This is a genomic window from Mesorhizobium loti CJ3sym (assembly GCF_000472785.1).
Taxonomy (GTDB): Bacteria; Pseudomonadota; Alphaproteobacteria; order Rhizobiales; family Rhizobiaceae; genus Mesorhizobium; species Mesorhizobium loti_E.
Window position 1 is genome coordinate 55509 of sequence record NZ_AXAL01000009.1, and the last position, 112679, is coordinate 168187.

At 63.5% G+C, this 112679-nt stretch carries 108 protein-coding genes and 1 tRNA gene (1 of these 109 only partly in view); 57 read left to right on the forward strand and 52 right to left on the reverse strand.

What is annotated here, in order from left to right:
• Positions 1 to 3: 3 nt before the first annotated feature.
• Positions 4 to 1326, forward strand: coding sequence for a dihydrolipoamide acetyltransferase family protein (locus A3A9_RS0113690; RefSeq protein ID WP_027059286.1), 1323 nt, complete (start codon positions 4 to 6; stop codon positions 1324 to 1326).
• 196 nt (positions 1327 to 1522) lie between these two features.
• Positions 1523 to 2917 carry a dihydrolipoyl dehydrogenase gene (gene lpdA / locus A3A9_RS0113695; protein ID WP_027059287.1) on the forward strand — a complete coding sequence of 465 codons (1395 nt, stop codon included), beginning with the start codon at positions 1523 to 1525 and terminating at the stop codon, positions 2915 to 2917.
• Positions 2918 to 3151: 234 nt separating this feature from the next.
• Here the strand turns inward: lpdA and A3A9_RS0113700 are convergent, their stop codons facing one another.
• Positions 3152 to 4255 (reverse strand): saccharopine dehydrogenase family protein, encoded by a 1104-nt coding sequence (locus A3A9_RS0113700; RefSeq protein WP_027059288.1) that lies wholly within the window; start codon positions 4253 to 4255, stop codon positions 3152 to 3154.
• A gap of 124 nt (positions 4256 to 4379) precedes the next feature.
• Between A3A9_RS0113700 and A3A9_RS0113705 the strand changes: the two genes are divergently transcribed.
• Both A3A9_RS0113705 and A3A9_RS44805 read left to right on the forward strand, forming a co-directional pair.
• Positions 4380 to 4808, forward strand: coding sequence for an Lrp/AsnC family transcriptional regulator (locus A3A9_RS0113705; protein WP_027059289.1), 429 nt, complete (start codon positions 4380 to 4382; stop codon positions 4806 to 4808).
• A gap of 128 nt (positions 4809 to 4936) precedes the next feature.
• A complete protein-coding gene (locus tag A3A9_RS44805; protein WP_161634494.1) occupies positions 4937 to 5080 on the forward strand; it encodes a hypothetical protein in 144 nt (47 codons plus the stop codon).
• A 75-nt stretch (positions 5081 to 5155) separates the two neighbouring features.
• On the opposite strand, the gene A3A9_RS0113715 is transcribed toward A3A9_RS44805, so the two are convergent.
• The 4 genes from A3A9_RS0113715 to A3A9_RS0113730 form a co-directional block, all read right to left on the reverse strand.
• Entirely contained in the window at positions 5156 to 6526 is a 1371-nt protein-coding gene (locus A3A9_RS0113715; protein WP_027059290.1) for a sensor histidine kinase, read from the reverse strand.
• Positions 6523 to 7206: a winged helix-turn-helix domain-containing protein gene (locus tag A3A9_RS0113720; RefSeq protein ID WP_027059291.1), complete on the reverse strand. Its 684-nt coding sequence runs from the start codon at positions 7204 to 7206 to the stop codon at positions 6523 to 6525. The genes A3A9_RS0113715 and A3A9_RS0113720 overlap by 4 nt, the downstream gene beginning before the upstream one ends.
• Positions 7207 to 7311: 105 nt before the next feature.
• Positions 7312 to 8106 carry a COG4705 family protein gene (locus tag A3A9_RS0113725; protein ID WP_027059292.1) on the reverse strand — a complete coding sequence of 265 codons (795 nt, stop codon included), beginning with the start codon at positions 8104 to 8106 and terminating at the stop codon, positions 7312 to 7314.
• Between the two features lie 40 nt (positions 8107 to 8146).
• On the reverse strand, positions 8147 to 8404 hold the full coding sequence (locus A3A9_RS0113730) for a hypothetical protein (RefSeq protein ID WP_027059293.1): 258 nt from the start codon (positions 8402 to 8404) through the stop codon (positions 8147 to 8149).
• Positions 8405 to 8661: 257 nt separating this feature from the next.
• On the opposite strand from A3A9_RS0113730, the gene A3A9_RS0113735 reads away from it, so the two are divergent.
• Both A3A9_RS0113735 and A3A9_RS0113740 read left to right on the forward strand, forming a co-directional pair.
• Entirely contained in the window at positions 8662 to 9297 is a 636-nt protein-coding gene (locus A3A9_RS0113735; protein WP_027059294.1) for a methyltransferase family protein, read from the forward strand.
• A 76-nt stretch (positions 9298 to 9373) separates the two neighbouring features.
• Positions 9374 to 10441 carry a peptidase C39 family protein gene (locus A3A9_RS0113740; protein WP_027059295.1) on the forward strand — a complete coding sequence of 356 codons (1068 nt, stop codon included), beginning with the start codon at positions 9374 to 9376 and terminating at the stop codon, positions 10439 to 10441.
• Here A3A9_RS0113740 and A3A9_RS0113745 read toward each other — a convergent pair.
• A complete protein-coding gene (locus tag A3A9_RS0113745) occupies positions 10438 to 10923 on the reverse strand; it encodes a hypothetical protein (protein ID WP_027059296.1) in 486 nt (161 codons plus the stop codon). The genes A3A9_RS0113740 and A3A9_RS0113745 overlap by 4 nt on opposite strands.
• 220 nt (positions 10924 to 11143) lie before the next feature.
• On the opposite strand from A3A9_RS0113745, the gene A3A9_RS0113750 reads away from it, so the two are divergent.
• Together A3A9_RS0113750 and A3A9_RS0113755 are read left to right on the forward strand one after the other, a co-directional pair.
• Positions 11144 to 11509, forward strand: a complete 366-nt coding sequence (locus tag A3A9_RS0113750) for a RidA family protein (RefSeq protein ID WP_027059297.1) — start codon at positions 11144 to 11146, stop codon at positions 11507 to 11509.
• A gap of 28 nt (positions 11510 to 11537) precedes the next feature.
• Entirely contained in the window at positions 11538 to 12773 is a 1236-nt protein-coding gene (locus A3A9_RS0113755; protein ID WP_027059298.1) for an amidohydrolase/deacetylase family metallohydrolase, read from the forward strand.
• 38 nt (positions 12774 to 12811) lie between these two features.
• On the opposite strand, the gene A3A9_RS0113760 is transcribed toward A3A9_RS0113755, so the two are convergent.
• Together A3A9_RS0113760 and A3A9_RS0113765 are read right to left on the reverse strand one after the other, a co-directional pair.
• A complete protein-coding gene (locus A3A9_RS0113760) occupies positions 12812 to 14602 on the reverse strand; it encodes an NAD(P)/FAD-dependent oxidoreductase (protein ID WP_027059299.1) in 1791 nt (596 codons plus the stop codon).
• A 195-nt stretch (positions 14603 to 14797) separates the two neighbouring features.
• Complete coding sequence (locus A3A9_RS0113765; RefSeq protein WP_027059300.1) at positions 14798 to 15739, reverse strand: MurR/RpiR family transcriptional regulator; 942 nt, start codon at positions 15737 to 15739, stop codon at positions 14798 to 14800.
• Positions 15740 to 16052: 313 nt separating this feature from the next.
• On the opposite strand from A3A9_RS0113765, the gene A3A9_RS0113770 reads away from it, so the two are divergent.
• The 5 genes from A3A9_RS0113770 (at position 16053) to A3A9_RS0113790 (ending at position 21783) form a co-directional block, all read left to right on the forward strand.
• Positions 16053 to 16880 (forward strand): ABC transporter ATP-binding protein, encoded by an 828-nt coding sequence (locus A3A9_RS0113770; protein ID WP_027059301.1) that lies wholly within the window; start codon positions 16053 to 16055, stop codon positions 16878 to 16880.
• A complete protein-coding gene (locus A3A9_RS0113775) occupies positions 16877 to 17731 on the forward strand; it encodes an ABC transporter permease (RefSeq protein WP_027059302.1) in 855 nt (284 codons plus the stop codon). The genes A3A9_RS0113770 and A3A9_RS0113775 overlap by 4 nt, the downstream gene beginning before the upstream one ends.
• A gap of 70 nt (positions 17732 to 17801) precedes the next feature.
• Positions 17802 to 18965: an ABC transporter substrate-binding protein gene (locus tag A3A9_RS0113780; RefSeq protein ID WP_027059303.1), complete on the forward strand. Its 1164-nt coding sequence runs from the start codon at positions 17802 to 17804 to the stop codon at positions 18963 to 18965.
• 74 nt (positions 18966 to 19039) lie between these two features.
• Positions 19040 to 20128: a Gfo/Idh/MocA family protein gene (locus tag A3A9_RS0113785; protein ID WP_027059304.1), complete on the forward strand. Its 1089-nt coding sequence runs from the start codon at positions 19040 to 19042 to the stop codon at positions 20126 to 20128.
• A 212-nt stretch (positions 20129 to 20340) separates the two neighbouring features.
• Complete coding sequence (locus A3A9_RS0113790) at positions 20341 to 21783, forward strand: amidase (protein ID WP_027059305.1); 1443 nt, start codon at positions 20341 to 20343, stop codon at positions 21781 to 21783.
• Positions 21784 to 22073: 290 nt separating this feature from the next.
• Here the strand turns inward: A3A9_RS0113790 and A3A9_RS0113795 are convergent, their stop codons facing one another.
• The gene (locus A3A9_RS0113795; protein ID WP_027059306.1) at positions 22074 to 23315 is read right to left on the reverse strand and encodes a M24 family metallopeptidase; all 1242 of its coding nucleotides are present in this window, start codon (positions 23313 to 23315) and stop codon (positions 22074 to 22076) included.
• 197 nt (positions 23316 to 23512) lie between these two features.
• Positions 23513 to 24022 (reverse strand): invasion associated locus B family protein, encoded by a 510-nt coding sequence (locus A3A9_RS0113800; protein WP_245279031.1) that lies wholly within the window; start codon positions 24020 to 24022, stop codon positions 23513 to 23515.
• Between the two features lie 375 nt (positions 24023 to 24397).
• On the opposite strand from A3A9_RS0113800, the gene A3A9_RS41180 reads away from it, so the two are divergent.
• The 6 genes from A3A9_RS41180 to A3A9_RS0113830 all read left to right on the forward strand — a co-directional run bounded on the left by A3A9_RS41180 (position 24398) and on the right by A3A9_RS0113830 (position 41629).
• Complete coding sequence (locus tag A3A9_RS41180; RefSeq protein ID WP_245279032.1) at positions 24398 to 38074, forward strand: hypothetical protein; 13677 nt, start codon at positions 24398 to 24400, stop codon at positions 38072 to 38074.
• A 138-nt stretch (positions 38075 to 38212) separates the two neighbouring features.
• Positions 38213 to 38713, forward strand: a complete 501-nt coding sequence (locus A3A9_RS0113810; protein ID WP_027059308.1) for a phage tail protein — start codon at positions 38213 to 38215, stop codon at positions 38711 to 38713.
• A gap of 12 nt (positions 38714 to 38725) precedes the next feature.
• Entirely contained in the window at positions 38726 to 39229 is a 504-nt protein-coding gene (locus tag A3A9_RS0113815; protein ID WP_027059309.1) for a phage tail protein, read from the forward strand.
• A 10-nt stretch (positions 39230 to 39239) separates the two neighbouring features.
• Positions 39240 to 39761, forward strand: coding sequence for a phage tail protein (locus A3A9_RS0113820; protein ID WP_027059310.1), 522 nt, complete (start codon positions 39240 to 39242; stop codon positions 39759 to 39761).
• 23 nt (positions 39762 to 39784) lie between these two features.
• Positions 39785 to 41068: a hypothetical protein gene (locus tag A3A9_RS41755; RefSeq protein ID WP_051370903.1), complete on the forward strand. Its 1284-nt coding sequence runs from the start codon at positions 39785 to 39787 to the stop codon at positions 41066 to 41068.
• A 51-nt stretch (positions 41069 to 41119) separates the two neighbouring features.
• Positions 41120 to 41629, forward strand: a complete 510-nt coding sequence (locus tag A3A9_RS0113830) for a GNAT family N-acetyltransferase (protein WP_245279033.1) — start codon at positions 41120 to 41122, stop codon at positions 41627 to 41629.
• 347 nt (positions 41630 to 41976) lie between these two features.
• Here the strand turns inward: A3A9_RS0113830 and A3A9_RS0113835 are convergent, their stop codons facing one another.
• Positions 41977 to 42249: a DUF6916 family protein gene (locus A3A9_RS0113835; protein WP_027059312.1), complete on the reverse strand. Its 273-nt coding sequence runs from the start codon at positions 42247 to 42249 to the stop codon at positions 41977 to 41979.
• A 367-nt stretch (positions 42250 to 42616) separates the two neighbouring features.
• Between A3A9_RS0113835 and A3A9_RS0113840 the strand changes: the two genes are divergently transcribed.
• A complete protein-coding gene (locus tag A3A9_RS0113840; protein ID WP_027059313.1) occupies positions 42617 to 43402 on the forward strand; it encodes a SapC family protein in 786 nt (261 codons plus the stop codon).
• A gap of 128 nt (positions 43403 to 43530) precedes the next feature.
• Positions 43531 to 44262, forward strand: coding sequence for a class I SAM-dependent methyltransferase (locus A3A9_RS0113845; protein ID WP_027059314.1), 732 nt, complete (start codon positions 43531 to 43533; stop codon positions 44260 to 44262).
• Positions 44263 to 44365: 103 nt separating this feature from the next.
• Here A3A9_RS0113845 and A3A9_RS0113850 read toward each other — a convergent pair.
• Positions 44366 to 44440: transfer RNA gene (locus A3A9_RS0113850), tRNA-Gly, on the reverse strand.
• A 212-nt stretch (positions 44441 to 44652) separates the two neighbouring features.
• Between A3A9_RS0113850 and A3A9_RS0113855 the strand changes: the two genes are divergently transcribed.
• The 4 genes from A3A9_RS0113855 to A3A9_RS0113870 all read left to right on the forward strand — a co-directional run bounded on the left by A3A9_RS0113855 (position 44653) and on the right by A3A9_RS0113870 (position 47304).
• Positions 44653 to 45150, forward strand: a complete 498-nt coding sequence (locus A3A9_RS0113855; RefSeq protein WP_027059315.1) for a prolyl-tRNA synthetase associated domain-containing protein — start codon at positions 44653 to 44655, stop codon at positions 45148 to 45150.
• Between the two features lie 86 nt (positions 45151 to 45236).
• A complete protein-coding gene (trxA, locus tag A3A9_RS0113860; protein ID WP_027059316.1) occupies positions 45237 to 46241 on the forward strand; it encodes a thioredoxin in 1005 nt (334 codons plus the stop codon).
• Positions 46242 to 46347: 106 nt separating this feature from the next.
• Positions 46348 to 47019: an LON peptidase substrate-binding domain-containing protein gene (locus A3A9_RS0113865; protein ID WP_027059317.1), complete on the forward strand. Its 672-nt coding sequence runs from the start codon at positions 46348 to 46350 to the stop codon at positions 47017 to 47019.
• A 42-nt stretch (positions 47020 to 47061) separates the two neighbouring features.
• Positions 47062 to 47304 carry a Trm112 family protein gene (locus A3A9_RS0113870; RefSeq protein WP_027059318.1) on the forward strand — a complete coding sequence of 81 codons (243 nt, stop codon included), beginning with the start codon at positions 47062 to 47064 and terminating at the stop codon, positions 47302 to 47304.
• 87 nt (positions 47305 to 47391) lie between these two features.
• On the opposite strand, the gene A3A9_RS0113875 is transcribed toward A3A9_RS0113870, so the two are convergent.
• From A3A9_RS0113875 to A3A9_RS0113890, 4 genes are all read right to left on the reverse strand, one after another.
• Positions 47392 to 50688 (reverse strand): error-prone DNA polymerase, encoded by a 3297-nt coding sequence (locus A3A9_RS0113875; RefSeq protein WP_027059319.1) that lies wholly within the window; start codon positions 50686 to 50688, stop codon positions 47392 to 47394.
• Positions 50685 to 52160: a DUF6504 family protein gene (locus A3A9_RS0113880; protein ID WP_033838555.1), complete on the reverse strand. Its 1476-nt coding sequence runs from the start codon at positions 52158 to 52160 to the stop codon at positions 50685 to 50687. The genes A3A9_RS0113875 and A3A9_RS0113880 overlap by 4 nt, the downstream gene beginning before the upstream one ends.
• Positions 52102 to 53124, reverse strand: a complete 1023-nt coding sequence (locus A3A9_RS45725) for an ImuA family protein (RefSeq protein WP_027059321.1) — start codon at positions 53122 to 53124, stop codon at positions 52102 to 52104. The genes A3A9_RS0113880 and A3A9_RS45725 overlap by 59 nt, the downstream gene beginning before the upstream one ends.
• 379 nt (positions 53125 to 53503) lie before the next feature.
• Positions 53504 to 54136, reverse strand: a complete 633-nt coding sequence (locus A3A9_RS0113890) for a LysE family translocator (RefSeq protein ID WP_027059322.1) — start codon at positions 54134 to 54136, stop codon at positions 53504 to 53506.
• Between the two features lie 135 nt (positions 54137 to 54271).
• Here A3A9_RS0113890 and A3A9_RS0113895 point away from each other — a divergent pair, with 135 nt between their 5' ends.
• Positions 54272 to 54694, forward strand: a complete 423-nt coding sequence (locus tag A3A9_RS0113895; RefSeq protein WP_027032002.1) for a metallopeptidase family protein — start codon at positions 54272 to 54274, stop codon at positions 54692 to 54694.
• 163 nt (positions 54695 to 54857) lie between these two features.
• On the opposite strand, the gene A3A9_RS0113900 is transcribed toward A3A9_RS0113895, so the two are convergent.
• Both A3A9_RS0113900 and A3A9_RS0113905 read right to left on the reverse strand, forming a co-directional pair.
• On the reverse strand, positions 54858 to 55064 hold the full coding sequence (locus tag A3A9_RS0113900) for a DUF1737 domain-containing protein (RefSeq protein ID WP_027046018.1): 207 nt from the start codon (positions 55062 to 55064) through the stop codon (positions 54858 to 54860).
• A gap of 36 nt (positions 55065 to 55100) precedes the next feature.
• Positions 55101 to 55976 carry an HpcH/HpaI aldolase/citrate lyase family protein gene (locus tag A3A9_RS0113905; protein ID WP_027059323.1) on the reverse strand — a complete coding sequence of 292 codons (876 nt, stop codon included), beginning with the start codon at positions 55974 to 55976 and terminating at the stop codon, positions 55101 to 55103.
• Between the two features lie 308 nt (positions 55977 to 56284).
• On the opposite strand from A3A9_RS0113905, the gene A3A9_RS0113910 reads away from it, so the two are divergent.
• From A3A9_RS0113910 to A3A9_RS0113925, 4 genes are read left to right on the forward strand one after another with little or no spacing between them, the layout of a single operon-like run.
• Positions 56285 to 57832 (forward strand): DUF4153 domain-containing protein, encoded by a 1548-nt coding sequence (locus A3A9_RS0113910; RefSeq protein ID WP_027059324.1) that lies wholly within the window; start codon positions 56285 to 56287, stop codon positions 57830 to 57832.
• Between the two features lie 3 nt (positions 57833 to 57835).
• Positions 57836 to 58528, forward strand: a complete 693-nt coding sequence (locus tag A3A9_RS0113915) for a response regulator transcription factor (RefSeq protein WP_027059325.1) — start codon at positions 57836 to 57838, stop codon at positions 58526 to 58528.
• The gene (locus A3A9_RS0113920; protein ID WP_027059326.1) at positions 58519 to 60120 is read left to right on the forward strand and encodes an ATP-binding protein; all 1602 of its coding nucleotides are present in this window, start codon (positions 58519 to 58521) and stop codon (positions 60118 to 60120) included. Before A3A9_RS0113915 ends, A3A9_RS0113920 begins: the two co-directional genes overlap by 10 nt.
• A 28-nt stretch (positions 60121 to 60148) precedes the next feature.
• On the forward strand, positions 60149 to 61315 hold the full coding sequence (locus A3A9_RS0113925; protein WP_027059327.1) for an NAD(P)/FAD-dependent oxidoreductase: 1167 nt from the start codon (positions 60149 to 60151) through the stop codon (positions 61313 to 61315).
• On the opposite strand, the gene A3A9_RS38765 is transcribed toward A3A9_RS0113925, so the two are convergent.
• The 5 genes from A3A9_RS38765 to A3A9_RS0113950 all read right to left on the reverse strand — a co-directional run bounded on the left by A3A9_RS38765 (position 61264) and on the right by A3A9_RS0113950 (position 63971).
• The gene (locus A3A9_RS38765) at positions 61264 to 62091 is read right to left on the reverse strand and encodes a DUF72 domain-containing protein (protein WP_082222066.1); all 828 of its coding nucleotides are present in this window, start codon (positions 62089 to 62091) and stop codon (positions 61264 to 61266) included. The genes A3A9_RS0113925 and A3A9_RS38765 overlap by 52 nt on opposite strands.
• Before the next feature lie 74 nt (positions 62092 to 62165).
• Complete coding sequence (locus A3A9_RS0113935) at positions 62166 to 62657, reverse strand: SRPBCC family protein (RefSeq protein ID WP_027059328.1); 492 nt, start codon at positions 62655 to 62657, stop codon at positions 62166 to 62168.
• A 43-nt stretch (positions 62658 to 62700) separates the two neighbouring features.
• Positions 62701 to 63147, reverse strand: coding sequence for an SRPBCC family protein (locus tag A3A9_RS0113940; RefSeq protein WP_027059329.1), 447 nt, complete (start codon positions 63145 to 63147; stop codon positions 62701 to 62703).
• Entirely contained in the window at positions 63147 to 63464 is a 318-nt protein-coding gene (locus tag A3A9_RS0113945; protein ID WP_082222068.1) for an ArsR/SmtB family transcription factor, read from the reverse strand. Before A3A9_RS0113945 ends, A3A9_RS0113940 begins: the two co-directional genes overlap by 1 nt.
• An 81-nt stretch (positions 63465 to 63545) precedes the next feature.
• The gene (locus A3A9_RS0113950) at positions 63546 to 63971 is read right to left on the reverse strand and encodes a GNAT family N-acetyltransferase (RefSeq protein ID WP_027059331.1); all 426 of its coding nucleotides are present in this window, start codon (positions 63969 to 63971) and stop codon (positions 63546 to 63548) included.
• Between the two features lie 156 nt (positions 63972 to 64127).
• Between A3A9_RS0113950 and leuD the strand changes: the two genes are divergently transcribed.
• From leuD to A3A9_RS41760, 3 genes are all read left to right on the forward strand, one after another.
• Entirely contained in the window at positions 64128 to 64733 is a 606-nt protein-coding gene (leuD, locus tag A3A9_RS0113955) for a 3-isopropylmalate dehydratase small subunit (protein WP_027031989.1), read from the forward strand.
• Between the two features lie 69 nt (positions 64734 to 64802).
• A complete protein-coding gene (locus tag A3A9_RS0113960) occupies positions 64803 to 65732 on the forward strand; it encodes a hypothetical protein (RefSeq protein ID WP_027059332.1) in 930 nt (309 codons plus the stop codon).
• Positions 65678 to 66277, forward strand: a complete 600-nt coding sequence (locus tag A3A9_RS41760) for an ester cyclase (protein ID WP_082222070.1) — start codon at positions 65678 to 65680, stop codon at positions 66275 to 66277. The genes A3A9_RS0113960 and A3A9_RS41760 overlap by 55 nt, the downstream gene beginning before the upstream one ends.
• A 68-nt stretch (positions 66278 to 66345) precedes the next feature.
• Here A3A9_RS41760 and A3A9_RS0113970 read toward each other — a convergent pair whose 3' ends face one another.
• Complete coding sequence (locus A3A9_RS0113970) at positions 66346 to 67002, reverse strand: hypothetical protein (protein WP_027059334.1); 657 nt, start codon at positions 67000 to 67002, stop codon at positions 66346 to 66348.
• A complete protein-coding gene (locus A3A9_RS0113975) occupies positions 66999 to 67400 on the reverse strand; it encodes a hypothetical protein (protein WP_033838546.1) in 402 nt (133 codons plus the stop codon). The genes A3A9_RS0113970 and A3A9_RS0113975 overlap by 4 nt, the downstream gene beginning before the upstream one ends.
• 168 nt (positions 67401 to 67568) lie before the next feature.
• Here A3A9_RS0113975 and A3A9_RS0113985 point away from each other — a divergent pair, with 168 nt between their 5' ends.
• The 3 genes from A3A9_RS0113985 to leuB all read left to right on the forward strand — a co-directional run bounded on the left by A3A9_RS0113985 (position 67569) and on the right by leuB (position 69491).
• The gene (locus A3A9_RS0113985; protein ID WP_027031987.1) at positions 67569 to 67952 is read left to right on the forward strand and encodes a RidA family protein; all 384 of its coding nucleotides are present in this window, start codon (positions 67569 to 67571) and stop codon (positions 67950 to 67952) included.
• The gene (locus tag A3A9_RS0113990; RefSeq protein ID WP_027059336.1) at positions 67949 to 68299 is read left to right on the forward strand and encodes a VOC family protein; all 351 of its coding nucleotides are present in this window, start codon (positions 67949 to 67951) and stop codon (positions 68297 to 68299) included. Before A3A9_RS0113985 ends, A3A9_RS0113990 begins: the two co-directional genes overlap by 4 nt.
• An 88-nt stretch (positions 68300 to 68387) precedes the next feature.
• Positions 68388 to 69491 carry a 3-isopropylmalate dehydrogenase gene (gene leuB / locus A3A9_RS0113995; protein WP_027059337.1) on the forward strand — a complete coding sequence of 368 codons (1104 nt, stop codon included), beginning with the start codon at positions 68388 to 68390 and terminating at the stop codon, positions 69489 to 69491.
• A gap of 16 nt (positions 69492 to 69507) precedes the next feature.
• Here leuB and A3A9_RS0114000 read toward each other — a convergent pair whose 3' ends face one another.
• From A3A9_RS0114000 to A3A9_RS0114010, 3 genes are all read right to left on the reverse strand, one after another.
• On the reverse strand, positions 69508 to 69906 hold the full coding sequence (locus tag A3A9_RS0114000; protein ID WP_245279034.1) for a MarR family winged helix-turn-helix transcriptional regulator: 399 nt from the start codon (positions 69904 to 69906) through the stop codon (positions 69508 to 69510).
• 49 nt (positions 69907 to 69955) lie between these two features.
• Positions 69956 to 70384 (reverse strand): polyketide cyclase, encoded by a 429-nt coding sequence (locus tag A3A9_RS0114005; RefSeq protein ID WP_027059339.1) that lies wholly within the window; start codon positions 70382 to 70384, stop codon positions 69956 to 69958.
• Positions 70385 to 70532: 148 nt separating this feature from the next.
• On the reverse strand, positions 70533 to 71237 hold the full coding sequence (locus A3A9_RS0114010; RefSeq protein ID WP_027059340.1) for a DUF805 domain-containing protein: 705 nt from the start codon (positions 71235 to 71237) through the stop codon (positions 70533 to 70535).
• A gap of 139 nt (positions 71238 to 71376) precedes the next feature.
• Between A3A9_RS0114010 and A3A9_RS0114015 the strand changes: the two genes are divergently transcribed.
• Positions 71377 to 72822, forward strand: coding sequence for a glycosyltransferase (locus A3A9_RS0114015; protein ID WP_027059341.1), 1446 nt, complete (start codon positions 71377 to 71379; stop codon positions 72820 to 72822).
• Here A3A9_RS0114015 and A3A9_RS0114020 read toward each other — a convergent pair.
• Complete coding sequence (locus A3A9_RS0114020; RefSeq protein ID WP_027059342.1) at positions 72819 to 74684, reverse strand: DEAD/DEAH box helicase; 1866 nt, start codon at positions 74682 to 74684, stop codon at positions 72819 to 72821. The genes A3A9_RS0114015 and A3A9_RS0114020 overlap by 4 nt on opposite strands.
• Before the next feature lie 202 nt (positions 74685 to 74886).
• On the opposite strand from A3A9_RS0114020, the gene A3A9_RS46295 reads away from it, so the two are divergent.
• A complete protein-coding gene (locus A3A9_RS46295) occupies positions 74887 to 75021 on the forward strand; it encodes a hypothetical protein (RefSeq protein ID WP_275451169.1) in 135 nt (44 codons plus the stop codon).
• Between the two features lie 107 nt (positions 75022 to 75128).
• Complete coding sequence (locus A3A9_RS0114025; RefSeq protein ID WP_027059343.1) at positions 75129 to 76163, forward strand: aspartate-semialdehyde dehydrogenase; 1035 nt, start codon at positions 75129 to 75131, stop codon at positions 76161 to 76163.
• A gap of 178 nt (positions 76164 to 76341) precedes the next feature.
• Here the strand turns inward: A3A9_RS0114025 and A3A9_RS0114030 are convergent, their stop codons facing one another.
• The gene (locus tag A3A9_RS0114030; protein WP_027059344.1) at positions 76342 to 76749 is read right to left on the reverse strand and encodes an ACT domain-containing protein; all 408 of its coding nucleotides are present in this window, start codon (positions 76747 to 76749) and stop codon (positions 76342 to 76344) included.
• Positions 76750 to 76939: 190 nt separating this feature from the next.
• Here A3A9_RS0114030 and A3A9_RS0114035 point away from each other — a divergent pair, with 190 nt between their 5' ends.
• From A3A9_RS0114035 to A3A9_RS0114065, 5 genes are all read left to right on the forward strand, one after another.
• Positions 76940 to 77845, forward strand: a complete 906-nt coding sequence (locus A3A9_RS0114035; protein ID WP_027059345.1) for a bestrophin family protein — start codon at positions 76940 to 76942, stop codon at positions 77843 to 77845.
• Between the two features lie 500 nt (positions 77846 to 78345).
• The gene (locus A3A9_RS0114045; RefSeq protein ID WP_027031973.1) at positions 78346 to 78693 is read left to right on the forward strand and encodes an ArsR/SmtB family transcription factor; all 348 of its coding nucleotides are present in this window, start codon (positions 78346 to 78348) and stop codon (positions 78691 to 78693) included.
• A 33-nt stretch (positions 78694 to 78726) separates the two neighbouring features.
• Positions 78727 to 79218 (forward strand): SRPBCC domain-containing protein, encoded by a 492-nt coding sequence (locus A3A9_RS38775; protein ID WP_051370907.1) that lies wholly within the window; start codon positions 78727 to 78729, stop codon positions 79216 to 79218.
• Positions 79219 to 79374: 156 nt separating this feature from the next.
• Positions 79375 to 79785: a DoxX family protein gene (locus tag A3A9_RS0114060; RefSeq protein WP_027059346.1), complete on the forward strand. Its 411-nt coding sequence runs from the start codon at positions 79375 to 79377 to the stop codon at positions 79783 to 79785.
• A 17-nt stretch (positions 79786 to 79802) separates the two neighbouring features.
• Positions 79803 to 80330, forward strand: a complete 528-nt coding sequence (locus A3A9_RS0114065) for an SRPBCC family protein (protein WP_027059347.1) — start codon at positions 79803 to 79805, stop codon at positions 80328 to 80330.
• Positions 80331 to 80373: 43 nt separating this feature from the next.
• Here the strand turns inward: A3A9_RS0114065 and A3A9_RS0114070 are convergent, their stop codons facing one another.
• The 9 genes from A3A9_RS0114070 to A3A9_RS0114110 form a co-directional block, all read right to left on the reverse strand.
• Positions 80374 to 80772: a hypothetical protein gene (locus tag A3A9_RS0114070; protein WP_027059348.1), complete on the reverse strand. Its 399-nt coding sequence runs from the start codon at positions 80770 to 80772 to the stop codon at positions 80374 to 80376.
• Positions 80773 to 80908: 136 nt separating this feature from the next.
• Complete coding sequence (locus A3A9_RS0114075; protein WP_245279035.1) at positions 80909 to 81736, reverse strand: acyl-CoA thioester hydrolase/BAAT C-terminal domain-containing protein; 828 nt, start codon at positions 81734 to 81736, stop codon at positions 80909 to 80911.
• A gap of 104 nt (positions 81737 to 81840) precedes the next feature.
• The gene (gene rpsP, locus A3A9_RS0114080) at positions 81841 to 82242 is read right to left on the reverse strand and encodes a 30S ribosomal protein S16 (RefSeq protein ID WP_027031966.1); all 402 of its coding nucleotides are present in this window, start codon (positions 82240 to 82242) and stop codon (positions 81841 to 81843) included.
• Positions 82243 to 82291: 49 nt separating this feature from the next.
• Positions 82292 to 82618 carry a chorismate mutase gene (locus A3A9_RS0114085; RefSeq protein WP_027031965.1) on the reverse strand — a complete coding sequence of 109 codons (327 nt, stop codon included), beginning with the start codon at positions 82616 to 82618 and terminating at the stop codon, positions 82292 to 82294.
• A gap of 7 nt (positions 82619 to 82625) precedes the next feature.
• Entirely contained in the window at positions 82626 to 84236 is a 1611-nt protein-coding gene (gene ffh / locus A3A9_RS0114090; protein WP_027059350.1) for a signal recognition particle protein, read from the reverse strand.
• A gap of 337 nt (positions 84237 to 84573) precedes the next feature.
• Entirely contained in the window at positions 84574 to 84861 is a 288-nt protein-coding gene (locus A3A9_RS0114095; protein ID WP_027059351.1) for an addiction module antidote protein, read from the reverse strand.
• A 2-nt stretch (positions 84862 to 84863) separates the two neighbouring features.
• Positions 84864 to 85169: a type II toxin-antitoxin system RelE/ParE family toxin gene (locus A3A9_RS0114100; RefSeq protein ID WP_430515881.1), complete on the reverse strand. Its 306-nt coding sequence runs from the start codon at positions 85167 to 85169 to the stop codon at positions 84864 to 84866.
• A 73-nt stretch (positions 85170 to 85242) separates the two neighbouring features.
• On the reverse strand, positions 85243 to 86187 hold the full coding sequence (locus A3A9_RS0114105) for a CPBP family intramembrane glutamic endopeptidase (protein WP_027059353.1): 945 nt from the start codon (positions 86185 to 86187) through the stop codon (positions 85243 to 85245).
• Between the two features lie 114 nt (positions 86188 to 86301).
• Complete coding sequence (locus A3A9_RS0114110) at positions 86302 to 87360, reverse strand: zinc-binding metallopeptidase family protein (RefSeq protein WP_027059354.1); 1059 nt, start codon at positions 87358 to 87360, stop codon at positions 86302 to 86304.
• 256 nt (positions 87361 to 87616) lie between these two features.
• Between A3A9_RS0114110 and A3A9_RS0114115 the strand changes: the two genes are divergently transcribed.
• Positions 87617 to 88414: a lytic murein transglycosylase gene (locus tag A3A9_RS0114115; RefSeq protein ID WP_027059355.1), complete on the forward strand. Its 798-nt coding sequence runs from the start codon at positions 87617 to 87619 to the stop codon at positions 88412 to 88414.
• A gap of 100 nt (positions 88415 to 88514) precedes the next feature.
• On the opposite strand, the gene A3A9_RS38780 is transcribed toward A3A9_RS0114115, so the two are convergent.
• Together A3A9_RS38780 and A3A9_RS0114125 are read right to left on the reverse strand one after the other, a co-directional pair.
• Entirely contained in the window at positions 88515 to 88826 is a 312-nt protein-coding gene (locus A3A9_RS38780) for a hypothetical protein (protein WP_152536102.1), read from the reverse strand.
• An 814-nt stretch (positions 88827 to 89640) separates the two neighbouring features.
• Positions 89641 to 90864 (reverse strand): argininosuccinate synthase, encoded by a 1224-nt coding sequence (locus A3A9_RS0114125; RefSeq protein WP_027059356.1) that lies wholly within the window; start codon positions 90862 to 90864, stop codon positions 89641 to 89643.
• 302 nt (positions 90865 to 91166) lie between these two features.
• On the opposite strand from A3A9_RS0114125, the gene A3A9_RS38785 reads away from it, so the two are divergent.
• Both A3A9_RS38785 and A3A9_RS0114135 read left to right on the forward strand, forming a co-directional pair.
• Positions 91167 to 93221: a putative bifunctional diguanylate cyclase/phosphodiesterase gene (locus A3A9_RS38785; protein WP_051370909.1), complete on the forward strand. Its 2055-nt coding sequence runs from the start codon at positions 91167 to 91169 to the stop codon at positions 93219 to 93221.
• Between the two features lie 87 nt (positions 93222 to 93308).
• Positions 93309 to 93950 (forward strand): LysE family translocator, encoded by a 642-nt coding sequence (locus A3A9_RS0114135; protein WP_027059357.1) that lies wholly within the window; start codon positions 93309 to 93311, stop codon positions 93948 to 93950.
• 40 nt (positions 93951 to 93990) lie between these two features.
• On the opposite strand, the gene A3A9_RS38790 is transcribed toward A3A9_RS0114135, so the two are convergent.
• On the reverse strand, positions 93991 to 95250 hold the full coding sequence (locus A3A9_RS38790; protein WP_082222074.1) for an MFS transporter: 1260 nt from the start codon (positions 95248 to 95250) through the stop codon (positions 93991 to 93993).
• 116 nt (positions 95251 to 95366) lie between these two features.
• Here A3A9_RS38790 and A3A9_RS0114145 point away from each other — a divergent pair, with 116 nt between their 5' ends.
• Positions 95367 to 95963 carry a TetR/AcrR family transcriptional regulator gene (locus A3A9_RS0114145; RefSeq protein ID WP_027059358.1) on the forward strand — a complete coding sequence of 199 codons (597 nt, stop codon included), beginning with the start codon at positions 95367 to 95369 and terminating at the stop codon, positions 95961 to 95963.
• Between the two features lie 24 nt (positions 95964 to 95987).
• Here A3A9_RS0114145 and A3A9_RS0114150 read toward each other — a convergent pair whose 3' ends face one another.
• Genes A3A9_RS0114150 through rlmN form a run of 3 tightly spaced genes read right to left on the reverse strand, consistent with a single transcriptional unit; the run spans position 95988 to position 98133 of the window.
• Positions 95988 to 96458, reverse strand: coding sequence for a hypothetical protein (locus A3A9_RS0114150; protein WP_027059359.1), 471 nt, complete (start codon positions 96456 to 96458; stop codon positions 95988 to 95990).
• Positions 96458 to 96904: a hypothetical protein gene (locus A3A9_RS0114155; RefSeq protein WP_027059360.1), complete on the reverse strand. Its 447-nt coding sequence runs from the start codon at positions 96902 to 96904 to the stop codon at positions 96458 to 96460. Before A3A9_RS0114155 ends, A3A9_RS0114150 begins: the two co-directional genes overlap by 1 nt.
• Positions 96901 to 98133, reverse strand: coding sequence for a 23S rRNA (adenine(2503)-C(2))-methyltransferase RlmN (rlmN, locus tag A3A9_RS0114160; protein WP_027059361.1), 1233 nt, complete (start codon positions 98131 to 98133; stop codon positions 96901 to 96903). The genes A3A9_RS0114155 and rlmN overlap by 4 nt, the downstream gene beginning before the upstream one ends.
• A 306-nt stretch (positions 98134 to 98439) precedes the next feature.
• Between rlmN and A3A9_RS0114165 the strand changes: the two genes are divergently transcribed.
• Positions 98440 to 98739: a hypothetical protein gene (locus tag A3A9_RS0114165; protein ID WP_027059362.1), complete on the forward strand. Its 300-nt coding sequence runs from the start codon at positions 98440 to 98442 to the stop codon at positions 98737 to 98739.
• A 255-nt stretch (positions 98740 to 98994) separates the two neighbouring features.
• On the forward strand, positions 98995 to 100350 hold the full coding sequence (locus A3A9_RS0114170; protein WP_027059363.1) for a chloride channel protein: 1356 nt from the start codon (positions 98995 to 98997) through the stop codon (positions 100348 to 100350).
• Positions 100351 to 100406: 56 nt separating this feature from the next.
• Here the strand turns inward: A3A9_RS0114170 and A3A9_RS0114175 are convergent, their stop codons facing one another.
• From A3A9_RS0114175 to A3A9_RS0114185, 3 genes are all read right to left on the reverse strand, one after another.
• Positions 100407 to 100910, reverse strand: a complete 504-nt coding sequence (locus A3A9_RS0114175) for an invasion associated locus B family protein (RefSeq protein ID WP_027031946.1) — start codon at positions 100908 to 100910, stop codon at positions 100407 to 100409.
• Positions 100911 to 101185: 275 nt separating this feature from the next.
• Entirely contained in the window at positions 101186 to 101548 is a 363-nt protein-coding gene (locus tag A3A9_RS0114180) for a YkvA family protein (protein WP_027059364.1), read from the reverse strand.
• A 138-nt stretch (positions 101549 to 101686) separates the two neighbouring features.
• A complete protein-coding gene (locus A3A9_RS0114185) occupies positions 101687 to 101983 on the reverse strand; it encodes a 4a-hydroxytetrahydrobiopterin dehydratase (RefSeq protein WP_027031944.1) in 297 nt (98 codons plus the stop codon).
• A gap of 104 nt (positions 101984 to 102087) precedes the next feature.
• On the opposite strand from A3A9_RS0114185, the gene A3A9_RS38795 reads away from it, so the two are divergent.
• Entirely contained in the window at positions 102088 to 102597 is a 510-nt protein-coding gene (locus A3A9_RS38795; RefSeq protein ID WP_033838547.1) for a low molecular weight protein-tyrosine-phosphatase, read from the forward strand.
• Here A3A9_RS38795 and thpR read toward each other — a convergent pair.
• Both thpR and A3A9_RS0114200 read right to left on the reverse strand, forming a co-directional pair.
• Positions 102501 to 103097 (reverse strand): RNA 2',3'-cyclic phosphodiesterase, encoded by a 597-nt coding sequence (gene thpR / locus A3A9_RS0114195; RefSeq protein ID WP_027059365.1) that lies wholly within the window; start codon positions 103095 to 103097, stop codon positions 102501 to 102503. The genes A3A9_RS38795 and thpR overlap by 97 nt on opposite strands.
• 129 nt (positions 103098 to 103226) lie before the next feature.
• Complete coding sequence (locus tag A3A9_RS0114200) at positions 103227 to 103871, reverse strand: arylesterase (protein WP_027059366.1); 645 nt, start codon at positions 103869 to 103871, stop codon at positions 103227 to 103229.
• A gap of 82 nt (positions 103872 to 103953) precedes the next feature.
• Here A3A9_RS0114200 and A3A9_RS0114205 point away from each other — a divergent pair, with 82 nt between their 5' ends.
• The 4 genes from A3A9_RS0114205 (at position 103954) to A3A9_RS0114220 (ending at position 108893) form a co-directional block, all read left to right on the forward strand.
• On the forward strand, positions 103954 to 104649 hold the full coding sequence (locus A3A9_RS0114205; RefSeq protein WP_027059367.1) for an ABC transporter ATP-binding protein: 696 nt from the start codon (positions 103954 to 103956) through the stop codon (positions 104647 to 104649).
• Complete coding sequence (locus A3A9_RS0114210) at positions 104649 to 107198, forward strand: ABC transporter permease (RefSeq protein WP_027059368.1); 2550 nt, start codon at positions 104649 to 104651, stop codon at positions 107196 to 107198. Before A3A9_RS0114205 ends, A3A9_RS0114210 begins: the two co-directional genes overlap by 1 nt.
• A gap of 228 nt (positions 107199 to 107426) precedes the next feature.
• The gene (locus A3A9_RS0114215; protein ID WP_027059369.1) at positions 107427 to 108200 is read left to right on the forward strand and encodes a Bax inhibitor-1/YccA family protein; all 774 of its coding nucleotides are present in this window, start codon (positions 107427 to 107429) and stop codon (positions 108198 to 108200) included.
• A 123-nt stretch (positions 108201 to 108323) separates the two neighbouring features.
• Positions 108324 to 108893 (forward strand): GNAT family N-acetyltransferase, encoded by a 570-nt coding sequence (locus tag A3A9_RS0114220; RefSeq protein ID WP_027059370.1) that lies wholly within the window; start codon positions 108324 to 108326, stop codon positions 108891 to 108893.
• A gap of 10 nt (positions 108894 to 108903) precedes the next feature.
• Here the strand turns inward: A3A9_RS0114220 and A3A9_RS0114225 are convergent, their stop codons facing one another.
• Complete coding sequence (locus A3A9_RS0114225; RefSeq protein ID WP_027059371.1) at positions 108904 to 109284, reverse strand: DUF2794 domain-containing protein; 381 nt, start codon at positions 109282 to 109284, stop codon at positions 108904 to 108906.
• A gap of 507 nt (positions 109285 to 109791) precedes the next feature.
• Here A3A9_RS0114225 and A3A9_RS0114230 point away from each other — a divergent pair.
• Positions 109792 to 111177, forward strand: coding sequence for an NAD(P)/FAD-dependent oxidoreductase (locus tag A3A9_RS0114230; protein WP_027059372.1), 1386 nt, complete (start codon positions 109792 to 109794; stop codon positions 111175 to 111177).
• A 21-nt stretch (positions 111178 to 111198) separates the two neighbouring features.
• Here A3A9_RS0114230 and A3A9_RS0114235 read toward each other — a convergent pair whose 3' ends face one another.
• Entirely contained in the window at positions 111199 to 111984 is a 786-nt protein-coding gene (locus tag A3A9_RS0114235; protein ID WP_027059373.1) for a DUF1223 domain-containing protein, read from the reverse strand.
• Positions 111985 to 112162: 178 nt separating this feature from the next.
• Between A3A9_RS0114235 and A3A9_RS0114240 the strand changes: the two genes are divergently transcribed.
• On the forward strand, positions 112163 to 112679 hold the 5' portion of the coding sequence (locus tag A3A9_RS0114240) for a ceramidase domain-containing protein (RefSeq protein ID WP_027059374.1). Its footprint extends 170 nt past the window's final position; the window shows 517 of its 687 coding nt (coding positions 1-517); the start codon lies at positions 112163 to 112165; its stop codon lies off the right edge, out of view.

A 112679-nucleotide genomic window follows, 5' to 3' on the forward strand; every position in this document is an offset into this window, starting at 1 on the left:
GAGATGGGTGAATACATCATCAAGCTGCCCGATGTCGGCGAAGGCGTCGCAGAGGCCGAGCTCGTCGAGTGGCACGTCAAGATCGGCGACATCGTGCGCGAGGACACCGTGCTCGCCGCTGTCATGACCGACAAGGCGACGGTCGAAATCCCATCACCCGTCGACGGCGAGATCCTGTGGCTGGGCGCCGAGATCGGCGACACGGTGGCGATCGGCTCGCCGATCGTGCGGCTGAAGGTGGCGGGCGAGGGCAATTCGAAGCCGCAGGGCAGCGCCAAGGCCGAGGCGGTGGTTTCTGAGCCTGCGCCGACGCCAAGGCCCCAGACCGCCGAGCCGCCCGCGAAGACCCCGCCAAAGGCCGGCGTGCCGGACGTGAAACCTGCTCCGGCCGTCTCGAAGACTTCCACACAGACTTCCGTTTCCGGCGCGCCGCGCCCGGAAGGCGAAAAGCCGCTGGCGTCGCCAGCCGTGCGCCTGCGGGCAAAAGAGGCAGGCATCGATCTCAGGCAGGTTGCGGGGAGCGGCCCGGCCGGGCGCATCGGACATGAGGACATCGAGACCTTCCTGGCGCGTGGGCCACAGGTCGCCAAGGCATCCGGCCTTGCCCGCAACGATGCGGTCCAGGACATCAAGGTGGTGGGTCTCAGGCGTAAGATCGCCGAGAAGATGACGCTGTCCAAGTCACGCATCCCGCACATCACCTATGTCGAGGAGATCGACGTCACCGCGCTGGAGGAATTGCGCGCCGCGCTCAACAAGGAAAAACGCGCCGCCAAGGGTGGAGCAGAGAGGCCGAAGCTGACGCTGCTGCCGTTCCTGATGCGGGCGATGGTCAAGGCGATATCAGATCAGCCGCAGCTCAATTCGTTGTTTGATGACGAGGCCGGGATCATCCATCAGCATGGCGGCATCCATATCGGCATCGCCGCGCAGACGCCGTCGGGTCTGGTGGTGCCGGTGGTCAAGCATGCCGAAGCGCGCGACATCTGGGATTGCGGCGCCGAGGTCATCAGGCTGGCCGAGGCGGCCAAGTCCGGCACGGCGACCCGCGACGAGCTGTCCGGCTCGACCATCACCATCACCTCGCTCGGCGCCATGGGCGGCATCGCGACGACGCCGGTCATCAACCATCCGGAAGTGGCGATCATCGGAGTCAACAAGATGATGGTGCGGCCGCTGTGGGACGGCACTCAGTTCATCCCGCGCAAGATGATGAACCTGTCGTCGAGCTTCGATCACCGGGTGATCGACGGCTGGGATGCGGCGGTGTTCATCCAGCGGATAAAGGCGCTGCTGGAAACGCCGGCGCTGATTTTCGTGGATTGAGGGCGATGAGAACCGTCGCAAAGTCTCCCTCACCCGGATTGCCAACCGAATTGCAAAGGCAATTCGGGGCAATCCGACCTCTCCCCGAGGGGAGAGGAGGTTGTCAACGCCGGCGCCAGTCTCTTCTCTCTAGCGGGGAGAAGGTGGCCGCGAAGCGGCCGGATGAGGGGGCCTTCACCAAAAAGAGCGTGCCAAGATGAAAGAAATCTCCTGCAAGCTGCTCGTCATCGGCGCAGGTCCAGGCGGCTATGTCTGCGCCATCCGCGCCGGCCAGCTCGGTGTCGATACGGTGATCGTCGAGGCCGGCAAACCGGGCGGCACCTGCCTCAATGTCGGCTGCATTCCATCGAAGGCGCTGATCCATGCCGCGGAGGAGTTCGAGAAGGTGTCGCACATGGCCGGCGGCAACAGCCCGCTTGGCATTTCCGTCACCGCACCTGTGCTTGACCTCGGCAAAACCGTCGCCTGGAAGGATGGCATTGTCAGCCGGCTCAACAGCGGTGTCGCCGGGCTGCTGAAGAAGGCTGGCGTGAAGACCGTGCAGGGCTGGGCAACGTTTCGCGACGGCAAGACCGTAGCGGTCGAGACCGAAACCGGCACGCAGATCATCCGGGCCGAAACGATCGTTATCGCCACCGGCTCGGCGCCGGTCGAGCTGCCGTTCCTGCCGTTCGGCGGGCCGGTGATTTCATCCACGGACGCGCTGGCCTTGAGCGAGGTCCCCAAAAAACTCGCGGTCGTCGGTGGCGGCTATATCGGACTGGAACTCGGCATGGCCTTCGCGAAAATGGGGGCCAAGGTTACGGTGGTCGAGGCCTTGCCGCGTGTGCTGGCGCAGTATGATGCGGAGCTTACCCGGCCGGTCGTCAAGCGACTCGTAGCACTAGGCGTCGATGTGATGCTGGGCGCCAAGGCCAAGGGGTTGTCGAAAAAAGGCGATGCGCTGCTGGTCGAGACAGCGGACGGCAAGAGTGTCGAGATCGCCGCCGACAAGATCCTGGTGACGGTCGGGCGCAAGCCCGTGACCGAAGGCTGGGGGCTCGACCAGATCGATCTCGACAGGGCCGGCAAGTTCATCAAGATCGACGATCAATGCCGTACCTCGATGCGCGGCATCTTCGCCATCGGCGACGTCACCGGCGAGCCGATGCTGGCGCACCGGGCAATGGCGCAAGGCGAAATGGTTGCGGAGATCGTCGCCGGCGACAAGCGTAGCTGGGACAAACGCTCGATCCCCGCCGTCTGTTTTACCGATCCCGAGCTGGTGACGGCAGGGCTGTCGCCGGAGGAGGCGAAGGCTCAGGGTGAGATCAAGATCGGCCTGTTCCCGTTCGCCGCCAACGGTCGGGCTATGACGAAGCTGGGCGAAGATGGCTTTGTGCGGGTCGTGGCGCGCGCGGACAATCATCTGGTGCTCGGCATCCAGGCGGTCGGGCAGGGCGTGTCGGAACTGGCGGCGGCGTTCGGGCTGGCGCTGGAAATGGGCGCGCGGCTGGAAGATATCGCCGGAACGATCCATGCGCATCCGACGCAAGGTGAAGGATTCCAGGAGGCGGCGCTGAAGGCGCTGGGGCACGCACTGCATATTTGAGGTGTGACAGGCGTAAGAAGTGGTGACGTCGGCGGGGCATCGCCCCCCTCTGTCCTGCCGGACATCTCCCCCTCAAGGGGGGAGATCAGCAGTTTCGGGAACCGCGCCTGTTCTTAGGCTTTGAAAATTAGCGAAATCTTAGATTACAGCCGATCTCCCCCTGGAGGGGGAGATGCCCGGTAGGGCAGAGGGGGCAATGTCCCGCCAACCTTTCTCAAGAAACGCGCTGCAACTTCAGCTCGCCAGCCGGCTTACCATCTCATGCTGCGCATACGCCCGGCCAAAGCGATTGGCCAGAAAAGCATCCAGCGCAATCTCTTCCTGCTTGACGAAACCGGTCGCCGGCAGGCTGCCGTCGGCCAGCATGTCCAGCACGGCGCAGATTCCGGAGGCCGTGGTGATCTGGATGGCGCTGCGCACGGTCTGGCCGACGCGCTGCGAATAGATCTTGTTGGCGTAGGTTTCCTGCAACAGGCGACCGTTGCGGCGGCCGGAGACGGTGACGAAGACGATCACCACATCCTGCAGCGTTGCCGGCAGCGCGCTTTCAAAGATGTCCTTCAGCACGTCGCGGCGGTGGCGCAGCCCAAGGTCGTTGAGCAGCGCCTTCATGATCGCGGCATGGCCGGGGTAGCGGATGGTGCGGTAGTTCAGCGTGCGCACCTTGCCCTTCAGCGTCTCGGCCAAAGTGCCGAGCCCACCCGACGTGTTGAACGCCTCGTAGGTGACGCCGTCGAGCGAGAATTCCTCGCGCTCCTCCAGCGGCGGCACTTCGATCAGCTCGCCCTCGACGATCGCTTCGCAAGGCTCGCAATATTCGTTGATGACGCCGTCGGTGCTCCAGGTCAGGTTGTAGTTCAGCGCATTGGACGGGTATTGCGGCAGGGCACCGACGCGCATGCGCACGCTTTCCAGCGTGTCGAAGCGGCTGGCGAGATCATTGGCGACGATCGAGATGAAGCCTGGCGCCAGCCCGCATTGCGGAATGAAGGCGCTCTTGGCCGTGCGTGCCAATTCCCTAACGCGGCGGGTCGAGACGACGTCTTCCGTCAGGTCGAGATAATGCACGCCAGCACTTGCCGCTGCCTCGGCGATGCGCGTGGTGAGATGGAAGGGGGCGGCGCTCAGCACCGCGAACTTGCCGGCGAGCGCTGCTTCCAGCGTGCCAACGGATGCGATGTCGAGTTCGAGCGTCTCGACGCCGGCAGGCACTTCAGCCGCGGCGAGCTGAGCCGCCGAACGGTCGACAAGGGTGACGCGGTAGTCGCCCGTTGCGGCGAGCATTTCGGCAATGGTCGAGCCAATCTTGCCGGCGCCGACGATAACAATCTTGTTCATGATCAAAATACCCCTACGAGTTTCAAGTCAGCAGGAATCATCGCAGCTTGCCTGTCGAAAAGAAGTGTGAAATCTGGCAGAGTGAACCCTAACTTTAGCTGATCTGCCGAAGGGATTCGTCGAAATGCTCAGTGAAGCCGAACTGGCGCTGCTTTCCCTGCTGCGCGCCAACGCCCGCGCCTCGACCGCAGAACTGGCGCGGCAACTCGGCGTGTCGCGCACGACGGTGCAGAGCCGGATCGAGCGGCTGGAACAGCGCGGCATCATATCAGGCTATGGCGTCAAGCTCTCCGCGGACTATGAGCAGGGGCTGGTCAAGGCGCATGTGCTGCTCACGGTCACGCCCAAGCTCGCCGACAAGGTGGTGCGGGCCCTGCAGGCGCTGCCGTCCGTGCGGACGTTGCACTCCGTCAGCGGCGGTTTCGACATGATCGTCATCGTCGACGCGCCGTCGATCCGCGACCTCGACGCGCTGCTCGACCAGATCGGCGCCATGGACGGGGTTGAGCGGACCTCGTCGTCGATCATCTTGTCGACGCGGATCGACCGCTGAGGCAGGCTCTTACCGATTTGTAAAAACCTGGCAAGGCGTCCGTATTCTCCATCAGGCATAGTCGCCCGTGACATGCTGCGGCAGCTCGGATTTCGGGCGTCGAAAGCCCGTCGCGCAAGGAGTTCGTCATGCAGGGTCGCCAACATTCATCCGCCTACTGGATCCGTGCCGCCATGCCCGCGGCGCTGCTGGCCATGCTCTGCTTGCTGCTGATCATGTTCCGCTACCCAACGGTCGTCGACGAGCGGTCCTACCTGTTCTGGATATGGTGATCTCCACGCGATGGAGAAGCCGGGCCGCGGGCGGCCCGGCCGTGTTGCGGGCGGGTAAGGCTGTGCATTTGCCGGCTAATCAGTTGCCAGGGGAAAACCAACCACGACAGCAAGGCCAGGTTCGCAGTCGTCAAGGGCAATGGATGCGCCGTGCAGATCGGCAATGGCCCTGACAAGACTGAGCCCGAGGCCACTGCCGGGCGTCGAACGGCTGTGGTCCAGCCGATAGAGCCGCTGGAAGACTTTCTCGCGTTCGTCCGCGGGGATGCCGGGGCCGTTGTCGGCAACGGTGGCAAGGATGCGCCCGCTCTGGCGCGTCACCGATAGTTTGATCGTCGTGCCAGGCGGACAATGGCGCAGCGCGTTCTCGACCAGATTGGCGAACATCTGCGTCAGCAGTTCACGATCGCCATGGATCCGGTCCGCTGTCTCATTGCGCTGCGTGGACGACAACACCTTTCCATCGTCCTCGGCAACGTCGGTGTAGATCTCCGCCATGGTTTGCTGGATCTCGCCGAGATCGACATCGGTGAACCGTGCCTTGCGTGCTCCGGCCTCGATCTGGGCGATGCGCAGCAGTGCGTCGAAAGTCTCGTTGATCTGGTGGCCCTCGGCGCGCGCATCGGCCAGATCATCGGAAACATCGCGATCCTGCGCGGCCCTGTCGGCTGCGCCCTCGAGGATCATCTGCAGCCGGTTGAGCGGCGTCTTCAGATCATGCGCGATGTTGGCGCTGACCTGCTTCATACCTTCGACCAATCCCGACAATCGGTCGAGCGCCGCATTGATCTGGCTGGAGACGATGTCGATGTCGTCGCCCTTGCCGGTTAGCGGGATGCGGGTGTCGAGCCGGCCATGCGACACATCGACCATGGTGGCGGCGATGCCGTCTAGACGAGACTGGACGCGCGAGGCAAGCAGGGCGCCACCGGTAACCGCCAGGCCGGTGATGATCAGGGTTGCCCAGCCGAAGCTCATCATCGCCACCGTTTCCAGCTCCTCCGTCTCGGAAAGGCTGAAGGCGACCGTCAGGGTGTTGCCGCCGACCGAACCGGAAAAGGCCCGGTACTCCGTGTCCGGAGGGACGCCTGGCAACACGGCCTCGAACGCGGAAAACCCTTCAGGAAGCCCGGCGGCGGTGAAGTTGCCGGCCAGGTGATTGCCGGCCGGGTCGGTCAGCGAAAACAGCTGTTCTTTCTTCGGGCTGCGCAAGGAGTGGCTTTCGACCGTCTCAACCAGCTCCTTGCGATCATCCTCGGCATAGGTCGCGGCGACGACGGAATAGGTTTCCTTGATGGTCTCGTCGAGCCTTTCGGCAAGATCGGCGCTCATCATCTCGTAGACGATGGCGCCCGACAGGATGAAGGCCAGCATGAACAGGAAGCCGAATGTCAGCGCGAGCCTGAACGGCGTGCTGCGCAGCAGGCGGGACCATGTTCCGGTCATGATGGAAGCGGTGCGTGCAGGCTGTAGCCGGTGTTGCGTATGGTGTGGATGAGCTGGGTCTCGAACGGCTTGTCGACCTTGGCGCGCAGCCGGCTGATATGGGTTTCGACGACGCTGGTCCGGGGGTCGAAGTGAAAATCCCAGACGCGTTCCAGAAGCATGGTGCGGGTGATGACGCGGCCTTCGCCGCGCATCAGCACTTCGAGAAGGCTGAATTCGCGTGGCTGCAGGTCGATCACCTGGTCCTGACGGGTGACGCGCCGCATGATCAAATCCATTTCGAGGTCGGCGACCCGCAGGGTGGTCTTCTGCTCCTGCGCCGCAGGCCGGCGGCCAAGGGCGTTGATGCGGGCGAGAAGCTCTGAAAAGGCGAAGGGCTTGACCAGGTAATCGTCGCCGCCTGCCTCCAGGCCTTCAACGCGATCGTCGACCCCGCCGATGGATGTCAGGAAGATCGCCGGCGTCCGCACGCCGGCGGCGCGCACCGCCTTGACCATCGACAGGCCGTCGAGGCCCGGGATCATGCGGTCGGCGACGATCACGTCGTAATTGCCCCGGGTCGCGGCGAATAGCCCGTCATGCCCATTGCGCAGGAGGTCGCAGACATGGCCGGCCTCGGTCAGTCCCTTGACGATGTAGTCGGCCGTCCTGTGGTCGTCCTCGACAAGAAGAAGTCGCATCGCTGTTCCGGTTGATTTGCCGATACTGGAGACAGGCTATCACCGGCGCGGGCTTGTTCCTAGGATGGTCGCGGGGCTGGGCAGTTTGCGTCCCGTACCAGAGGTTCAGTCTGATTCGAGCAGGATTTCGTCCAGCTCGTCGCCGTTTTTCTTCATTGTCATGTAGAGAACAAGCGCAATGATGCAGCCAAGGAAGATCAGGCTGGTGAAGGTGGTGCCGAAGCCGAGGCCGCCATATTCAGCCGGCTGCGACAAGAGATCGCCGAAGGAGGCGCCCAGCGGCCGCGTCAGGATATAGGCAAGCCAGAAGGCCAGGATGGCGTCGAGATGAATGAGGTAATAGGCAAGCGCGATCAGCGCGATGGCGCCGCCGAATATGAGGCCTGAGGTGAGGTAACCCATGTCCAGGCTCTCGGCGACGAGGTCGCCGGCGGCGGTGCCGAGCGAGAAGGTGAACAGGATCGCCAGCCAGTAGAAGATCTCGCGGCGGGTGGTGAAGATGGTGTGGATCGAAAGCGTCCGCTCGCTCGCGTACCAGACCGCGAAAGTCGCTACCAGCGCGACCGAGAAGGCAATCGTCGTGGTCTGCAGCCGCACACCGAAAGTGTCGACCAGATTGTCGGTGATCAGCGTGCCGACGACGCTGATCAGCACCACCGCCAGCCAATAGGCCCAGGGTACGTAGCGTTTCTGCGCGAACTGCAGGACAAGGGCGACGATCAGCACGCCGCTCATGATCAGCGAGGTGACCGTCAGCCCGAGCCCGAGGTTGACGGCGAGATAATCGGCCGCCGTCTCGCCCATGGTCACCGCCATCAGCTTTATCAGCCAGAAATCGAGGGTGACGTCCGGAACCCGGTTGTGGATCGGTGCGGCAGGATGGATCTGGGGCGCTGGCATGGCTGAAATCCTCGATGGTTGCGGCTGGCTGTCTGCCGGATTACTTGCCCATCACCGTCATGGCCTGGGCGAAGAAGTCGTCGGCGCGCTTGTCATCGTCGGCATTGCAGCGTTCGATGCCTTTGGTCTCCAGTTCCGAGACCTTTGCCTTGTCAGCGGCGCTGAGCGTGGCTGTGGCCTCCGCGGCGCGAAGGTTTTTCAGCGTCTGCTCGCAAGGCGCGGTGGCCGCGTGAACAGAGGGTATGAAGGCGGAGACGGCGAGGGCTCCGGCTGCGAGGGCAAGTGCTAATCGTCTCATTGAAAAATTCCCTATCTGACGCCGGTGATCCGGCAATGGAAGCCGGCCCCTAAATGGCGGGCGGGCATCTGAACGATAGGCGAGCGACTTCACTGCAGCCTGTCTGGAGGCATACAAATTCGTAAGGATGGACGTGATCGGCGCAAAAGGTCTTTACGAACGTGGTCCGCTGCGCTGATAGAAGGTGGTCGCCTTGTATCCGCCATCAATCGCGCGCCCCAGTGCCGAACTCGCGAAGAGTGCCCCAGGAAACACGAATGACCTATGCGTCCCTCAAGCCGGTTTCACAGGCCTTCGTGCAGCGCAAGCGGCTGATCTTCGTGCGGGTGGCGGCGGTGCTGGCGGTGCTGCTGCTGTTTCTCACCAAGCCGGCGCTTAGCGAGGGTTCGAACGGGCACGAAATGCTGGAATTCTTCGGCTTCTGCCTTGTGCTCGCCTGCGTCGCCGGGCGGCTGTGGAGCATTCTCTACGTCGGCGGCAAGAAGAACGAGGAACTGGTTTCGTCGGGACCGTTCTCGATGAGCCAGAACCCGCTCTATTTCTTCTCTACGGTCGGCGCGGTCGGCATCGGTTTGCTCTACGGCTCGGTGCTGGCGGCTTTGGCGCTAGGCCTCGCCAGCTTCCTGATCTTCCGCGTCACCGCGCGCAAGGAGGCCGCATACCTGCTTGGCAAGTTCGGCCCGGCGTATCTGGCCTACACCAAGAGAACGCCGCGTTTTTGGCCAAACCCGCTAATCTACCGTGACGGTGACCAGATGGAGTTCTCGACACGCGCGCTCAAGCGTACTTTTTTTGACGGGCTCTATTTCCTCGCCATCTTCCCGGCCATCGAGCTGGTCGAGTATTTCCGGGAGACGGGCCTGCTGTTTCCGGCCTTCGTCACGATCTACTGATCGTTAAGGCCTGCTGCCGCTAAATCATGACGTTGCCGGACGCCCGGCCGGTCTTGGTTTGAACGGAGATGACCCCATGCCAGCTTCGCTGCTGACCAGCAGGGCCAGTCTGACAGTCTTCACAGCCGAAGACGCAGCCGTCTGGGCAGGCCTTACGGCGGCGGTGCCGGCGGAGATCGGCGATGGCCTGGCGGCGCTGCAGAAGATCGCCGGCGTCAGCGGCGTGGCGCAATACAGCGATGGCCGCCCGGAGGCGATCGTGGTCGGCCAGCGCCGGCCGGCGGCAGCGATGATGCGCATCGCTCTGTTCTGGTCCGCCACCAGCTTCGTTGCGACTGACGGCCCGCGCCTGCTGGAGACGCTGGAGAAGGAGGCGTACGGGCAAGATGTGCTGTGCCTGCGCGCCGATGAGGCGACGGAGCTGCGTATCGGCGGCCAGTGGGAGCGCCGGGACGGTTTCCTGCAACGCTGGATCGGCATCGAACCGTACCGCCGGCAGGAGCTGATACCACCCTCCTGGCCGCAGACGGCGGGCTTCACCTGCGGGCCGTCTGCGCTCGCCATGGCCATGGCCGGTCTCGATCCGGCCTTGCTGCCGGACTGGGCGCTCGAAGTCGAACTCTGGCGCGAGGCGACCACGATCATCGGCCCGAGCGGCCCGGGCGGCTGCGACCCCTACGGCCTGGCGCTGGCGGCGCACCGGCGCGGGCTGCGCGTCGAAGTGTTCATGAGCAGCACTGAGCCGATCTTCCTCGACCGTGCCCCCTCGGAGGAAAGGCGCGGCCTGATGACCTTTGTCCAGGCCGGTTTCAAGCGCGACGTTGAAGCCGCGTCCCTGCCGACCGAGCCGCGCCCCTTTGCCATCGAGGAGATCGGAGCGGCGCTCGATCGTGGCTTGCTGGTGCTGGTGCTGATCGATCAGGCGCCGATGATGGGCTACACCTGCCCGCACTGGGTGCTCGTCCACGGCCATGGCGGCGGCATCTATTTCCTCAACGACCCGTGGATCGAGCCCGACCGGCTCGAACAGAAGACTGATGTCGTCGACCTTCCGGTGATGGCGGCGGAGTTGGACCGCATGGCGTGGTATGGCAACCCGGCCTACCGGGCGGCGGTGCTGGTTGGGCCGGGTCCCGGGGTCTAGGCTCCCAGCGGATAAGGCATGTAGCCGACGAAGCCAGCGATCTTCCAGCTGCCGGCGACCTTCCTGCAGAAATACAGCGTTTGCCATTTCAGCCGGTCGGTGCTGCCGTCGGCCTTGGCGATGCTGCCGTCGAATTTCTTGTGCAGCACGGCGCGGTCGCCGTCGACATCGATGTCGCGCAGATTGGTGACGCGGAAAATCGCCTCGCGCAGCGGCTCGGCGAATTTGGTCGCCGCCGTCTCCTTGGCCTGGCGCAGCCATTCGTCGCGATAGATTTCCAGCCTGGGGAATTGCAGCCGCCAGGCGTCGGCATTGGGCAGGAAATGCGCGTGCATGCCGAAGAAGCTTTCGGCGATGAAATCATTCTCGACCATGGACCAGTCCTGGCCGATGAAGGCGTCGATGTCGCGCCGCACCAGCATCTCCCATAGCGCGTGGCGGTCCGCGTCGCCTGATGGAAACGGGTTCTTGTCGAAGGTCATTCTCGGGTTCTCCGGTCTTGCAATGGCGTCGGCCCGGCGCGGCCGCAAGGCCGTCCGGCAAGGGCGCACGATGCAAGCGCTCTTGTAATAAAGCAACACGGATTTCGAAGAATGTTGCTTTCCAACAAGGGCCCTATCGGGATCGCCGCTATCGCGGTAAATCTTGACCGAAGCGGGCGCGGCCACAGCGCCTGGCCACGTCATCAGAGGAGATCATCCCTTGCCCAAGCAGACTTTTGGAACGTCGCATGTGCCGCTGTCGCCCGCCGTGCGCGCCGGCGACTTCGTCTATATCTCCGGCCAGGTTCCGGTCGGCAGCGACGGCATCGTGGTCAAGGGCGGCATTACGGAACAGACCGAGCAGGTGCTTACCAATGTGAAGGCGGCGCTGGCGCTCGCCGGCTGCACCCTGGACGATGTGGTGAAGACCACCGTCTGGCTGGAGGACGCGCGCGATTTCGGCGCCTTCAACGCCGTCTATGCCAGGCATTTTCCGAAGAATCCGCCGGCCCGCACGACGGTCGAATCGCGGCTGATGATCGACATCAAGATCGAAGTCGAAGCGGTCGCTTACAGGCCGGTCTAAGAGACACAGCAAAGCGGAGGTTCCCCCCATGCAATTTGACCTCCTGCTGAAGGGCGGACGGCTGATCGATCCGAGGTCGGGCATCGATGCGTTGCGCGATGTCGCCATTGCAAATGGCCGTGTCGCCGCGGTCGAGGCCGACATCCCGGCGGAGCGCGCCAATCAGGTCGTCGACACGACGGGCTGCATCGTTGCGCCCGGTCTCGTCGACCTGCACAGCCACGTCTACTGGGGCGGCACTTCGCTCGGCGTCGATGCCGACCGGCTGGCGGCCAAGAGCGGCACCACCACCTTCATCGATGCGGGCAGTGCGGGGGCCGGCAATTTCCTCGGCTTCCGCCGCCACGTCATGGAGCGCTCGAAGGTCCGTATCCTGGCCTATGTCAACATTTCCTTTGCCGGCATTTTCGGCTTCTCGCAGACGGTTTCGGTCGGCGAATGCAGCGATCTCAACCTGTGCGAACCGCGCGAGGTTGTTGCCGCCGCGCGCGAGCACGCCGATGTCGTCGTCGGCGTCAAAGTCCGTTCCGGCAAGCATGCCGGCGGCACCAGCGGCATTGCGCCGGTTGATCTGGCGCTGGAGGCCGCCGACAAGGCCGGCCTGCCGCTGATGGCGCATGTTGACGAGCCGCCGCCCGGCCGTTCGGAAGTGCTGCCGCGCCTGCGCAAGGGCGATATTCTTACGCACTGCTTCCGGCCATTCCCCAACGCGCCGGTGTTTGCCTCAGGCGCGGTGCGGCCCGACATGCGGCTGGCGCGCGAGCGTGGCGTCATCTTCGACCTCGGCCACGGCATGGGCTCGTTCGATTTCGAGGTGGCGCGTGCGATGCTGGCCGAGGGCCTGATGCCGGACGTGATCTCGAGCGACGTGCATCTCTACTGCGTCGACGGACCGGCCTTCGACATTCTGGTCTGCATGTCGAAGCTGATGGCGCTCGGCATGCCGCTGGTCGAGGTTCTGCGCGCGGCAACGCAAGCGCCGGCACGGGCGATCGCACGGCCGGACCTCGGCACGCTGGCGGTTGGCACCGTCGGCGACGTCGCGGTGCTTCGGCAGCGGTCGGGCCGTTTCACCTTTGTCGACGCGGTCGGCACGTCGCTGGTCGCCGACCAGCGGCTGGTCTCGGAAGGGATTGTTGTTGGCGGCACCTGGTGGCCGAACGAGGCGGTCAATGATGTCAGCGAGACCGAACGCTTCGAGGCGCATGCCGCTCATACCCATGTCGAGGTGGCGGCCCGGCATTTCGGACGTCGGCATGAGTGATCAGCAATCTCCCCCCTCGTGGGGGGAGATCGGCAGTTTCACCGACCTGAATTGCTCGGCTGCCCGTAAACAGGCGTCTCAATACCCTCCATCCGCGCCTTGATCTGCAGCGCGACATATTTCGAATAAAACCGCGACAGTGCCAGATTGCCACCGTGAAACCACAGCGCTTCCTGCGCGGTCGGTCTCCACATGTTGCGCAGCTCGCCTTGCCAGGGGCCGGGGTCGCCCTTGACGCCCGAGCCGAGGCCCCAGCAGGGGCCGACCTTGTCGGCGACCTCGCGTGAGACGAGCGCGGCGACATTCTCGTTCATCGACTGGTAGCCGGTGCAGGCGATGATGGCGTCGGCCTCGATTTCGCTGCCGTCCTCGAACAGGATGCCCTTCGGCGTCAACGACTTGATCGCGACGCCGCTGCGGATGCCGATCTTGCCGTCGATGATCAGATCCGAGGCGCCGACATCGATGTAGTAGCCGGAGCCGGTGCGGTAGGCCTTCATCAGCAGGCCGGTGTCGTCGTCGCCGAAGTCGATGGCAAAGCCCGAGGCGCGCAAGCGATCGTAGAAGGCCGCGTCGCGCGCCTTGATCACCTCGTAGAGCGCGCGCTGACCCTTGGGCACCAGCGCGAACGGCGTCGAGGCGACGATCATGTCGGCCTTCTCGGTGGTGATGCCGCGCGCCAGCGCGTTCTCCGAAAAGATCTCGAAGCCGACTTCCATCAGCGTGCTGGACTTGACCACGGTGGTCGGCGAGCGCTGGACCATGGTGACATCGGCGCCGCTTTCCCAGAGGTCGACGCAGACATCATGCCCCGAACTGGCCGCGCCGATCACGGCAACCTTCTTGCCGCGGAATTTGTCGCCGCTGGCATACTGGCTGGAATGCAGCAACTCGCCGTTGAACTGGTCCGCGCCCGCCAGGTCGATCTTTCGCGGCGGGCCATAGGCGCCGGTGGCGAAGACGATGTGCTTGGGCTTCAGCGTGATCTGCCGACCGACACGGTCGACGACCACGGTCCACTCTTTCGCGGCCTCGTCATAGGAAGCGCTGAGGCACTTGGTGGCGACCCAGTAATTGAGCTCCATGACGCGCGTGTACATTTCCAGCCAGTCGCCCATCTTGTCCTTGGGCGTGAACACGGGCCAGTTTTCCGGGAACGGAATGTAGGGCAGATGGTCGTACCAGACCGGATCGTGCAGCACGAGCGTGCGGTAGCGGTTGCGCCAGGAATCGCCCGGGCGCGCATTCTTCTCGATGACGATGGTCGGCACGCCGAGCTGCCTCAGACGCGCGCCCAGCATGATGCCGCCCTGGCCGCCACCGATAACCAGGCAATAGGGTTGTTCCGAGGCGCCGAGATCGCGCGTTTCGCGTGCCCGTGCTTCCGACCAGGTCTCGCGCTCGGGGTCGGCCTTGTGGCGCACGCCCAGCGGTCGTTCCGCGCCCTTGCGCTCCTCGAACCCCTTGAGGTCGGTCATCGCCGTGAACAGGGTGCGGCAGCGGCCATCACGCAGGCTCATGATGCCTTCGCCCTTGGCGACCGCCGTTTCGAATGTGAACCAGGCTTCGATCGTGCCTTCGTCCGAGGTCGCTTCGCCGGTGAGCCGCCATGCGCCGGGCTTGGTTGTCGCCAGCGTTGATTTGAGCATGTCGGCGATGGCTTCGCGGCCTTCCATGGTGGTGACGTTCCAGGTGAAGGTCAGAAGATCGCGCCAGTAGCAGTCGTCGACGAACAGGTTGGTCGCGTCCGCCACGTCGCCGGCTGCCAGCGCCTGGGCAAGGGAGTCGAGCCATGCGGCGGCCTGTTTCGTTGGTGCGATGTCGAGCATTCTTTCCCTCTTTGCTTCGCGTTGCGCGATCCGGTCTTTCCTTCTCCCCTTGTGGGAGAAGGTGGCCGAGCGAAAGCTCGGTCGGATGAGGGGTGCTCCAGCTTGGCGCCGACGGCGCTCCGTCACCCACCCCTCAACCGTCTCCGCGCTGCGCGCCGATCCACCTTCTCCCACAAGGGGAGAAGGAAAAGCGCCCTAATCGCCGAGCGGCTCCATCTCCTTGCCGGTGCGGTGGATCTGGGCGTTGTATTTGATGCGGCGGACCGTCTCGCGGGCTGAGCCGTCGAGCTTGTAGGCGGAGGCCACGGCCAGCAGGTCGATCGCGGCCAGGAAGGCATAGCGCGAGGCCGTCGGCTTGAGCGTGTCGGGATATTCTGATACCGCCACCGTCAGCCTGACGTCGCAGGCGCGCGCCAGGTCGGTGTCGGGTGCGGTCACGGCGATGGCGTTGGCGCGGTAGTGTTTTGCGAGCTCGACAGCCTCGATCACTTCGCGCGTGCGCCCCGTGGCCGAAATGGCGATCACCAGGTCGCCGGGCTTCAAGGTCGAGGCGGTCATGCGCATCAGATAGGGGTCGCACTGGGCGCTGACCGTGATGCCGTAGCGAAACAGCCGGTACTGGGTCTCCTGCGCCAGCGCCGAGGAACTGCCGCCGAGGCCGAAGACGGTGACCTGGCGCGCCTTGGCGATCAGTTCGGCGGCCTTCTGCAGCTCACCCGGATCGATTTGCCGCTCGGCCTCCTGCAACGCCCGGCGCGCTTCGCCGAAGACGGCGTTCCAGAACGGCATGCCATTGTCGTTGCTGACGGTTGGCGACTTGGCCAGATAGAGCGCGCCGACGACGAGGCTCTGCGCCAGCTTCAGCTTGAAGTCGCGCACGCCCTCGCAGCCGATGGCGCGGCAGAAACGGGTCACCGTTGGCTCGCTCACCCCGGCGCGCTCGGCAATCGCCGCATTGGAGGCATCGACGGCGTATTTGACATCGTCGAGCACGACATCGGCAACGCGGCGCTCGGCCGGTCGCAATTCGGCGTAGGAATCCTTGACCAGCGAGATGATGTCGGGGATGCGCCTGACGTCTCGCCCTTCCATGTCTCCACTCAAGGCGCTGCCTTCCCTGCTGTCAGCTTCGGTCATGAAGTCGGTCTTCCCTGCACCTTTTTCGACCTGACCTCTTATCATGCTTGCACGCTGTCGTTCCATGCGCCTGGGAATGCTGCAACCGCAGCGTGCCGTAAGGGCATGCCGACGCCTCTTGGTCGGAGTATGTAGGAAAGCAACAAGACTTTCAAGGCAGAGAAATCGCTTTGGAAACAATATGATACTAGCGGCCAAGAAATTTGCTGATACTGGTACCATCGCCGATGCTTGACAGCAAAGTAGGATAGTTACAGACTGACTTTTGGCTAGGGATGAGCTACGGGATCATCACGCAATCTCCGAGGGGCGGATGAACGCGGGCGAGATAACAACGCCGAAGCTTGGCGTTCAGGCAGCGACCAAGGTCTATCACACGGCGTCCGGCGACCTCTTGGCGCTGGACCGCTGCAGTCTCGATGTCCGGGCCAATGAAATCGTCTCGATCGTCGGCCCGTCCGGTTGCGGCAAGACCACGCTGTTGTGGTCGATGTCGGGCCTGCACAGCCTGACCGGCGGCGAGATCCGGCTCGACGGTATCAAGATCACCGGCCCGCATCCCGATATCGGCATCGTCTTCCAGGAAGCCAACCTTTTGCCGTGGCGCAATCTTGACGCCAACATCCGCTTTCCCTTCGAGATCAAGGGCGAGAAGCCGGATCGCGCCTGGATCGCGCATCTCTTGAACCGCGTCGGCCTCGACGGTTTCGGCGGCAAGTTTCCGCGCGAGCTGTCGGGTGGCATGCAGCAGCGCGCGGCGATCGTACGGGCGCTGGCGCTGAAACCATCGGTGCTGCTGATGGACGAGCCGTTCGGCGCGCTCGACAGTTTTACGCGTGAAGAGATGAACCGGCTGGTCGAGGAGATCTGGCTCGACACCAAGACCACCATCGTCTTCATCACCCACTCGATCGAGGAAGCGATCTTTCTCTCGGACCGCGTGGTGGTGCTGAGCGCGCGGCCGGGCCGGGTCGCCAAGGAATATCGCGTGCCGTTTCCACGGCCGCGCTCGCTGGAGATCATGGCGACCAAGGAGGTCTTCGACCTCACCAACCGGATCAAGATGGACATTGTCGGCGAGCGCACCAGGCCGAAGCCGGCGGAGCGCACCAGCGCCGAGATCGTGAGGATCAGGCCGTGAGCGACGCCATCCCGGAATTTTCCAAATCCAAATCGGGTGCCAAGTCAGGTGACGGCAAGGATGTCAGCCTGACCAATCTCTCGGCCTTCGCCAGCGGCCCCGGCATCAAGTCGGGCAAGGAAGTGGCCGCCATCATCGCTGTTGCCGTGATCATCATCGGCGGCATCGAACTAGCGCTGCGGCTGTTCCATGTGCCGCTCTACATCATGCCGCCGCCGAGCTCGATCGCCTATGCGCTGTTCGACGAGTTCCCGCTGATCGCGCCGCATCTCGGCTACACGCTGGTCGAGCTGGTGTCCGGCTTTGCCATCGGCGCCGCCGTCGGGCTGGTGCTGGCCGCCGTAATCACCCAGTTTCCCTTCGCCGAGAAGATCGTCGCTCCGTACATCCTGCTGCTGGTGACCACGCCGATGCTGGCGCTGGTGCCGTTGCTTATCCTGCGCTTCGGCTTCGGCTACACGCCGCGCATCATTGCCGTGGCGCTAGCCGCCGGGCCGATGGTGATGATCAACGCCGCCACCGGCTTTCGCCGCGTCGACAGCGCCAAGATCGCGCTGGCGCGGTCCTATGGCGCCAGCACCTTGCAGATCTTCTGGAAGATCCGTGCGCCGATGGCGCTGCCGATGATTCTGGTCGGGCTGATGATCGGCGCCATTTTCGGGCTGCTGACGGCGGTCGGCGCCGAAATGGTCGGCGGCGGCTTCGGCCTAGGCAACCGGCTGACTACCTATTCGTCGATGATCCAGATGCCGCAATTCTTCGCCGTGGTGCTGATCCTGTCGACGCTCGGCATCCTGATCTACGTGCTGTTCTTCCTCATCGGCAAGAAGTGGGCGAGCTGGGAGGCTTGAAGACAAGGGTGAAAACAACGCCCGGGAGGCGGGCGCCAACAGACTGACGTCAAACAAAAAGGGGAAAGCGATGACCAAAGACGATTCGATCCGCCAGGCGGGTATCAGCCGCCGTTACTTCCTGCAGGTCACCGGCGCGGGACTGGTGACGGCAACGGCGCTTGGCGCCACCGGCCTCAAGGCGCGGGCCGAGGCCTACGGCAAATTCACCTGGATCTCGCCGCGCGGCACGCTCGAAGTGCTCGACGACTATCCCTACTGGGCAGCCAAGAAGGCCGGCTATTTCGACGGGCTGGACACCGACATGCAGCCCGGCCCATCGGACGGCACCGCGACGGTCAAGTTCGTCGATGTCGGCCAGGCCGATATGGGCTTTCCGTCGCCCGGCGTGTTCTCCTTCGCCATCCAGAACGGCATGAAGCTGAAGTCGGTGTTCCATATGGGCGCGCGCGACACGTTCAGCATCGCCTTCCGCAAGGGCGAGGGCTCGAACGATCTGAAGAAGCTCGAAGGCAAGACCATCCTGCTCGGCTCCGCCGCCTGGCAGTCGATCACCGATCCGCTGCTGGCCGCGCAAGGCGTCGACATCAAGAAGGTCAAGTATGTCGAAGCCGGCTGGCCGACCTGGGGCACAGCACTTGCCGGCGGCCAGGGTGACGCTGCCCTGGCGTGGGAGGGCCTGCGCGCCGAATGGATCGCCAAGGGTCTCGATTTCGAATACTGGCTCGGCGTGAAGAACTCCAAGCTGCCGGCCAACACTTTCGTGGTGCGCGCCGCCGATCTCGAGGATGCCGACAAGAAGGCGTTCTTGGAAAAATACCTGCGCGGCTGGGCGATGGGCCTGGAATTCGGGTACCAGAATCCGCGCGCGGCGGTCGAAGCGGTGTTCGAGCAGTTTCCGACACTGGCCAAGAATCTCGGGCCGGAACTCGGCACCACCTCGATCCTGCAACAGATCAACGTCTTCCGTGGCGACATGGACAAGCGCGGCGGCTGGGGCTCGCACGACATGGCAAGCTGGCAGGGCTTCTTCGACGAGATCCACAAGATCGGCCAGATCACCAATCCGGTGAAGGCCGAGGACGTCTGCAGCAACGAGCTAATCCCGGCCGCCAACAGTTTCGACAAAGCCAAGGTCAAGGCCGATGCCGACGGCGTCAAACTGTCGGAAGGCTTCGCCGCGCTCGATGTCGAGAAGATCAAGGCGCATCTGTTCGATTCGGCGATCAAGTAGATTGCCGACAGCAACATCGGGCGGCGACAGGGTTGCCGCCCGCAATCCATTGAAGAAAAGCGTGGGAGGCTGAGATGGCCGAAAAGGTAAAAGTGCTGGTGGTGGGTCTCGGCAATATGGGGGCGTCGCATGCCAGCGCCTATCACCGCTCCGAGGGTTTTGAGATCGTCGGCATCATGAGCCGCTCGATCAAGAGCAACACCAAGATCCCGCCGGAACTGGCCTCCTATCCACTCTACGAGGACTTTGATCTCGCGCTGAAGGAGACCAGGCCGGACGCCGTCTCGATCAACAGCTGGCCGAACACGCATGCCGAATACGCGTTGAAGGCGATCGCGGCCAATTGCCATGTGTTCATGGAAAAGCCGCTCGCCACCAACATCGAGGATGCCGAAAAGGTCGTGGCGGCCGCGCGGGCAAAAAACCGTAAGCTGGTGCTCGGCTACATCCTGCGCGTCCACCCCTCGTGGATCAAATTCATCGAGGTCGGCAAGACGCTGGGCAAACCGCTGGTCATGCGGCTCAACCTCAACCAGCAGAGCAGCGGCAGCGCCTGGCACTGGCACAAGAACCTGATCGATTCGCTGATCCCGATCGTCGATTGCGGCGTGCACTATGTCGACGTCATGTGCCAGCTGACCGGCGCCAAGCCGGTGCGGGTGCACGGCATCGGCGCCAAATTGTGGGCGGAGGCCGACAAGCAGAATTACGGCCATCTGCATGTCACTTTCGATGACGGCTCGGTCGGCTGGTACGAGGCCGGCTGGGGGCCGATGATGAGCGAGACGGCCTATTTCGTGAAGGACGTGGTCGGGCCCAAGGGCGCGGTGTCGATCGTCGCCGGCCAGGCTGCCAGCACCGCGTCGGACGCCGAAGTTTCCAATTCGGCCGACATCGACCGCCACACCAAGACCGATGCGCTGAAGATCCACTATGCCGCGGTCGATGGCGACAAGAACTTTTCCAAACCCGACGAGATCGTCAGCATGGAGGACGAACCCGGCCACCAGGAACTGTGCGACCGCGAGCAGGCCTTCTTCCTGCGCGCTATCCGCGAGGATCTCGATCTGACCGAGCAGATGGATGCCGCGGTCAACAGCCTGCGCATCGTGCTCGCCGCCGAACAGAGCATCGAACTGGGGCGGACTGTCGAGCTGGCCTGACGCCGCGCCGGCCCCCCGTCCGGCCGCTTCGCGGCCATCTGTGCCGGGGCGAGTCACGGGCCTCGCCCGTCCTTCGGACCCCCGTGGGGGAGAAGAGGGAAGCGCTGGCGCTGACAATCTCCTCTCCCCTCGGGGAGAGGTCAGCCGAGCGAAGCGGAGGCTGGGTGAGGGTGAGTCACTCAGCCACCGATATAGTGTGAAAGGAGTAATACATGGCCGCTGTCACCGACAGTCTGTTGAAAACCTATGCCGAGTCCGATGCGCTCGGTCTCGCCGCACTGGTGCGCGGCGGCCAGGTGTCGCCGGCCGAGCTGGTCGAGGCGGCGATCACGCTGGTCGAGCGGCTCAATCCGGCGCTGAATGCGGTCATCCATCGCCTCTATGACATGGCGCGGGCGCAAGCGCAGACGGTCGACAGATCGGCGCCCTTCGCCGGGGTGCCGTTCCTGCTCAAGGAACTGGCCTCGTCCTGGACCGGCGCGCCGAACACCAATTCTTCGTTCTATTTGAAAGATGTCGTCGCCGACTTCGACACCGAAGTCGTTCGCCGCATGAAGGCGGCGGGGCTGGTGCTGGTCGGCAAGTCGAACGCGCCCGAAAATGGCTGGTCGATCACGACCGAGCCTAAGCTTTATGGCGTAACCAAGAACCCGTGGAAGGAAGGCATCACGCCGGGTGGGTCGAGCGGCGGCGCGGCGGCTGCCATCGCCGCGCGCATGGCGCCGATCGCGGAAGCCAGCGACGGCGCCGGCTCGATCCGCATTCCGGCCTCGTGCTGCGGCATTGTCGGGCTGAAACCGTCGCGCGGCCGCGTCAGCCTCGCGCCGTTCGGCGACTATTGGTATGGCGGCGCCTATTTCCTCTGCTGCTCGCGCACGGTACGCGACACCGCGGCCTATCTCGACGCGGTGGCCGGTGCGCTCCCGGGCGACCCTTATACGCCGCCGGTGCCGGATGCCTCCTGGCTCGGCCTGTCGGCGCGGGCACCGAAGAAGCTGCGCATCGGCTTCACCGTCAAGCCGCCCAACGGCACCGCCATCGACCCGGAAGTGAAGGCGGCGGTGCTGGCGACGGTGGCGGCACTCGAGCGTCTAGGGCACGATGTCGAGGAGCACGACATGCCGCTCGATGCCAATGGCGTGTGGGCAACCTACACCAACATGACCTGCGTGCAGACGGCGGCGACCTTCGACTATCTTGAAACGGTGATCGGCCGGCCGGTGACATCTGGCGATGTCGAGGCGGTAACCTGGGCGATCATCGAGCGCGGCCGTGCCACCAGCGGTGTCAGGCACATCGCCGATGTCGAGCAGCTCCGGCAGATCGGCCGCGATATTGTCGGCGATCTCAACGCCTATGATCTTTTCATAACGCCGACGCTGACGCAGCTGCCGCGCCCGTTCGGCTATTACGACATGTCTGAGACCGACCTCGACCGCTACAACGCCAAATGGGCGGATTCGGTGTTCGCCTTTCCCTTCAACATCTCCGGCCAGCCGGCGATCTCGCTGCCGCTCGGCTGGTCGAAAGGCGGCGTGCCGATCGGCGTCCAACTGGTCGGCCGCTACGGTGACGAGGCGACGGTGCTGGCGGCGTCGGCGCAGTTGGAGCAGGAGATGCCGTGGAGGGATCGGCGGCCGGCTGTGAGTGGTTAGGGGCTGAGTGGGGGTTGACCATTCGTCGGCAAACCTTTCCCTTCGTCATCCTGGGGCGGAGCAAGGAGCGCAGCGACGCAGCGCAGACCCCGGGATCCATGCCGCGACATTAACAACTCCGCAGCGGTCCAGAATTCTGCTCCGCCGCACTCCGTGGCAAGGTCGCGGCATGGATCCCTTGGGCTGCGGAGCAGCTCCAGGGGTCTCCGCGACGGAGCTTCGCTCCTGCTCCGCCCGTGGATGACGAAGGTGGAAGGGCTTCGGCCAGTCTCCGGAGTGAAGTCCCTCTGCTACGCAATCCTTTCCAGCCGTCTCGGCAGCCGGTTCATCGCCGCCGGCCCATCCGCTGTGATCAGGAACTGGTCTTCCAGATTGAAGCTGGCGAGGCCGTCTATGTAGAGCGGGATTTCGAAGGCCAGCACCATGCCCGCTTCGATGACGACATCGCTGTCGGCCGCAATAAAGGGCCATTGCTCGGAGAAGACCGACTGGCCGACGCTGTGGCCGAAATGGCCGCGACGATAGGAGCGCAGGCCTTGTCGCGCGAGGCTCTCGGTGGTGATGCGGTGGACGTGGGCGAGCGTGTTTCCAGGGATCAGCACCGCCAGCCCGTCATCGAAGGCGCGCTCGGCGATCGCGTGCAGTTCGGCCTGGTCGGCGGAAGGCGTTCCGAAGGTGAAGTTGCGCGACATGTCGGAGGCATAACTGCCGACCGTGCAGACCATGTCGCATTTCAGCGGATCGCCGGCCACGGCCCTGGCATCGGCGCCCTTGGCGCGGGCGCCGAGCGTCACATATTCCGCCGTCACGACCGGATGCGACAGCCCAGCCGCGGCCTCAGTGACGCCCTTGCGGTAGAGCGCGATCAGGTCGGCCTGGCGCATGCCGGCCATGGCATCGACCTGCAGCCGCTCCAGCCCTGCTTCCGAGAGAAAAATACCTTGCTGCAGCAGATCGATCTCGCGTTGCGACTTGATGGTCCGCAACCTGTCCAGAATTGGTGAACCGTCGACGACAGGGCAATCCGGCAGCAACGCCTGGATGGCCGCGAAATCGGTTGATGGAATAAAGTCGAGGTCGACGCCGAGCGTTGCACGCTCCAGTCCGAACTCCTCCAGCAAGGCCTGTAACTGCCGCGCCGCGCCGGCGAGATCGAAGGTCGCGGGACGGGAGAAATCCGGCGCGCGGCCAAGCGTGGCAAGGCCGGCCTCGATGCGCTCGGCCAGAAGACCGTGAGTGCCTGTCTCCAGGGGTACGGATTCGATCCAGATCGGGTGCGACCGCACCACCGCTTCCGGCGCGGCTAGCAGCAGCTGCGCCACGTTGAAGTCGGCCACGACAACGCCGATCGGCAGGTCTTGTCGGGCCGGGATGACGACGAAGCCGGCGCCGGCACGCCGGAACAAGCCGGCCGGGCCGATCCATGCGCCGGTCGCATAGTGGAAGGCCTCGGGCGCGCACAGCACCAGCGCCCCGATGCCGGCGCGGCCCATCAATTGCGCGGCGCGCTGGCGGTCGACAAAGCCTGTCATGGTGCTCTCCGGATGTCCGAAGAGGCAAGGGAGCATTGCACAGGGCGACAATCAAGCCAGTTGCTCGCTGATGACGGTCTGCGGGCATGGCATCATTCGAGATTGCAGAGGGCGAAGTGACGGATGGTGCGCTCGCCGATTGCCGAGACATCCGATCCGTGGACGCAGGCAGTCCACCCAACCGAACGACGAAACCCCTACTTGATCGATTCCAGTTTGGCGACAGCCGCGGTGAAGCCGGCCAGCGATACCGGGATGGTGACCGGCTTGCGGGTCACCGATTCCATGCCGATGTTCAGATTGGTTCCCGACTTCATCGCCTTGACCAGCTCCGGCGACAGCGGCGTGGCGGCATAGGCGCCGTTCTGGTCGCTGGTCTGGATGGCGATGACGACCTTCTGTCCCTGGTCGACCTGGTAGCTGGCGCCGGATGGCAGGAACAGGCCGTGCGGCAGAGCGAGCAGCATGGCCAGGCTGCCATTGCCGCTGTCGCGGCGCACGGTCACGGTCAGCACACGCTGGCCGGTCTTGGCCTCGGTCAGGTTCTGCGACACCTGGCATTGAAGCTCGGAATTCGCCGAGCCGCTGGAGCAGTTCACCGCCCATGGGTTGGCGTCGGCCGGCTTGGGTTGAGCCTCCTTGGCCTGGGCCGGTTTGGCGGCATCCTCGGCAAGAACGGGTCCGGCGACGGCCAAGATCAGCCACAAGGCGCCAAATCCTGACGTCAAGCCTGTTCTATTAGTCTGTACTAATATTGATGCCATGTCTTCCGTTCCCCGCCTAGTTCCTCGCCTTGGACAGGTATTTTCGCAGCAAGGGCTTGATACTACACTGGGAACCGTTGCGAAAGGCGGAGTCCCGGCAAGACAGCCGGCGAAACTACTGTGACCATCCTGCCACACATAAGAACTTTAACATGCATTCAATGAATTCGAGGCACCCCAGACTCGCTATACAATAGAATTCGCGTAAAAACTTGCACACGCGGGACGTGCAAGTCCCAGAAGGACTCGCCAGGGATGGGAACTACCGAGAAGTCTCGGCAAGTTGGTGAGATGGCAGCGCGTGGGGAGGGTTTCCACGTGCGCGCCGGTCTTCGCCGTTCGCAAATTGCAAGACAGTTGTGGAAGACGACAGCGCTGACAGCGCTCACGCTCGGCCTTTCCGGTGTCGTCGCCCATGCCGATCCCGATGGGCTCTGGCAGCCGCAGATCCGCGCTATCATCGGCGCCGACAACAATGGCGGCAACGCCGCGCTCGAAGGCTTCATCCCGATCAAGCAGACCGCTGAATCGGTGCTGTTCCTGGATGTCCGGGCCAAGCACGATTTCAAGGATGCTTCCGGCCAGGACATCGGCCTCGGCATTCGCCGCATCGTCAACCCAGACCTGATGCTCGGCGGCTACGCCTATATCAACGTCGAGAACTACAACAGCACGCAGTTCACTGCCGGCACGCTGGGCGTCGAGGCGATCACGCCGAATTTTGACGCGCATGTGAACGTCTTCGTGCCGATCAAGGGTGACTCGACCGACCATTCGGTCTCCTCGACCCTGTCGATGGTCAGCAACCAGCTGATCGAGCAGATATCGGTGCTCGACCATCGCGACTACGCGGCCTGGGGCATCGAAGGCGAGATCGGCGCGCAGGTGCCGATCAACCTTCCCGACAAGCATTCTCTGCGGCTCGACATTGGCGGTTACCATTTCGAGGATCCGCACGGCGACGACGGCAGCGTCACCGGCGCCAAGGCCGGCTTCGAATACACGATCGGCGATGTCTTCGGCAGCGGCACCGAGCTGGTGCTGGCCGGCGAGGTCCGCGACGACAATCGCGACCACACCCAGTTCGCCGGCAGCGTGCGGCTGAACATTCCGTTCAATCCCGGCCATGGCTCGGACACGACCGGGGCGACCAGCGACGCGGAGCCGGTCTATCCGGTCAGCGAAGGCCTGCGCAAGCGCGTCAACGAGCGGGTACGCGGCGATATCGGCGTCAGGGTCCAGTCGCAGGATCTGACCGGCGGCTCGTTCACGCGCGTCGCCATCAATGCCGCTACCAGTGCGGCCTTCGGCAAGTTCTACTACGCCGATGGCGTGGGTGCCGGCACCGGCACGTTGGCCGCCCCTACGACGCTGGACAGTGCGGTCGCCCAGGCCGGCACCGGTGGCTTCGTGGTGGCACTTGGCGGCAACGGCAATTTGACGACCGCTGGCGTGACGCTGGCGAATGGCCAAACCGTCATCGGCGGCGGCGAAAGCGTTACCGCGAAACTGTTCGGCGGCGGCACCGCAACCTTCAACCTCGGCGGCAGCAACGGCACGATCCAGGGAACCAACGTCGCCAACAACGTCATTACGCTGGGCAATGGCAACACGCTGAACGGCATCACCATCACGGGCGGTGCCGACGGCATCTTTGGCAACAACGTCACCGGTACGACTTTGACCAATGTCACGGTGACGGGTGCCGGCGGCAATGGCGCCGAGTTCACCGGCAATTCGACCAATGTCAGCGCTTCCAATTTCACCGCGACAGGCAACGGCCTCGACGGCCTGCATATAGAAGACAACGGCACCTACAATTTCACCGGAACGACGCTGCTGCAGAGCAATCTCGACGACGGTCTCGATATCACTGGCCAGGGCACCTACACCTTCGCGACCGTCAACGCGCTGGACAACCACGATGCCGGAATAACCGTCAAGGGCACCTCGGTCGCCGGAAGCTTCACCACCACCGGCGGCCAGGTTTCGGGCAACAAAGCCCTGGGCGACGACGGCGTCAGCGTCTTTATCGATCCGATCACCGCGCATGTGGTGCTGGATTCGATCACGCAGACCGGTGGCACGTCGGGTGTGGTGCTCGACCACGTTTCGGGCAGTTTCACCGTCAATGGCGCGACGACGATTTCCAACACGACGGGACCGGCGATCGCCATTACCAATTCGCCGGCGACGATCCGCTTCGGCGACATCAACATCACCAATCCCGGCGCTGACGGCATGTCGTTCAGCGGCGTCAACGCCGCGGTGGTGGCCGGCAACATCGTCATCTCCGGCCTCGGCGTCGGCACAGGTCTCGATTTTTCCGGCAGCCAGACGACTTTCACCGCGCAGTCGCTCAACATCACCGGCCCCGGTGCCGCCGGCACCATCGGCATCGACCTCTCCGACACCACCGGCGACGCCTCCATCATCATCACCAATGGCGGTTCGATTTCCGGTGTCGAAACGGGCGTGCGTCTCGGCATTACCGGGTCGCTGACCCATTCGGCCAACGCCAAATTCACCTTCGGCGGCGGCTCGATCTCGGGCACTACCGCTTCGCTCGATGCGCGCGGTCTCAACCAGACACTCGGTCTCTACGCATTCGGCTCGACCACGTTCAGCGGCCCGCAGCTGTTCGATGTGCAGAATGTGATCTTCGTCGGCGCTGTCGGATCATTGGGTGATGGCTCTTCGACGTCGAGCCTGCTCGCGGTCAACCAGGCCGACCTGAACACCCAGAATAATGCGATCTTCGTGCTGGTCAACGAAGGTTCGCCTATCGACGATGCGGGCGGCTTCTCGCTCAGCGACGGCCAGACGCTGGCCTCCTTCGGCAACGGCCGCACCTTCTCGCTCGGCGGCGTGCCGATCAACGTCACCGGCGACAACATCCAGCACGACACCGTTGTCTCGGACCCCGGCGGCGGCGCGGCGACACTGACCAATTCCGGCGCCGGCGATGTCGTGACGGCGGCCAACGGCAACTCGCTGCTCGACTTCAACATTTCCGGCGGCAGCGCAGTGGGGATCAACGCAACCGGGATCAACGGCCTGACCGTCCAGGGCGTGACGGTCAGCAATGTCGCGACAGGTCTTGTTCTCGACAGCGTGACCGGCACGGTCACGGTCGACGATCTCGATGTCCAGAGCGCGAGCCAGACCGGCATCGCGCTTGTCGCTTCGAGCGCGACCGTTAATTTCACCGGCAACACCAAGATCACCAGCGCCACCAATGTCGGGCTGTTCGCCAACAATTTCGATGGAACCGCCACCTTCGACGATCTCGATATCACCGGCGGCGGCATAGGCGTCGGCATCGTCGGGGGATCGAGCGGAACCCTGACCTTCGGGGTCGGGAGTTCCATCGCCGGCACGAGCAGCAACGCTTTCTCCATCACCAACTCCACACCCAACGTCACCTATAACGGCACCATCAGCCAGACGAGCGCGGCCAGCGCGGTGAAGATCTCCGGCATGACCGGTGGCACCGCCACCTTCGGCGGCAAGATTACCGCCAGCACGGGTGCGGCCAATGCGATCGACCTGTCCGGGAACACCGGCAGCACGATCAACTTCACCGGCGGCCTCGACCTGACGACCGATGGCGGCTTCGCCTTCAGCGCCGTCAATGGCGGCACGCTGACGGTGACCGGATCGGGTAACACGGTCAACACCGGCGCCGGCGCGACGGAAAACGGGATTCAGCTTCTCGGCGGCGCCAGCGGCCTGACCATCGGCACGGCGGGCGTTACCTTCGCCAGCGTCACGGTGGACGGCTCCGGCGGCACCGTGCCGACCGGTATCGTCATCGACAACACCAGCGGCGGCGACGTCACCTTCGGCAACGTCAACATCAGCCGCGCCAACGGCGACGCCATCCGCCTCAGCAACATCGCCAGCGGCACCTACACGTTCAGCGGCGTCACCACCATCGCCACCGTCGGTGGCCCGGGACCGGGCTTCGTCGTTCAGAACAGCGCCGCGACGGTCAGCGTCACCAATCTCGTCACGACCGGTGTGTCGGGCGCCGACGTCAGCTTGACCAACAACACCGGCACGATCGGTATTGGCGGCACCATTACCAATTCCGGCGCGAGCGATGGCGTCGTCGTCTCTGGCGGTACCGCTTTGATCACCATCAGCGCGGCCATCAACAGTTCCGCGACGACCGGTGGCACGGCCGCGAAGGTCGATGGCATCACGGGCGGCTCGGTCAACTTCACCGGCGCGATCACCTCGACCGGCACCGGCAACCTCTTCGCGATCGGCTCGACCACCGCCCCGACCGGCGGCACGATCAGTTTCACCGGCTCGGGGCTGACAGCAACCGGTGGTGGCGGCGCGATCGTCTCCGGCCTCGGCGCCGCTGCGACCCTCAACGTGACCGCGCCTTTGTCGATCACCAATCCAACCGGAAACGGCTTGTCGATCTCGAACGTGGCAGGTAGCGCGACGTTCGGCGCGGTTACGGTGTCGGGCGCCGGCGGCAACGGCATCGACATTGGCGGCAATACGGGCGCGGTCAAGTTCACGGGCACGACCGGCGTGACGATGGGCTCGGCCGCCAGCACAGCGGGCATCAACTTCAGCGGCACCAATGCCGACGTCAGCTTCGGCACGACGACCATCAGCAATATCGGCGCCAGCCAGACCGGCATCGACTTCAGCGGTTCCTCGACAACGGCCACCTTCGGCCTGACGACAATCACCGCCAATGGCGCCCTGACCTCGGTCGGCATTGACCTGTCGTCGACCACCGGCGACAAGACCATCACTTTCCTGCGCGGCTCCAGCATCAGCAATGCCGGCGTCGGCGTCGAACTGTCGTCGGGTGGCACCACGGCGACCTCGGCCAACGCCAACTTCACCTTTGGTGACGGAACCTCGGCCGACGGCCTGCAATCCTCCATCTCCGCGGCGGCCAGCGGCTACACGGTCAACACGATCGGGCTCGATCCGACGCTCGGCAACTACAATTTCAACGACGTCGCCTTCACCGGCCCCGCCCATCTGGCGAGCGCGGTCGGCGGCGTGATCATGGTTTCGCAATCCGGTGGTGTCATTGCCGCCGGCACGGACGGGCTCAGCGCATCGGTGACCACGATTTCGGTTGCCGCTGCTGACGCCTTGGCCGGCACGCAGACGTTTGCCTTTGTCGGCACTGTCGATCTCAGCGGCACGCCGTTCACGCTCGACTCGGGACAGTCGATCACCGGCTTTGGCAACGGAACCTCGATCACCACCGCCGGCACGATTCAGCCGATCAATGTCCAGGGCAATCTCGGTGCAACGGGCGCCAATGTCACCGGCAATGAGGGTGTGGTTACCGGCACCGGTGACTTCATGCACCTGCTCGGCGGCAATCAGGTGCGCAACACCGCTTTCGACTTCACAGGCGCCGCCGGTTCCGTCTTCACGATCGACCAGAACGCGGCCGGCTTCAACAATGCCGGCGGCATCGTCATCGAAGGCGTGACGGTCAGCAATGTCGCCGCCGGCCAGACAGCCTTCAAGGTCGTCGACGTCGACACCAATGTGTCGATCATCAATAACAACATCAATGTTGCCGGCACGCTGCTCGACGCCAATGGCGGCAGCGGCAACATCACGGTGACGCGCGGCACCTTGCCGAACAGCGTCACGCCGGGCACGCTGACGGGCGGCGGCATCTCCATTGCCAACCGCACCGGCGGCCTGGTCAAGTTCTCCGACGACGTGACGATCGGCGGCAACGGCGTTTCGCTCACCAACAATACCGGCTCCACGGTCACCTTCGAGGACCTCGACGTCTCGACGAGTGGCGCCACCGCGTTCACCGCCACGGGCGGCGGCGCGATCAATGTCACGACCGGAACGGTGGCAAACACGAACGGGCAGGCGATCGCGCTCGACGGCATCACCGCCGGCATCAATTTCGCCTCGACCAGCGCGACATTCAGCTCCGGCAGCGGCATCGACCTGCAGAGCCTGGCCGGCACGGCGACCTTCGGCAGCGGCACGCTGACCAACACCGGTTCGGGCACGTCGTTCAATGTCGGCTCGGCGACATCAGCCAGCGGCGGCAACGCCGTCATCGCCTATGGCGGCACGATTGCGACCAACGACATTGGTGCCGCTGTCTCGATCCAGGGCCTTACCGGGGGCTCGGTGACGCTGTCGGGCAAGCTGACGGACGGCCTCGCGGGCGCCGGCGGCAACATTGTCATCGCCGGCAACGACTCGGCCACCATCACCTTCTCGGGCGCGACCAAGCAGATCAACTCGGGCGCGACCGACGGCGTCAATATCGGCTTCCCCGGAGGCTTCCCTGTGGGAACCCCGAGCGCGAATACGAATTCCGTGATCGATTTCACAGGCGGTGGCCTCGACATAACGACGACAACCGGCGCCGGCTTCGAATCTATCGGGGATGTCGTCAATTTGCCGCCCGGCACGCCGTCGACCATTACCGTCACCGGCACTGGCAACAAGATCAACTCCGGCGGCGATGGGCTGTTGATGCTCGGAGCCAACGTCGACGGCGGCGGTATCACCTTCGACAGCATCTCGTCGGTAGCCACCGCTTCCGGCGGCAGCGTGGTTCTTAATAGCGTCGACCTCGCGGGCAACGTAGACATCGGTGGCCTGACCAATACGGGTGCCACTGGCGTCACCATTTTCGGCGTGACCACCAGCAACAGCAGTGTGGTCAATTTCACCGGAACGACCGATATCGACATCGGAAACACGGGGATAGGTTTCCAGTTCAGCGGTGCGGTCCCCACGGTCAACATCGCCAATGTCGCGGGCTCCAGCCTGACCATCGATGGCGGCTCGATCGGAATTTCGCTTAACGGCATGTTCCCGGGTGTCGTCAATGTTGGCGGCAATGGCGGCACCGCCAGCATCGGCGCGACGACGAGCACCACCGGCTGGGCCATCAACCTCAATGCCAACGCCGCCGGCGCCACGCTGAACTACAATGGTTCGATCAAGGTCGGTACGGGCAGCGTGGTCGGCACCAGCACGGCCGACCTCGGCACCCTCAACCTCAGCGGCTCGGTGACGTCGACCACGGCATCGACGGCCTTCGACTTTGCCGGCGCCGACGGAACCTATACGATTTCGAGCACCGTTTCGCACACTGGGGCCGCCGCCGGCACCGGCGTTTCGATGGATGGCACGTCGGATGGTACGATCACCTTCTCCGGCACGTCGAAGATCTTCAGCACCGGCGCCAACGACGCCGTCGTCAAGGCACCCAGCATTGGGCCGGGACAAGGCGCGGGCACGCTCGCCTTCACCAATGGTGGCCTCGTCATCACCACCTCGAGCGGCACCGGCTTTACCGCCAGCACCTTCGGGTCGGGCACGATCAGCGTCACCAAGGACGGCGGTGCGGACAATACGATAACGACGACGGGCGGCGGCACCGCGCTGAAGCTCGACGGCGCGACAATCGGGGCTGCCGGCATAAACTTCGCGAGCATTTCGACCAGTGGTCCCGCGACAGCGACCGGCGTTTCGCTCAACAACGTTTCTGGCGGCGCCATCAGCCTTGGCGCGGTCGACCTGCAAAACATCACCTCGCGCGGCGTCGATATTTCCGGCACGCTCGGTTCGGCGCTCAGCTTCGACAGCCTGAACATCGGGCTCAATGCCGCCAATGCGATCGGCCTCGACCTCAACGGAGCTGCGCTCGGCACGAGCAACATCACGGCGGGCGATTTCGACGTCGACGGCGGCAGCCTCGCCGGCACGATCGGCATGGACATGGCCGGCACGACCGGCACCGGCACGATCCAACTCGGCGACACGATCAACAACAACCCGGCCGGCCAGACCTCGAAGATCGAGAATGTCGGCTATGGCGTCCAGTTCTCCAGCACCACCAATGCCAAGCTGGTCTTCGGCGACGGCCAGGGTCCGGCCGAATCCACGATCTCGACCTTTGGCGGCGGCCAGGTCATCCACGCCACGGACAGCCTGCCGACCTCGGGCGACTACAATTTCAACGACGTCAATTTCTCCGGCGACACGTCGAACCTATCGTCGATCAGCGTCTATTACGTCATCGATGGCGGCACCGGCGACGGCAGCCTCGCCGATCCGGGCAGCTATACGGACGCCCAGAACTCGGCGGCCAATGTCATCGTGCTGATCGACAAGACCACCGGCGGCAGCCAGTCGACGATCGACCTCGCCGGAACCACGTTCAACCTCGACGACGGGCAGGTGTTGCTTGCCTTCAAGAGCGGCGACGCCGCCGTCGATGTCTCGCAGCTCGGTGTCGATGCCAGCGGCGGCGCCTCGGCGGCGTTCCATTTCACCACGATACAGAACACGCCTGTTATCTCGGCGCCGGCAGGCATCGATACGCTGCGGCCGATCCTGCAGAGCAACAACGCCACCTCGGTGATCAATTTCGCGACGACCGGCACCGGCACCATCACCGGCGGCATCGAGAACCTGATCATCCGCAATCTTGGCAGCGGCGCCGGAGTCACTGGCAGTGCGGCAACCGCCTCAAGCTTCTTCATCCACGACAACGACATAGCCGCCGGCGGCAGGGGGCTGGAGTTCTCCACCAGCGGCGGCGCGACCGCCGACAAGCTTCTGCTTTCCATCGACGGCAACACGCTGCAATCGACCGGTACGCAACGGGCCGTCTCCATCGTCGGCCAGAACGTCAACGCCACGCAAAACTCGATTGCGGTCCGCTCCTTCGCCAACAACACGGTCGTCGGCGGCACGGGCGCTGGCGTCGTCTTCGACAGCGTCACGTTCGACTCGACCGGCGCCGGCGGCACGGTCAATGTCGGCACGCTCAACATCGGCACCACAGGCGCGCGTGTACAGGGCGACGGCCTCAGCCTCGCCTTTGCCAGTGGCACGCTCGACCTCGGCACGTTCAACATCGCCAACAATGGCGGTACAGGCTTGGCGGTCAACGCCAAGAGCACCACCTTTACGCTTAACAGCTCGGGCGGCTCGGTCGACACCACCAATGGCGCGGCCTTCGATCTCGACCCGCTGACGGTCAACATGACGGTCGGCAGCGTCACCGCCACCGGCGGCGCCAGCGGCATCATCTTCGACGGTGTGGCCGGCACATTTACCGTCAGCGGCGCGACCACCATCACCGGCACGACGGGCGCCGGCATCAGTGCGATCAACGCCAACACCGGCACCTTCAATTTCAACACGGTGACGGTCAACAACACGACCGGCGGCGGCATCGGCTGGGCCAGCGGCACGCTCAACGTGTCCGGCCTCGCCAACATCGACACGACAACCGGCGCCGGCATTACGCAGAGCAGCGGCACGACCGGCTTCACCGGCGGGCTGACTATCGACACCACCACCGGCACTGGCATCTCGGGAACTGGCGGCGCGATGACCATCGCCGCCACCGCCGGAGCCGAGACGCTGAATTCCACCGGCGGCCAGGCGATCAGCCTCTCGGGCGTCGCCGCCACCATCGCGCTCGACTCGACCTCGTCGGGCGGCGGCTTCAACAATGTCAGCTTGACCACCGTCACCGGCACCGTCGGCCTCGGCACCGGCGCCCTGAGCGGCGCGACAAGTACTTCGTTCCTGGTCACCGGCGGCAGCGTGAACGCCACCTATGCCGGCAATATCACCCAGGCCAACCTCGCCGGCATGGTCGCGGTCACGGGCGGCCATACTGGCACGCTGACCTTCAACACCGGCACGCTGTCGGCCACCAACGGTACCGGCCTGCAATTTAACAATGCCGACGGCACCTACAATTTCAACGGCACGACGACGCTGAACGGCGGCCTCGCCAACATCGGCATCCTCGGCAGCTCGGATGGCACGTTCACTTTCGGCACCGGCACCTCGATCATCAGCCCTACCGCGACGGCCTTCACTGTTGGCGTTGGCGCGGCCAACGTCACCTACAGCGGCAACATCACCCAGGCCAACAACTTTGCCATGGTCAACGTCGCAGGCGGCCATACCGGCACCTTGACCTTCCAGACCGGCACGCTGTCGGGCACCAACGGCACCGGCCTGCAATTCAACAATGCCGACGGCACCTACAATTTCAACGGTACAACGACGCTGCATGGCGGCGACGCCGGCATCGACATCCTCACCGGCTCGGGCGGCAGCTTTAGCTTCGGCGCCGGCACCTCGATCACCAATCCGACCGGCGTGGGCTTCAATGTCGATGGCGGCGCCGGCGGCATCACCTATGCCGGCACCATCGCCAAGAATAATGCGGGCAACATCGTCTCGGTCGCGAACCGCACCGGCGGCACGGCGAGCTTCAGCGGAACAATCGCGGCCACCGGCACAAGCGGCGGCATTACTCTCAACAACAACACCGGCGCGACCATCAACTTCACCAACACGCTGACCCTCGGCGGCACCGCCGGCTTCAGCGCCACGGGCGGCGGCACGATCAGCGCCACGGGCGCCGGCAGCACCATTTCGAGCGGCACTGGCACGGCGCTCAACCTGAACGGCGTCACCGTCGGCACCGGCGGCGTGAACTTCTCCAGCGTTTCGGCCACTGGCGCGGCAACCGGCATTTCGCTGACCAATGTCGCATCGTCCGGCGGCGGCGCCATCGCGCTCGGCACCGTCAACCTGTCAGGCATCACCGGCACCGGCGTCGACGTTTCCGGCACGCTTGGCGCGGCTCTGAGCTTCAACTCGCTCGCCATCGGCCTGAACAGCACCACGGGCGTCGCCTTCGACCTCAACGGCGCCACGCTCGGCGCGGCTATCACCGCCAATGATTTCGACGTCACCAACGCGGCAGCGGCCGGCACGTCGATCGGCGTCGATCTGCGCGGCACCACAGGCGCCCAGACGGTGCGGCTCGGCGACACCGTGGCTAGTGGTGGCGCCAGCTCCAGCATCTCCGGTGTCAACACCGGCGTGTTCCTGAACAGCACGACGAACCTCGCCTTCATCTATGGCGACGGCGAATCGGTGATCGACAAGAGTTCGACCATCAGCGCCAATGTCGGCATCGACGCCTCCAGCGCGCCCGGAGGCGGCACCTACAATTTCCAGGACGTGAACTTCCAGTCCAGCCCCGGCCTCGGTTTCGGCATCGGCAAGATCTATTTCGTCGGCGCCAGCGCCACCGGCGACGGCAGCGGCAAGGACCAGAACAATCTGGCGACGCTGACCACGGCGGAAGCGGCGGCGGTTTCAACCGACATCATCGTGCTGGTCAATGATGGCGGCGTCATCACCGCGGCCGGCAGCAACGGCAACGACACGCTGGCGATCGCCGCGGGCGAACAGGTGCGAGGCTTCGGCAACGGCAACATCAACCTGGCGCTGTCGGTGCCGTCGACGATCCAGCTGGCCAGCAGCAACCTCTCGATCATCGATCAGACGCCGAATGGAGCCGCGACGCTGACCACCAACGATGGCAGCACCGCCATCACACTCGGCAGCAGCGGCAACATCATCGACGGCTTTATCATCGATGGTGACGACAGCGTCGGCGCGAATGCCGCGATCGGCATCAGCGGCGCGACATCGGGCACCACGATCAGCAACATGACGATCCGGAATTTCACGGCCGCCAATATCGACTTCGGCTCCGGCGCCACGGGCGCGACGACGCTGACCAATCTCGCCATCACCTCGGCAGCGGCCGGGACCGGCATCAAGTTTGGCGCTGCCTCCGGAACGGTCACCGCCACCAATGTCGACTTCACGGGCGGCAGCGGCCTGTCCGTCATCGGCGGCAATGCGGTGTTCAGCTTCGACAGCACGAGCTCGACTGCCAGCGTCGCCGGTACCGCCATCAGCATCACCAACCGCAGCGGCGGCAGCTTCGGCTTTGCCGGCACGGTCGCGGCGAATGGCGGCGGGAGCGGCATCGCCATTTCCGGTGCGACGGCGGCCAACACGGTCAGCTTCACCGGCGCCGTCAACCTTGGCACGACCACGATCATGAACGGCACCGCGGTGTCGATCAACAACAACACGACGGCCTCGACGGTCAGCTTCGCCAACCTCGCCATCGTGACGACCAACAGCAATACGGCCTTCACCGTGACCAATGGCGGCACGGTCAATGTCACAACCGGCACGATCAACGCGGCCGGCCAGGCGATCAACCTCAACGGCGTCGCCACGGCGACCGGGATTAATTTCACCTCGACCACCTCGTCCGGCGGCACCAACAACGTCGTGGTCAGCGGTGTCACCGGCGCTGGCGTCGTCAGCCTCGGCAGCGGTTCGCTGACCGGCGCCACGGGCGTCGCCTTCCTTGGCTCGGGCGGCACGGCCGCCGTCACCTATGGCGGCTCGATCACCAAGAGCAGCAACGGTCGTGCAATAGACATCCAGAACCGCACCGGCGGCACGGTCGCCTTCAACGGCGCGATCTCCTCGACCGGCACCAGCGACGGCATCTTCCTGAACAGCAACACCAGCTCGACCATCAACTTCACCGGCGCGCTGACCATCGACACCTCGAGCAGCAACTCCATTGGCTTCAACGCAACCGGTGGCGGCACGGTCAGCGCGACGGCTTCCGGCAGCACGATCGACTCGGGCACGGCGACGGCGCTCAATGTCGTTGGCACCACAATCGGCGCAAGCGGGTTGAAATTCGAGAGCATCTCGTCCAGTGGCGGCACAGCTGCCGGCATCGTTCTCGACAACACAGGTTCTTCGGGCGGCTTGACGGTGACGGGTACGGGTACCGCCGGAAGCGGCGGCACGATCGCCAGCAAGACAGGCAGCGGCATTCTGACTGGATCGGATGCAAGCGGCCAGACCGCATCCGGCTCGGTTGGCACCGGTATCTTCCTGCGGAACACGAGCGGTGCATCGTTCACCAACATGCAGTTGAACGACTTCTCGAACTTCGCCATTTACGGCAACAACGTCACCGGCTTTACCCTCGCCAACAGCGTCATCAACGGCGCCAACGGCTCCACCAATGCCGGCGACCTCGAAGAGAGCTCGATCCGCTTCGACAATCTGCTCGGCACCGCCTCGATCAGCGGGTCGAGCATCTCGGGCGGCTTCGACGAGAACATCGATCTCTACAACACCAGCGGCACGCTGGCCCGCCTGACCATGAACAACAACACGTTTGGACTGGTCGGTTCGACCGGCAACGACAACGTTCGCGGCCAAGTCTACAACAGCGCGACCGCCAACTACACGCTGACCAACAGCACGTTCGCCGGCACACGCGCCGACTTCATCGCCTTTGCCGCCAACAACAATGCCACCATGGATGCCGTGGTGCGGAGCAACACGTTCCACAACGGACAGGCAATCGTGCCGGGCGGCGGCACGGCGGTCGATATACGCAGCGGTTCGGGTGGCCTTACCTCTGCCGCTCATACGACCTTCGACATCTCGCACAACATCCTGACCGATGGCGGCGCCAATGCCTTCGACACAGTCGGCATTTTCGTCGCCAAGGGCCAGGACAATGGCACTATGGCCGGCACGATCGCCAGCAACGCCGTCGGCCCGGCGAAAACGGGCTCGAATTCCGACGGCATTTTCGTCCGCGAGGCCGGCACCGGCACACTGACAGTGCTGATCCAGAACAACACCATTACCGGTGTGGGCGACGCTGGCATCGCCCTGCAGAACAATGACGGCAGCGCGACGATGAACGCCACGCTTTATGGCAACAGCGTGTCGTCTCCGACGAGCGCTTTCCCGTTTGCCGCACTCGATGTCGAAAATGGCGCTACCGCGACCGATACCTCCACAACGAACATTGTCATCGGCATGGACACCGGAGGCGCTGGCAGCAAGAACACACTGACCCACTCGTCTCTTTATGCGGTCGATGTCGAACTGAGCAATTTCAACGCCAACACGCACCTGAACCTTTCGACAAACGGTTCGGGCTCAGGCACCGCCCAGGGCGTGATCACCGACGACAACAATGGTTCACCGGTGGTGGATACGACGGGTGGAAACGGTACGACGACACTGGTCAACACCTTGCCGGCGTTGCCGCCCGTGGTGGCGCCGTAACCCTTCCGGCCGGCTTCAAACGAAGCCGGCCATTTTTAATAAAAGCCAAGTTAAAAATATTCTTTTATTTGAGCGCTTCCTGACGTTGCGTAAGCCGGCAGTCGTGCGCTAGTGTACGCCAACAATGAGGAAACAACGATGGCGGAACCATTTCTTTCCGAAATCAGAATCATGTCTTTCGGTTTCCCACCGAAAGGTTGGGCACTGTGCGACGGTCAATTGTTACCGATAAATCAGAACCAGGGGTTGTTCTCTTTACTTGGAACGACTTTCGGCGGTGACGGTCGCGTGAACTTCGGACTGCCCGATTATCGTGGGCGCGCGCCCATCCATCCCGGCGGCGGTCATGTGCTTGGCGAGCGTGGCGGCGAGCAGGCGCATACGCTTTTGCTCGGGGAATTGCCGATGCATAGCCATATCGAGCAGGCCACGACGGCCAATGCCGACGCGCCGGTGCCCAACGGCAATCTGCTGGCAACGGTCGCCAACGTCTATACGGCGCCCGGGAACCCGACGACGGCGATGGACCCCGGTACGCTCGCCTCAGTCGGTGGCAACCAGGCGCATATCAACATGCAGCCATTTCTGACACTGAGCTTCTGCATCGCCCTGCAGGGCATTTTCCCATCGCAGACTTAAGGGAACGAGATCATGGCACAACCCTATGTCGGTGAAATCAGGATGTTTGCCGGCAATTTTGCGCCGGCCGGGTGGTTGATGTGCGAAGGGCAGCTGGTGCCCATCTCTGAAAATGAGACGCTGTTCAACCTGATTGGCACCACCTATGGCGGCGACGGTCAAAGTACCTTCGCGATGCCGGATCTGCGTGGCCGCCTTCCGATCCATCAGGGTAACAGTTTCATCCTTTCCCAGACCGGCGGCGCGGAAGAGGTCACACTGTCGACCCTGCAGATACCCTCACACACACACCCGTTCGTCGCCTCGTTGAACAACGCCGCGGCGAGTACGCCCACAGGCAATTTGACCGGGCAGGTCGGCGCGTCGCAAATCTATCGTGAATCGCCGGCGACTACGCCAATGTCTCCGCAGACTGCCGGACAATCCGGCGGCAACCAGCCGCATACCAACTTCCAACCGTATCTCTGCGTCAATTTCATCATTTCGCTGTTCGGCATCTTCCCGTCGCAGACTTAAGAGGACCGTCATGGCCGACCCGTTCGTCGCCGAAATCCGCATCTTCCCGTTCAATTTCGCACCCAAGGGTTGGGCGTGGTGCGATGGGCAATTGCTGCCGCTGTCGCAGAACACCGCGCTGTTCTCCCTGCTCGGCACGACTTATGGCGGCAACGGCAAGTCCAACTTTGCCTTGCCCGATTTGCAGGGCCGCGCGCCGATGCACCCGGGGCAAGGACCGGGCCTTTCGCTGCACGATCTCGGCGAGACGGGTGGTTCGGACACGGTGCAGCTGCTGATATCGGAGATGCCACAGCACGGGCATACGCTGATGGCGAACATCAATCCCGCCAATCTGGCGGCGCCAAGCCCGGCACGATCCTTCGCGCGTACCAATCCCGGGCAGTCTTACTCGGCAACGGCCACTTTGACGCCGCTCAGCAATCTGGCAGTACGGCCGGTCGGCAGCGACCAGCCGCACAACAATCTGCAGCCCTATCTCACCTGCTATTTCTGCATCGCGCTGCAAGGCGTTTATCCGCCGAGAACCTGACACCGAGGCACGGGACCAATCAAATGGCCAAGACAGCAGCTCCAAAGTCGAAATCGGCCAGTGGCAAGAAGGCCGCAGCCGCGGCGTCTCCCGCGCCTTCCTTCCAGCAGATGCCGGCCGGCACACCGTTCTTCGAACTGTCGCGGCTGATGGTGGTGGGCATCGATTCCGCCGCCGGGCGGCTGATCCAGAAGGCTCAGGTCGCGCCGAACGGGTCGTGGCCCGCGGCCTGGTCGGCCATCGCGCCCGGCGCCTGGATCATCATGACGGCGGGTCTGACCAAGGACGGCCGCGTCGCCGTGGTCGGGCAGCCCTCGGGCACCACCAATCTGTCCTTCATCGCCGAAGACCCCAACCAGATCGGCCCGATCGACAAGTGGACCGCGCCGGTCGGCATCGGCGCCCCGCCCGGCGTCGCCAGCTACCAGAAGCTGTCGTTGGCCAACGACGCCGATGGCCGCATCGAGGTCTTCCTCACCGACAATCAGGGCCGCATCTGGTGGATCTACCAGAACCCCGATCGGGTGATCCAGGTGCAGAAAACCATCACGCCGCCCGGCACGACGACGCCGATCGTTGTCACCGTCGACGAACTCGCGCCGCCCCTCACGCCATGGAGCGACTGGCAGCAGCTGACGGGTCAGCTGGTGGCCATCACCGCCATACGCCAGGCCGATGGCCGCATCGCGCTGTTCGGCATCAATTCGGGCCTGCATCTCTATCGCTGCCAGCAGGCCAAGCCGCAGGCGCTGAAGGTGGCCGACTGGACGGGATGGGCGCAGATCGACACCACGCAAACCGGTGTGTTCACCGAAATGGCGCCGGTGGTCGGCCCGCTCGGCGTCACCAATCTGTTCGGCCTGACTCAGAACGGCCAGGTGCTGCACACCCGCCAGCAGCCCGCCGGTACGGATACATGGACGCAATGGGCGACGACGGGTTACTCCCGGGTGCCCAAATACACGCTTGCCGCCGGCATCCAAGGCGATGGCGACATCGTTCTGGTCTCCTCCGACCAGCAGCGCGTCCACGAATTCAACGCGCAGTGGGATGCCAGCACCCAGAACTGGTCGGGCTGGCGCGATTTCGGCGTATCCCTCTACTCGACGCGGCTGACGCTCAACTACAATGCTGACGGCCGGCTCGCGCTGTTCAGCATGATGATCATGCCGGACAACACGTTTGGGCTCTGGACGATCAACCAGATGGGTATCGACAGCTCCGAATGGGAGTATGCCTGGACGTCGCTGACCGACGGCAACCTCAAGCAGATTGTCGTGGTGCGCGACCTGACGCCGCCGGTCTGAGCGTTGACCGCAGGCAGCGTGGCAGAAGCAGGTTTGGAACATCGCCCTCCAGTGTGGGCCCGGTCGAACAAGGTCGGGCTAGCTTTCCGTCCGTCGACTGAGGCCGACCTGCCGTTCCTGTCGCGGCTCTACGCCTCGACGCGCATGGAAGAACTCGCCGTGACGGACTGGAGCGCGGCGCAGAAAGCCGCCTTCCTCGACATGCAGTTCCAGGCGCAGCACGCGCATTACCACAAGCACTATCCCGAGGCCGACTGGCTGGTGGTGGAGCATGCCGGACAGGACATCGGCCGCCTCTACATCGAGCGCTGGCCAAGCCAGCACCGCATCATCGACATCGCTTTCCTGCCCACCCATCGCCGCAAGGGCTACGGCACGGCGCTGTTGCGCGACCTCATCGATGACGCATGGTTAGCCGGCAAATCAGCATCGATCCACGTCGAGAAGAACAATCCGGCCAGGGGGCTCTATGTCAGACTCGGCTTCACGGTGGTCGAGGACAAGGGTGTTTACGACCTGATGGCGTGTGCGCCGGCGTTGGGGGGTGCGGCCGGGTCGTGACGGGTTGCGGCAGGTAACATCGTTCGTTTTAGCGGGCTGCCGCAAACTCTGGAGATTGGCCAAGGCCTCCACGCTTCGTCATCCTATGGCGGAGCAAGGAGCGGAGCGACGCGGCGCAGACCTCTGGAGCTGCTCCGCAGCCCAAGGGATCCATGCCGCGACATCAATCGAGAATGCGGCGGTCCAGAATGGCTGCCGATCAGCGGCACGGATGTAGAGAGCAAAACCTGCACCGTTGCGTCGCTCTGACGTCACGGCATGGATCCCGGGGTCTGCGCCGCGTCGCTCCGCTCCTTGCTCCGCCCCAGGATGACGAAGCGGAGAAGGCTTCGGCCAATGTCGAGCGCCTAATTGAACACCGCCTCATAAAGCCGGCCGGCCGCATCGGCGGCAACCGGCACGATGAAGATGTCATGGGTCCCGCCATTGCCGGTGAAGCGATAGGTCGCCTGCGGCAATGCGATGTCGCGCGGCCCCCTGAACATCAGCGAAAACCCGCCATCCGGGCGAGGGCTCGAAGCGATGCGGTTGACCGCGCTCAATTCGAGGGCGATCTGCCCGCCACCGGTTTCGATGGTGAACGCCTGCCCGATGGCCTGTTCGAAATCCGCCGCCGTCATGCCATCAGCCTCAACCTGCTTTCCGGGGCGGTTCAGTGTCCGACAGGACCCGCTCCAACCTCTAGTGCCCAAGGGAAAACCGCCGCGCACTTTTCCCGGAATTGCTTTGCTGGCGGCACTGTCGCCGCTTCACTGCGGCCTGTCCATAGGCCCCGCCGCCAGGCCAAGCTTGCGCGAGACAATTGCCGGCAAAAACGCAAAATACAGCGACGGTTGTACTTTTATGCGTGGCTTGGACACTGTAGTACTTTGTTCGGGCGCGGGAGTCTTGGCCAGCCAAGATCAGTGCAACAAGAGCAGATTCCAGTCTTCGGGGTCTGATGCCGAAGGGCCGGCCTGATCGGCTGGCGGGAGAAAGGGACGGACCATGGCTGATAACAAGGCAAAAACGGAAGCGCCTGCAGGCGCCGCAATGCCACTGTTCTACTCCAAACCCGAGGCGCTCAATCCGACGCGGCACGGCTCGCTCGGCCTGACCGCGCGCAGCGATTTTTCCTTCGCGCGCGCAGCGCATGCCATTCCGGTTGTGGCATCGGAAATGCCGGCGGCAATGCGCTCCTATCCGATCGTCTTCATCGGCGACGGCAAGGCGCCTGTCATCATCACCGGCGTGCGCCAGAACGAGAACCTGTTCGTCGATGCCGACGGCCGGTGGACCGCGCCGCATTACGTTCCTGCCTATGTCCGCCGCTATCCCTTCATCCTGGCCGAGGATCCGACCACGGCAGGCCGGCTGACGCTGTGCGTCGACCGGGCAAGCGAGCGCGTCGTCGACCAGACCGTGGCGCCGTCGCGTGACGACAAGGTCGCGCCGTTCTTCATCGGCAACGAGCCGACCGAGGCGACAAAGCAGGCGCTTGCCTTCTGCAACCAGTTCCAGATCGACTTCAGGGCTACCCGCGAGATGGTCGAGAAGATCGACGCGCATGGCCTGTTCGCGCCGCGCCAGAGCAAGGTGACGCTGGAAGGCGGCGAAGTGCTCAACCTCACCGATTTCCAGGTGATCGACGAGCCTGCCTTCAACAAACTGAGCGACGCGGCCTTCCTCGACCTCAGGAAATCCGGCGCGCTCGGCCTGCTCTACTGCCACCTCGCCTCGACCAATAGCTGGACGTCGCTGGTCCACCAGGCGTCGCTGCGCAAGGCGGGGTAAGGGCGGCCGGCGGTGTGATGGCGATCGGGAAGGGGTGATTCACAGGGCTTAAGCGACCAGGGAAAGGCTCTTCGCCAGACAATGGGGCGTGTTATTCATGCGAGGCTCCCAGGAATCGCGATCCGCAAATGCCTTCACTCAAGCAACTTATCAAGAAGCCGGTTCATGCACTCAGTTCGCGGTTCGCGACCAGCAGGCTGGAGCGGGTGGTTCGTGAAATTGAAAATGCGAAAATGGAAGAGCTTTCGCATAGCACGTTTCTCGAAGCGAAAATCCGCCAGATCGGCCTGCGCCACGACCGGCGTGCCCTGTATGGAGATGATGTCGATGACATGAATTTCCATGCGCCCGGTTTGTGGCAGATTCCGAGGCAACTGGCGCAGGCCATGGCGCTGTTGGCCGGCCAACGGATCGTCAGCTTTCTTGAAGTGGGAACCTGCGACGGTTTCACGTTTTCATTCATGGCGGCATGTCTGTCGAGGCTCAACCCGGGCCTGAAAGCGACGACCATCGATATTGCTTCCCGCCTCCCGACTTGCGCGCGAATCGTCTTCAAGACACCAGTCGAGTTCCTTGCCGGCAAGACGTCGGACGCATTCGCCGGCCACGTCTTCGATCTCGTTCTTATCGATGGAGATCACTCCTACGAATGGATCACCCGTGACTACCGAAATGTCGGTCGGCAGGCGCGCCTCTGTATGTTCCACGATATCAACGATCGATTTTGTGGGGACGATACGGTCCCCAAATTCTGGCGGGAGCTAAAGACCGAGGAATCGGGGCGCGCCGATTTCCATGAATTTTTGTATCACTCCAATGCCGACAGAGTGATGGGGATTGGCATTCGGATCAAACGCTGAGCAATCGCGTCAGGGCTGGGCGACGAGGCAGCGCTATGACCTCGAAAGCAAAACGGCCGCCCAAGGCGACCGTTTTTGATGCTTGATTCCCCTGGAAGGAAATTGGAGCGGGTGAAGCGATTCGAACGCTCGACCCCAACCTTGGCAAGGTTGTGCTCTACCCCTGAGCTACACCCGCTCACACGGCGTCTTGGCCGCAAGCCGGGCCTATATGGCTGAAGAGCGCGGCGATTGCAACAGGGAAATGTCAGGCTTTTCGCAACGTCCCGGGCGATGCCGGCAAACCGCCCGCCACGAGCGGATTTCGCCACCCCATTGCGCGATGGTCTTGTGTCGGCCACCGCATTGGCCGTAAACGGCAAGGCGGAAAAACGACGAAGAAGACAATCGATGCCGAAGACCGAAGCTGACCTTTTTGCCTTTCTTGCCGAACTCGGCATTGCCGTTTCGACGATACGCCACCCGCCGCTCTATACGGTGGCCGATTCGCAGGCGCTGCGCGGTGAGATTGCCGGCGGGCACACCAAGAACCTGTTCCTGAAGGACAAGAAGGACAATTTCTTCCTGGTCACCGTCGGCGAGGACGCCGTCGTCGACCTCAAGCAGATCCATCAGCTGATCGGCGCCGCCAGCCGCGTTTCCTTCGGCAAACCGGAGATGCTGCTGGAGCTGCTTGGCGTCACGCCTGGCGCGGTCACGGTGTTTGGCGTCATCAACGATACGGCAAATCGGGTCAAGCTGGTGCTCGACAAGGATTTGATGGAACATGCCGTCATCAATGGGCATCCGCTCACCAATGAAGCGACGACATCGATCGCCAGGGATGACCTTATCAAATTCGTCGAGGCAACCGGGCATGATGCTGCTATCTTGAAAGTCTCGGCATGATCGCCACATGCATGGCGAAAGCCGACTTCCATTGAGAGACATTGCGCCAACCCGCTGGCCGGCGGCGCGACTGAAAGGGTGACGAGATGAGCGACAACAAGCCGTTTGGCGGGTCATTCGGCAGCAGTGGCGGCCAGTATGCCACCACGGTGCAGTATGGCGGAACCGCACCCGCGCCGGCAAAGGTGGCGCTTGGCGATGCGCCGGCCGCTCCCACCGGCGATGTCATCAAGGACACGACGACGGCCGCTTTCGCCGCCGACGTCATCCAGGAATCGCGCCGCCAGCCGGTGCTGGTGGATTTCTGGGCGCCGTGGTGCGGGCCTTGCAAACAGTTGACGCCGCAGCTGGAGAAGGCGGTCAAGGCCGCCGGCGGCAAGGTCAAGCTGGTCAAGATGAACATCGACGACCATCCCTCGATCGCCGGCCAGCTCGGCATCCAGTCCATTCCCGCGGTCATCGCCTTCAAGGACGGCCAGCCGGTCGATGGCTTCATGGGGGCAATCCCTGAAAGCCAGATCAACGAATTCATCACCAAGGTCGGCGGCAAGGGCAATGGCGCTCCGCCCGTGGCCGATGCGCTGGCGGCAGCGGCTGAAGCGCGCGAGGCCGGCGACATGCAGACCGCAGCCGACATTTTTGACGCCATCCTGGCGCAGGCGCCGGAGACGATCGAGGCGATCGCCGGACTGGGCGATCTGCTGTTCGAGGCCGGCGACACCGAAGGCGCCGAGGCGCTGCTGGCAACGGCGCCGGAAGCCAAGAAGGATGCGCCTTTGCTTGCCGCGCTGCGTGCCAAGATGGCGCTTGCCGCGCAAGCCGCCGCGCTTGGCAATCCGGCCGAGTTCGAGCGCCGCCTGGCCGAGAACCCCAAGGACCATCAGGCGCGTTTTGATCTGGCCATGATCCAGAACGCCGGTGGCGACCGCACGGCGGCGGCCGACAATCTGCTGGCCATCATCAAGGCCGACCGGGCCTGGAACGAGGATGGCGCCAGGACGCAATTGCTGCAGCTGTTCGAGGCCTGGGGCATGACCGACGAGGCGACGCTGGCCGCGCGGCGCAAATTGTCGGCGCTGCTGTTTTCCTGAGCCGGCGGCTGTTTCGTCGCACGGGCTTGTGATGTCAGGCCAAAGCGCCAGATAGACAGGCTGGATCGAGGACACGCTTCTTGATGGAAGCGATGGGAGGAATGAGGTGCAAGCGGGAAACGCGCATTACCGGGTCGCCAAGGATCTGCCGTCGACGATCCCGATCTTTCCGCTCGAAGGCGCGCTTCTGCTGCCGGGCGGGCGCATGCCGCTCAACATCTTCGAGCCGCGCTACCTGCAGATGGTGGACGAGGCGATTTCCGGCTCGCGGCTGATCGGTGTCATCCAGCCCAGTCTCGACGACGCGTTGCGCGAGGATGGCGAGCCGCAGCTCTGCAATGTCGGCTGCGCCGGGCGCATCATCGCCTTTTCCGAGACCGGCGACGGCCGCTACCTGATTTCGCTGCAAGGTGTGTACCGCTTCCGCATCGCCAGTGAACTGACGGTCAAGACGCCGTTCCGGCAGGCGAAGCCCGCACCCTTCCTCGCCGATCTCGATGACGATCCGGCAGCGAACGAGATCGACCGGCCAGCGCTGCTCAAGGCATTTCGCGCCTATCTGCAGGCCAATGATCTCGAAGCCGACTGGGAAAGCGTCAGCCGCGCCGAAAATGCCATGCTGGTCAACGCATTGTCGATGATGGCGCCCTACGGGCCGGCCGAGAAACAGGCGCTGCTCGAAGCCGCGGATCTGAAGACGCGGGCCGAAACGCTGATCGCCATCACCGAGATGGCGCTGGCGCGCGAAAACGAGGATTTCGGCTCGAGTCTACAGTAATACTCGAACACATGTTGCGATAGTTGGTCAGGAGACAACACCGTGGCGGCGGACGGACGGGACGGAAAGAAGATCAAGGTCGATCCCAAGCTGCTGGAACTCCTGGCCTGCCCGCTGACCAAGGGGCCGCTGGCCTGGGATCCGGAGCGGGGCGAGCTGATCTCGCGGATCGCCAAGCTCGCCTATCCGGTGCGCGACGGCATCCCGATCATGCTGCCTTCGGAAGCGCGGACGTTGTCGGCGGAGGATGTGCTGGCGCCGCCGAGGCTGAGTGGGCCGGGTTGAGCGGCAGAGCATCCCCCCTTAGAGAGGCTGGCGGGCCAGCGTTCTGTTCGTAATCGCTCCGCCTGCGACAACGGAGCAGGCTAATGCCTACTGAAAATTACGCCCCTTGGGCATGACACTCTCCGCCTCTTCCGACAGTGTTGCGAGGTCTTTGACCGGTGTGTCTCGTAACACCGGTTGACTGGCTCCGCTCACCTTCTCCAGAAGCACGGTCAGCCACGGCGTCAGATCCTCGATCTTATCGGCGACGATATGGACCACACCGGATTCCGCCTGCAATTTGCCGGTGACCTTCACGAACCGCGCGCCCATGACGATGGGGCGGAAGCGGGTAAAAGTTCGCTCCCAGAAAATGACATTGGCGACGGCCTTATCGTCTTCCAGCGTCAGGAAGATGGCGTTGCCCTTGCCGGGGCGCTGCCGCACCAGCACGAGACCGGCGACGGAAACCCGCCTGCCGTCGCGTACCGAAGGCAGGTTGGCATTGGGCGTGACGCCGGCGCGGTCGAGCCGCTCGCGCAAGAAAGCGACCGGATGCGCCTTCAGCGACAGGCCGAGCGAGCGGTAGTCGTGGATGACATGCTCGCCGAGCGGCATTTTCGGCAACTTCGTCTGCGGCTCCAGCTCGCGCAGGCGCAGCGCCGGCTGGTCGAACAGCGGCAGTTTTTCGGCCGCACTCTTGGCGCCCAGCGCGCGCACGTCCCACAGTGCGGCACGGCGGTCGAGGCCGATCGAACGAAAGGCATCGGCCTGCGCCAGCCTCTCGATCTCGTCGACATCGAGGCCGGAGCGCAGCCAGACATCCCGGACGGTTTCGTATCCTGAACCGCGCCGCCTCACGAACTCCTCCATGCGTTCCTTGGAAAGACCCTTGATCTGCCGGAAGCCGAGCCGCATCGCATGGGACGTCTCGATGACGCCGCGCATCTCGGCATGGCGCGGCAGGATGCGAGCCGGGTCGAAGGGCGCCTTTTCCAGGGTGCAGTCCCAGACCGAGAAATTCACGTCGACCTCGCGAATGTCGACGCCATGGTCGCGCGCGTCGCGCACCAGCTGGGCCGGCTGATAGAATCCCATCGGTTGCGAATTCAGGATCGCGGCGCAGAACACGTCGGGATAGAAGGTCTTGAACCAGCAGGAGGCATAGACGAGCAAGGCGAAGGAAGCGGCATGGCTTTCGGGAAAGCCATATTCGCCAAAACCCTCGATCTGCTTGAAGCAGCGAACGGCGAAGTCCTCGGTGTATCCCTTGCCAACCATGCCCTTGATCATACGGTCGCGGTAATTGCCGATAGTCCCGGTGCGCTTGAAGGTGGCCATCGCACGACGCAATTCGTCGGCCTCGCCCGGTTTGAAGCCGCCGGCGACGATGGCGATCTTCATCGCCTGTTCCTGGAACAGCGGCACGCCGAGCGTTTTGCCGAGGATCTCTTTCAATTCCGACTTTTGATATTCGGGCTTCTCCTTGCCTTGCCGGCGGCGCAGATAGGGATGGACCATATCGCCTTGGATCGGGCCCGGCCGAACGATCGCCACCTCGATGACAAGGTCATAGAAATCGCGTGGCTGGAGCCGCGGCAGCATCGACATCTGCGCGCGAGACTCGATCTGGAAGACGCCGAGCGTATCGGCGCGGCAGATCATGTCATAGACGCGTTGGTCCTCTGCCGGGAGAGTGGCCAGCACATAGGGTTGCCCATATGGGTCCCGTGCCTTTGGATAGTGGTCGGTAAGCAAGGTGAAGGCGCGCTGGAGGCAGGTCAGCATGCCGAGCGCCAGGATGTCCACCTTGAGGATCTTCACCGAGTCGAGATCGTCCTTGTCCCATTCGACCATCTTGCGCTCGTCCATCGCCGTCTTGACGATGGGCACGATCTCGTCGAGCCGGTCCCGGGTGATGACGAAGCCGCCGACATGTTGCGACAAATGACGGGGGAAGCCCATGATCTCGTTGGCCCGTTCCATCACATGCCGCGATGTCGGGTCGCTGCGGTCGAGGCCGCCGGCGCGGGCTTCCTTCTCGCCGAGTTCGGAGGTCGACCAGCCCCAGATCGAGCCGGACAGGGACGCCCGGACATCCTCGGACAGGCCCATTGCCTTCGACACTTCGCGCAACGCTGAGCGGCCGCGATAGCTGATGACGGCGGCGGCGAGCGCGGTGCGTTTGGAACTGTACTTCGTATAGATGTACTGCATGACCTCTTCGCGTCGCTCGTGCTCGAAGTCGACGTCGATATCCGGGGGTTCGTTCCTCTCCTCGGAAATGAAGCGCTCGAACAGCGTGTCGATCTTGTCCGGCCCGACCTCCGTGATGCCGATGCAGAAGCAGATGATCGAATTGGCGGCGGAACCGCGTCCCTGGCAGAGAATGTTCTGGCTACGGGCGAATTTGATGATGTCGTAGACGGTCAGGAAGTAGCGCGCGTAGTTGAGACGCTCGATCAGAGCGAGCTCTTCCTCGATGCGTTTAATGACGCTGGCTGGGACACCGCCCGGGAACCGCCGGGTCGCCCCTTCCCGCGCCAGCCTTTCCAGCTCGGCCTGCGGGCCGAGTCCGGATTCCGTCGGCTCGTCGGGGTAATTGTACTGGAGGTCGCTGAGTGAGAAGGTCAGCTCTTCCGCAAAGCGCAAACTCTCGGCCAGCGCCTGCGGATGCCTGCGGAACAGGCGGGCCATTTCCAGCGGTGGCTTCAAATGGCGTTCGGCATTGGCGGTGAGTTCCAGCCCAGCCTCGGCGACGGGTGTGTTGAGGCGGATCGCGGTCAGCACATCCTGCAACGGGCGCCGTTCAGCCGTGTGGTAGAGAACGTCGTTGGTCGCCATCAGCGGTATGCCAGTCGTCTGGGCAAAAGCCGCTGCCTGCTCGATGCGGAAACGATCATTGCCCGCATAGTCGGGCGAGACGCCAAGCCGCAGAGCCCTGCCGAAGCGGTCCTCGAGCTGGCGAATGAGGGCGAGGCTGTCTTGCGCGTCCGCCGTCAGATCGGGCAGGACGGCGAGTGACATCAGGTCCCCCCATTCGAGCAGGTCGCTGCGCTGGAGAAGGGTGGCGCCCTTTTCGTTCTCGTCGCGCAGATTGGCTTGCGTCAGCATGCGGCACAGATGCCCCCAGCCCTTGCGGTCCCTGGGATAGGCGAGAATATCCGGCGTGCCATCGCCGAAAACCAGCCGGCAGCCGGGGTGATAGGAGAGCTTTTCGACCTTGGCCTGCTGCCAGGCGCGCACCACGCCGGCCACCGTGTTGCGGTCGGCAAGCCCGATCGCGGAGAAACCCAGTAGCTTGGCGGCGACCACCAGTTCCTCCGGCTTGGAGGCGCCGCGCAGGAAGGAGAAATTGGACTGGATGCCGAACTCGGCATAGGGGATGACGGTCAGCGCGTTCATGCGAAGATCCCATGCATGAACCAGCGCGGCGGCACTTGCGGGTTGCCGTAAAGGCCTTGCCGGTAGAGCCAGTAGCGGCGGCCATCGCCATCCTCGATGCGGAAATAGTCGCGGGTCGATGTGACCGGATCGCTTGACGCTTCACGCCACCATTCGGCGGCGAGCCGTTCCGGCCCTTCGGCGCGGGTGACGCGGTAGAGCGCACGCCGCCAGCGAAAATGCAGCGGCGGTCCCTCCGGCATTTCGGTGGCCGGCACGTCGATAGGCTCGGGCGCGCGAAACAGCCGGATCGGCCGCTCCGGCGGGAAGATGGTTGTGGGCGCCTGCACCTTGACTGGCTTTTTCGGCGGCGTGGTCCGGCGCGGCGCTTCGGTGAACGGGATGGTTGCGACGGCGCGTTCCGGCAGATGGCTCTCAACGAGGACCGGCTGCAGCACCGCGCCCTCGCCGAGCCGGGCGCGGATGCGGTCGGCGAACAGGGCGATGTCGGCGCCGTCGTCGGTCACCTCGCCGGTCAGATCGGCCTGCGCCATGTCGAAAGCGGCGGCGGCCAGCACCGAGAGCCGCACCAGATCGAAGCCATAGCCGGCGTCAATATCCTGCTCGAGTGCGGCCAGCCTTTCATGGAACAGTTTCTGGATCAGCCGGGGGTCGCGCATCGGCCGCGAGGTGCCGAGCGCAATGCGGCTGACGGCGCCGTCGACGCGGAAGAGCAGCAGCGCCAGCGTCCGGGCGCCCTCGCCACGGCGCTCGAGGTCGGTCTTCAAGGTCGCGGCCAGCATGCCGACCAGCCGCTCGATCTCCTCGGTCAAGGTGATTGGCTCCGCGAGATGGCGCTCGACCGAAAGCGGCGCGACGGGAAGCCGCGGCGAGACCGCCTCGTCAAGGCGGCCAAGCGCCTGGTCGAGACGCAACAGCAAGGTGGCGCCGAAGCGGCGGGCGAGCGGCGCGCGTGGTGCCGCCATGACGGCGCCCGCCGTGCGCAGGCCGACACTTTCCAGGCTGGCGCGGGTCGCCGGGTCGATACGCAGTGCGGCCAAGGGCAAGGGGGCGAGCAGGGCTTCCTCCTCGCCTGACACAACGATGCGGTCGCCGCAAAAGTGGGCCGCCGCCCAGGCAGCACCCGGTGTCGGGGCAAGGCCGGCGCGGACATCGAAGCCCTGATGGAAGAAGCGCGACAGGATGTCGTCCAGCATGGCGCGTTCGCCGCCAAACAGATGGGTACAACCGGTGACGTCGAGAAACAGGCCGTCTGTCGCGTTAATCGCCACCAGCGGGGTGTAGCGGTCGCACCAGTCGGCAAGACCTTCGAGCAGGCGGCGGTCGGCCTCCGGATCGGCCTCGACGATGTCGATCGACGGATGCATGGCGCGCGCATCGGCGATGCCCATGTCGCGCTTCAGGTGCAGCGCCTCAGCCCGCTCGTCGAGGGCCGAGATGCGCTGTGCGTTCCCTTGGCGGTGGCTGATTATCAGCGGTGGATGATCCGACGGCCGGGAACGCCAGGACCGCCCCAGACGCTGCCGCAGGATCCTTTCGGCCGCCAGGTAGGGAAACCACAGCGACAGGATTCTTTGCCCGTTCCCGTTTTTCCTCGCCTCTTCTCTCGTCGAATGCGCGTTCATCGGGGTTCCACTCCAGTGTGAATTGTCCAGGCAGGGCCGTGCGGCTCTTGCCGATGGTGATGGTGAAGGCGGGGCGGCCGATCGAACCGGCGAGCGGCCCGGCGATGGTGTCGCGTGGCGTTGCCGGCGCCGACGAGACGATGAGGCGGACGGGTGCTGCCGTCGGCTCGGGCTCGGCCGCCTGCCGCAGCAGGAACACCGGGCGGCCGGCGCTTGCCGCCCTTGCATGCAGCCGGCGCGTCGCGGTCAGGTCCAGCCGCTGCGGATTGCCGCGGATTTCCAGGATGACGGCGGCGAGCGCTGTCATCCGGGCCGCCTCCTCGGCGATCCACAGTGCATCGACGAGCTTTGGCGCCTCGGAAAACAGCAATTGCTCCGGCTTGATGCCGAACGAGGCATGCAACCCCCTGGCATAGGGAAAGCCGGCCTCGCGGAAGATTTCCGACGTGCCGATCCATAGGATGGGCAGTCCTTGCGCCTGCTTGAGGATCAGGCTGGTGAGTGACAGCGCAAAGCCGGCCACGGCTCCGGCATCGCGGGTTTCCAGACCATGGATTTCGCTGAGCGCGGCTTTCGGCAGGCCGCCGCTCAAAGCGGCATCGAGGCGCTCGATGCCGATGGGCAGGAAGGCATCCGGCAAGGCGGCGGCAAGACCGCGCCGGACGATGGTAAGATCGACATAGGCGCTGGCGTCAGCATCAAGAGGCGCGCCAGCCGGCGCCTGCAGGCGCTCGGGCAGCGTTCCCTCGATTTTCGCGATCTGGCGGCGCAGGGAAAAAACAGTCTCCCGCGCCACGGCTGATATCGCCATGTCGGTCAGTGTCCACTCACAATTGTTCCTGTTATGTTCCTATAGATTCCAGAGTGGACCAGGAGAGTCAAGCAGAGTCACAAGGAATTTATTCCTCAGAGGGTCGGTCGCGAGCCCAGCATATGGGTAGGCCGCAGCATCTCGTGATTTCGTCATCCTAGGGCGAAGCAGCCGCGCAGCGGCGTCGCGAGACCCTGGGATCCATTCCGTTACTTCGACCGAACGGTGCAGCGGAGCAGAATTCTGCACCGTAGCGGCGCTCTCAGGTCACGGCATGGATTCTGGGATCTGCGCTGCGTCGCTACGCTCCTTGCTCCGCCCCAAAATGACGAAGTGACGGGGTTTCTTCGCCAATCACCAAGGCTTCTCCGCCGGGAAATCAGCGCTGACCGCCAAACGCCAATCGTGCGGCAAGCCCGGCAAAGACGGTTCCGAGCAGAATCTGCGGTGCGCGCCGGAACCGTGTGCGCTTCGACAACGCCGCTCCGATCCGGCTTGCGGTCAGGATGACCAGGCCGTTGACCACCAGCCCGATCAGGTTGAGGACGGTAGCCAGCAGCAGGATCTGGCCTGCGACGGAACCGGTCTCGGGGTGTGCGAATTGCGGGAACAGCGCCAGCACGAACAGCGCCATTTTCGGGTTGAGCAGATTGGTCAGCAGGCCTTGCCGGAAAATCCGGCCGCGCGAATAGCGCGGTAGGCCGGCGATAGGGGCAAATGCCGTTCCGTCGGAACGGAACGCCTTCCAGGCGAGCCAGGCGAGGTAGGCCGCGCCGGCATAGCGCACGATGTCGTAGGCGATGGGTGCTGCCAGGAACAGTTGCGACAGGCCGAAGGCGGCGGCCAGCGCGTGGCAATAGGTGCCGGCGGCGATGCCGGCATAGGTCGCCAGACCCGAGGAGCGCCCCTGGCTGGCGCTGCGCGAAGCGATCAGCAGCATGTCCGGCCCCGGTGCCGCGGTCAGCGCGAGGCAGGCAATGGCGAAAAGTCCGATGGTGGAAAGGTCCGGCATGAGAACTCCTGAGAGATGGCCGGAACCGACCCCTACGCGATTCCCCGGCAGTGGCAAAGCCGTTGAGCCAGGAATCGACGCTTCATTTGCCTCGCCCGGTGCGAAAGCCTATATGCCGGGTTCAAAGGACAAAGCATGGCCCGTATCTACAAATCCCGTACCTGGCATGGCGAACTCGCACCCTCGATGGAGGAGATGGAGTTCCTCGCCCTGGAGGCGTACGCCCACTTGCCGGAGGACTTTCGCAAGCTGACCGGCGAGATCGTCATCCAGATCGCCGAATTCCCGACCGACGAGATCATGGACGATCTGTCGCTGGAAACCCCGTTCGACCTGCTCGGCCTGTTCGAGGGCCGCGGCATCGCCGAACGCTGGAACCCGCAGACCGGCGAAGGCCCGAACCGCATCACGCTCTACCGCCGCGCCATGCTCGACTACTGGGCCGAAAACGAGGAGACGCTGGGCGATATCGTCACCCATGTTCTGATCCACGAGATCGGCCACCATTTCGGCCTGTCGGACGATGATATGGAGAAGCTCGAAGAGGCTGCCGAGTAGGCTGTGCCGATATTCAGGTGAGGCCGGCCTGCAAATGGCGGTCCCCTGCGCTTCCGGTGCTCACGTACTCAAAAGTACGCTCCGCTCCGGTTCTCGGGCACCACCATTTTCGACTCGGCCTGACCTGAATCTCGACACAGCCTGCGTCGGCGCTTTGCAAAATCTACCAGTCGCTAAGCTTTGTATCCGGCCCATATTCCTGGCCGTCGATATCCTTCACCACGGCCTGGCCGCAGCGCATGGTTTTGGCTTTCTTGTCATAGGCATAGGTCGGCGAGCCGAACAGGTGCCAGCCCTTGTTCAATGCGGCCGTCACCTTGTGGCAGAAGCTGGCATCGTCCGGGGCGGTCAGAAAACGGTAGAGTTTCATCTTCTCAAGTCCTGTCGTGAAATAACCTTAGCCGGATCATGCGCCGATGGCGGCCGCCTTCGCCAGCAGTTTTTCAGCCTGCGCCAGATGCAGGCGCTCGACCATCTTGCCGTTCAGCGAAATCACGCCCTTGCCGGCATTCTCGGCAAGTGAAAAGGCGTCTTTCACTAGCTGCGCCTCGGCCAGTGCTGCGGGGGCTGGCGCGAAGGCGCGGTTCGCCGCGTCGATCTGGGCCGGATGGATAAGGGTCTTGCCGTCGAAGCCCATGGCGGCTCCCTCCGCGCACTCCCGGGCAAAGGCCTCAAGGTCGCGAAAATCGTTGGAGACGCCGTCGAGCATGTCGAGGCCGCCGGCGCGCGCGGCCAGCACCATCTGCATCAGCCATGGTACGAGGTAGCGCCGGTCGGGCGTCGCCAGCACACCGGTGTCCTTAACCAGATCATTCGTTCCGGCAACGAAACAAGCCAGTCGTGACGCCGGATCGCGGCCCAGTTCGGCGATGGCGCCGATGTTGAGCAGTGCCTTGGGCGTCTCGATCATCGCCCATAGTTTCACGCTGTCGGGGGCAAAATTGTCGTCGAGCACGTCGCCGACTTCGAGGATGTCGCGCGGCGTAGCGACCTTGGACAACAGGATGCCGTCGGGCTCGAATTTTGCCACGGCCAGCAAATCGTCGGCGCCCCATTCGCTGGCCAGCGCATTGACGCGCACCACCATCTCGCAGCGCCTAGCGGGGCGATTGGCGAAGATGCCGGCCAGCTTCTCGCGGGCGGCGATCTTGTCGGCGGGGGCGACGGCATCCTCCAGGTCGATGATGATGGCATCGCAGGATAACTGCGCGATCTTGGCCAGCGCCTTGTCGTTGGAAGCCGGGACGTAGAGCACCGAGCGGCGCGGGCGGTAGGGTTCCATGTCCGATCTATGCCGCGTGTGGGCGGGTGAGGCAAGCTGTCTCCCGCTCTGCACGAAAACTGCACAGGCCAGCGGAAAACCTCCTCGGATCCGCCCTGCGATCTCCCCGCCCGCCTGCGAGACAGGGGCATGCACAAGCGAGCAAAACCCCGTTGGTCTCTTCCCTACCGCCTGCGCAGCGAAGGCTGGTGGCTGGTCGATCCGCCGCGCGCCAGCCCTGAAGCGATCCTCATTCCCTTTGTCCGCAAGAGCCCGCCGCCAATGCGGCCGGAGGCCATCGGGCCAGATGCTATTAGGAAGGTCAGTTCATGACATCGTTTTTCACCGCAGCACCAAGCTATTGCAGCCGCTTTGGTGTCGCCGCGCTGCTGGTCGTGCTGGCGGATTTTTTGTTTTATGGCCAGCCTGCCGGCATCACGGTTTTCCTGTTCGCCATCCTGATCGCCGCAGCGGTGGTGGCCGTTCATCCCACAGCCTTCAACGACATCAGGGTCTGGCTCAAACCCGCCGCTTTGCTGGTCGCGGTGCTGCCGCTCGCCGAAAATGTCAGCGCCTTGTCTGTCTCGATCGCGCTTGCTGCCCTGGTCGTGTTTGCGCTTTCGCTGAGCGGACGCCTGCGGCACAGCATGGCGCGCATCGCCGGCCAGATCGCGCTGTTCTGGCTGGCGGCGCCGTTTCGCTTCATCAGAGATTTTATCCGCTGGCGCAGGACGGCGCGGCGGTTCGGCGGGCGCCGCGTCCGGCTGGCGGCGGTCGCCGTCTGGGTGATGCCGCTGACGCTGGGCGCCGTGTTCCTGGCGCTGTTCGGCGCCGCCAATCCGGTCATCGATTACTGGCTGTCGCTGATCGACCTGATGAAGCTGCTCGATCTCATCCAGCTGGCGCGGATTGCCTTCTGGCTGTTCGTGCTTGCCGGCGTCTGGGCTTTTTTGCGGCCACGCCTGCCGCGTTTTCAGCAACGCATCCCTCGGCCAAATCATGCCCTTGCCAATGCTCAACCGGTGGCCAGTGCGCAAAGGCACGTCGTTGAGGACGTCCTGTTTGGCAAGGCCGCCATCCTGCGCGCACTTGTCGTCTTCAACATCCTGTTTGCGCTGCAGACCGGGCTCGACACCACCTATCTGTGGGGCGGGGCAGCACTCCCAGACGGGTTGAGCTACGCCGCCTATGCACATCGCGGCGCCTATCCCCTTGTTGCCACCGCGCTGCTTGCCGCCGGTTTCTTGCTGGCAGCGCTCAGGCCCGGCAGCGAGACATCAGGCGATCCGCTCATCCGCCGGCTGGTCTATGCCTGGGTGGCGCAGAACATCATGCTGGTCATCTCGTCGATCCTGCGGCTCGACCTCTATATCGGCATCTATGCGCTGACCTACTGGCGCATCGCGGCTTTCCTCTGGATGGGGCTGGTGGCGGCAGGCCTTGCGCTGATCATCGCCCGCATCGCGCTGGGAAAATCCAATGAATGGCTCTCCTCCGCCAATCTTCTGACGTTATCGCTGACGCTTTATTCCTGCTGTTTCATCAATTTCACGGCTACGATCGCCAATTACAATGTCGACCATTCCCTTGAAATGACCGGCCAGGGCATCCCCCTCGACGCCTGGTATCTGCGCTCGCTCGGGCCGGGCGCGTTTCCGGCGCTCGATCGTTTCTTCGATCATCAGGACAAGACGCCTGCCGCCGGCGCTGTCCGCGAACTGGAAGGATTGCGGGCAAGCGACGAAGACTGGTATCGCACGGTCCAGCTGAACTGGCGGGCCTGGAGCTTTCGCGACTGGCGCCTGCTTCGATATCTCGACAGCAAGGGGTCGCTCGTGCTTCCTCAGCCTCAGCAACCTTCCTTGCCGGGGCGCTGACCGATGCCGCATCACATCCTCGTCGCCGACGATGACCCGCATATACGCGAAGTGATCTGCTTTGCCTTGGAAAAGGCGGGCATGAAGACGCATGCAGTGGCCGATGGTGCTGCTGCCCTGCAGGAAATCGGACGCCGCCCGCCCGATCTTGTCGTGCTCGACATCGGCATGCCGGAGATGGACGGGTTGGAGGTCTGCCGGCGGCTTCGGCACACCTCCGATGTACCGGTGCTGTTCCTGTCGGCGCGCGACGAGGAGATCGACCGCATCCTCGGGCTCGAAATGGGCGGCGACGACTATGTGACGAAACCGTTTTCCCCGCGCGAGCTGGTGGCCCGTGTCAATGTCATCCTGCGCCGCGCGCGCCCGGTGCCGGCCGAACCGGCCGACGACAGGCAGTTCACGCATGGCAAGCTCACTCTGGCGCCGGCCAGCCATGCCACCAGCTTCGACGGCAAGCCGCTTGCCCTGACGGGGATCGAATTCTCGATCCTGAAAGGGTTTCTGGCGCGGCCCATGCATGTGCTCGACCGCGACGCGGTGATGGCAAACGCCTATGCCGGTAAGATCCATGTCGCCGACCGCACCGTCGACAGCCACATCAGAAACATCCGCGCCAAGCTGGCGGCGGTGGGCTGCCTGGATGCCATCGAGACCGTGCACGGCGTCGGCTTCCGGCTTGGCCGATGCGGCTGAGGGCTTCGCGCAAATGGGTCGGCCGCAAATGGCGGCCACGGCTTGCCACGGTCGTCGTCGCCATCCTGATCCTGGTCATGGCCTTGCCGCTGGTCGGCCTGTTCTTCTTCCGCCTCTATGAAAACCAGCTGATCCGCCAGACGGAAGCCGAGCTGATCGCGCAAGGGGCGGCCATCGCGGCCGTCTATGCACAGGATGTGCGCGACGCCGGCATTGCCCCGGACAAACTTGGCCCGCCGATGCCGCAAGCCAATGGAAGTGCCAGCCGAAGCGCCAATCCCGACGGCCCCTACCGGCCGATCGAGCCGCGCCTCGATCTCGCTTCCGATTATGTCCTTCCGACCCGGCCGGCCGCCATGCCCGCCACTCTTGATCCGGCCTTCGCCGCGATCGGCACACGCCTGTCCGGCATTCTCGATGCCACGCAGAAAACCACGCTGGCCGGCTTCCGGCTGCTTGATCCCCGTGGCGTCGTCATCGCCGGGCGTGGCGAGGTCGGGCAGTCGCTTGCCGAGGTCGATGAGGTGCGCGAGGCACTTGCCGGCCGCTATGCCAGCGCGCTCCGTCTGCGCATTCCGGACCAGCCGACACCGCCGCTTTACTCAGTCAGCCGCGGCACCAAGGTGCGCGTCTTCGTCGCCTTGCCGGTGGCCGTCGCCGGTCAGGTCGCGGGCGTGGTCTATGTCTCGCGGACGCCCAACAACATCGTCAAACATCTCTATGGCGAACGCGGCAAGGTGACCTTGGCGGCGATCGCCATCCTTGGCGGCACGCTGCTCATCGGCCTCGTGTTCCTGCGCACCGTCAGCCGGCCGATCTATGCGCTGATCGACCGCACGCAGCGCATCGCCGCCGGCGAGCGCGACGCGATCCGGCCGCTCGACCATCACGGTACCTACGAAATGGCCGAGCTGTCCGCCGCCTTCCTCGACATGGCGGAAAAGCTGCAGGCGCGCTCGGACTCGATCCAGACCTTTGCTACCCATGTCTCGCACGAGCTCAAATCGCCGCTGACGGCGATCCAGGGGGCGGCCGAACTGCTGCGTGATGCCGGCTCGACGATGGACGACGACGAGCGGCGGCGTTTTTCCAACAATATCGTCACCGATGCCGGGCGGCTCAACCTGCTGGTCCGGCGCCTGCTCGATCTGGCAAAGGCCGAAAATCTTGCGCCCAGCGGTGAAAGCACTTCGGTCGGTGCAGCACTTGCACTGCTGCCCGTCGACACCAGGCTGGTGGTTCGCGTCGAGGCGGGTGGCGATCTGTCCTTGCGCATCTCGGCCGAAAACGCGGCGATCGTGCTTGCCAATCTCATCGACAATTCGGCCAGGCACGGCGCGACGCAGGTTTCGATCACCGCCGCAAGCGCCGGCGGCAAGGCGACGGTGCTGGTTGGCGATGATGGCGACGGCATTTCGCCGAGCAACCGGTCGCGCATCTTCGAGCCGTTCTTCACCACGCGGCGCTCTACCGGCGGCACCGGCATGGGTCTCGGCATCGTGCTGGCCCTCCTGAAAGCGCATGATGGCACGATCAGGCTGGTTGACAGCGAGCGCGGCACGCGCTTCGAGATCACACTGCCGGCGGCATAGACAGGTGGCCGGCCGGATCGGAGAAAAAATGCGCTACGACATCGTCATCATCGGCGGGGCCATCGTCGGATCCTCCATTGCCTACTATCTGCGGGAGGAAGGGTTTTCCGGGTCGATCGCGCTGATCGAGCGCGATCCGCAATTCGCGCATGCGGCAACGACGCTGTCCATGGCCTCGATCCGCCAGCAATTCTCGATCCCGGAAAACATCCGCCTGTCGCAGTTCACGCTAAAGCTGTTCCGGCGGCTGAAGGAAGAATTCGGCGCGGACGCCGATATCGGTTTCCGCGAGGGCGGCTACCTGATCCTCGCCGGAGAAGCCGGGCTGCCGATCCTCAAGGCCAATCATGAGGCGCAGATCGGCGAAGGCGCCGACATCGTGCTGGAGGACGCCGAACAGCTGACGCGGCGTTTCGCGTGGCTGTCGACTGAGGGCGTTTCCGCCGGTGCCTATGGCCGGAGCGGCGAAGGCTGGTTCGACGCGCATGCGATGCTGACGCTGTTCCGCAAGGCACTGCGCGACAAGAAGATCGATTTCATCACCGCTTCGGTCACCGGCATTGCGCGCGACGGCAACCGCGTCACCGGTGTCTCCCTCGACAATGGCCAGACGCTGGAAGCCGGCATCGTCGTCAACGCCGCCGGGCCGAACGCCGGCAAGGTTGCGGCGCTTGCCCAGCTTTCGCTGCCGGTCGAGCCGCGCAAGCGCAACGTCTTCGTTTTCGAGGCGCGCGAGAAATATGCCGACATGCCGCTGCTGGTCGATCCCTCCGGCATCTATGTCAGGCCGGAAGGCTCGGTCTACCTTACCGGTGGCGCCGAGCCGGAAGAGGGCGACGGCCCGGCCGACCCCAAGGATTTCGAAGTCGACTGGCCGCTGTTCGAAGAGGTGATCTGGCCGGTGCTGGCAACCCGCATTCCGGCCTTCGAAGCGATCAAGGCGACGCGCGCCTGGGCCGGACACTATGATTACAACACGCTGGACCAGAACGCGGTGATCGGCCCGCATCCAGAGGTCGGCAATTTCCTGTTCGCCAACGGCTTTTCCGGCCACGGCCTGCAGCAGGCGCCGGCGGTCGGCAAGGCGCTGGCGGAACTGATCGTGCATGGCGGGTATCGGACGGTGGATTGCAGGGCGTTCGGCTATGGGCGCGTGGCTGAGGGACGGGCGTTTCGGGAATTGAATGTGATTTGAGAGGCGCCTCTTCCTTCTCCCCCTGTGGGAGAAGGAAGAAGCGCCTGGGCAATCATCGCCTCAACCTTGAGAGCGTTGCCAAGCGCATGGCCTGATGCCGTGTTGTCGAAAATCCCCCAGACTTCGGCGCCCGAATCGGCCGCTGCTTGCACCTGGCGGCCGATCCGGTCGAGGCTTTCGGCGTTGTAGTCCGAGTAATACACGCGCGGCGCGCCGTGCCAGCGGAAATAGGCGAGGCCGGGCCAGCCGCCCGGCGTCGCCGCGAGAGGAACCGGAGCCGGGTCGGCGGCAACGCGGGCGATACGGCGGCCGGCCAGAAGCGCCTCCGCCTCGGCTTCGAACCAGCTGGGGTGGCGCGGTTCGCATGCCAGCCGCGCCTTTGTTCGCTTGCTCAACATGTCGAAGAAATCGCTCACGACATCCGCTTCGAACGGCAAACTCGGCGGCAGTTGCACCAGAAGCACGCTCAGCTTGCCGCCGAGACCTTCGACCTGATGAAGAAACGCATCGGCGTGCGCATCGCAATCCGCGAGGCGATGCTCATGGGTTATTGTCCTGGGTGTCTTGACGGCAAAGCGGAAGTGCTCCGGCACGGCGTTTGCCCAGCGCTGATAAGTCTCGCGGCGATGCGGCTTGTAGAAGGACGTGTCGATCTCGACGATCGGAAAGTGCCTGGAGTAGCGCTCGAGATGCGATCCGGGTTGCGGAAAGTCCTGCCTGTGTCGGGTTGGAATTCCCCAGCCGGCCGTGCCTATGAAACATCCCCGCTCTTCCATGCATGGGATGTGGACCAGATGCGGTGCGGGTCAAGGCGAAGATGCGTGAAGATCGCTGCCAACGGACCCGATGCTCAGGCCGCCGACAGTCTTCCAGCCTCGACATATGCCTGCAGCGAGGTCAGCATCCGGCCCCAACCCTCGGCATGCTCTGTGGCCGCTGCACGCAGCCCGGCAAAGCCGCCATGGCAGATGGTGAGGCGCGTGCCCTTGGCGACGGGTTCCAGGAGCCAGGCAACCGTCGTCTGCCGCCTGCCAAGCGTGGGGTGGTCCCATGCATAGGCCCGCGTCTGGACGATGCGGCGCGGCGCTTCGATCTCGAGGAATTCGCCGCCGGCCGGCAGGTCCCTGCCGTCAGCCGTGCGGACGACAACCGTCCAGTGGCCGCCGACGCGAAGGTCGGCTGACCAATCGAGCACCCGGTTGGTATGGGCGGACCCCCACCATTGCTCGACTTCCTTGCCGATCAGTGCCCTGAAAATGTGTTCCGGAGGTGCTTCGATGTCGGCCGATGCCATGACGGTTTCGCCATTGGTCATGCTCTGCGCGATAGGGCGGTGCATCATGGGCGCTTCCAGCGAATATTTGTTTCGGTATCGAAACGAGCCTTCATCGTTTTGATGGCGGGCGCTCAAAACCCTTGCCGGTCTCAAGCAGGCTCTTCAGGCTGGCCAGCACCAACGGCCACCCCTTGGCGACATTGCCGATCAGGCTGTGTGGCCCGTCTGCTTCATGGGTGACGGCAAGCTTCATCAACTCGCCATCTTGTTCGATGGTGAAGGTGCAGCGCGTGTAGCCGTCTTCCCTCACCTCGGGCATCCATTCGTTGCGCCATTTGATGACCAGGCGTCGCGGCGGATCAATCTCGAGGATCTCGCCGCTGTCGGCGACGCGGCCGTCGGGGAATATCAGTTTCCAGCTGGAGCCCACTTTCCAATCGCTCTCCTGATAGGAGCAGAGGAAGAACTGCCGGTTGAACTCCGGGTCGGTCAGGGCCTCCCAGAGCTTCTCGGGCGTGGTGCGGATGTAGGTCACGTAAACGAAGCTATTGGCCATCAGTCTTCCCTTTCGAGGCGTTTCTTCAGATCGCTGAGGGCCGTCAGCCGGCCCCGCTCGAATTTGCCGATCCAGCGTTCGGCGATCTCGTTGATGGGAACTGGGTTGAGGTAGTGCTCCTTCTCACGGCCCCGGCGGAGCGTGGTGAGGAGGTTTGCTTCCTCCAGGATCGCCAGATGCTTGGCCACCGCCTGGCGCGTCATGGCCATCTCCTCGCATAGAGCGTTCAGCGTCTGCCCGTTCCTGGCATGGAGGCTGTCCAGCAACTGCCGGCGTGTCGGGTCGGCCAGGGCGCGAAAAACTGCATCCATGCTCATGGCCTTAATATGCAACCATTTGGTTGCATGTCAAGCGGCAAAAGCGCTTGCCATTTACCGGCTGCAGTCACAGGCGAAAAATCAACCCTTTCGGTCGAACCAGAAGGCGTCTGGCATGCGCTTCATGCCGATGCGCTCGTAGAAGCCAACGGCGTCGGGCACGGAGAGAAGGCTGATGGCGACCGATGGGCCGAGCTGTCGCCGCGCCTCGTTCAGCAGGCCTTTGCCAATGCCAAGTCCCTGCGCCGATTGGGAAACGGCGAGCTCCGAGACATAACACACCCAGGAGAAGTCGGTGACGGCGCGGAGGAGGCCGATCAGCGGCTTGCCTTCGATGTCGAGGCGCGCTGTCAGCACCAGATTGGCGCCCGACAGCATCGCCTGCAGCCTGACGGGATCATCGACAGGCCGTGCCTCGCCGAGGCCGGATTCCACCAGAACGCGGCGGAATTCGGCGATGTCGAGCGCGGGTTCGCTGTTGTAGAGGACATGAGAGTTTTCAGCCATGGCAGCCAGACTGCACCAACGGGTGGCGAATTCGAAGCTGTTCTTAAGCGGCACTCTTGTGCCAGCGCGCACAAACAGTTGCCTTTTATTTGCCCTCGGCTTTGTGTAAACCGTGCCTCAGCAAATCCCCCCGCAACAAAAAAACGGGCCAAAGCCATGGAAAAATTCACCAAGCTCACCGGCGTCGCCGCTCCCATGCCGATCGTCAATGTCGACACCGACATGATCATCCCGAAGGATTATCTCAAGACGATCAAGCGCACCGGGCTTGGCACCGGCCTGTTCGCCGAAATGCGCTACAAGGACGACGGTTCGGAAAATCCGGACTTCGTGCTCAACAAGCCCGCCTACCGCAAGGCGCAGATCCTCGTCGCCGGCGATAATTTCGGCTGCGGCTCGAGCCGTGAGCATGCGCCGTGGGCGCTGCTCGATTTCGGCATTCGCTGCGTCATCTCAACCTCGTTTGCCGACATCTTCTACAACAACTGCTTCAAGAACGGTGTGCTGCCGATCACCGTCAGCCCCGAGGATCTGGAAAAGCTGATGGACGACGCCTCGCGCGGCTCCAACGCCACTTTGTCGGTCGATCTCGAAGCCAAGGAAATCCGTGGCCCCGACGGCGGCGTGGTCAAATTCGACCTCGACGAGTTCAGGCGGCACTGCATGCTCAACGGGCTCGACGACATCGGCCTGACCATGGAGAAGGCCGGCGCCATCGCCTCGTTCGAGAAGCGCAACGCCGAACAGCGCCCCTGGGCCTGAGCGGCTGCTTCTAACGGATAGACCCGGCCTTTCGGCCGGGTTCGCGGCGACTGAATGGGGAGGGCAGTCATGACACGTTCGCTTCTGGCCGGCGTTTGCGGGCTGGCGTTGTTGGTGGTGCCCGCGGCTAGCGCGTTTGCGCAGACACAAACGCCCGCCGCACAGCCGGCGCCGGCGGCGGATCAGCCGGCAGCCGATCCGGGAACGAACGCCGCCAATGCTGCCGATGACGACAAGCAGGCACCTGTGCCGTTTGAGGGCGGCCAGCTGACCATCACCCAGAAGGAACAGTATGGCGAGAAGGTGCTGGCCTATGACGGCCGGCAGTTGGCCAGCAATTATGATGTTTTCTTCGACAAGATTGTCGAGGTCGGCGGCGTCAAGGTGGCGTTGTTCGCCGTCGGCGATGGCGGCAATCAGTGCGGCCCGGCGACGGTGATCGTCTGGAAGCCGGAAGGCGGCACCATCCAGAGCACCAAGGTCGAGCAGGACGAATGCGGCGCCCCGCCCACGGCGGTGTCCGACAGCGCCATCTATTTCGTGCCCTATCTCCTGCCGGGGGAAGAGAAGCCGGCTTTGCAGTGGTCGCCGACGGACGGGCTGACGATTTCAGGCAATCTTACCTATATGCCGGAACCCGGCACCGACTGGAAAGACATCGATCCGGAAAAGTATCAGAACATCATCGATGCCTTCCACAATGAGGCCGTCTACAGGCAAGCCGAGACGCTGCTGGGCAAGGACATGACCGACATGGCGACCAGCCTGCTGGTCGGCGGCGGCACGGAAAAGACGGCGTCCGGCGCCTTCTACGCCACAGGTTGCGTACCGCATGATTGCGGCGGCAATGACGGCTTCATGGCGGTCGACCCGGCCAAGCACAAGCTCTACTTCGCCCGCCGCGGCGACGATGGCCAGCCAAAGGGCTGGCCGGCGCTGGCGACATGGCCGGCCAATATCAAGGCAGCGCTGGACAAGGCCCAGGGCGCTGCGAATTAGCGGGCATCGCCAAGCGACGGGTTTCCTGTTGCCATTTCCCGACGGAGGTCACGATGCAGAATCGGCGACAAGTAACGACGGCCGGGCTGCTTCTCGGCGGCGGCCTGCTCGCACCGACGCTGGCTCGGGCAGCGGCCTCGCCTCAATCACTGGCGGAACGGTTCGCGGCGACATTGAGCGCAGGCGATATTGACGGCTTCTCCGAACTGTTCGCCGACACCTATGTGAATCATCAAAAAAGCGCCGCGGCACCGCCGCCCGCGAACATCACGCCGAAACAGGGAACCGTGGCCTTCTTCAAGGCGCGGCTGGTGGCAATGCCGGACCTCAAGGTTGCCAGGGAAGTCGTGGTCGCGGACAAGGATCATGTGGCCGCGAGCTTCGTCTACAGCGGCACACACAAGGGTGCCTACTTCGGTGTGGCACCGACCGGCCGGACACTGCGCTTCACCTCCTGCGACATTTTTCGGGTGCAAGACGACCTCATCGTCGAGCATTGGGGCATGGGCGATATCGCAGGCGTCCTGGCGCAACTGCGAGTGTGACGATCCGAGTAGCTGGACACTAACCCGGCCCCTATGCCGGATCGGCCGTTCGGTGCTGATGGCCGGCGCTATTGTTTTCCCTGAATGGTCAGCGAGAAAGCCGGAGGTGGGGATTTGGCCGGCGGCGGATTTGCTGCCCAGGCGAACACGCCGAAGCCTAGAATTGCCAACAGCGTGCCAATGGCCAGCCCGTAGCAAAGGTATGTGAACCGGTTGCGCACGACGTTGAACCCGGCATCGGCGTTGAATGTGGCGAAGTCGGTTGTGGCCTTGGCGATCAAGTCAGTATCGGTTTTATCCTTACCGCCCTGCTTTATGCGCGTCTGCGCTTCGTCAACATATTGCTGATAGCGGTCGAAGGAGTCCGCACCCGCCGGGAACTCCTTTTGATAACGCGAAAGCAGACGGTTCCTCACCATGCTGATTTCCGGATCAGTGGAAGTGGCGAATTCTCGAAACGTCCTGGCTTCGACGACAAGAATGCGAAGTGCCGGAATAAGGATGATGGCGAGGCCAGCGAATCCGACAAGAAGAGCGCCAAGGGCCAGCAGCATCCTCTGCCTGTCTTCGGTCGGATCAAGCGCTCCGAGCGATGTCAGGGAACTGCCGGCAAAGACGGCGGCAGCGGTCGCCACCACTCCGCCCACGAGCCATTTGGCGGTATCTCTCAACGACTGTGACCCGGCTGCCATTGCTGTCACAACGGGCGGCGTCGGGTCGCTCATTTCTTCAAGCGTCCCAGGTCGCCGAAGTCGATCGCCAGGGGAATATCCCTCATGCTCTTCTCGATCTGCTGTTTCAAACGGCTGACCTCGTGAAGGTCGGCCTGCCGGGCTTGAAGCAGGACCATCTGCGGGTCAGGTTTGGCTGGATCGGAAATCTGGTCTTCGAAATCTCTCAGAAGCTGTTCGATATCGATTTTGCCGTCTGCCTTTTTCGGCACATTGAGATAGATGCCTGGTATGTCACCCGGGTTTATGGGAACGTCGCCGGGAATTATTGGCGATCCGGCCCCTCCTGCTGTGGGCTGATAGCCCTCCACCTCAATTTCAAAATCGGTGTCACCGCATTTGATCCGGATGATGCCATTGCTATCCGGGGCCATCTTCACTCGTATGACCATCGCCGCCTCCAGCTACCGAGGCTGGCAAGAGTGTCACAACTCAAAAGCCATGAACAGCAGCTCGAAAGCTTCAGAGGCGTTGTCGGGGCAACAATCGCCCCTGCCTGGCATATGGCGCGGTGGCTCGCCCTCCATCAAGATGGTCACCAGACACAGTGAGGAATTCTTATGCGAAAACTCATCTCCACCGGCTCGCCGTTCGAAAAGACCGCCGGCTATTCGCGGGCCGTGGTGCAGGGCGACTGGTGCTTCGTCTCCGGGACGACCGGCTACGACTATGCGACGATGACGATGCCGGAGACCGTCGAGGCGCAGACGCGCAATTGCCTGGCGACGATCGGCAAGGCGCTTCACGATGGCGGCTTCGACATGGCAGATGTGGTGCGGGCGCATTACTACATCACCGACCAGGCCTTCGTGGACGTGGTCTTCCCGATCCTGGGCGAGACCTTCGGCGACATCAGGCCGGCGGCGACGATGATCGTCTGCCAGCTCAACAAGCCGGAAATGAAGATCGAGATCGAAGTGACGGCGCTGCGGCGGACGGCATGAAAGTCCGGCGCATCATCGCCAACATCGAAACATCAGATATCGTGGCGGCCAAGCGATTCTATCAGGACGTGCTCGGTCTCGATCTGCTCATGGATCACGGCTGGATCGCCACCTATGGCTCGCAAGAAAAAATGGATGTGCAGATCAGCTTTGCCGAGCAGGGCGGCTCGGGCACGCCGGTGCCGGATCTGTCGATCGAGGTCGACGATGTCCCGGCCGCATTCGAAGGCATGAAGGCCGCCGGCTTCGCCATCGAATACGGACCGGCCGACGAACCCTGGGGCGTGCGGCGCTTCTATGTGCGCGATCCCTTCGGCCGGCTGGTCAACATTCTCTCGCATCGGTGAAGAGCGCTTCTCAACCCTAGGCTTGCGCGCCGGACGCTTGGCGTTTAGCAAAGCGCCGGTTCAAATCTTTTCTGGGACGGTTTTCTCCATGGCAACGAAGCATCTTTTCCTGCTCTCCGGCGACGGCATCGGCCCCGAGGCCATGGCCGAGGTCAAGAAGCTGATAACGGCCATGAACGACAAGTTCGGCAGCGGCTTCGTCACCGATGAGGGCTTGGTCGGTGGCTGTGCCTACGACGCGCATGGTGCTGCGATTTCGGATGCCGACATGGCAAAGGCCATGACGGCCGACGCGGTGCTGTTTGGCGCGGTCGGCGGCCCGAAATGGGATGCGGTGCCTTATGAGGTGCGCCCCGAGGCCGGCCTGCTGCGGCTGCGCAAGGACATGGAGCTGTTCGCCAATCTGCGCCCGGCCATCTGCTATCCGGCGCTGGCGGCATCCTCGTCGCTCAAGCAGGAAGTTGTCGAAGGCCTCGACATCCTCATCGTGCGCGAGCTGACCGGCGGCGTCTATTTCGGCGAACCCAAGCAGATCATCGATCTCGGCAACGGCCAGAAGCGCGGCATCGACACGCAGGTCTATGACACGTTCGAGATCGAGCGCATTTCGGGCGTCGCCTTCGAGCTGGCGCGCACCCGCAAGAACCACGTCACTTCGATGGAAAAGCGCAACGTCATGAAGTCGGGCGTGCTGTGGAACGAGGTCGTCACCCAGACCCACAAGGCGCGCTATGCCGACGTCAAGCTCGACCACATGCTGGCCGACGCCGGCGGCATGCAGCTGGTGCGCTGGCCAAAGCAGTTCGACGTCATCGTCACCGACAATCTGTTCGGCGACATGCTGTCCGACATCGCCGCCATGCTGACCGGCTCGATCGGCATGCTGCCGTCGGCCTCGCTCGGCGCGCCTGATGCCAAGACCAAGAAGCGCAAGGCGCTCTACGAGCCGGTGCACGGCTCGGCGCCCGACATTGCCGGCAAGGGCATCGCCAACCCGATCGCCATGATCGCCTCTTTCGCCATGTGCTTGCGCTATTCCTTCGGCATGGTCGAGGAAGCCGACCGCGTGGAAAGCGCGATCGCCGCCGTGCTCGATCAGGGCCTGCGCACCAAGGATATTTTGTCCGAGGGCATGACCGAGGTCGGCACGGTCGAGATGGGCGACGCGATCATCGCCAAATTCCTGGCTTAAGCCCCAGGGGCCAGTCTCAACGGATATCGCCAGCCAGCTGACGCAGCAGGCCGACGAGCTGCGCCTCATCCACGGACTGGAAGAAGGCCGCGTCGGCGGCTTCGACAGCGACGATGGCGCGCTGCGCGGCCGCCGCCCCTGTTGGGGTGATGCGGATCACCTTGGCCCGGGAATCCCTGGGGTCCGTCTCTCGCGCAATCAGTCCTTTTGCCTCGAGCCGGGCAACGACATCAGACGTCATCTTCACTTCGGTGCCAGCCTGGGCGGCGAGCTGCACCTGGTTGGGCGGCTCGCCGTCACGGCCGAGCCACATCGCCGAGGCCAGCAGCACGAACTGGACATGCGTCAGGTCGAGCGGCGCGAGCGCCGCCGTCATGACGCGCTGCCAGCGCATGGTGGTTCGCCAGAGCAACAAGCCGGGGCTCTCCGAAGGTCCGCTGAAGCGCGTGTTCAAATCCTGCCCATCAGCCATTTTTCGCCAATGCCTCTGCCTGCTCGAACAATTTGGCCATCGAGACGTCGAAATCGCCGCTGATCTGCGGGCCGAGTTCGGGTCCGACCTCGGCGGCCGAGGGTCCTGATATTTCGAGCCTGTGCGTCACCTGCGTGCCGCCTTCGACGGGCACCAGCGTATGGCGGAACAAGAGTCTGGTGTCACCGAACGAGGTCTCGTCGGCATAGGTGACGTTATCGACGAGATCGACGATAACAGATTCAAACGTGTCCTGCCCGACCGGCGTCACCGAGACGCGGGTGCCCTTGGCGAACGGCCCGTGCAGCACGAAATTATCCGACCCTTCATAAGTGAGGCGGCCTTCGTGCAAAGCCTTCAGCGCGTTCCAGATGGCCGCTGCGGGAAGCGAGGAAATCGCGGTGTATTCATTGGTCCACATTGTCTTGACTCCTGTCCGATCGACCATTCGATCTGTGCACAGACTATCTGTGCACAGAGTAAATTGCAAGAGGAATCTTGCTGCTTCGCCTGGACGGTGCCAACTCCTTGTTTTTATGCAGTTTCGGACGGGTATGCCGCCGGGGTCGTTATATTCGGACGCCCGCCGGCACCGGTCCCCACTGGTTTTCGCGGGCCTGCGTCGGGATGAACGCAAAGACCAGGATGATCAAACTGCCGATGGTGGGGATCACGATCACCAGGCAGAGCCAGCCGGTCAGCCCGATGTCGTGCAGGCGGCGCACGATCATGCCGAGGCTGGGCAGGAAGGTGGCCAGCAGGAAGGTGCCGCACACGCCAACGGTGACCGCCGCTGAGAAGCTGGTGTCGAAATTGCCCATTTCGATGTCGGTGAAGATGCCGATGCCACCGATGATCAGCAGGCAAACCGTCCAGAACAGGCAATAGCTCCAATATTCCTTGCGCCGGGCGCGGCCGGCAAAATTGAAGTAGTTCTGGGTCACGCTACGCCAGAAATAGCCCCAGAGATCGGTGGGCTCGGCCGTCTCGGCTGTCCGGCCGAAAGGCTGCGTCTGCGATACGGCGGCCGCAGGTGCAGGGTTGGCTGGAACCGGCGCGGCGCTTGTGCCGGCGGCCGGGCTTGCGGTCTGGGCGGCCACCGGAAAGACGTCGCGCGCCTGGCCGCCGCCTGGCTGGAACTCGACCGCCGTGCCGTTGGGCATTGCTGCCTGGCGGCGCAGGTTCTCGCGGGTGAAGGTGTAACGGTTGCCGTCGGCTCCGGTGATGAAGCCGAAGCCCTGGTTCTCGTCGTAGTGAAGCACTTCGCCGCGCATAACCCACCCCCTTGTCACCGCGTCCCTGCCAAGATGTGGCACAGGGCCGAGCTTGGGGGCAAGCCGTGTTCCCTGGCTACCGCCTTCGCGGCAAATAAAGCATAAGACATCGAGTGCAACCGTTTCGCCAAAGCAGACAATGACAGTCGAACGTTCCGATGCCGGCGCTGTGATCGAAGACGGGAAGATCGCAAGGTCCTCGACACCGGTCTCCCCGACATTGGCCATCGACGCCACAGGTCTGATGTTCTGGCCTCCCGGCAAGGGCCTGGCGGGCATTCCGCGGGTGGAAAGCTTTCTCGTCAACGCGGCGCTGGCGGATCCCGATCCCTGCGTCGAGGTGGTGGCGTTCAGGTCCGGGGAAGGCCGGTTTCGACCGCTTGCACCTTATGAACAGGACCATGTCGCGGCGGGCGAGATTTTACCGCATCGTGTGAAACGATGGCCGGGGCGAAGCGCGGCGCTGTCGCAGGCCTTCGAGGCGGTGCGGCAGCAGCCTTGGGCCAAGCGCGAGACTGACCGCCATCTCGCCAAGACGGTGACCAACGGCCGCAAGGGGATCGCCTATCAGGCGACGCGGCTGCTGATCCGCGCTTATCGTCTGTGCCAGCGGATGAAGATCCGGTTGGGCTTACCCCCGGATGCCGCAAGCCAGCCGGCCGGGACCAAGCAGGCGCTTGTGCTGATCAGCCATCACATCCTGACCCAGGAGGACCGATCCGCCGTTTCGGGTGCCGCCGGCAAGCTGGCTTTCCTGTGCCATGACATCATCCCGGCCTTGCGCCCCGACCTGCTTGGCGCGGGCACCGGCGAGCGCCGTTTCGGACCCTATCTCGAACACCTCGTGCGCTCCGGCGCTCCGGCATTCTGCGCCTCCGATGAGGTTGGCGCGACACTGACCGAGCATATGCGCAAGGCCGGCATCGCCGCACCGGTGGTGTACCGCTTTCCGATGCCCTCGATCCTGCACGAGACCGCTTCCCGCATGGGCACGACCTCGCGCATCGAGGGCGGTGAGCCGTTCGTGCTCTACTGTTCGACCATCGAAGTGCGCAAGAACCACATCCTGCTGGCGCGGATCTGGCAGCAGGCGCTGGAAGAAGGCGTCAAGCTGCCGCGGCTTGTCTGTGCCGGGCGCTGGGGCTGGATGATCGACGAGTTGAAGGCTTTTCTCAAAGCGCATCCCGAGCTTGCCGCGTCGGTGACGTTCACCGGGCTGGTCAGCGACGATCAGCTCATCCAATATTATCGCAGCGCCACTTTCGGCGTCTTCCCCTCCCACATAGAGGGCTGGGGCTACGGCGCCTCGGAATGTCTCGATTTCGGCGTTCCGGTCATCGTCTCGACCACGCCGTCGCTGATCGAGGCGAGCGGCGGCCTGATGCCGGCGATCGATTCCAACGACCAGGCTGGCTGGTATGCCGCGATTCGCAGGATGGCGGAGGATCACGCCTGGCGTTCGTCGCTTGCCGAGCGCATTGCCATGCAGCATCGGCCGACGCCGGCATCGGCAAGCTGGGCCGCTATCAAGGCCGGCTTGCAGGAGAGCGCGTCCCGCCAGCGCGCCAAAGACAGGACGGTCTAAGACGGCCGCTTCGGCTTCTTGTGCTTCGGCGGACCGGCATTGTCGAATTTCGGCTTGCCCGGCTTTTTCGCCCATGGCTTTGCCTCATGCGCGGCTGCCGGGCGCTGGTCGGCTGAAGCCGGCGCACGCTTCTCGAATTTGCGCTTTGGCGCGTTCGGGTCGAATGGCGCCTTGCCGCGGTGCGGTTTCTTGTCCGGGCTCGGCGGCTGGTAGCCGGCGCGCGACAGGTCCGGCGTGCCTTCCAGCCGCTTCACCAGGATGTTGCCCTGCAGTTTGCGGTCGGGACCGATCGCGGCCAGAAAACGGTCGGCCCAGTCGGCGGCGATCTGCACGAAGGTTTCTTCCGGCTGCATCTTGATGGCGCCGATCTCGCGCTTCGAGATGCTGCCGGTGCGGCACAGCATCGGGATCAGCCAGCGCGGCTCGGCATTCTGCCGCCGTCCGATCGACAGCGAGAACCAGACACTGTCGCCGAAATCGTCGCGGCGGCTGGGAGCCTCGTCGCGGTGCGCGAATTTTTCGCCCGCCGGTCTTTCCCGCGAAGGCGTGAACGGGGCGATATCCAGGAGATCCTCGGGCGCCGAGCGGCTGGCGCGGCACTGGCGCACGAAGGCGGCCGCCACCTGTTCGGCGCCATGTTTGGCGAGCAGTGCATCGATAAACTCGCGCTCATCATCCTTCACGGCCTCGTCAAAAACTGGATCGGCCAGGATGCGCTCGTCGTCACGCCGCATCACGTCGTCGGCCGAGGGTGGGCTTGCCCATGTCGCCTTGAGGCCGGCGTTCTGTAAGAGCCGCTCGGTGCGCTTGCGGGCGCTGCCCGGCACGATCAGCGCGCTGACGCCCTTGCGCCCGGCGCGCCCGGTGCGGCCGCTGCGATGCAGCAGCGTTTCCGGGTTGGTCGGCAGGTCGGCGTGGATCACCAGTTCGAGATTGGGCAGGTCGATGCCGCGCGCCGCGACATCAGTGGCGATGCAGACTTTGGCGCGACCATCGCGCATTGCTTGCAGTGCGTGGCTGCGCTCGTTCTGGCTGAGCTCGCCCGACAGCGCGACAACGGAAAAATTGCGGTTGTTGAAGCGTGCGGTCAGGTGGTTGACGGCAGCGCGGGTGTTGCAGAACACCAGCGCGTTCTTGGCCTCGTAGAACCGCAGCACGTTGATGATGGCGTTCTCACGGTCGGCCTGGGCGACGCTCAGCGCCCGGTATTCGATGTCGAGATGCTGCTTTTCCTCGCCGGCGGCCGAGATGCGGATGGCATCGCGCTGATAGCCTTGGGCCAGCGTTGCGATCGAACGCGGCACGGTGGCCGAAAACATCAGCGTTCGGCGGTCGGCCGGGGCGGCATCGAGAATGAATTCGAGGTCCTCGCGAAAGCCGAGATCGAGCATCTCGTCGGCCTCGTCCAGCACCACGGCCTTGAGCGCCGACATGTCGAGCGAATGCCGCGTGATGTGGTCGCGCAGGCGGCCGGGGGTGCCGACGACGATATGGGCGCCGCGGTCCAGCACGCGCCGCTCGGTGCGCATGTCCATGCCGCCGACGCAGGACGCCACCGTAGCGCCGGTCAGCTCATAGAGCCATTCCAGTTCGCGTGTCACCTGCAGCGCCAGTTCGCGCGTCGGCGCCACGGCCAATGCCAATGGCGCCGCCGCGCGGTCAAAGCGCTCGGCGCCGTCGAGAAGCGTGGGCGCCAGAGCAAGACCGAAAGCGACGGTCTTGCCGGAGCCGGTCTGTGCCGACACCAGTGCATCGGCCTGGCCGAGCTCCAGAACCGCCTTCTGCACCGGCGTCAGTTCGGAATAACCGCGTTTTTCCAGCGCCTGTGCAAGCGCTGGAACTATAGCTTCGAAGTTGGACATCTCGCTCTTTCGGAATTCAGGGTTCTGCGCTCATCATGGAGCACGAGCCGGGGCCGGCGTCACGCCAGCCAAACAATCTTGGCCGTTCGTACTTCCTGGCGCCGCTCTTGTACAGGGCGCGCCTTGAAAGCCAGGCGATGCGTCGCCAATTGACTCCTGCCGCAAACCGCGTAAAAGCCCGCTTCGAACGGGATCGTTTTCGATGCGCGGCCTTTTGATGGCTCTTCTTGCATTCGACGCCCCCAGCCTCAATGCACATCATTGGGCCGGGCGTTTTGGCGCGTCCCCTCGTTCCAGCAAAACCATGGCCAAAAAAACCACCACCAAAACGGTGTGATTCCCTTGGCCTAACCACCCTCTCCCGGGTCCGGCCCGGGGGACGGAACCCGCATCGGCCAGCGGGTTTTCTCCAAAAACCAAGCGGAGAGGGACAGGAGATTTTCGATGAGTTTCAAGGTTGCAGTCGTCGGCGCCACGGGCAATGTGGGCCGGGAAATGCTCAACATACTGGAAGAGCGCGGCTTTCCGGTAAGCGAAGTCGTGGCGCTCGCCTCGCGGCGCAGCCAGGGCACGGAAGTGTCGTTCGGCGACCGCACGCTGAAGGTCAGGACGCTCGACCAGTATGATTTTTCCGACACCGACATCTGCATCATGTCGGCTGGTGGCAATGTCTCCAAGGAATGGTCGCCCAAGATCGGCAAGCAGGGCTGCGTCGTCATCGATAATTCGTCAGCCTTCCGCTACGACCAGGACGTACCGCTGATCGTGCCGGAAGTGAACCCGGACGCGATCTCGCTGTTCACGCGCAAGAACATCATCGCCAATCCGAACTGCTCGACCGCGCAGCTGGTCGTGGCGCTGAAGCCGCTGCATGATTTCGCCACCATCAAGCGCGTCGTGGTCGCCACCTACCAATCGGTGTCGGGCGCCGGCAAGGAAGGCATGGACGAGCTCTTCACCCAGACCCGCGCGGTCTTCGTTGCCGACGGCGTCGAGGTCAAGAAGTTCACCAAGCGCATTGCCTTCAACGTCATCCCGCATATCGACGTCTTCCTCGACGACGGCTCGACCAAGGAAGAGTGGAAGATGGTCGCCGAGACCAAGAAGATGCTCGATCCCAAGATCAAGCTGACGGCGACCTGCGTGCGCGTGCCGGTGTTCATCGGCCATTCCGAAGCGGTCAACATCGAATTCGAGAAGCCGATCACCGCCGACGAAGCGCGCGACATCCTGCGCGAGGCTCCCGGCTGCCAGGTCTTGGACAAGCGCGAGGACGGCGGCTATATCACGCCGCTCGAATCGGCCGGCGAGGACGCTACCTTCATCTCGCGCATCCGCGAGGATTCGACCATCGACAACGGCCTGTCGATGTGGATCGTCTCCGACAATCTTCGCAAGGGCGCGGCCCTCAACGCGGTGCAGATCGCGGAGCTTCTGGTCGAGCGCGGCCTGATCCAGCCGAAGAAGAAGGCGGCTTAATTCTCGCTCACGGGCCGCACCGCCGCTTGCGCGGCTGGCCCTGCGCGGGGGCGCCGGACGACCGGCGGCCCGCAGTCGCGGGCTCGGCCTTCGGCCGTTTTGGCGTTAGGTTCGCGAAGACATCGACGAAGGCCGATCTCCTCCTCGAGGAGGGAGATCGGCAGCTTTGGCCGATGCGCTACACTTTGTTCTCTTTCGCCAACTTTACCAGCAGTTCCAGCGCCTCCGCCGCTCGCTCCGCCGGCACGAACAGATGATCGTGATAAAAGGCCGAGACCGGATTGACGCCCAAGCCGGCGCTTGCCAGCCGCGTGGTGATGGCGGCGAGGAAGCCGACTGCTTCCAGCGATGAGTGGATGTTCAGCGTGATCATCCGGCAGCGGAACGAGGCAGTGAGTCCGGCTGCCTTTGCAGCCTCCTCGCTCACGATCAGCGTCTGGCCTTCACGCTCGCGAAACACCATCACCGGCTCCAGGCCTTCCGGTTGGGCAACCCCATGTGCAAGGGTGACGAAGACATGGACGCCAGGAAGCAATTCCGGTGTCATCGATGCCAACAGGGTCTTCAGATCGGTCTCGCCGGTCATTTGTTTTCTCATGCCTGATGTAGGACGGGGCCAGGTCTGCAGGCCTTTCAATATCCGTGACTGAAGCAAGCCGATAGTCCGCACGCTGCACGCACGACATGGCGATGTCGCTTGCCGATGGGCTTGCGAAGCTATCGCATCGCACAATAGAGAAGCTGAGGACCCGCGCCGGTCCGTGAAAGGCTCTTCGATGATCGTTCGCCCGCGTCCGGGATTCCTGCAGCTGTTCTTCATCATGCGCGGTTCCGTGGTGCCACGTATCCTGCCGCAGATTTTTGGTTTTGCGCTCTATTCGGCGATCATCGTCGCCCTCGCACGCAGGTTTCAGCTGGATCTTGGCGTCTTCAACATCACGCCGTTCGGGCTGGTAGGCGTGACCCTGTCCATCTACCTCTCCTTCCGCAACAACGCCGCCTACGACCGCTGGTGGGAGGCGCGTAAGCTGTGGGGCACGCTGGTTTTTGAGATCCGCAATCTGGCGCGGGCCACGACCAGCCTGATCGCCGACCCGGCCGAGCAGCGTGCTTTGCTCATGGAGGCGCTTGCCTTCTGCCATTTCCTGCGCGGCCAATTGCGCAAGACCGACAGCATCAACGACGCCCGCGCCTTCATCGATGCGGATGCGGAGACGGCCGCACAATTCGCCAATCCAGCCGACGAGATGGTCAGACGCATGGGCCGCCGCGCCAATGCCCAGCGCCGCGTCGGCGAGGTCGATTCGATCGGCTTTCGCATCCTGGATGAGAGGCTGGCATCGATCACTGCCATCCAGGCCGGCTGCGAGCGGATTGCCGGCACGCCACTGCCGTTCGCCTACACGCTTTTGGTTCACCGCACGGCCTACATCGTCTGCCTGCTGCTGCCGATCGGCCTGATCTCGACGACCGGCTGGGCAACGCCACTGTTCACGGCGCTGATCGCCTACACCTTCTTCGGCCTCGACGCACTTTCGGAAGAGCTCGAGGATCCGTTCGGCACCGAGGCCAACGACCTGGCGCTCGACGGCCTCTGCCGCGTCTGCGAAATCTCGGTGTTCGAGGCGCTGGGCGAAACATCGCCCAAGATGATTCCGGCCGAGAGGTTCTATTTTTCCTGACGATGACCGTCGACGGTGGCTGCCGGGCATTTCGCGGGCGCTCTGGTCAATGGAGGACCGGTGCGAGAAGATGGATGCCTTGATGCCTAAACCCGGCGAGCTCGCGGTCCGTAAGAAGCTGGATGTCGAAACGAATTGACAGATCATGGGTCGTGTTTGCCTGCGTCGAAAAGGACGAACATGACCGCTGTGTCGATATCTTCTCCAGACCGGACGGATCGTTCGGCTACGAGGAATTCCGCAGGGATGTTGAGGATGGTGGCGCCTGGACGCCAACGGAATACTACTCCGGTGCGCGTTATAATATGGCGGAGCTCGCTTATGTCAAGTGCCGTGGTCGGTCGGGGAATTGTGTTTCAATGGGAAGGCGGGATGCGCCGAAGCTTCGGACTGACCCTCAGCACTTCGGCCAGCCAGAAAACGGATTTCTCCGCCGCGGCACCGCGCTTTATTGTGTCGTATATAACCGAAAGGTTAGATAACCACTTGGTTGGATAAGCATGGCAACCGACGCACTCAGCCTGACCTTGGCCGCACTGGCCGATCCGACGCGGCGCGCCATTCTGGCACGGTTGTCGCTTGGCGAGGCTTCGGTGACCGAGCTGGCCGAACCCTTCGCCATGAGCGGTCCCGCAGTGTCGAAGCATCTCAAGGTGCTGGAGCGCGCCGGTCTGGTGGCGCGCGGCCGCGATGCGCAATTCAGGCCGCGCCGCCTGCAGCCGGAGCCGTTGCGCGAGATCGATGCATGGCTGGAATCCTATCGCGTGCTGTGGGACGGGCGGTTCGATCGGCTCGAAACCTATCTGCAGGCTTTGCAAAAGGGAGATCCCGACGGCAGCCGAAGCTGAAACCGGAGGGATCGGTTCACCAAGGGGAAAACCGTGACAGATCAGTCGATAGACATTCCATCCGACGATCCGGCGATCATCATCGCCAGGACCTTTGAAGCGCCGCGCGCCCTGATGTTCAAACTGTTCACCGATCCCTACCATCTGGTGCGGTTCTGGGGACCGGAAGGATCGACCTATCCGGTCTGCGAGATGGATGTGCGGCTCGGCGGCGAATGGCGGCTGACCATGCGCTTCGCGGACGGCAGCGAATATCCGACCAACAGCGTCTATCTCGAGATCACACCGCCGGAGCGGATCGTCTACCGGGATGCGCCGCTCGACCGCAGCCAATGGCAGGATAGCCTGCCACCGGCCCAGATGGTGACCACCATCCAGTTCGAGGATGTCGGCGGCAAGACGCGTATCGTGGCAACCGTTCGCGCCAATTCGATCGATGCGCGCGACATGGCGGTCAAGATGGGCTTTGGCCAGATGGTCATGGCGAGTTACGCCCGCCTCGAGACCTATCTCACCACGCTTTGAACGAACACAGGTCCCGGCAATGCAACGCGTCGCGCGTCGCCTTGCCGGGCATCAAAAAAGTATCCGCGGCGTGTCGGGTCAGCGCCTCGCCGCGCGTCCTTGGATCGACCTTCACGAAGAAGGTCGGCGCCCAACTGAAACACTGAGGGAAGAGCAATGACCATTTCTGAAACCGCGCCCGTCTCGTCGGCCGCTCTGTGGACCGGCCGCGTGCTCAGCGGCGTCATCATCCTGTTCATGATCTTCGACGGCGCCATCAAGCTGCCGCCGCTCGACATCGTCACGCAAACCATGGTGCAGCTCGGCTGGCCGGCCGATCCGAATGTCGCGCGCATGCTCGGCATCATCGGCCTGATCTCGACGGCACTCTACGCATGGCCACGCACCTCGGTGCTCGGCGCCATCCTGCTCACCGCCTATATGGGCGGCGCCATCGCCACCAAGGTGCGCCTCGACAGCCCGCTATTCTCGCACACGCTGTTCGGGGTCTATCTCGGTGTCATCCTGTGGGCCGGCCTGTATCTGCGCAATCCACGGATTCGTGCGCTGTTACCGTTCAACCGATAAGCACGAAGGCGAGAAAAATGTTCAGCACAATCCTTATTATCCTCGTCGTCATCATCGCCGCCGTGCTCATCTATGCGGCGACGCGGCGCAATGATTTTGTCACCACCCGCACCGCCAGCATCAAGGCGCCGCCGGAAGCGATCTTCCCGCTGATCAACGATTTCAGCCGCTGGCCCGAGTGGTCGCCTTACGAAAAGCTCGACCCAGATATGAAGCGCACCCTCTCCGGTGCGGCAAGCGGCAAGGGCGCCGCCTATGCCTGGGAAGGCAACGGCAAGGCCGGCAAGGGGCGCATGGAGATCGTCAATTCGGTGCCGTCCTCGCTGGTCGCGCTCAAGCTCGATTTCGAGAAACCGTTCAGGGCCAACAACAGCGTCGACTTCACCTTGACGCCCTCAGGCGACACCACCGCCGTCACCTGGGCGATGCGCGGCAGCCGGCCCTTCATCGCCAAGCTGATGGGCCTGTTCATGAATTTCGACACGCTGATCGGTCGGGATTTCGAGGTCGGCCTCGCCAATCTCAAGCGCAGCACCGAAGCATGACCGGCCAGGACCTGTCCGCCGAGCGCCTTAATGGCCGATCAAATCATGGGATGGTGAAGGGTGCCGAGTCCGAAACCGTTCCGTCGATGATGAGGTCGACACGATAGGTGCCAACCGGCCACCCGGCCGTGGGTTTGCTGAGCTGCGAATCCGCCTGGGTGTTCTCTCCGACGTGGAGGTCAACCTTGTCGATCGTATAGTTGGCTGGCGCAACGCCATGGGAATCGATCGAAACCCACGAGAATGTGATCGTCGACGTGGCCGGAATGTCCACCAGGTCGGCCGATAAATAGATGACCGGCGTGTCCGCGGGGAATGCGTTCTGGGGTTCGCCGCCCTTCGTCGCGGAAAGTACGATGTTGGCGAAACTGGCCGCCTGGGCCGGCATGCCAAGGGTTAAGGCCAAAAAGGCCGCGACAGCTAAAGCCAGAACTGATTTCAAGACGCACACTCCCCAAACTGTATCGGCAGGAGATCAACGTCGGAGTCTCCCGTCAAGTGGGGCGCAGGCGAGGCCCGAATTGGGCTGAACATGAAAACGGCGGGCACGGGCCCGCCGTTTTCATGTGATGGATAGGCTACAGCAACTTGCGGATGCATCCCCAAGCTTCCTGGCCGAGATCTGCATCGGCGCGGTCATTGCCGCCATGGGCGTGCGATGCCGACCGTGGCGTGGTTTCCCCCGGCAGGAGAATGCGGTGGCCCGCGTCGGGAGTTGAAACGAGGTGCGTTGCCTTTCCGGCATCTTTTCGACGCCGAAGGATCGATTGCGCAAAATCGAGGGATGGCCACAGCGCGTCACCGCCACCCGCGACCAGTACAATCTCCGCCGAGATTGCCTCGACGGGAATGGCGGCTCGATCCGCTTCCTGCTCGAAGCTTGCCAGGCAGTGCTCGAAAAGTCCCCTGTAGGATACAAGGCCATCGATATGGCTTGCCTGCCAATTCGGATCGGTCGGAACGAAGGGCAGCGGGACTCCCTTCAGCGTCCATGACGATCGCTCGGGCCAGCTTATGCCATCGCGTCCTGGCCCGATATTGCCCCAGACCACCGATGTCGGGCTGATCGCGACCACGGCGTCGATGCGCGGGTCGTGAACCGCCGCGAGCAGTGACGCCTCGGCGCCTTTCGATGTCCCGGCATAGACGATGCGCCGGCAGCCCAGTCCGACAAGACAGTCTGTTGCGGCGAAAAATGTCTCGAGAGGAATCTCGCAGATCCCGGCCGGCTGGCCTTCGCCGCCGAACCATTGGAGCGCGAGCGCGGACACAGCCTCGTTGGCAAACAGCCGGGCGCGGGCGACCTCGACGCGGCCACTCGATCCGCTCAACACCACGACACCTGTCGTGGCGCCGGCGCACCGCAACAGGGTTCCGGCGACCTCGCCGGACAGGGTTTCTTGCATGATTTCCCGCTCGGCCATCCTCATCCGCTCGAATGCCACCATGCCGCACAATAGCAAAACGGCGGGCACAGGCCCGCCGTTTCGTCGATGCGATGAAGCAATATTTATTCGGCGGTGGCGGCTTCCGCCTCGGCCGGGGCGGCAGTGGCGGCCGCAACGGCGGCGGCAGCGTCTTCCTGCGCCTTCTTCAGAAGCGAGGCGCGTTCCTGCGCCTTCTTGCCCGGCTCGGCCTTCTTCGGGTTGGAGCGGGCGTCGCGCTTGGCAATGCCGGCCTCGTCGAGGAAGCGCAGCACGCGGTCGGTCGGCTGGGCGCCATGCGACAGCCAATGCTTGACGCGGTCGGCGTCAACCTTGACGCGCTCGCCGTCCTTGGGCAGCAGTGGGTTCCACGAGCCGAGCGACTCGATGAAACGGCCGTCGCGGGGCGAACGGGCGTCGGCAACGACGACGTGATAGTAAGGACGCTTCTTCGAGCCCGCACGGGCCAGTCGGATCTTCAGTGCCATTTCTTTTCTCCTAAAAACTCTGATTTCGTTGATCGGTTTGGCTGGGGTTTCAGCCGGTTTTCGTCACGCCGTTGGCAGCGGCGATCTGTTCGTGGTGCCGGATCACTTCGCGGACGACGAAGTTGAGGAATTTCTCCGCGAAATCCGGGTCGAGATGGGCGTCATTCGCCAGCTGGCGAAGACGGGTGATCTGCTGCTGCTCGCGCGCCGGGTCGGCCGGTGGCAAGCCATGCTCGGCCTTCAGCACGCCGACCGCCTTGGTGCAGCGGAAGCGCTCGGCCAGCATATGGATGAGGGCGGCGTCGATGTTGTCGATCGAGGCGCGGTAACCGGCCAGGATGGTGCGTGCGTCGGCCATGTCTTTTTCTTCGTTCATAGCGTCCTCACTTCTTCTTGCCCAAACCAGGCAGCTCGCCGCCACCGAGACCGGGCAACCCTGGAAGTTTCATGCCGCCAGGCAGGCCTGGCAGCCCACCACCGCCGGGAAGTCCACCGGGCAGGCCCTTCATGCCGCCAAGGCCTGCGGCCTGCGCCTGCTTCTGCAAGGCTTCGAGCTGCTTGGGATCCATCTTGGAGAGGTCAGGCATCCCGCCGCCCATCATACCCCCTAGGCCGCCGCCCGGCATCATGCCGCCGAGGCCCATCTTGGAGGCAAGGCCGCCCATCATGCCGCGCATAAGGCCGCCGCCTTTGCCCTTGCCGCCCATCGCCTTCATCATGTCGGCCATGCCGCGATGCATCTTCAAAAGCTTGTTGATCTCGGCGGCATCGGTGCCGGAGCCGGCGGCAATGCGCTTCTTGCGCGAATGCTTGAGCACGTCGGGGTTGGCGCGCTCGGCCTTGGTCATCGAAGAGATGATGGCGAGCTGGCGGCCGAACATCTTGTCGTCGAGACCGGCGGCCGCCATCTGGTCCTTCATCTTGCCCATGCCGGGCATCATGCCCATGATGCCGCCCATGCCGCCCATTTTCGACATCTGCTGAAGCTGCTGGGCGAGGTCGTTCAGGTCGAACTTGCCCGACTGCATCTTCTTGGCCATCGCCGCCGCCTGCTCGGCGTCGATGTTTTCGGCGGCCTTTTCGACGAGGCTGACGATGTCGCCCATGCCAAGAATGCGGTCGGCGATGCGCTTGGGGTGGAATTCCTCCAGCCCGTCCATCTTTTCGCCGGTGCCGATCAGCTTGATCGGCTTGCCGGTGACGGCACGCATCGAAAGCGCCGCACCGCCACGGCCGTCGCCATCCATGCGGGTCAGCACAAGGCCGGTGATGCCGACGCGTTCGTCGAAGCTTTTGGCCAGGTTGACGGCGTCCTGGCCGGTCAGCGAATCCGCGACCAGCAGGATCTCGTGTGGGCTCGACACCTTCTTGATGTCGACCATCTCGACCATCAGCGGCTCGTCGATATGGGTGCGGCCAGCGGTGTCGAGGATGACGACGTCATGGCCGCCGAGCTTGGCCGCCTGCACGGCGCGTTTGGCGATATCGACCGGATTCTGCCCAGCAATGATCGGCAGAGTGGCGACTTTGACCTGCTCACCGAGCTGGCGCAGCTGCTCCTGCGCGGCAGGACGCCGCGTGTCGAGCGAGGCCATCAGGACCTTCTTGTTCTGACGCTCGGTCAGGCGCTTGGCGATCTTGGCCGAGGTGGTCGTCTTGCCGGAGCCCTGCAGGCCGACCATCATGATGACGACAGGAGCCGGCGCATTGAGGTCGATGGCTACGCCCTCGGCGCCGAGCATGTCGACAAGCTCGTCATGGACGATCTTGACGACCATCTGGCCGGGCTTGATCGACTTCAGGACAGCGGCACCAACGGCCTTTTCGCGCACCTTGTCGGTGAAGGAACGCACCACTTCCAGCGCCACGTCGGCCTCGAGCAGCGCGCGGCGCACCTCGCGAAGCGCTGCCGAGACATCAGCCTCCGACAGCGCGCCGCGGCCGGTGAGGCCGTTCAGGATCGAACCAAGACGTTCCTGTAGCGATTCAAACATTCTGTTTCCTTTTCCCTGGCGCCGGATGGTGCCCGAGAGGTAATGCGTTCGCGCCAAGTGTCCAAGTCTCATGGCGAGCAAAAGCCAAAACCAAAAAGCACCCGGGGGCGCTCAGCGCTGCCGGGTGTTGGCCTCCAGGATCGATTTACAGCACTTGGCCTCAAAGAGGCTTCGGCGTCCTGGTCGGCTTGCTCGGAGGGATACTCGTCGCGGAATTCGAGGCGTGTAGACAGGAAATCGGCCGTGGAGTCAAGACAAGGGCCGTACGGCCTTTATAGCAGTGGTTTGACGTCTATTAGACAAATTTCCCTTGGAAGGTCGTCTCCGGCTCCCAGTATCAGCTGGCCGGCTCGGTTGTGATCTTCACCCCGAGCGCCTTGGTGACCCCCAGTAGTGTCGAAAGGCGTGGGTCGCCGTCGGGCCTCAGTGCTTTGTAGAGAGCTTCACGCGTGACGCCCGCTTCCTTTGCAACTGCGGTCATGCCGCGCGCCCGGGCAACAATGCCAAGCGCGTTGGCGATATAGCTGGGGTCGCCGGTCGCAAAAGCGTCGGCCAGCAGCTCGGCCTGTCCTTCGGCGCTGCCAAGATGTTCGGCGGGATCAAAGGGAACGGTTTCGATTGCCATGATCATAGCTCCTTGGCCATCTGGATGGCCTTCTTGATGTCGCGACCCTGGCCGGACTTGTCGCCGCCGCAAAGCAGGATGATGACTTTGTTGCCGCGCTTGACGAAATAGAGCCGGTATCCGGGCCCAAAATCCAACCGAAGTTCGCCGATACCATCGAAGTACTTCACGTCGCCCATGAGGCCGGACTGGATACGGGCAATGCGGATCGCGATCTTTTCGACGGCCCGCTTGTCCTTGAGACTGTTGAGCCAGTCGTGAAAGGCGGTTGTTTGGCGAACCTCGATCACCTGTGAACTATAGTTCACATGGTCGATATGTCAAGCTCTGTGTGAAAAATAGTTCACAGACAGCCATCTTCCATCTATCTGCCCGGCACGCTTACGGAAGCTCGGCCGTGACCTTCAGCGGCGAGCGCGGATGCAACAATAGCACGATCGTCAGCAGGCTGCAGGCGACGCCGATAAGCGCGATCAGAATGGCATCCGACATCATCCAGCCCGGCCCTTCGAGGGGTCTGGCAGCGAACAAAGCGAAGGAATTATAGCTCTCCTGGTGCGAGATCAGCAGGAAGCCGGTCAGATTGTTGCCAAGATGGGCGCCAAGTGCGGCATTGAGATTGCCGGTGGCGTAGACCACGAGTGTCAAAAGCAGCGCGAAAGCGGCGATCGAGACCAGCACGCAGGCGTTGATGGCTGACGACGAAGCGCTGCTCCAGTGCAGCGAGGTGAACAGCAGGCCGGGCAACAGCGCCCAGATCAACGGGCTTCTGAACCGGTTGGCCAGGCCGCGCAGCAGGTAACCGCGAAACAGCACTTCTTCCGACGACGTCTGCAGCAGAGTGAGCGCGACGATCGGGACCGCGAACAGCAGCCAGGACGACAGGCTGATCGTGCCACGCGAAATCCCGGGCTGCAGGAGGTAGAGCAGGATTTCGGAGATCAGCGAGGTGATCAGCACCGCGACCAAACCCTTGAGGAAATCCGGCCACGACACACGGCGGCTGGCGCCGAGCAGCGCCGACAGCGGTTCTCCATGCACCCAGCGCATGGCCATCCACAGCCCGATCCAGATGCCGGCGAAGGAGGCGAGCGCGCTGAGGATGCCGATCGGCGAGGCGAGGAAGCCCTGCACCACGCCATCGGCCGGAGGAACCGCCGCTGCCTGCCACGCGAAGTAAACATAGGTGCCGCCGAACAGCACGGCCGCTGTGGTGGCGCCCCACAACAGGACGACGATCAGCGTTCCCAGGAACAGGCGCAGCAAGGTCGTTTTGGCATTCGGCGACCGCCGGTAGCGCTCGAAGGCAGTGTCGTCGATCCTCACGCTGGTTCCTTTTGCCCTCTATTTGTTCTGACGCAATTCCGGACGGAAAACCGCTCGCACTTTTCCTGGCATTGCTCTCCATCAGCGCGCCTGGGATCGGCGCTGCCGGCAGGCTTATCCCGGTCTGGTCAACAGATCGTGCACGAAGGCGAGCTTGCCCGCGGTGATGTCCGAAATGACGAAGGGGTAGAGGTCAGGAAGGCCCATGCAGCGGTTGATCGAGTTGGATGCTTCCGACAGCACCAGCCAGCGGGCCAGGATTTTTTCGAAGGGCTCGGGCGTGTTGGCCGGCTCCGAAGGTGCCGCCTGCAGCCCGCCGCCGGTGTCGCCTTGCGGCAAATCTTTCGCGTCGACCGTCTCCAGCCGGCCAAGCGGGAAGTTCAAGGCATAGACCATCTCCAGCGTGTCGGTGATGTGCAGGTGATGAGCCCAGGTTTCCGCCCAGTCCTCCCATGGGTGCGAGGTGGCGTAGGCCGAGATGTGGCGTTGCTGCCAATCGGGCGGCGCGCCGTTGGCGTAATAATCCTTCAGCGCCTGTTCGTAATCGGCGCGGTCGTCGCCGAACAAGGCGCGGAAGGCTGCCAGCCTGTCCGGATTGTCACGGATCAGACGGTCCCAGTAATAATGGCCGAGTTCGTGGCGGAAATGGCCGAGCAGCGTGCGATAGTTCTCGCCCATCTCGACGCGCCGCTTCTCGCGCTCGGCTGAATCAGCCTCGGCGACATTGAGCGTGATCAGGCCATTGTCATGGCCGGTGAGGATGCGCTCGCCGCCGGGCCCGCCACCGATCGGATCGGCAAGGAAGTCGAAGGCGAGGCCGACCTCGTCCGTCGGGTTCTGCTTGGGCGCCACGGGCAGTCCAAAGGCGAGCAGCGAATAGATGGCGCGTTTCTTGGCCGCCTCGACCCGGATCCAGCGGCGGCGGTTGCCGTCGACGGAGAGATCGGGGATCAGCTTGTTCAGCACGCAAGCGCGGCAGAAAACCTGTCCAGGCTCTGCCATCCAGTTGCACGCGCATTCATCGGCGTTGGTGCACTGGAAGATGCCGTCGGTGCCCGACAAGGCAAAGCGGGCATGTTCGGGATCGTAGAGCACGAGGCTGGAGCAGTTCAGGCATTGGGCGTTCTCGAAATAGAGCCGGTGGCCGCAATGCGGGCAGTCGAAGAGCTTCATTTGGGGGTCCAACCATGAGGGCCGGGGAAGGATGTCGTTCAAACGCTGATCGCCAGGCGTCGTTCCGTTCCGTGATACCATTCAGTAATATGGCTGTGGGATCAGCGAGGTCCGGTCGCGCCCGCCACAATATTTGCTTGATCGTAGGCAAATTCGCCTTCATTGGCCAGCTTGACGCGGGGGACAGTGACAAGTGCGTCTTTCGCTGGCAAATTCGCAGTTGGGACGTGAATCAGGCAATCAGGAGAAACAGGACATGGCATTTCTTGCCAAGGGTAGGATTTTAGCGGCTGCGGTGGTGGCTGTGTTTGGGCTGGCGACAGGCGCACAGGCGGCGGCCAGCTGTGGCAGCACCGGTGCGGGCTTCGAGGCCTGGAAGCCGGGGTTCGCCGCACAGGCCAAGTCTGAGGGTGTGGGTGCCAAGGGCCTGGCCGCTTTGGCTGGCGCCACTTACGCGACAAAGACGATTTCCGTCGACCGCGGCATTCACAAGGCCTTCAGCGGTTCGGTGGACGCCTTCATGAAACGCCGCGGCGGGGCGGCGATCATTTCCAAGGGCCGTGTGCTTAAGAAGTCGAACGCGGCGCTGTTCAGCCAGATCGAAAGCACCTACGGCGTGTCGCCCGGTGTGTTGCTGGCCATCTGGGGCATGGAGACGGGCTTTGGTTCCTCGATGGGCAACCAGAATACGGTCTCCGCCATTGTGACGCTTGCCTATGATTGCCGCCGGCCGGAGTTCTTTCATCCGCATGCCATCGCGGCCCTGAAGCTGGTTGATCGCGGAGCCTTGAGCGCCTCGTCGGTCGGCGCCGCGCATGGCGAGATCGGCCATACGCAGTTCTTGCCGGGGAACGTCTTGAAGTATGGCGTGGGCAGCGGAAATCTGCGCGACAAGGCAACGGCCCTGGCTTCGACGGCCAATTTCCTGAAGGGCCATGGGTGGCGGCGGGGTGCGAGCGCAAGTTCGAACATGGGCGCAATTGCCGGTTGGAATTCCGCCAGCGTCTATCAGCAGGCCATCGCCCAGATCGCCGACGCGATCGACGGCAACTGATAGAATATCCCAGAGTTATTTGACAGAAGCCCGGCCATGCGCTGGGCTTTTTGTTGGGGTCCAGCGCATTTCGCGGTCAACATGGCCGGCAGAGGCAGGACTACCTGCCTTTGATGACTTTCCAGATGTCCGTGGATTGGTCGAACTGGAGGCGGTTTATGTCGGAGAAGGTCAACCGGCCGCTCTTCATAGCATCGACAAGGCGCCGGCACAGCAAGGGTGGCATGCGCTCCACAGAAACGTCCATGAAAGTGGCGATCTCGTGTTTGGCCGATACGTTCGATATGGCCACCTTGCTGATGCAACGGTCGTATGCCGCCTTGGGATCCTGACTCACCTGCTCCTGCCCGGTCTGGCAACCGGCCAGCATGGTGACTATTGCAGGCACCCAAAACCATACCTTCATCGTCAATGCTCCTCCTAACAGTGAGGGGAAGCTAGACAAGGCCGTGCAAAGATCAAGCTGGAAAAGCGCAGTACAGTCATTTGGTACCACTATAGTTGAGTGCAAGGAAAATCAGGTTTTTATGGGAGAAACCAATGCCGCAACGGCCAGGTTCGATCTCAGCGCGCTCTCAATAATGCGCGTAGCCGCTCACCGGGCATTTCTGGGAAATAGGAACTTGGAAGGCGCCGTCGATACCGCTGCAGTTACGGTACTTAGACGTCCGCGGCGGCGTTGCTTTCGCCCTTGACCTGCCCTTAATGTCCGCGCTGCTCGGTTGGTTGACATTCGCGTAACCGCTCACCGGGCATTTCTGGGAAATGGGGACCTGGAAGGTACCGTCAATACCGCTGCAGTTACGATACTTAGACGTCCGCGGCGGCGTTGCTTTCGCCCTTGACCTGCCCTTAATGTCCGCGCTGCTCGGTTGGTTGACATTCGCGTAGCCGCTCACTGGGCATTTCTGGGAAACGGGAACCTGAAAAGTACCGTCAATACCGCTGCAGTTACGGTATTTGGACGTCGGCGCCGCAGGGGTTTGCGTGGATTGGCACGCCGTAAAGGCGGCGGCCGCCGCAAGAAGAAGAAAAACTCGGTGTTTCACGGTCAAAACCCTCCATTCAGCAAGAGAAGTCAGATCAAACCACCTAAAAGTCAAGAGTAAGGCCATCCGAGAGGGCGACTTCTATAATATTGTAGATAAATAGAAGCCTGGCGTCTCCGCAAAGGCTCCTGACAGTTCTGTATGAGGGCAACGGTCCCAGCCTGCTGTATGGTATAATCAGCCCTTACGGTTGCGCGCGGCCAGCGTCCTGAGCCGCAGCGCATTGAGGCGGATGAAGCCGGAGGCGTCCTTCTGGTCGTAGGCGCCGCGGTCGTCCTCGAAGGTGACCAGCGCGTCGGAATAGAGCGTCTTCTTCGACTTGCGGCCAGTGACGATGACATTGCCCTTGTAGAGCTTCAGCCGCACCGTGCCTTCGACGTCTTCCTGGCTCTTGTCGATCATCGCCTGCAGCATCAGCCGCTCGGGCGAGAACCAGAAGCCGTTGTAGATCAGCTCGGCATAGCGCGGCATGAACTCGTCCTTGAGGTGGCCGGCACCCCGGTCGAGCGTGATCGATTCGATGGCGCGGTGGGCAACGATCAGGATGGTGCCGCCGGGCGTCTCGTAGACGCCGCGCGATTTCATGCCGACGAAGCGGTTCTCGACCAGGTCGAGCCGGCCGATGCCATTGTCGCGGCCGAGATCGTTGAGCGCGGCCAGCATCGTCGCCGGCGACAGTTTCTTGCCGTTGAGCGCGATCGGATCGCCCTTCAAGAATTCGATCTCGATCTCGGTGACGGCGTCAGGCGCATCCATCGGCGAAATGGTGCGCTGGTGGACGAATTCCGGCGGCTCGACCCATGGGTCTTCCAGCACCTTGCCCTCGGAGGACGAATGCAGGAGGTTGGCGTCGACCGAGAACGGCGCCTCGCCCCGCTTGTCCTTGGCCACCGGGATCTGGTGCTGCTCGGCGAAATTGATCAGGTCGGTGCGCGACTTGAACGACCAGTCGCGCCATGGCGCGATGACCTTGATGTCGGGGTTGAGCGCATAGGCCGACAACTCGAAACGAACCTGGTCGTTGCCCTTGCCGGTGGCGCCGTGCGCGATCGCATCGGCGCCGGTCTCCCTGGCGATCTCGACGAGGTGCTTGGAGATCAGCGGCCGCGCGATCGAGGTGCCGAGCAAATAGGTGCCTTCGTAGACGGTGTTGGCGCGGAACATCGGGAACACGAAGTCGGAGACGAATTCCTCGCGCACATCGACGATGCGGATGTCCTTGATACCCATCATCTCGGCTTTCTGACGCGCCGGCTCCAGTTCGCCGCCCTGACCGAGGTCGGCGGTGAAGGTGACGACCTCAGCGCCGAGTTCGGTCTGCAGCCATTTCAGGATGATGGATGTGTCGAGGCCGCCAGAATAGGCGAGCACAACCTTCTTGACGTCTTTGGTCTTGGACATTTCTGCTCCGTCGATGGCGGACGCTTGAAGCCGGGCGTCACGGATTGTCGGAGCGCCTTTTAGCAGGAACGGCAAAGCGAGCAAGCATGCGCGGCACCAGACTGCTGATCCAGCGCGCTGCAGGCGGCGATGCGAGCTGGAGAACAACCTGCTGCAATCAACGGCTGCATTCGACTGGAGGATTTAAGCAAGTTTTCACGCCCTGCCGCTAAACGAGCAAGACAGAGCTGCGTTGGCCACGCGAGTGCCGAAGCGGCTTTTGCCCGCTCAACGCGGGTGTCCTCGGGCTTGGGCCATTCTTGATGCGCGTTATATCATGCATCGTCACGGAGCATAATCTGTGGCTTGTCCTGCTGGCGGCGCTGATATGCGTCACAGGCTGCTGGGTAACGATCGGTCTGCTGGACCGCGCCAGGAAAACCGTCGGTGTGCAGATGCGCGGATGGCTGTTCCTGACCGCGGTCGCGGCCGGTTCCTCGATCTGGTGCACGCATTTCATCGCCATGCTGGCCTATCAGCCCGGCGCGCCGATCACCTTCGATCCGGCGCTCACCATGATATCCCTGGTCATCGCCATGGTCGGAACAGGGGCTGGCTTCGGTCTTGCCCTGGACAAAGGCCGCGACCTGGCGCCGGAATGGGGCGGATGCCTTGTCGGGCTGGCGATCTCGGCGATGCACTATACCGGCATGATGGCCTATCATGTGGCCGGCATCGTCGAGTGGGACGCCGTCTATGTCGTCGCGTCGCTGGTGATCGCGATGGCGTTCTCCGCCGTGGCGATCGGCCAGGCGGTGCGCCGGCCGCACCGCTGGTCGCACTATTTCGGCATCGGGCTTTTGGTGCTGGCGATTGTCGGCCTTCATTTCACGGCGATGGCGGCGGTGGCGGTAACGCCGCTCTCCTTCATCACCACGGGCACCAATCCCGATATCCTCGAAGCGATGGCCGTCGCGGTCGCCGTGGTCGGCATGATCGTCGCGGCCACCGGCTTCGCCAGCTACCTGATCGACGAACGCGGCCGGCTCGAAAGCTTCGAGCGGCTGCAGCATCTTGCCCTCAATGACGCGCTCACCGGGCTTGCCAACCGCGTCGCCTTCAACGACCGCCTCGACCATGAGATCGAGCAAGTGCGCGAGGATGACGAGACAATGACCGCGGTCATCGTCATCGATCTCGACCGCTTCAAGGAAATCAACGACCTCAGGGGACACGCCGCTGGCGACCAGGCGCTCAAGATCGTTGCCCGCAGGCTGGCGAAGCTGGCGGGCGACGGGGAGTTCGTCGCCCGGCTCGGCGGCGACGAATTTGCCGCCATCAAGCGCTTCAAGGACCAGAACGACCTGCTCGGCCTGGTGTCGCGCCTGGAAAAATCATTGTTCCAGCCCTTGCGGATCGACGATTTCGAGACAATCACCGGCGCCAGCATCGGCGTCGCCGTCTATCCGCGTGACGGCGCCGACCGCGAGAGGCTGGTCAGCAATGCGGATCTGGCCATGTACCGGGCCAAGAACGACGTGACGCGGGCCGTCTGCTTCTACGAATCGGCCATGGACGAGACGGCGCGGGCGCGCCGGGCGCTGGCCACCGACCTTCGCCTGGCGATCGAGCGCGGCGAGCTCTCGCTGCACTATCAGGTGCAGACCTCGGTTGCGACCGGTGCCACCTGTGGCTACGAGGCGCTGCTGCGCTGGACCCATCCCGTGCGCGGCATGGTGCCGCCCGTCGAATTCATTCCGATTGCCGAGGAGAATGGCTCTATCCTGGCGATCGGCGAATGGGTGCTGCGCACCGCCTGCCGCCAGGCCGCTTCCTGGGACAATGGCCACAAGATCGGGGTCAATCTGTCGCCGGTGCAACTTGCCCACGCCGATCTCGCCAAACTCGTCCACCAGATCCTGATCGAAACCGGCCTGTCGCCGAAGCGTCTAGAGCTCGAGCTCACCGAATCGACGATCGTCGCCGACAAGGTGCGCACGCTGCATGTGCTGCGCCAGATCAAGGCGCTGGGCGTGACAATCGCGATCGACGATTTCGGCACCGGCTATTCCTCGCTCGACACGCTGCGCTCGTTTCCGTTCGACAAGATCAAGCTCGACCGCTCCTTCATGGCCGATGTCGAGCGCAGCCCGCAGGCCAAGGCGATCATCCGCGCCGTGCTGACACTGGGGCGCAGCCTCGACATTCCGGTGCTCGCCGAAGGCGTCGAGACCCATGTCCAGCTCACCATCCTGCAGGTCGAAGGCTGCAACGAGGCGCAAGGCTATTTCCTTGGCCGGCCCAAGCCGATCGATCAGATCTTGCTGACCGGAGCGGCGGCTATTGTGCTGGCCGAACTCGATCAGTCGGCGGCCTGACCTTCGCCTGCGTGCATGCACCGTGCCCATATCTGGCGGCGCTGCCGCGCATCCTGTATAGGCCCGGGCAATCCTGCGAGGCCGCCCATGTCCTTCATTCCCGATACCGCCACGCTGATCCAGTTCGCCATCGCCACGGTCATCCTCGCGATCACGCCCGGGCCTGATATGACCTTGTTTGTCTCGCGCACGCTGAGCCAGGGGCGCGCCGCCGGCTTCGCCTCGTTGGCCGGCGCGCTGTGCGGCACGTTGATCCACACCACGCTGGTGGTGGTCGGCATCTCGGCGCTGATCGTCGCCTCGCCGATGGCCTTCTTCGTGCTGAAGATATTTGGCGCCGGCTATCTCGTCTTCCTGGCCTGGCAGGCGATCGCCAAGGGCTCGGCCTTTTCACCGGAGAAGAAGACGGGCCCGCAAATCTCCCTGTTGCGCAGCTGGGCGGCGGGGCTCGGCGTCAATCTGCTCAACCCGAAGATCATCCTGTTCTTCATGACCTTCCTGCCGCAGTTCGTTTCCGCGCATGATCCGCACGCCCCGGGAAAATTGTTTTTCCTGGGTTCGACGTTCATCGTGCTGTCGATCCCGGTGACAGCACCGATGGTGCTGGCGGCGGAGAAATTCTCGGCGGCGATGAAGGCCAGCCCGCGCGTCACGCGGGTGGTCGACTATCTCTTCGCCGGCGTGTTCTCGGCCTTCGCGCTCAAGATCCTGACGGCCCAGGCGAAATAAACCTCCCTGCCGCAGTCCATGGTTTGCACTGAAGGATAGATCAGCGGAACGTTTGTGCGGCGTGGCGCACCAGGGCGGCAGTGGCCGCGAGAGCGATCAGGGCGCAGACGCCCGGCCAGCCCCATTGCCCATAGGCCCTGACGCCGATCCATGAGCCGGCGCTTCCGCCGAGAAAGGCTGAGGTCATGTAGGCGGTGTTCAATCTGCTGCGGGCATCGGGGCGAAGCGCAAAGACGCGCGCCTGGTTGGCGGCTTGGCCACATTGTATGGCAACGTCGAGAACAAGCATGCCGGCGACCAGCGCTATCAGGCCAAAATGTGCTCCGAACTGACCCGCAAGAAGTATCGCTGCCGCCAGGATGGCCCCGACAAAGGAAAGCCAATTGACGAAATCCGATCCCTTGCGGTCTATCAGCCGGCCGACGATTGGCGTGCACAGCACACTGGCCGCGCCGACCAGCGCGATCAATCCGACGGCCTGGCTGCCAAGACCATAGAGGGGGCCGCCGAGCACCAAAGCTATGCTGGTCCAGGCCGCGGTGAAACTGCCGAACATGAGTGCCTGATAGAAGCAGGATCGCCGCAGTTCCGCCTCCTGGCGAAACAGGATGAAGGCTGCGGCGATCAGCGAAGGATAGCGCTGCGACGATGTCGGAGTGGTCTTCGGCAACACGATGGCCAGCAGAACCGCGAACACGAGCAGCACCAACGCCGCGATAACATAGGGTCCCCGCCAACCCAGATGCTCGCCCAGAACCCCGCCAAAGGTTCGCGCCAAGAGGATGCCGCCCAGCAACCCGCTCAGAAGCGTGCCGGTGACGGCGCCCCGCCGCTCGGGTCCAACCAGCCCGGCCGCCATCGGCAACAGGATTTGCGGGACAATGGTCGTGAAACCCGTCACCAGGCTGGCAGCGGCCAGGATCGAAAGCGTCGGCGCCCGGCTCGCAATCAGCAGAGCGAGCGCCGTGAGGGTCAACAATGTTGCAACCAAAGGACGGTGGGACAGCCGGTCTCCCAAGGGGACCAGCAGCAGCAGACCCAGCGCGTAACCAAGCTGGGCCATTGTGACTACAGCGGCGGCGGCTTCAGGGGCGACCTGCAGGTCGGTCGCTATGACCAGCGTTATGGCTTGCGGAAAGTAGATGGTGGCAACGCTTACCCCACACGCAATCGAGAGAATGAAGAGGACGCCACCGCCCAGAGCCGGACGCGATCGGGCCGCCGGTGTGCCGCCATGGCGTCCTTCCGCTTCGGCAACGACTGCCGTCGGCGTGTCCGCCAAACCGTCAACATCAACCATGGATCACCCTCTTTGCCACCCGTTCAGCCCCCATTGTTGGACGATCGACACAGAATAAGAGTTGCGATCCGATGTCAAATGAATTATGTGTCAATCGACCAAGAAAGGGTGGCTGCATGGCTGGACGACCTCGGGAGTTCGACCGCGATGAAGCGCTGGCAAAGGCGCGCGACGCCTTCTGGAGCCATGGCTATGAGGGAACCTCGATCAACGATCTGGTCGCGGCTCTTGGGCTTGCATCGAGCCGCATCTACGCTGCCTTCGGCACCAAGGAAGAACTTTTTCGCGAGGCGGTCTCGCTCTATCGCGACGGCGAGGGCGGCGGCGCGATAAAGGCGCTGCAAGCCGGTGCGACCGTGGTTGAAGGCATCGAACAGATGTTGCGGGTCGCTGTCGTCACCTACACGCAGCCTGGCCGGCCGCGAGGTTGCATGGTGGTGACTGCGGCGGCAAACTGCTCGGCCGACAACGCGTCTGTCATGAACTGGCTTGCCGACCACCGGCGCGCGCGGACCCGGGCCATCTTCGATCGCCTGCAGAAAGGCGCCGAACAGGGGGAACTCCCGCCGCTTGCCGATGTCGCGGCTCTGGCGGATTATTTCAGCACGCTGATGTCCGGCTTCTCGACACAGGCACGAGATGGCGTATCGCGCAGCAAGCTGCTTGCCGTGATACCCATGGCCAAACGGGTGCTCCGGGACCAGCAGCAATAAAACGGGATTGATTGGCGCTTGGCATCAGGTTCGATCTGTCGATCTGGTCTGGGCAAGCCACCAGCTTCCGGCCCAGCGCCCGGCGCTCAGCCAGTAGAAGATGCCGCCGACCATGCCGCCGCCGATGACGGCCATGATGGCGCTGGTGTCGGTCACCGCGAAGGTGGACTCTTGGGCGTGATCGACGAGGCCGAGGAAAACGCCGGCGACCACGGCGCCCGCCAGCGCATAGAACAGCCAGTCCCGCCGGCCGAGGATTTCGGCAACCAGAATGACGATTATCGCCGGCATGAAGGCGAAATAGGCGACGAACAGGGCGACGAAGGGAATTGAAAAATACAGCGAAGCCGTCGCGACCGGCTGCGCGTCTTGCGGTGTAAAGCCGAGTGAGGCCAGGAACAGGATGTTCAGGAAAGCGCTCGCCGCCAGCGATGCGACGGCATAGCCGAACAGGATGATGGCAAAGCGGACGAGATAGGCGACGAGACGGTTCATCAGGGATGCCGGTTCATAAGCTGGCCGGAGTTGCGTCCAGCTAGAAGCCAGTAGACCGACCCGCCGGCGCTGCCGGCCGTGGCCAGGAAGCCGAGAAAGCCTGGGTTGAACACAAACCCTCCGGCCGAGCCTGGAACAAAAACACCAAAAGCGATGGAGGTGATCGCCCCGGTCACCGCGAAGTAGAACCAGCCTCGAAACGACCACCGTTCGGCGATGAAGATCACGGGGCCGACGATCAGCAGCGCGCAGACCGCCACGGTCAGCACCGCGATCGGGAAGGAAACCAGCCAGTCGAAGGTGAAAACCATGGACCAGTTGCCGTATTCGATCCCTTCCAGAAGGGTGATCAGCAGCACGGGCACCAGGATCGAGGTCAGCACAGCGGCGACATAACCGACTGCTATGGTGGCGACGCGCTTCGACCAGGCGACGAGACGGCTCACGCCTCGCCGTGCCCCGCGATCATCATGGCTTCCAGCGCCAGCCGGTCCACTTTTCGCATGCGCTCCGAGTCCGACTTCAGCTGGCCGCAGGCGGCCAGGATGTCGCGGCCGCGCGGGGTGCGGATCGGCGAGGCATAGCCGGCATTGTTGATGTAGTCGGCGAACTTCTCGATCGTCTCCCAGTCCGAGCACTGGTAGTTGGTGCCCGGCCATGGGTTGAACGGGATCAGATTGATCTTGGCCGGAATGCCCTTGAGCAGCTTGATCAGGCCCTTGGCGTCCTCGATGGAATCGTTGACGTCCTTCAGCATCACATATTCGAAGGTGATGCGCTTGGCGTTCGACAGGCCGGGATAGGCGCGGCAGGCGGCGATCAGCTCGCTCAGCGGATACTTCTTGTTGATCGGCACCAGCAGGTCGCGCAGATCGTCATTGGTGGCGTGCAGCGAGATAGCCAGCATGACGCCTATCTCCTCGCCGGTGCGAAAGATTTCGGGCACGACGCCGGAGGTCGACAGCGTGATGCGGCGCTTCGACAGGGAAAGGCCGTCGCCATCGGAGGCGATCAGCAGCGCCTTCTTCACCGCCTCGAAATTGTAGAGCGGCTCGCCCATGCCCATCATGACGATGTTGGACACCTTGCGGCCTTCGGCCGGCACGATGGCGCCGTCCGGCGTGTTGCGATCGGGGAAGTCGCCGAGCCGGTCGCGCGCGGTGAGCAATTGCGCCAGAATCTCTTCCGCCGTCAGATTGCGCACCAGCTTCTGTGTGCCGGTGTGGCAGAAGGAGCAGGTCAGCGTGCAGCCGACTTGGGAGGAGATGCAGAGCGTGCCGCGGCCTTCCTCGGGAATGTAGACGGTCTCGATCTCGACCGGCCGGCCGGCGCCGCGCGGTGGAAAGCGGAACAGCCATTTGCGGGTGCCGTCGGAAGAGATCTGTTCCTCGACGATTTCGGGCCGCGCGACCGTAAAATGCTTGTCGAGCTCGGCGCGCAGATCCTTCGAGATATTGAGCATGCCAGGGAAGTCGGAAACCCCGCGCACATACATCCAGTGCCAGAGCTGCTGGGCACGCATTTTTGCCTGGCGCTCCGGCACGATGCCGGACGCGACGAGCGCCTCTGCGAGCTCGGCGCGTGTCAGGCCGATCAGCGACGGCTTCTCGGGCGCGGCGCGGGCGCGCAACGCGTCACGGGCACCTTCAGTGGTGAGGTCGAAGGAAAGGGTCATGGTTGCACAGATATAAACGGTTTGCGGCCGATTTCATCCATCGGCCCGATATGAAGCGCGGCGCATAGCACAGGTTGAGCGCGGAGTCATGCGGGGCGGACGCAACCAAGCGCGCCGGCAATGTTTCAGTCACGAATAATCTGGTCGACACACGGACCAGCCCTCTTCAACTGACTGGCAGCCTTCGTTCCATAGTCCCGCCGCACGCCGGACCCGATCACATAGTCGTGTTGCAGTAACGATCCCCGTCCCGCCTTCGAAGCCTGAAGGGGGCAACCATGCCCTTGCAAAATGGGAGTATGCTGAATGAACTCGATCAAGCTCGCCGTAATTGCCGCCCTCGTCGGCCTTGCCACCCCGCAGGCTTTTGCCGAAGACGCAATGGGCGCGATGACCATGATGAAAGGCGGGGAGGTGACGGCGATCATGCCGGACGGGCATATGGGAACCATGATGCCAGATGCAAAGATGGGCGCCGAGATGATGAAGATGGCCAAGCCGATCAAGCACTGCATGATGATGATCACCGATGCCAAGGGCAAAGCCTACATGATCGATACATCGACCAAGAAGGCCCAGGCCGAATGTGAAAAAATGGCCATGTGAGACCTGGATCCGCAGCAACCGCCCCCGCCGGCAGCAGCTGGCGGGGGCATCCTTCGCTCGGAACACCGACGCAGCGCCGAGCCTCGGGCGGCGTTAAGGACTAGCCTCTAAAACTTCGGTGTATTCCAAACAGCCGCAATCACGGACGTTTGGCCGAAGCCCTTTTTCAAATGATGGCGTGACAGCGACTTGATCCGGCAGGCTTGATCGAGGTCATGTCTATGCTAGGGCTGGGCCTCCATTGTGAGGACAGTCATGGCCGGCACATCGCGAAAATACCCCTTCCTGCGGCGCTCGCGTGCGATGTTGGGCTCGCGGCGGGTGTGGCAGCCGCGGCTGGTGTTCTGGGCCGGCGCGGTCTCGATCGGCGTCATCAGCGTGCTGTTCGCGGTGCTGGCCGACAAGGCGCAGGCGCTTTTCCACCTGATGACTGGCGACAAGGGCGGCTGGCGTTTCTATCTGCCACTCATCGTTACACCGCTCGGTTTCGTCCTGTGCGCCTGGCTGGCCCAGGCCTTCTTCCCTGGATCGCAAGGCAGCGGCATACCGCAGGCGATCGCCGCGCGCCATTTGCGTGACGAGGAAGATCGCGGCCACCTTCTGTCGTTGCGTCTGGCGGCGGGTAAGATCGCGCTCACCATCATCGGCCTGTTCTGCGGCGCTTCCATTGGCCGCGAAGGCCCGACGGTGCAGGTCGGCGCCTCGCTGATGCTGCAGGCGGCGCGCTGGGGCGGCATGGCGCAGGCGCGCGGGCTGATCCTGGCCGGCTCGGCCGCCGGCATCGCGGCCGCCTTCAACACGCCGCTTGCCGGCATCGTCTTCGCCATCGAGGAGATGGGCCGGACCTACGAGTCGCGCACCAACGGGCTGGTGCTGACGGCGGTGATCCTGGCCGGCATCGCCTCGCTCGGTCTGCTCGGCAATTACACCTATTTCGGCGTCTCCAAGGACACGATCTCATTTGCCGCCGAGTGGCCGCTGGTGATCGCCTGCGGCGTCATTGGCGGCGGCTTCGGTGCGCTGTTCTCGCTGCTTGCGCTGAAGGTGACGCGGCGGATCCGGCGCTGGCACACGCAGCAGCCCCTGGCTCGCGCACTGCTGGTCGCCGCGGTCTGCGGGCTGGCGGTAGCGATGATCGGCATCGCCTCGGGCGGGCTGACCTTCGGCACTGGCTATATGCAGGCGCGCGGCGCCGTCGAAGGCACGCCGCTGCCATGGTTCTTCTTCGGGGAAAAGTTCCTGGCCGGGCTGCTGTCGATGGTTTCGGGCATTCCCGGCGGCATCTTCGCGCCCTCGCTGGCAGTCGGCGCCGGCATCGGCAGTTCGCTCGGCCTGTTGTTCGGCGCGAGCACCGGTGCGGCGGCACTGCTTGGCATGGCCGGCTATTTCGCCGGCGTCGTGCAGGCGCCGATGACGGCTTTCGTCATCATCCTGGAGATGACCGGCAATCACGACAATGTCATTGCGCTGATGCTGGCCTCGATGCTGGGCTACGGCACGGCGCGCATGATCTCGCACGAGCCGCTCTATCACGCGCTGTCGCGGGTGTTCATCGCCGAGGCGATCCGGCGGCGGCGAGCGGAGACCGCGCCAGAATCAGGCCATGGCTGAAAAGCAACAGGCCGGGCTTTGCGGCCCGGCCTCTTGGTCTCAGAACGAGGCTCTGCCTATTTGCACTTGGCGATCGATGTCAGCGCCGCCGAAATGCCCTTCAGCGAAAAGACATAGTTCGTAGGGTTGCCGCGGCCGGACTTGGCGGACACCTTCATGTCGGTGCCGGTCTTCATGGCGGCGATCAGAACCGGTTCCTCGGCGGCGTTCTCGACCCAGGCCGACTTGCCGCGCGTGAACATCGAGAAGGACTTCTTGTCGATGGTGACGGTGGCCTTGGAGCCTTCCTGGAAATTGTAGCCGGCAATGAACTGCGGCTCGTAGGACACCTGCTGGCCGGGGCGCTGGCTGACGAAGAAGAACATGTCGCCATGGTCGAGCGTCGGCGGCTGCTTGTCGGTCGGCACGGTGAGGACGTAGCAGACCTTGCCGCCCGATGCCTGGTAGCTGTAGGTGCCCCAGGCATTGTGCTGGCCGATCTTGGTCGCCTGCTGCGCCAGCGCCGGCGCTGCGAAGGCCACCAGGGCCAGGCTCGAGACTAGTGCTATCAATCCGCGCATCGTTTTTCCCGTATTCCAAATGGTGCGGAGGCCGGCCGGCGTGGCGTCCTGCCTTCGCTTCATTTTGATTTAATCTGGGTTACCAAACGGTGAATTTCCCTCAACAAAAGGACGCTCACCGCAGGAAACCGCCACCATTCCCGCACCGCCGCCTTGTCAGCGGCCAGCGCGGCGTCCCTTTGGCGACTTGGAGGCCACGAAAGCGGCAAGAGTTTGACTTTTTTGCCGGGCCTCGGAACGCCGGTATCCAAAGAGCAAGTGCCGGTTGAAGACGCTCAGCCCTTGTCGGCGATGGCGTCCTTGGCAGCCTGGCGATGCGCCGGCGTGATATGGCCGCTGACAGCGGTGATCGCGGCAGTCAGCACGGCGATGTCATCGGTGAAGCCGATCCCGAAGATGAAGTCGGGGATGAGGTCGAAGGGCAGGACAAAATAGCCGAGCGCGGCCACCAATATGGCCTTGGCGCGCAGCGGCGTGTTCTTGTCCATGGCGCAGTAATAGGCGGCGACGACCTCTTCCATGAACGGAATCTGCCGCGCGGCCTTCTTAGCCGTGCGCCAGAATTTCTCGCGCACTTCGCCTTCGCCACCAAGCTTGTCGCCAAAGCCGAAGAAATCAAAACCGGGTTGTTGCGCCATCAATATCTCCTCGCGGGTCTCATGCGCATCCTGGCGCACGCTCGCGAGGGAAAATGTGGTGAAAGGTGAACCCGGCTGCAAGATGCCGGTGCCGATTTGGCGATTCCCCGCCTGCCCGTATGCAGGGACACGCGGTGTTCAGCCGCCGAAGTAGCGGCTCATCTTCTTTGCAAGCGCGATGTCGAGCGCCGTGACGCCGCCAGCGTCGTGGGTGTTCAGCGTGACGTCCACGGTCTTGTAGACGTTTGACCAGTCGGGATGGTGGTCCATCTTCTCGGCTGCCAGCGCGACGCGGGTCATGAAGGCGAAGGCTTCGGAAAAATTGTTGAAGACGAAGCTGCGCTTGATCGAGGCGCCGTCCGTGGCCAGCGACCAGCCGCCGAGTTCGGCAAGGGCAGCGGTGATTGCGTCCTTGCTGAGTTTTTCTCTCGTCATGATGATTTCCCGTGCTATCTCGAATTTGAGCCTCACCATAATGCAAGTCGCCGAAAAGTGCTTTGCGGTTTTGGGGGTCCAAATGCACAAACGGCGCATATCGAATGAGCATAAAGCCGATAAATTCCATTCTTTTCGTCTGCCTCGGCAACATCTGCCGCTCGCCATTGGCCGAAGGGGTGTTTCGCACCGTCCTGGCGGAACGCGGGCGCGACATGCTGCTGGACTCTGCCGCGACCAGCGGCTGGGAGGTGGGCTCGGCCCCCGATCCTCGATCGATCGCGATTGCCTTGCATCATGGCATCGACATTTCCGGGCAGCGGGCACGCAAGGTCACGCCGCAGGATTTCTCCCGCTTCGACCTGATCCTTGGCATGGACCGCTCCAATGTCGCCGATCTCAAGGCGTTGGGTCCGGCTGAGCGGGACCGGGTGCAACTTTTCCTGGAATTCGCGCACGGGCAGGCGCGCGACGTGCCCGATCCCTACTATGATGGGCCGGAGGCTTTTGCCGAGGTCTACCGCATGATCCGTGAGGCGTCGGAGGCGCTGGCGACAAGGCTGGCGGCACGGGCGTCGTTGCCCGACAGTGACCAGGCTTCCTCGACGATGTAAGGCCCGCCGCCGACCGAATCGCGCGATGACATCAAGACGAAGCGGCCGATACGGAACGGCAGCGTCGAGAAATTGCCGCGCGCCGACAGGTATTGGGCGACATCCAGCGGGGTCGAGTTGCGCAGTCTCGCAAGTGTGACATGCGGCATGAACTTGCGCGGATCGGCGGGAATGCCGAGCCGCTGGCAGATGCGGTCGATCTCGCCCTGAAGGGCGGCCAGATCGGGCGAGGGGGAAGCGCCGGCCCACACCGCGTGCGGCTTTTTCTGACCAAAAGCGCCGACGCCCGACAGGGTCAGCGAGAAGGAGGGGCGGTGAACGCGGTCTAGGGCGTTGGCGATCTCATCGGCTACGTGGCCGGGGACATCACCGATGAAGCGCAGCGTCAGATGGTAGTTTTCGACGTCGATCCAGCGGGCCCCAGGCAGGCCGCCCCTGAGCAGGGACAGCGAAAGTGCGGCATCACGCGGAATTTCGAGGGCGGTGAAAAGACGCGGCATGAAGAGCCTCCCTTCCTCGAATCGAAACTGTCACCTGTAGCGAATCATCGAAAGCCTGATGGAGCAAGAGGTTTATTGGTCACAGGCTTTGCTAAAAACTTCCCCAACGGAAAGCGGTTCCGGAAGACGTCACGACCCGCCCGGCGCTGCCGCGATGGCCTTCTCGACGGTGGGCAGGATGCGTTCGATCATCACGTCGACCCCGCGAGCGTTCGGATGCAGGCCATCCTCGAGCCGCAGGCCAGGTTGGCCGGCGACGCCATCGAGGAAGAACGGGTAGAGCGTGATATCGTATTTCTTCGCCAGGTCCGGAAAGATGGTGTCGAAGGCGGTCTGGTAGTCGGCGCCGAGATTGGGCGCGGCGCGCATGCCGGCCAGGAGCACGGCGATCTTGCGCTGTTTCAGTCTGCCCAGCATCTCGTCCAGGTTCTTGCGGGTGATATCGGGCGCGACGCCGCGCAGCATGTCGTTGGCGCCGAGTTCGAGGATGACCAGCTGGGTTCCGTCCGGCACCGACCAGTCGAGCCGAGCCAGGCCGCCGCTCGTGGTGTCGCCGGAAACACCGGCATTGGCGACGGTCACATCATGGCCCTTGGCGCGCAGCGCTGCCTGAAGCTTGTCGGTGAAACCCTCGCCCGGCCCCAGGCCGAAGCCCGCCATCAGGCTGTCACCGAAGCCGACGATCTTGAAGGGCTCGGCCCGCGCCGACGAAATGGCGCCGCAAACGGCGAGGAAAAGGATCAAGCCTGCGGCTATCTGGCGTTTGAAAGACATGCGGCAGGCCCCATATGACAGAAAATTCTCTTCGGCTTCCGGCAAGCAGAGCCTTCATCCCTTGATATAGGACACTTTGATTTTGACAGAAGCCGTCATCGCGCTGAAAGACGTATCCCTGACGCTCGGCGAAGGCGCGTCTTCAGTCCATGTGCTGAAGGGCGTCAGCCTCGAAGTGGGGCGCGGCGAGGCGACCGGCATCGTCGGTCCTTCGGGATCCGGCAAGTCGACACTGCTGATGGTGCTGGCAGGCCTGGAAAGGGTCGATTCGGGTACGGTACGAATCGCCGGAGAGCTCCTCAACGGCAAAAGCGAGGACCAGATTGCTTCGTTTCGTGGCCGAAACATTGGCATTGTGTTCCAGTCCTTCCACCTCATCCCCAACATGACGGCGCTCGAAAATGTCGCGGTGCCGCTGGAGCTGGCCGGCCATGCCGATCCGTTTTCGGTGGCGGCGCGCGAGCTGGCGGCGGTGGGCCTGAGTGACCGCGTCACCCATTATCCCGGCGAACTGTCGGGCGGCGAACAGCAGCGCGTGGCGATCGCGCGGGCGCTGGCGCCGTCGCCGCGCATCCTGATCGCCGACGAGCCGACCGGCAATCTCGACCAGGCGACGGGGCGGCAGGTCGCTGACCTGCTGTTCGCCAAGGCAGCCGAACGCGGCATGACGCTGGTGCTGGTCACCCATGATCCCGCGCTCGCGGCGCGCTGCTCGCGCCAGGTCTCGATGCGCTCGGGACAGATCGAGGCGCCGGCGCCGCTCAAGGTCACTGCCTGATGCCGTTGGCGCAGACGTTGAGGCTTGCGATCCGCTTCTCGCTGCGCGAGATGCGCGGCGGCCTGTCCGGGTTCCTGATCTTCCTCGCCTGTATCGCGCTTGGCGTCGCGGCAATCGGCGGCGTCAATTCGGTGGCGCGCTCGATCAGCACCAGTGTCGCCAACCAGGGCCAGACGCTGCTTGGCGGCGATCTTCGCTTCGAGATAAACCAGCGCGACGCCAGCCAGGCCGAGCGCGGCTTCCTCGACGGACTGGGCACCGTTTCGCGCACCGCCAGTATGCGCTCGATGGCGCGTCTTGCCGACGGGTCGGACCAGGCGTTGGTCGAGGCCAAGGCGGTCGACGACGCCTATCCGCTCTATGGCGCGCTGGAGACGGAGCCGGCGCTTTCCAAGCAGGACCTGTTCGGCGAGCGCTCCGGCGTTTTCGGCGCGGCGGCACCCGATCTGCTGTTCGAACGGCTGCATCTCAAGCTCGGCGACCGGCTGAAGCTCGGCACCGCCACCTTCGAACTGCGCGCCACGCTGGTCACCGAGCCGGATGCGGTGTCCGACGGTTTCGGTTTCGCGCCAAGGCTAATGATCTCGACCGAGGGTCTGGCTGCCACCGGGCTGGTGCAGCCGGGCAGCCTGATCGAAAATGCCTACAAGATCCGGCTGCCCGCCGACGCCGATGAGGCGCGGCTCAAAGCCATCCAGGGTCAGGCGGCCAGCGACTTTCCGGAGGCCGGCTGGTCGATCCGCACGCGCGACAATGCCGCACCGGCGCTGTCCTCCAACATCGAACGCTTCTCGCAGTTCCTGACGCTGGTCGGGCTGACGGCGCTGGTGGTCGGCGGCGTCGGCGTCGCCAATGCGGTGCGCGCCTATCTCGACGGCAAACGCGGCGTCATCGCCACCTTCAAGAGCTTAGGTGCTTCCGGCGGCTTCGTCTTTGCCGTCTATCTCGTGCAGATCCTGATCATTGCCGCGTTGGGCATCGTGCTCGGCCTCGTGCTCGGGGCGCTGATGCCGTTCGTGGCGAGTGACGCACTCCAGTCCGTCATTCCGGTGCCGGCGCAAGGCGGTTTCTATCCCGGCGCGCTCGGCATGGCGGCGCTGTTTGGCCTGCTGGTGACGCTGGCCTTCGCGCTGTTGCCGCTCGGCCGCGCCCGCGACGTGCCGGCCACCGCGCTGTTTCGCGAGATGGGGCTGGAAGGCCGCGGCCAGCCGCGCCTTGTCTATGTCGTTTCGGCGCTCGGCATCGCACTGCTGCTGGCGGCGCTGGCAATCCTGTTTTCGGGCGACCAGCGCATCGCCTCGATCTTCGTCGGCGCCACCATCTTCGCCTTCCTGGTGCTGCGCCTGGTCGGTGCGCTGGTGCAGTGGGTCGCAAAAAAGAGCCCGCGCGTGCGCTTCGTGGCGCTCAGGCTCGCCGTCGGCAACATCCACCGGCCCGGTGCCTTGACGCCGTCGGTGGTATTGTCGCTGGGGCTCGGGCTGACGCTGCTGGTGACGCTGGCGCTCATCGACGGGAATCTGCGGCAGCAGATCTCCGGCAGCCTGCCGGAGCGGGCGCCGAACTTCTTCTTCGTCGACATACAGAGCAGCGATGTCGATGCCTTCACCGCGCTGGTCGGCAAGGAGGCGCCACTGGGAACCCTTGCCAAGGTGCCGATGCTGCGCGGCCGGGTGATGGCGCTGAACGGCGTCGATGTCGACAAGGTCAAAGTGCCGGCCGAAGGCGCCTGGGTGCTGAAAGGCGATCGCGGCCTGACCTATGACGCCAAACAGCCGCAAAATGCGACGCTGACCGAAGGCAGCTGGTGGCTGGCCGATTATAGCGGCGAACCGCTGGTCTCGTTCTCGGCCCAGGAAGGCAAGCAGATCGGGCTGAAGCTTGGCGACACCGTCACCGTCAATGTGCTTGGCCGCAACGTGACGGCCAGGATCGCCAATTTCCGCGAGGTCCAGTGGGAGACGATGGGCATCAACTTCGTCATGGTGTTCTCGCCCAACACATTCGCGGGCGCCCCGCATGGCTGGATGGCGACGCTGACCGAGAAGACTGCCACCACTGCGGACGACGCCCGGATCCTCAATGCCGTCACCCGCGCTTTCCCGGCGGTGACGACGGTGCGGGTCAAGGACGCGCTCGATGTGGTCAACCGGCTGGTCGGGCAGCTCGGCACGGCGATCCGGGCGGCGGCAGGCGTGGCACTGATCGCTTCGGTGCTGGTGCTGGCCGGCGCACTCGCGGCCGGCAACCGGGCGCGCATCCATGACGCCGTGGTGCTGAAGACGCTGGGCGCCACCAGGCGAACCTTGATCACGGCATTCTCCCTGGAATACATATTGATCGGACTGGCCACTGCCATCTTCGCACTGGCCGCCGGTGGGATCGCGGCCTGGTACATTGTCGCCCGCATCATGACGCTGCCATCGCATTTCATGCCGGAAGTGGCTGTGGCGACCATCGTGTTTTCGCTGGTCATCACAGTCGGCATCGGTCTTGCCGGCACCTGGCGGGTGCTCGGTCAAAAGGCAGCACCGGTGCTGCGCGAGCTGTAATTTCAGGGCCGGAGCGGCCAACCCGGATTAAATCTTGGTAAGGATGAGGCTCGGAAAGCCGGGGAATCGGCATTTCGCTGCCTCACGAACCGTTACATCCGGTTACGGTCTTGTTCTTGACGCGAATAACCATCATATTTCGCCACAGGCATGCTGGAGTCCCGCCAGCGGCGCCTGGGTCCGTAAGAGGCCCGACACCGGACGGGACAGAAGCAATAGAGGATTCCAATGGCTGATCCCATTCGCAACTATCAGACGTCGGCGGTGCCCGGCGTTCGCGCCGACATCGATCAGGGTCTGCGCGCATATATGATCAAGGTCTACAATCTGATGGGGCTTGGCCTCCTCATCACGGGTCTTGCCGCCGTCGGCACGATCATGCTGGCCACCACCACCGATCCGGCTTCGGCTGTCGCAACGCTGCCCAGCGGCGAGATGCTGACGTCCTTCGGCTACGCGATCTTCGGCTCGCCGCTGCGCTGGGTGGTGATGCTGGCGCCGCTGGCCGCCGTGTTCTTCCTGTCGTTCAGGATCCAGTCGATGAGCGTCGCTGCCGCGCAGACCACGTTCTGGGTCTATGCCGGTCTCGTCGGCCTGTCGCTGTCGTCGATCTTCCTGGTCTACACCACGGCCAGCATTTCGCAGACCTTTTTCGCCACGGCCGCCGCCTTCGGCGCGCTGTCGCTGTTCGGCTACACGACCAAGCGCGACCTGACGGCGATGGGCTCGTTCCTGATCATGGGCGTGTTCGGCATCATCATCGCGTCGGTGATCAACATCTTCCTGCAGTCGTCGGCGCTGTCCTTCGCCGTGTCGGCGATCGGCGTGCTGGTCTTCGCCGGCCTCACCGCCTATGACACGCAGAAGATCAAGGAAATGTATTTCGATGGTGACGCTTCCGATGTCGCCGGCCGCAAGGCCATCATGGGCGCGCTGAGGCTCTACCTCGACTTCATCAACCTGTTCATGTTCCTGCTCCAGTTCATGGGCGACCGCCGCTAAGGCTTGGTTCGCATCATGGTCTGACTGGACCATCAACTTCCGGAAGGGCGGCCCAACGGCCGCCCTTTTCTTTTGTGTCGGCCTTTGCTGTTATTGCGGGCAGATAGAAGGCTTGCACAAAGAATGAGCAGTATTGTGATTCGGACGGCCAGCGTGGCCGACCTCGACGCCATCACCAAAATCTACGCCGACGCGGTGACACATGGCACGGCGAGCTACGAGCTGGAGCCGCCCAGTCGCGCCGAGATGGGCACGCGATTCGACTCACTCACGGCCGGCGGCTTTCCCTATCTGGTCGCGGACAAAGACGATGTGGTGCTCGGCTATGCCTATGCCGGCGCCTTTCGGCCGCGCCCGGCCTATCGCTTCATCGTCGAGGATTCAGTCTATGTCGCGCCTCAAGCCAAGGGCCAGGGCGTCGGCCTCATGCTGATGCAGGCCCTGATCGCGGCGGCCGAGGCGGCGGGCTTTCGCCAGATCGTCGCGGTGATCGGCGACGGCCATCCCGACAGCGCCTCGGTCAAGCTGCACGAAAAGCTGGGCTTTTGCCATTCGGGTCGGCTCGAAGGTTCCGGCTACAAACACGGGCGCTGGCTGGACACGGTGTTCATGCAACTGTCGCTGAACGGCGGGGCATCGCTGCCGCCTGATCCGGGTTCATTGCCCGAGCGGAAGTTTCTCAAGCAAAAATAATAGCTTAAGCCTAAACCAGCTTCAACTTACTGTCGAAGACGCCAAGCACGCGGCCAAGCTCCTGGCCGCGTTTGAGAATGCGGCCGCCGGCGGCGATGACGGCGAAGGCGCCCTGCTTGCGCGCCAGTTTCGGATCCTTGACGATCTGGAACAGCGGCACTTCGCTGGCACGGCGGAAGACGGAAAACACGGCCCTGTCGGTTAGATGATCGATGGCGTAATCGCGCCATTCATTGGCGGCGACCATACGTCCGTAGAGTCTGAGGATCTGGTCCAGTTCGCGCCGCTCGAAGCGCACCGGTTGATCGAGGCGCTCGCGTCGCGCCTCGTGCAGCGGGATTAATATTGCGGATGCGTCCCCATCCCCCATCCCGCCGCTGTCGTCAGTCATGCCTCGATCCCTCAAAATGAATCTTTGCCAACCAAAGTTGGCCCCTTCGCGCTGCAATTGCAAGAGCCGGCGAAGCGGTGGCGGCGCCGCGCCGTTTTTGTGGCGTCCAGTCACTTTTGTAATGCGGCGTGTTGGAATTGGTGATGCTTCGCCACATTCTCGCCATTTTTTATCCGCGCTCATGCCCCAATGTCCGACGAATTTACCGGTGTTGCCTGAGACGGTTCGGTCCGGCACCGGCTCGTAAACCCCAAGCCCCCCGCCCACGGGTCTGCGTCGGATCGAACCAACCTCGGTTTTTCCTCGGAAAAATCGGGTGCGACGATCCCAAAACTAAATGACCGACGTCAGAAGCAAGCTGACGTCGGTTTTTTCATGCCTGCCGTCCAGTTAGAGCGGTTCACCCTTTCACGGAAACGGCGAACGCTCTAACTCTTTGATTAATGCAATTCCGGACGAAAAACCGCTTCACACTTCTCCTGGAATTGCTCTGGAAGGCAGTAAATAATGCAAGCCAAGCACAATGGCGACGTGTCGTTCTGGTATGCCGATATCGGCGGTGTCCCGGCCTATCGCCCCCCGCTGCCCGGCGACATCGAGGCCGATGTCTGCATAGTCGGCGCCGGCTATACCGGTCTGTGGACCGCCTATTATCTGAAGAAGGCGCAGCCCTGGCTGCGCATCGCCATCGTTGAAAAGGAATTCGCCGGCTACGGCGCTTCGGGCCGCAATGGCGGCTGGCTGTCGGGCGGCTTCAGCTGGTCGCGCGAGAAATACGCAAAGACATCGTCGCGCGGCGCGGTGGTCGACATGCAGCGCGCCATGTTCGGCACCGTCGACGAGGTGATCTCGGTGACGCAGGCCGAGGGCATCGACGCCGATATCCGCCGCGTCGACAACATCACCGTGGCCACCAACGAAGCGCAGCTGCAGCGCGCCAGGGCTGAATATGATGAACTGCTGCGCTGGGACATGCCGCAAGAGCGGCTCGCTTTTCTCGACGCGCGTGAGGCGCGAGAGCGCATCGCCATCGACAAGGTGCTGGGCGGCTTCGTTGTCCGCAATGTCGCCCGCGTGCAGCCGGCCAAACTCGTGCAGGGGCTTGCGGCCGCGGTCGTGCGGCTTGGCATTCCCATCTACGAGCAGACGCAGGTTCTGGCGATCGAGAAAGGCAAGGTCACCACCACCAGGGGCATCGTGCGGGCCGAAAAGATCGTGCGTGCCACCGAAGGCTTCACGGCCGGCATTCCCGGCCTGAAACGCCTCTGGCTGCCGCTCAACAGCGCCATCGTGGTGACCGAGCCGCTGCCGCAAAAGCTGTGGGGCACGATCGGCTGGAGCGGCTACGAGGTGCTGGGCGATGCCGCGCACACCTATTGCTATGCCCAGCGCACGCGGGAAGGCCGGATCGCCATGGGCGGTCGTGGCGTGCCTTACCGCTTCGGCTCGCGCACCGATGTGCGTGGCCAGACCCAGCAGGCGACCATCGACCAATTGCACGAAGTGCTGACCAGGTTGCTGCCGCAGACGAAGGGCTTGCGCCTCGACCATGCCTGGTGCGGGACGCTTGGCGTGCCGCGCGACTGGTGCACCACCTCAGGCTTCGATCGCGAGACCGGCATTGGCTGGGCCGGCGGCTATGTCGGGCTCGGCGTTTCCAGCTCGAACCTGTCGGGTCGCACCTTGCGCGACCTCGTGCTCGGCCACGACACCGAGCTGACCCGGCTGCCCTGGGTCAACCGCACGGTCAAGAAATGGGAACCGGAACCGCTGCGCTGGCTCGGCGTCCATTCCATGTACCAGCTCTACCGCATCGCCGACCAGCGCGAGGCAAACGGCCTGGGGCGGACGTCCCGGCTGGCCGCTTTCGCCGACCGGCTGACCGGGCATTGAAGTCTTTTCAGGCCGTCTAAATCAGGGTTTGTGGATGAAGGCGGCACCGAGGATGGGGCCGGGCATGCCGTCCTTGCCGACCGACTGCAAAAGCACGGCGCAGCCGCCCTTCTTGTTGATCTCGCTCATCGGCAGTTCGTAGCGTTGCGCCTTGCCGTGCCACATGCCGGCGGTCTGGATGCCGGTGACCGCGTTCCAGTAGGTCATCTTGCGGCCGGAGTTCTCGCCCTGGGCGATCTTGACCGTCTGCGGCTGCTCGAAATAGACGATGACGACATGGGCGTCGCTGGGGCCGGATCCGGCATCGCCGGCATCGATGATCACACGATCGCTGGTGCGGCTGACCTTGATAGGGACGCGAATGCCTTCGCCACCCTTGGCCATGCGGGCAAGCGCGCCGTCGACCTCGCCGCGATTGGCGCCGTTGACATGCACGCGGCCGTTGAGGACTGCCTGCGGCGTATAGACGGAGCGGCTGCCGAAGGCGCGCATATAGTCATATTGCCGCTCGGTGTTTTCCTTGCGGCTCAGCGTGTCCTTCCAGCCGAGATAGTCCCAATAGTCGACGTGATAGGAGAGCGCGACGATGTCTTCCCTGGTGGCCAGTTCGGCAAAGAACGCATCGGCCGGCGGGCAGGAACTGCAGCCCTGGCTGGTGAACAGTTCGACCACGCCGAGCGGCTTGTCCTGCTGCGGCTTGTCGGCCTGGATCCGCTCGGCCTCGCCTGCATGGCCAGCCCCGGCAAAGGCAGAAAAGGCCAGCGCTAGGGCTGCCAGCCACAATGATTTTCGCCAGGCCATGATCATTCCAGTTCCCGCCGGTGGCGCCGGCTTTGTTCTGATTGGCTGAAATATGTGGCAGAAGCGGAAGTCAACGGGAAGTCACGTTGCGGTGAAATTTTTGCCATTGCAGTCGCAGGTAAGGCCGCAATGGGAGAGGTACTGCATTTCACGGCGCGGTTAGATTCGGGGTAGGATCATCACCATGTGGCAAACTCTCCTGACCCCTGTCGATCTTTATTGCGAGCGGACCGGCCCTGGACTTTGGGCCGAGCCGGCTAATGCTTTGACAAACCTTGCTTTCATTGCCGCGGGGTTGTGGGGGGTGCGGGAAGTACGGCGGCACAAAACCGGCACCTTCGCCGAGGTACTGGCCTGGTGGGTGGTGGCGATCGGCATCGGTTCGACGATCTTCCATACCTTCGCCACCAAGGGCACGGTCTGGATCGACGTGCTGCCGATTGCCGGCTTCACGCTCGCTTACACGCTGTTCAACCTGCGACGCTTCCTCGGCATGGAATGGGGCAAGGCGATCGCGATCTTCATTGTCTTCTATGTGGTGGCCGGGGCGATCACGTTCGCGGTGCCGGACTGGCTGCGCCAGGCGTCGAACGGCACGACAGGCTATCTGCCTCCGTTCCTGGCGCTCGCTTTCTTCGGGGTCTGGGTAACACTCAGCGGCAACCGGGCCGGCTGGTATAATCTGGCAGGGTCGGGGATCT

Coding starts and splice junctions, on each gene's coding strand:
- A3A9_RS38790 (WP_082222074.1), bottom strand. CDS start 95,250: ATGGTTGATGTTGACGGTTTGGCGGACACGCCGACGGCAGTCGTTGCC.
- A3A9_RS0113985 (WP_027031987.1), top strand. CDS start 67,569: ATGCGAAAACTCATCTCCACCGGCTCGCCGTTCGAAAAGACCGCCGGC.
- A3A9_RS0114110 (WP_027059354.1), bottom strand. CDS start 87,360: ATGAAGCTCTTCGACTGCCCGCATTGCGGCCACCGGCTCTATTTCGAG.
- A3A9_RS0113755 (WP_027059298.1), top strand. CDS start 11,538: ATGCAATTTGACCTCCTGCTGAAGGGCGGACGGCTGATCGATCCGAGG.
- A3A9_RS0113900 (WP_027046018.1), bottom strand. CDS start 55,064: ATGAAACTCTACCGTTTTCTGACCGCCCCGGACGATGCCAGCTTCTGC.
- A3A9_RS0114165 (WP_027059362.1), top strand. CDS start 98,440: ATGAACTCGATCAAGCTCGCCGTAATTGCCGCCCTCGTCGGCCTTGCC.
- A3A9_RS44805 (WP_161634494.1), top strand. CDS start 4,937: ATGCAGGGTCGCCAACATTCATCCGCCTACTGGATCCGTGCCGCCATG.
- A3A9_RS0114125 (WP_027059356.1), bottom strand. CDS start 90,864: ATGTCCAAGACCAAAGACGTCAAGAAGGTTGTGCTCGCCTATTCTGGC.
- A3A9_RS0113730 (WP_027059293.1), bottom strand. CDS start 8,404: ATGAGACGATTAGCACTTGCCCTCGCAGCCGGAGCCCTCGCCGTCTCC.
- A3A9_RS0113720 (WP_027059291.1), bottom strand. CDS start 7,206: ATGCGACTTCTTCTTGTCGAGGACGACCACAGGACGGCCGACTACATC.
- A3A9_RS0114210 (WP_027059368.1), top strand. CDS start 104,649: ATGCCGTTGGCGCAGACGTTGAGGCTTGCGATCCGCTTCTCGCTGCGC.
- A3A9_RS0113950 (WP_027059331.1), bottom strand. CDS start 63,971: ATGGCTGAAAACTCTCATGTCCTCTACAACAGCGAACCCGCGCTCGAC.
- A3A9_RS0113735 (WP_027059294.1), top strand. CDS start 8,662: ATGACCTATGCGTCCCTCAAGCCGGTTTCACAGGCCTTCGTGCAGCGC.
- A3A9_RS0114005 (WP_027059339.1), bottom strand. CDS start 70,384: ATGTGGACCAATGAATACACCGCGATTTCCTCGCTTCCCGCAGCGGCC.
- A3A9_RS0113795 (WP_027059306.1), bottom strand. CDS start 23,315: ATGACAGGCTTTGTCGACCGCCAGCGCGCCGCGCAATTGATGGGCCGC.
- leuB (WP_027059337.1), top strand. CDS start 68,388: ATGGCAACGAAGCATCTTTTCCTGCTCTCCGGCGACGGCATCGGCCCC.
- A3A9_RS0113740 (WP_027059295.1), top strand. CDS start 9,374: ATGCCAGCTTCGCTGCTGACCAGCAGGGCCAGTCTGACAGTCTTCACA.
- A3A9_RS0113790 (WP_027059305.1), top strand. CDS start 20,341: ATGGCCGCTGTCACCGACAGTCTGTTGAAAACCTATGCCGAGTCCGAT.
- A3A9_RS0113835 (WP_027059312.1), bottom strand. CDS start 42,249: ATGACGGCGGCGGATTTCGAACAGGCCATCGGGCAGGCGTTCACCATC.
- A3A9_RS0113855 (WP_027059315.1), top strand. CDS start 44,653: ATGCCGAAGACCGAAGCTGACCTTTTTGCCTTTCTTGCCGAACTCGGC.
- A3A9_RS0113840 (WP_027059313.1), top strand. CDS start 42,617: ATGGCTGATAACAAGGCAAAAACGGAAGCGCCTGCAGGCGCCGCAATG.
- A3A9_RS0114145 (WP_027059358.1), top strand. CDS start 95,367: ATGGCTGGACGACCTCGGGAGTTCGACCGCGATGAAGCGCTGGCAAAG.
- A3A9_RS0113970 (WP_027059334.1), bottom strand. CDS start 67,002: ATGAGCGACCCGACGCCGCCCGTTGTGACAGCAATGGCAGCCGGGTCA.
- A3A9_RS0114045 (WP_027031973.1), top strand. CDS start 78,346: ATGGCAACCGACGCACTCAGCCTGACCTTGGCCGCACTGGCCGATCCG.
- A3A9_RS0113875 (WP_027059319.1), bottom strand. CDS start 50,688: ATGAACGCGCTGACCGTCATCCCCTATGCCGAGTTCGGCATCCAGTCC.
- A3A9_RS0114065 (WP_027059347.1), top strand. CDS start 79,803: ATGTTCAGCACAATCCTTATTATCCTCGTCGTCATCATCGCCGCCGTG.
- A3A9_RS0114225 (WP_027059371.1), bottom strand. CDS start 109,284: ATGACTGACGACAGCGGCGGGATGGGGGATGGGGACGCATCCGCAATA.
- A3A9_RS0113780 (WP_027059303.1), top strand. CDS start 17,802: ATGACCAAAGACGATTCGATCCGCCAGGCGGGTATCAGCCGCCGTTAC.
- A3A9_RS0114115 (WP_027059355.1), top strand. CDS start 87,617: ATGGCATTTCTTGCCAAGGGTAGGATTTTAGCGGCTGCGGTGGTGGCT.
- A3A9_RS38785 (WP_051370909.1), top strand. CDS start 91,167: ATGCGCGTTATATCATGCATCGTCACGGAGCATAATCTGTGGCTTGTC.
- A3A9_RS0113785 (WP_027059304.1), top strand. CDS start 19,040: ATGGCCGAAAAGGTAAAAGTGCTGGTGGTGGGTCTCGGCAATATGGGG.
- A3A9_RS0114185 (WP_027031944.1), bottom strand. CDS start 101,983: ATGACGAGAGAAAAACTCAGCAAGGACGCAATCACCGCTGCCCTTGCC.
- A3A9_RS0114235 (WP_027059373.1), bottom strand. CDS start 111,984: ATGATCATGGCCTGGCGAAAATCATTGTGGCTGGCAGCCCTAGCGCTG.
- A3A9_RS0113915 (WP_027059325.1), top strand. CDS start 57,836: ATGCCGCATCACATCCTCGTCGCCGACGATGACCCGCATATACGCGAA.
- A3A9_RS0114020 (WP_027059342.1), bottom strand. CDS start 74,684: ATGTCCAACTTCGAAGCTATAGTTCCAGCGCTTGCACAGGCGCTGGAA.
- A3A9_RS0113905 (WP_027059323.1), bottom strand. CDS start 55,976: ATGGAACCCTACCGCCCGCGCCGCTCGGTGCTCTACGTCCCGGCTTCC.
- A3A9_RS38795 (WP_033838547.1), top strand. CDS start 102,088: ATGAGCATAAAGCCGATAAATTCCATTCTTTTCGTCTGCCTCGGCAAC.
- A3A9_RS0113715 (WP_027059290.1), bottom strand. CDS start 6,526: ATGACCGGAACATGGTCCCGCCTGCTGCGCAGCACGCCGTTCAGGCTC.
- A3A9_RS0113810 (WP_027059308.1), top strand. CDS start 38,213: ATGGCGGAACCATTTCTTTCCGAAATCAGAATCATGTCTTTCGGTTTC.
- A3A9_RS0113690 (WP_027059286.1), top strand. CDS start 4: ATGGGTGAATACATCATCAAGCTGCCCGATGTCGGCGAAGGCGTCGCA.
- ffh (WP_027059350.1), bottom strand. CDS start 84,236: ATGTTTGAATCGCTACAGGAACGTCTTGGTTCGATCCTGAACGGCCTC.
- trxA (WP_027059316.1), top strand. CDS start 45,237: ATGAGCGACAACAAGCCGTTTGGCGGGTCATTCGGCAGCAGTGGCGGC.
- A3A9_RS0113920 (WP_027059326.1), top strand. CDS start 58,519: ATGCGGCTGAGGGCTTCGCGCAAATGGGTCGGCCGCAAATGGCGGCCA.
- A3A9_RS45725 (WP_027059321.1), bottom strand. CDS start 53,124: ATGGCGATATCAGCCGTGGCGCGGGAGACTGTTTTTTCCCTGCGCCGC.
- A3A9_RS41760 (WP_082222070.1), top strand. CDS start 65,678: ATGGCCGGCCAATATCAAGGCAGCGCTGGACAAGGCCCAGGGCGCTGC.
- A3A9_RS0113745 (WP_027059296.1), bottom strand. CDS start 10,923: ATGACCTTCGACAAGAACCCGTTTCCATCAGGCGACGCGGACCGCCAC.
- leuD (WP_027031989.1), top strand. CDS start 64,128: ATGGAAAAATTCACCAAGCTCACCGGCGTCGCCGCTCCCATGCCGATC.
- A3A9_RS0113925 (WP_027059327.1), top strand. CDS start 60,149: ATGCGCTACGACATCGTCATCATCGGCGGGGCCATCGTCGGATCCTCC.
- A3A9_RS0114175 (WP_027031946.1), bottom strand. CDS start 100,910: ATGCGCGGATTGATAGCACTAGTCTCGAGCCTGGCCCTGGTGGCCTTC.
- A3A9_RS0113760 (WP_027059299.1), bottom strand. CDS start 14,602: ATGCTCGACATCGCACCAACGAAACAGGCCGCCGCATGGCTCGACTCC.
- A3A9_RS0114010 (WP_027059340.1), bottom strand. CDS start 71,237: ATGCGCGGCGAAGTGCTTCACTACGACGAGAACCAGGGCTTCGGCTTC.
- rlmN (WP_027059361.1), bottom strand. CDS start 98,133: ATGACCCTTTCCTTCGACCTCACCACTGAAGGTGCCCGTGACGCGTTG.
- A3A9_RS0113815 (WP_027059309.1), top strand. CDS start 38,726: ATGGCACAACCCTATGTCGGTGAAATCAGGATGTTTGCCGGCAATTTT.
- A3A9_RS0114150 (WP_027059359.1), bottom strand. CDS start 96,458: ATGAACCGTCTCGTCGCCTATCTCGTCCGCTTTGCCATCATCCTGTTC.
- A3A9_RS0114200 (WP_027059366.1), bottom strand. CDS start 103,871: ATGTCTTTCAAACGCCAGATAGCCGCAGGCTTGATCCTTTTCCTCGCC.
- A3A9_RS0114085 (WP_027031965.1), bottom strand. CDS start 82,618: ATGAACGAAGAAAAAGACATGGCCGACGCACGCACCATCCTGGCCGGT.
- A3A9_RS0113700 (WP_027059288.1), bottom strand. CDS start 4,255: ATGAACAAGATTGTTATCGTCGGCGCCGGCAAGATTGGCTCGACCATT.
- lpdA (WP_027059287.1), top strand. CDS start 1,523: ATGAAAGAAATCTCCTGCAAGCTGCTCGTCATCGGCGCAGGTCCAGGC.
- A3A9_RS0113910 (WP_027059324.1), top strand. CDS start 56,285: ATGACATCGTTTTTCACCGCAGCACCAAGCTATTGCAGCCGCTTTGGT.
- A3A9_RS0113890 (WP_027059322.1), bottom strand. CDS start 54,136: ATGCCGGACCTTTCCACCATCGGACTTTTCGCCATTGCCTGCCTCGCG.
- A3A9_RS0113940 (WP_027059329.1), bottom strand. CDS start 63,147: ATGGCCAATAGCTTCGTTTACGTGACCTACATCCGCACCACGCCCGAG.
- A3A9_RS0113975 (WP_033838546.1), bottom strand. CDS start 67,400: ATGGTCATACGAGTGAAGATGGCCCCGGATAGCAATGGCATCATCCGG.
- A3A9_RS0113845 (WP_027059314.1), top strand. CDS start 43,531: ATGCCTTCACTCAAGCAACTTATCAAGAAGCCGGTTCATGCACTCAGT.
- rpsP (WP_027031966.1), bottom strand. CDS start 82,242: ATGGCACTGAAGATCCGACTGGCCCGTGCGGGCTCGAAGAAGCGTCCT.
- A3A9_RS0114180 (WP_027059364.1), bottom strand. CDS start 101,548: ATGGCGCAACAACCCGGTTTTGATTTCTTCGGCTTTGGCGACAAGCTT.
- A3A9_RS0113705 (WP_027059289.1), top strand. CDS start 4,380: ATGCTCAGTGAAGCCGAACTGGCGCTGCTTTCCCTGCTGCGCGCCAAC.
- A3A9_RS0114075 (WP_245279035.1), bottom strand. CDS start 81,736: ATGCAAGAAACCCTGTCCGGCGAGGTCGCCGGAACCCTGTTGCGGTGC.
- A3A9_RS0114015 (WP_027059341.1), top strand. CDS start 71,377: ATGACAGTCGAACGTTCCGATGCCGGCGCTGTGATCGAAGACGGGAAG.
- A3A9_RS0113725 (WP_027059292.1), bottom strand. CDS start 8,106: ATGCCAGCGCCCCAGATCCATCCTGCCGCACCGATCCACAACCGGGTT.
- A3A9_RS0113895 (WP_027032002.1), top strand. CDS start 54,272: ATGGCCCGTATCTACAAATCCCGTACCTGGCATGGCGAACTCGCACCC.
- A3A9_RS0114030 (WP_027059344.1), bottom strand. CDS start 76,749: ATGACCGGCGAGACCGATCTGAAGACCCTGTTGGCATCGATGACACCG.
- A3A9_RS0114035 (WP_027059345.1), top strand. CDS start 76,940: ATGATCGTTCGCCCGCGTCCGGGATTCCTGCAGCTGTTCTTCATCATG.
- thpR (WP_027059365.1), bottom strand. CDS start 103,097: ATGCCGCGTCTTTTCACCGCCCTCGAAATTCCGCGTGATGCCGCACTT.
- A3A9_RS0114220 (WP_027059370.1), top strand. CDS start 108,324: ATGAGCAGTATTGTGATTCGGACGGCCAGCGTGGCCGACCTCGACGCC.
- A3A9_RS0113820 (WP_027059310.1), top strand. CDS start 39,240: ATGGCCGACCCGTTCGTCGCCGAAATCCGCATCTTCCCGTTCAATTTC.
- A3A9_RS0114170 (WP_027059363.1), top strand. CDS start 98,995: ATGGCCGGCACATCGCGAAAATACCCCTTCCTGCGGCGCTCGCGTGCG.
- A3A9_RS0113770 (WP_027059301.1), top strand. CDS start 16,053: ATGAACGCGGGCGAGATAACAACGCCGAAGCTTGGCGTTCAGGCAGCG.
- A3A9_RS0113990 (WP_027059336.1), top strand. CDS start 67,949: ATGAAAGTCCGGCGCATCATCGCCAACATCGAAACATCAGATATCGTG.
- A3A9_RS0114025 (WP_027059343.1), top strand. CDS start 75,129: ATGAGTTTCAAGGTTGCAGTCGTCGGCGCCACGGGCAATGTGGGCCGG.
- A3A9_RS41755 (WP_051370903.1), top strand. CDS start 39,785: ATGGCCAAGACAGCAGCTCCAAAGTCGAAATCGGCCAGTGGCAAGAAG.
- A3A9_RS0114095 (WP_027059351.1), bottom strand. CDS start 84,861: ATGGCAATCGAAACCGTTCCCTTTGATCCCGCCGAACATCTTGGCAGC.
- A3A9_RS0114060 (WP_027059346.1), top strand. CDS start 79,375: ATGACCATTTCTGAAACCGCGCCCGTCTCGTCGGCCGCTCTGTGGACC.
- A3A9_RS0113935 (WP_027059328.1), bottom strand. CDS start 62,657: ATGATGCACCGCCCTATCGCGCAGAGCATGACCAATGGCGAAACCGTC.
- A3A9_RS0113945 (WP_082222068.1), bottom strand. CDS start 63,464: ATGAGCATGGATGCAGTTTTTCGCGCCCTGGCCGACCCGACACGCCGG.
- A3A9_RS38765 (WP_082222066.1), bottom strand. CDS start 62,091: ATGGAAGAGCGGGGATGTTTCATAGGCACGGCCGGCTGGGGAATTCCA.
- A3A9_RS0114135 (WP_027059357.1), top strand. CDS start 93,309: ATGTCCTTCATTCCCGATACCGCCACGCTGATCCAGTTCGCCATCGCC.
- A3A9_RS0114215 (WP_027059369.1), top strand. CDS start 107,427: ATGGCTGATCCCATTCGCAACTATCAGACGTCGGCGGTGCCCGGCGTT.
- A3A9_RS0114230 (WP_027059372.1), top strand. CDS start 109,792: ATGCAAGCCAAGCACAATGGCGACGTGTCGTTCTGGTATGCCGATATC.
- A3A9_RS46295 (WP_275451169.1), top strand. CDS start 74,887: ATGCGCGGCCTTTTGATGGCTCTTCTTGCATTCGACGCCCCCAGCCTC.
- A3A9_RS0113765 (WP_027059300.1), bottom strand. CDS start 15,739: ATGACCGAAGCTGACAGCAGGGAAGGCAGCGCCTTGAGTGGAGACATG.
- A3A9_RS0113960 (WP_027059332.1), top strand. CDS start 64,803: ATGACACGTTCGCTTCTGGCCGGCGTTTGCGGGCTGGCGTTGTTGGTG.